Below are 94497 nucleotides of genomic sequence, written 5' to 3'. Positions count from 1 at the left end.
GACTGGCTTGCACATACCTCTTGACGGCCAGGCGATTAGACGACTCGGCTTCCGTCCGGGGCGGCAGTACGGAGACACGCTGCTGCAGGCGGCCGGGCCTGATGAGCGCACCGTCGAGCCGGTCATAATAATTTGTAGCGCCGAGCAGCAAGACCTTCTTGCCCGACTTCCTGACCCGATCGATCTCGGTAAGGAACAGGTTGATCAGCGGCGTCCACCAGTCGCGGCCACGGTTGTCCAGGGTCGCCCGGTTGGGAAGAGCATCCAACTCATCCATAAAGCCGATGGCCGGTTCATTGACCAAAACCTCGTCCATAAAACTTTTGAGATTTTTTGACACGCCCCCCAGCGCGCCATCACCACTGGCGAACCAGGCACCGATGGAACTGGGCACAAAAGTCCAGCCGGCGGTGCGAGCGCATCTGCAGGTCCTGCCTGAGCGCCGCACCACGGACTTCGAGGAGGTGATCGTCACCGTTTCCAGCACGGGCGGGTTCACCTTGCGCAAGGTGTTCTACACCGTGCCTTCCCGCCTCATAGGGCGCCGATTGAGGGTGCGTCTGTTCGATGACAGGCTGGAAGTGTTCATGGGCGGAACGCATTTGCTGACCCTGTCCAGAGGGCGCGCTCAGGCCAACGGCAAGCATGACCAGGTGGTGAACTACCATCACGTCATCCACTCCTTGCGCAAGAAGCCCATGGCGCTGCTGCACCTGGTTTATCGCGACAAGCTCTTCCCCCGACCGGAATATCGTCGTGCGTTCGAGGCGCTGTGTGCTGCGATGCCGGAACGTCCAGCCTGCAAGATCACAGTCGAACTCCTGGCGCTTGCCCATGAGCGCAACTGTGAAGGAGAGCTGGCCAGCGAGTTGGGTCAGGTGCTCCGTTCCGGTAGCCTGCCGGATCTGGCGACATTGCGGACGAAGTTCTCTCCAGATCCCGCCGACTTGCCCCAGGTCTGGGTGCAACCAGTCTGTCTGGACAGCTACCAGATCCTGGTCGAGACCCGGGACATGGCGGGAGAACGCGCATGAAAGCCAATACCCATCCCATCGATGAAGCCCGCCTGGGCATCATGCTCAACGAGCTAAGATTGCCCACCATCAAGACCCTCTGGCCCAGGTTCACGGTTCGAACCCAACCAGCATTCACATCGGCAGCGAGCACGGCGGAGGTTGTGCACCATCCGTCGTCGATCAAGGGATGGCCGCTGACTTCGCCGATGAGGTAGAGCAGACCAGCGGACTGCGCTTCAACCGTCCAGTGCGAGAGGTGCGGTGCATCGGCCAGCTCCGCTGTGCCATGCACAAACCCCTCCCTGATACGCTCGACCTCCCGCAAGGCGTCGGCTACGATTTTTGATGTCACGAACGTCATGATTGCCACCCCTTGCGATGATCGCGGCATCGCGTCGACCACCAGCCGCCGTCACTCCGCAACACACCGGGTGCGCCACAGATCTCGCAGAGATGGCCGGAAAGATGCTCAGCGGCCTCGATGATTTCATCGCCGAGGTCAGGCAGGTCGCCGTACCAATAAAATCGCAAAGTGCCGTACTTCTCCTTGATCTGGCTCGGTGACCAATCTCGGTTTAGGTCGATTTCGTTGAGCCAGGTGAAGACGGCGTCGAAGGTGTCGGTCCATCCCGGTCCGCATTCAAATCCCACCGTCGCCTTTCCATGTTTTTTATGCAACGCCTGCAGATCCCTCTGTTCCGGCGGCATGACCTCAGGGACGAAGGGGGCCGCCCGCTGCCAACGCAAGCGCTGCATGCGGATGATCAACTCCATAAGGGTTTCGCGATGGAATGGCGGCTCCGGAGAATAGCTGAAGCCGCCGATCGACTTGACCGGCCGGCCGGGCGCAATGTGGACGGAAAGCGTTTCAGGCGAAAATCCGGAAACGGACAGAGATGCCAGCGCCGGATCACCGGCCAGTGCCGCTTGGATCAGAGTGCGGGTCTCGTCAGCGATGGTCATGACTGGTCCTTCCTGAGAATGTCCTCCACCGCGGCAAGGCCGATTTCGACAAGCGCGGATTCGATCAGTTCGCGCCAAGGGCGGTGCAGGCCGAGGGCGAGCACGGCGCGGATATTGGTGAGGCTCGGCTCTGCCGCGGCGGTTTTAAGGGCATCGCGCTCAGGCCCGGGAGGCACTGAGGCGATGCATCGCCTCAGTGCAAAGTCCCAAGCCAGGATGGCGAGGTGGAGTTGTTAGTTCCGGGTCATCATGCGGACCTCCGCGGATAGCGGCTGTCGCCGATGGTTTCCTCTTCGCTCGGGGCAGCGGCGGCCACGTTGCCCAGCAACTCGTTCAGGCGATCACCGGTCACGACCCGCTCCTTGAGCAGGACCGCTACCAGCATGAAAATGTCCTCGCGGCGGCGGGAGACGATGGCGATGGCGCGTTCGAGGAGAAGGTTGAGTTCCATTTCGATGGCGGTCGCGAGCGGCACGCCATCCACAAAATTGCGGATGTCGGTGTTCTTCGCGGTCTTGAGAGAGCCATAGAGGCCAAAATCCAACATGGCCGACCGCAACAGCGTATTGACGGCGTCGATGTCGGAAGCCGCTCCAGCATGGGCCCCCTGCCCCAGAACCATATCGGCAGCGCGGCCGCCCAAAATCATCGTGCCGAGGCGCTCGATCTCGGGACGGGTGAAGAGCCCCTGCTCTTCCGCCCTGGTGTTCACCCAGCCGCCGACTGTCCCCATCCTCAAAATGGAGATTTCCAGGATCGGCAGGCCGAGATCGTGAGCGACGATGGCGTGCCCGGCCTCGTGCAGGGCAACGGCGTGGTCCTTTTCGGCCGAGCGGCCATCCGCCGGCGCAACCAGATCGACGAGATCACGCAGCGCCAGTTTCCGGTTTTCCGATTCCGCCCGGGCAAGAGCGGTCCTGCACCAGCTTTCGATCCGAGCGGGCGTCGCCGTCACCGCCAGCCGTGCCAGCATGGCAACGCCATCGTCGGAGATCCTGTCGCCGAGGAATCCGCCGAACAGCCGCCGCCGGTCGTCGAAGTCGGGCAGCAGAACCGAGACCTTGGTTTCGAGGCGCCCCGGACGGATCAGCGCGGCATCGAGACGCTCGATATGATTGGTCGCACCGATGAGCAGGATCGGCTTTCCCGCCTGCCGCAGCCGATCGATCTCGGTCAGGGTGAAGGTGATCACCGGTGTCCACCATTGAGAATCTGAAGGGACCATGGCGGCGCGATTGGGCAGGCCGTCGATTTCATCGAGGAGCCCGACTACCGGCCCCTTGGCGAGCGCAATCTCATCAAAGAAGCGCCGGGCCGCCCGGATGACATCACCGAGATGACCGCCGGATTCGGCGAACCACCGTCCGACCGAGGTGGAGACAAAGTTCCATCCAGCCGACTTGGCCAAGGCCGCCGCCACGGTCGTCTTGCCGGTCCCCGGAGGTCCTTCGAGACAAGCATAACGCAAGGCAGTCGATTCGATCTTGCCGCTGGAGATGTTCTCCATGATGCGCAGCGTGTCAAAGGCCCAGGCCGCGACCGGCCGCGTCATGGCCAGGTCTTCGAGCGCCAGGACACAATTGTTATCGAGGGTCTGGATCCGGTTGCGTGCGGCGCGCCGGAGATTGATGACGCATTCCCGGGAGGTCAGGCCCGGTCGGATGGCCGTCGTCAGATCGGCGATGCTCAGCTCCTCGATATCGGGCCGGTGCAAGCCGCGGACCGTCCTGCCGGTGACGGCGCGAATGGTCTTGCGGATAATGGCGAGATCGGGGGGCGGCAAGACGATGATGGCATCGGCGCTACCCATGGCTTCGTGAACGAGGATGCGCTCGGGATCCTGGGAGATCAGGATGACGCTGCGGCCATGTTCGAGCTTGCGCAGGTCGTCCCGACCCTGCTGCTCGAGACGGCCGCCGGTGCGGGTGAGTTCGGTATAGGCTTCGACCGCCACGGCCCGATCATGGCCGGTCAGATAGCTGTCCATGAGTCTAGCGGCCAGTTCATCGGCAGTCTTGATGACGATGAGACGCGAGGCCGCCTTCATGAGGCGACGCAGTTTGCGATTGAGGACGGCGTCGAGCATCAGGCGGGCCAAGGCGTCGCCCGGCCGCTCGGTGGCGCGGCGCGGGGTGACACCTTCTTGGGCTTGGTCGTCAGTGTCGTCGATATCGTCACTCGCCGACGGAACGTTGAGGCGGGAAAGAGACATGAGTGCTCTCCAGGCGGCGGCCGCGGCCGCGCCATGTTCGAAAGGAAAGGGGATGAGATGAGACCGCTCGGGTCGGACTAGCAGGCGAGTTCGGCCAGTTCGTCGTCGCCCGGCTCTATCGCGCGCCACGAGGAGAGGCCAAAACCCCGGCTGCCGGAGACGAAGTGACCGACGGCGCTGCCCGAGGAGAAGCTGATGTCGCGTTTGAGCACGTAGCAGGAACCGTCCCGCGCCTCTTCGAGAAGCCCGGCATGGAGCCAGGCCGCCCGCTGGAACGAGGCGCTGGCCGAGGCGGAGTTCACCGTCTCGATGCGGACGTCGGATCCGCGCAGGAGAAGCCAGGTTCCATCGTCCCGTTCCGCCGCCAGGGCCGTCAGGCCGCAGTAGTTGAGTTCCATGACCCGGCCTTCGGGCAGGTCGTCGATGCGGCGGGGTGCACCCAGGCGCTCCGGTTCTGCTCTGGGACTGGCGAGGCGCTCGCGGACCGAGCCATGGAGAAACATGAGCCCAGCCTGGCGCAGCGCCAGCACGACCTCGGAGGCAAAGAGCGCCAACTGGTCATAGCGGTCGGGATCGATGGGTGCGCCGTCAGGGACGCCATTGATCAGGGAAAAGTCTTCGTCGCTGGACACATAGGACCAGAGGATCCGCTCGAGCGCCCGGGCATCCTCGTCCGACAAACCATCCTGCATGTCGGTGATGGCGATAATGACGTTGGGCGTGCCATCGGGCATTTGCCGTCCCGCGGCAATACGAGCGCCGACATCGGTGCCAAAGCCGACATAGACACTGTGCGCCCGCAGAAAGATATAGACGCCGGCCTGCTGCAGGATGGGCACATGCTTGAAGGCGGCACGCCGCCGGCCCGGACCCATAACGATCCGAGGCTTAAGGGGAGACGAGGGCACCAACAGCAGATCTGGGGGCAAAGACGCTTCCGCCAAGGCGGAAACGTCGATGGGAGGGGCGTCTTTCGCACTTCCGGCCGCGGTGTCGGGCGAAGTCGCAGGGGGCGTCTCGTCGTCCTCGCTGTTGAAGCCGCCATTGGGATCGCCATCGGGCCGCGCTACGATCGAATGGGCGTCGATGATACCGGCGGTGACCACCACGAGCACGTCAGCCGCGATCAGCGCGAAAATGGCCCCGACCGGATCGGTGTGGCCGGGAAGCTCGGCGACGATGTCGCCGATGCTGGCGGAGCCGGTCGCATCGACGATGGACAGGATCTGCACCTGGATGCTGGGCGAGAGCGTCGGGTGATTGACGAGGCCTGGATGCACGAGATCGGCACCGTTGAGGCCGAGCACATCATTGGCGGGGGAAATGGGGTTGCGTGCGGCCGCAGGGCCGCTATGAGTGGCATTAGCCTTCATCGTACTGGTCCAATCAGTATGGTGCTGGTTAGGTCGGCAGGGTGTACCACCACCCTGTCGGCCGCTTCGAATTCGAGGCGGTTCCAACCAGTTCGACGCCGGGATTGGCATCGTTTGCCAAGGCTGCCGGATCCCTGCTGCAGAAGTCAAAGCAAAAGGCTCGTTTTGGTTAATTTTGGATTGCAGTGCCGACAAGCCATTGTAATTGTAGCGTCAATTTCTGGGGCTTGGACGCTGCCATCGACCGAGACAAGGCTGAAGCTGACCCATAAAGCGACTGATGTGCCATGCCACAAAGCTTCAGCCGCCCGCAGCCGCTTCCCCGCGCTTAGTGCCGGCGATAGGTCTGAAGGAGCTTGTGGAACTCGGGCGGCGCCCCACGAAAAACCTTGAGATCGAACGGATCGTCGCTCTCGTTCCTGAACATTTGGCTCCGCGTCGCCAGCTGATATTTTCCATGCGGCGTCAAAAAGACCAGCAGCTCGCCACCTGTGGCATAGTTCCAGAAGGTGTGCTCGGCCATTGTCGTGCACCAGCGCGTGCCCAGGCCCCAGAACCGGGCTGCGGCAAAGCCCTTGACGCGCACTACCATCCAACGCCCGTCGCGGAAGAGGATCTCAGTTTCGTCATAAGCCTGATTCTTGAGACTCTCGCTTTCGAGACGCCTTCGGTTTTGCGCGATCCGGGTCGGCACTACGGCCTCTAGGTCATCGACCGTGTGATATTGGCCGACGTCGCGTTGATCGACCGGCAGCCTGTCCTTGATCGCGTGGAACCGCGCCAGGGCCGCCCGGACCTCCTCGAGCTGATAAAGATCGAGACCGATGCGAAAGCCCTTGGCGTCCCAGAGCCGGCGCCGCCAGGTCGACAACCAGGCATGATAGAGGCCATCGGTCGGATCGAACTGGCAGATCAACGAAAAGGTGCGCTTTTCGCGCTCGACGGCTAGCCAGGGGTCGACATTCTCTTTGCCTGCACGCTGCCATGTCGCCTGCAAATGCGCGACGAGAACGAAATCGGTGCGGGTGAGATTCGTTGGCATTGGAACAGCTTGGCACCATGATCGGCTGGGCCCAAGAGCCTATGCCCGGGATCCACAGAGAGGTAGCGTTGGGGATGCTTTGCAAACCTGAGCGGGTTCCAAGCAGGCTTTGGCCATCCCTCCCCTAAGATGTCTCCATGAGGCCATGAGGCCATGAGGCCATGAGGCCATGAGGCCATGATTTTTTGGGGTCAGGATCCTGTCAAGAGCCAGATCGCCGGTTCAGGCGGCGCCGCGGCGGCCCCGGCGCAGATAGGCGACATAGTCGGGATGGCGCGCCGCGATGCCGGGCCGACCGAGGGACTGAAGACCGAGATCAACGAGACCGGCCATCATGGCATTCACCGTGCAGCCGCGCTCGCGGGCCATGTCGCGAACCTCGTCCAGAAGGTCGGGCGGCACGCGGAAGGTAAAGTCCGTGGCGACTGCAGAACGGTCCTTCCTGTTCTGGCCGATTGCGTCCTCGAGTCTGCCCAGCTCGTCGAGAAGCGACCGCACCGGCCCCAGATCGAGCATGTCCCCAAGAGCCTGACCCTTGCGTTCAGCCATTGCGCCCTCCCCCGACAATCTCAAGCATGTAGTCGAAGAGCGCCTGCACTTCGGTGGCGGCGACACTGCCCGGATAAGTCTCCAAGACGCCTTCCCCCGCGGCATAGCTGTCGGGATAGGCAACGAGGTAGCGCAAGGCCACCGGGGCAAAATGATTGGGGAATTCCTCGATGGCCTTGCGAGTCCGGCGCGCCTGCGGATCGGTCGTCCGAACGAGGACGATCCGCGATTGCCGCCCGGCTGCATCGATCATGCGCCTTACCGTCTTGGTCACCCGCAGTTCCACATTAAAAGGAGCCGATGGTACGAGGACAAAATCGACCAAGCGGAAAAGACCGAAGAGCGCCGCATTGTCGCGACCCGCGACATCGACCAATACAAGATCGTACTGTTCCTGCCTCGCCTTTGCGAATACGGTCGGCAGCTCGCGCAGTTCGTGGGCCACGATGGTCGGCCCCTCCCGCTCTCGCATCTCGCCCCAGTCCATCACCGTCTGCTGCGGGTCGCAGTCGATCAAGAGAACCTTCCTGCCCGACAGCAGCGCCGCCACGGCAAGATTGATGGCGAGGGTCGACTTCCCGGAGCCGCCCTTGGCATTGGCAATGGTCACGATATGCATGTTGCGTCCTTTTCCGCTTGCTGTTCTGGCCGGAATTTTGTACTAAGTACTAAATTCGACTTACAGCTTCATTCTCGTCCCTACCGCCTTCGCCTTAAGGTCCTTTGAATGGAAACGTTAAAATCCGCTCGATCACGTAACGTGCCCTGGGACCAGGTTGCCCGGGCAGTTCGCCGGATGGAGACGCAAGGTGTCGACAGTTCCGGTCTGCCCCCTATCCGGCGCGCCGAACAATTGTCGGGCTATTCCGCCAATCAGCTGCGACGCATGATTGCCGGAATCACGTTCCTCGACGAGCTGGCTGGGGCCGATTCCGCTTCTGCCGAATGGCTCGGCATTCCAAAATTCTCTCATGCGGAGATGCTGGCCAAACTCTGGCGCCGAGATCGGGAAGCGACCCTGCGCCTCCTCCGCTCGAGACCGGTCCTCCGCTACGAAAGCCTGTCGAGGCTATTCGAGACCATGGCGTCGGAGGCGGCCTCGCCGATGTCGGCGGGCAAGCGCGCGCAGAAGAGCTTTGAGGAAAAATGCCGCGCGGTGCTGCTGGCAGAATCCTCCCGGTTCACCCCGTTCGGTGCCGGTTCTTACCGGCTGCTGCAACCGCGTGTGCACCACCCCTATTGCCGGCCGGCTCTCTTGCTGCGGGCGGAAACCGGTGGTCGCCGCCTGCTGTGGGCCGGCCTCGACTTCGTGCACAAGCCCATTTGGGATGACGCCGTCCTGCGCCAGATCATGCTCATCGGCGTCGAGGCGCGGTTTCTGGATCTACACTTCGTCTTCTTTCCCGAGGGGGACGTAGCCGGTCGAGCTCATCGCGCTATCGGAGAACTTGGTTTCGGCAATGTCCGCGTCGCGGTGTTGTCAGGCAGCGCCATGGACTTCGCACCCAACCCGGCAAACGGTGGGTATGCAAAGAGTCTCCGGTTCCAATGGATCCCGCCGAGGCTGCATGCCACGGTCGCCGAATATGCCGTCGGGCAGTGAAGCAAGAGGTGGTGGCACCCCACAAAACCGTGGAGTAACGCGCAAATACCGTGGAGTAACAGACAGAACATCATGGCCAGAGCTGAAACCATCGACGATTACCGCGCCATGGGAAAGCGCTATGCCGTCCAGGGACAGGCGCGTTATCCCGATTGTGACCCCCTCGAAGCCCTATGCCGGCATGCCGAGGATCGCACCGGCGTTCTGAAGCCTAGCACCGTCCGTCTCTATAAGCGCCGCTACTGCGCCGCCGCCATCGTCATCGGCAGGACCGGGGACATGGACCGAGAGGTTATCATAGCAGTCTTGCACCGGTTGATGACGACGCTTAACGGCATGGCTGGAACGCCGCCGGAGCCGCGCACGTCGAGCAAGAAGGTAAAGGACGCCAAGGACTGGGAGGTCAAGGAGGTGTTCGGGCATCTCAAAATCATGGCCGTCCGCCATAAGCGAATCCGTTCGGCGGCCGTCGCTCTCTTTTGCCTGCTCGTGCCAAGGCTGGGACCTCGACCGGTCGAACTGACCCGGGCCTGGGTCGAAGGCAATACGCTCTTCATTCCCAGCGCGAAGCAGCCCGAGGGTGAGCAAAAACTGCGCGAGATTGACATCTCCGACTTCCACCCCACGCACCGGGAAGCGCTCTTGGCTCTCATCTACATTGCCGCTCGGGATGTGGAGGCCATCGGCTATGATGCGTGGCTCAGCCTGCTGGCGGAAATCCTGGCCCGGGCCTGCGAGACGGTCAGCAAGAACACGGGCCAGCGTATTGAGCGCCTCGCCCCATCCTCGTTCCGCCACACCGCCATCAGCACCTGGCATGCAGCCGGCTACACGGCCGAGGAAATCGCCGAACTCGTTGGCCATCGCAATCTCAGATCGCAAAACGCCTATAAGCGCCCCAGCAGTGCTTGGCCGATCACCGGCCCGCTGGCCACACCCGCAGTCCAGCGGAAAGCGGTCATCAATCTCGACGAGATGCCTATGCCCGCCGTGCCCCAGGTCAAGACCATAGCTGAGAAGCCAGACGCTCCAGATGGGCTGGGGGACGAGCCACCGCCGCCGGATCCAAAGCTGATTTGATGGCTCGAACCAGATCTTGGAATACGACAAAGGCGATTGCAACTGAGCTTGCGTGAGGGCCGATTTGGGGCCGGTAGCGGACTGTCTGCTTCCGGTGCCGCATGATGAAAAGCGGCCTCTTACAAGGCTTTCCTATCCAAGGGGAGGGCCGGAGCCGCCCGCTCATCGGTTCAAACGCTGAGCTCCCTGCAGGTGATTGATCTACGGCTCTACCTCGGCTTTGTAGTGGATAGAGACGGAAGCAGGTGTGTGACGCCATGGGATTGGCAACCTTCGGATCGAATGGATTTATTCGACGTCGGGTCTTTATGAGTTATCACCATGGCGGAGACCAAGGGTACTACGACGCGTTCTCGAGGACGTTCCACGACGAATACGAGTTGATCTCGGACACTTCGCTGGAAAGACGCATCGACAGCGACAACGTGGACTACGTCCTGCGCAGAATTCGTGAGAACTTTACCTCAGGAAGCTCGTGCACCATTGTGCTCGTGGGGTCGGCTACATGGGGACGGAAGTATGTGGATTGGGAGATTGAGGCCACGCTGGAAAAGGGGCACGGTCTAATCGGCGTCCGATTGCCGACACTATATCCTTTAGCTAACGGTCGGTATCTGGTCCCCGATCGACTGTTTGACAACGTTGATTCCGGCTATGCCATCTGGACCGATTGAGCCACGATAACCCAAGGGCGTTACAACCTGATCAGCCTGATCGAAACCGCGAACTCCCGAAGTCCCTTGTTGATCAACAATTCTCGCGCTCGTCGCTCCCGCAATGCTTGAAGGATACCCGAATGCCGATCCCAACTCGCCCATTTCTGGTCGTCTATGTGGCTTGGCACCCAGATTTCGAGCTTGGACCGGCAATCTCCAAGCACCTGTTTGATCACTATCGTCGCGAGCACTTCGGCAACATCGCTGGTGGCGCTGGCCTCAGCGTCGTCTATCGCCATGAGCCTGACCCTGCGACGGGCGTTCCGCTGCCAATCGATCTTGAGGAAGGAGAGACCTCCGCAGTCGTGGTGCTGTTTGACGAGAACTTCGCGAAGTCGCCAACTTACATGGCCTGGCTGCAAGACATCGAGCAGTCAACCGACGAGGCCGGCATGCGATCCATGGTCTTCCCTGTGGCCATAGACGCCTCGCTCACCAGGTCCGGCGTGATCGAGCAGGCGGTTAGGTGGGATCGATGGAGCGATGTCCTGGAACTCGCGAGGAAGCTGCAGAAGCTCACCACCGACCTGACATACCAGTTCAGTCGTATGCTGCGCTTGTATCTTGAGCGTTTGAGGCGCCCCTTGACCGAGGAGGAAGAACTCCAAGGGTATCTGCAGAAGGTCCAGATATTCTTGAGTCACTCTAAGCACGACGATGATGGCGAGCGGATAGCCAGGATCGTGCGCGAGGCTCTTCACGATGCGCAAGGGTTCAGCAGCTTCTTTGATGTCAAAGACATCCCTACAGGCACACGTTTCGATAGGGTATTGTTGGCGCAGGTACGCGTCAGTGCGGTTGTTGCTATTCACACCGACAGCTTCTCGTCGAGGGAATGGTGCCGTCGAGAGATCATTGAAGCCAAACGACATAGCGTCCCGCTGGTGGTGGCAAACTGCATCCAGGACGCGGATGAGCGCGGCTTCCCCTACATGGGGAACGTCCCCATAATCCGCATGTACCCGGTCCTCCTTGATCGCATCGACACTGTGGTTGGCAGGCTGTTGGACGAAGTGCTCAAGGACTTTCTCTGGCGGTGTCGAACAGAGATGGTCAATAGAGACGGGCCCAGCGACGCGGTGTTTCTGCCAAGACCGCCAGAGTTAATTTCCTTGGCGGGACTCGTCGGCGAGGCGCAGGCGGAGGCGACGTTGGTCTATCCCGATCCCCCGATCGGCTCGGAAGAACAGCGGCTGTTCGAGGTGGTGGCTCCCAAGGTCAAGCTGCGCAGCATCACCGAATGGATCGCCCAGTCTGGAGTAGAGACATGAATTATCGCGAGCCCCTCAGCCAGAAGGTTGTCGCCATATCGATCTCCGAAAGCGATGATTTGGCAGTTCGTGGTTTGGCCGACGAACATCTTCGCGACGCCATGACGGAAATATCCCGGCATCTTTTGGCGATGGGCGCGCGGTTGGTCTACGGAGGCGACCTACGGGACAATGGCTACACTAGGCTCCTCTTCGAGTTAGTCGCGCGGCATCGACGGGACGCGGATATTGGCGATTCCAGGCCGGCGTTCTCGAATTACCTGCCATGGCCGGTCCACTCCACGAAGCCTCGGGCCTACCTGAGTGCGCTACGCGAAGACCTTGAGGGGATAGGTGAGTTACGTTGCCTCGACAGAGACGGGCGCGACATGGCTGAGAATGATCTTGTGCAGCTTTCGCCGGACGATTTCACTGACCAGGATTGGGCCGACAGTCTTACGTCTATGCGGCGAACCCAAACCGAAGTGATCGACGCTCGTATCGTTCTCGGAGGTAGGGTGACAAACTTCAAAGGCGTCATGCCTGGTATCGCCGAAGAGACGGAATTCGCACTGGAGGCACAACAGCCACTGTTTTTGCTGGGTGGGTTTGGAGGTTGCGCTGGAGACATTGCAGCTGACATGGACCTTTTGCCCAGAACAGGTAAGTCGACAGCTTGGCCTGGCCGCGAAGGCTTTTCACGATGGAGGTCGATGGACCTAGCAAATGGTCTGCTTGAGGACGAGGTCGCGACCTTGGCGAGGACCGTTCACGTCGATGAGGCCGTCGCGCTCATCCTCCGCGGATTGCTGCGGTTACAGGAGGCTTCTGCTTGATAGAATACGCTACCCGAGAGGATATCCTCCGACTGTCCTCAAACATGCGCCTCACGGAGCAGGCTTCCGTTAGAAAAGCTGCCGAGGAGCGTGACCCAAATGGTGCGACTTTCCTCTCCCACTCGAGCAAGGACCAAGAGCTAGTTGTGGGTGCCGTTGCTCTGCTCGCAGAGCATGGTGCGTCAGTCTACATCGACAAGAAAGACCCAGCCTTGCCTCCTTACACAAGCACGGAGACGGCGATCGGTTTGAAGAAGAGGATTCGGAAGTCTCGGAATTTCGTTCTGCTGGCTTCCGAGAACAGCAAAGACAGCCGATGGGTGCCTTGGGAACTGGGGATCGCCGACCAAGCGAAGAACCTGTTTCGCGTGGCGATCCTTCCTACGGTAGAAAGCCAGCAGGACAAGGGGTGGACCAAATGGGAGTATTTGGGCCTCTATCGACGGATCGTCTGGGGCGACCTCAAAGGGTATGACGACTCCGTATGGATGGTTCTCGACCAACGTACGAAAAAGGCAGTGGAGTTGTCACGCTGGTTGAAGATCTAGACAGCTACTCCCGCATGGCGCGATGACGCACAGCCTCAAACGAACAATGGCAAGGTTTCAGCACCAGGGCCAGGCCTCTCGAGGCCATAGTGGGCAGACACGCTAGCGATAAACTCGGGCTGGCCACCGTAGCTCGGGTGCCGGACCTGTTTTGACCGCATACCAAGGTCGGACATCGCCACTTCGGCATCCCGACCGATGGCAAGCACTGATTGCGGAACTAGGATATCCAGCAATGTCACCAAGACGTGCCGACAGGCCTGTCGCTCTGAGCGTGTATGGGATCTGTTCGACATCGGGCGTGCATGCTCGTGCGGGTGCAATGGAAACACATTCCACAGGAAGACTGGCTTCCTAATCTCCATCAGCATTCGCCAAATCACGGTTGCGGTGCGTTCCGCCGTCGCCGGCCCCAACGTCGATCGCTCAAGCTCCTTCACACCTAGAAGCTTTGCATGAGCCTGAAGGTGCACTTCATCAGTCAGAGCCAGACCTGTGCGGCGCCCACCCCTGTAGCCAAGATCGCGCGCTACCCAAATGCTCTCAACCCCCGTGGTCAGAGCAGCCTCAATGGCCTTTTCTAGATTGAGTCGTCTAATGGCTGCGGCATCGGCGCGATCGAAATCCGGGCAGACGTCAGTGTAAGGATTGAAGACGTCGTCGAACTTGAGGTCGGCTACCAAGGCAACGAAATCTTTTGCCACTGCCGCGCGTGAGTTCATGACATCCTCTCAAAGACTATGCTCCGCTGTTCCAGATCGATGGTAACCACGCCATTTCGATGCTCACGAAGCTCCCGGAACACACGAAAACCTTCCAGAATCGCGTACTCCCACTGCCACAGCGGCCTTTGCGCGACCTCATACCCTGTGACGAGTTCGCGAACAGCCTTCAGCAACGCGTAATCCAAGGATTTTACGTGCTTGAATGCTCCATGTCGCAGGCCATGATTGAAGATCCAGGTGGAGATGCCTTCTTCGATGATGTTGGCTCTGGCCCCGTCCTCGTTCTCGTCGACCGCCGGATTACTCTTCCGCTTGATGCGCAGCAAGGCTCGCAGGGTTGGGGACCATCCAAGGATTCCAGCAAAGGCCAGATGGAACACATCATGGTAACGGTAGTCGTCCGCTTCGAGCCGGTTGTCCGTGAGCGGGCTGCCGAGATTGACGCCGTTGTATCGCATCACAACCTGCTGCCGCTGCCCATGCGTGCGCTCGATGAACTCCACCCTCATGATGCGCGGTATCTGCTCGTAGTCCGGGAAGTCGTCATCAAAGAGCTTGTCCCAAACTCTCTTCTCAGGCCACCGACCCACGGTCTTGATGACATTGTGTCGGGCTGCGGCGTCGAGACTCACATTCGCCTCTTCGGCAGCAATAAGCAGCGATCGAAATATCTCAACCAGGTCAGCTGATAGTTGGTCGCCGTTGTCACGAATCTGCCCGCTGCTCCAATGCGAAACCAGCATGCCGACGCGGCCAGCCAACGCCAAAAGGCTGGTCTCGACCTGTTGACCCTCGGCCGGCTCAGCGAAAGCTCTGCCTGCTTTTTGCAGGTCTTCGAACGTAGAGGGACCGGCTTTCCCTTGGTAAGTCCAATCAGCCAGTGAAAGCCGAGCGCGTTCAGCGATGTCTGAGAGGTTCATGCCCGCGCGTAGAGCGGCATTGGCGAAGTACCAGAGGGCGTCCCCAAATTCTTCGATGACCTCGTCGTGGTACGAGGAGAAAGACTCCTTGTCGCGCTGCTTCTTTTTCAAAGCACTGAGCAGGCTGCCGACCTCGCCAAACAGGCCCAGAAAAACAAAACCTAAACCAGCAATGTCGCTCTTTTCGTTCTTGTCGGTCCTGACCGTGAATTGTTGGAACTCATCCAGTGCAAGCGGCACGTCCTCTTCCAAAAAAAGGCTGCCTTGATGGCGCATCAGCGTTCGTGCGTCGACTGTCATCATTTGATTCCCCCAAGTCATATCCTGCGACGACGATCTGACCTTTTCAAGTTGCGTAGTTGTCGGGCCACAACTTGGGCCTTGGCTAAGCAACCTTGTTGGTTTGCTTGGAGTATCGCGCAGCGCTTTCCTCGAACTGATGTGGATCGGCCAGCACCAGGTTCCAGTTTCCTTTCCCCTGCGCCTCCATCCACTCTATTAGTGGGCCGCACTGTGACTCGATGAACGTTCGATGCCCGCGACCATTCTCATATTGGATTGCGTCCAGCACGGCCTGAGGAATTTCAATAGCTTCTCGGCCGAAGTAAACAAACCGATTGGAGATAAGCACCTTGTCCGCGCTGGTGTCGTTTTCCACATTGAACCATTCGGGAGTGCCATCTTCATTGCTATGATGGGAGTTCTCCTGGGTCCAAAGCTCGTCCTCGCTCTCGCGGTGATAGATATTGTCACCCAGCATCGCCATCCGGGACCCATTGCGCGCCGGCCTCTTGCCCCTGAAGTCAGGATGGGCCCAATACTCGTTGAAAGACAGGCTTGAGGTCACTTGCATGAAATAGATGCATTTGCCCGTGGCCTTGAGCGATGTGCCGCCCATGCCGACGACCCAGTCCCCTTGTTTTGCAACGCTCCGAATTTTCGGCTTGCACGTCGCCAACGTGCACGTTCCGTGAAACGGGTTGGGCGCGAAGCCAAAATCCCGGGCGACCACATACATGTACACCTTGGCCATGAGTTAACACTTCGATGTGGATGCAGCGTGCACGGCCGGGCGATCGTTTCCTGCCGGCGTCTGAAAGCTATTTGCGCCTTCAACCGCAGCAATGATGCTCTCGGCGTTCCAGTTCACGATTGCGCTGGCGTATTGCTCCAACGAAGCCGGCTTGTCGTTCTCGGTTCCACCGCGCTCATAGACGCCGACGATGCGCTTCCCCTGGCGTTTTGCTTGATCGATTTCCCAATCAACCCAAGGCCGTTGCGAGGTGTTTTTTCCGATCACGACCACGACGGTTGAGGCCCAACTCATCTTCATGCGAAGCAAGCGCTTGATAGTGTTGTCGCTCACCAGTCCTTTTTTCAATCGCTCCTGGTTCGCGGGCTTTGCTCGAATTGAGCTGTTCCGAATTTCATATCCGTTGCGCGCCAACATGTTGGTCATATTGGTCACAGCTTGATCATCGGCGTGATGATGACTGATAAAAACGTGACGACGCGACGCCATTGCTCCCCCTTTGGATTAACGCCTTTTTCTGTTCACCTTTTGGCCCTCTGAATGTATGTCGTTGCTGTGCGTTCTGTTGTAAAGGGCATTCAATAAAATTGTCGGCTTGGCTCTCGATGCCGGTTATGGGGGATTTCATGGGCGATACGGGCTCGACAAGCTCGACTGAGACGGTGACCGACTATTTGAGCATTGCCCTGGATAAAGACTTCGGTCTCAGTGTCCACGTCAATGTAGTCGTGGTGGCGCTACTGATCTTGGCGCTTGGTATTGCTCTGCTGGTACGTCACTACCTGTTTCATCGCCGGCTGCCAGAATTTGAGATCGAAGAGGCCGAGTTTGGTCTTGGCGATCAGAAAATCACCCTGAGGGCGAACGATCTCGATCGCACGGTTGCCTACCGGGTGTGGGTCGAACTCAGTACGCGTAAGATCGGGCTCAAGATCGATCCGGATGACGATGTCATCGATGAGATCTACAATAGCTGGTATGAATTCTTCGCCGTCACCCGCGAGCTGATCAAGGACGTGCCGGTGGTCAAGGTGCGTCAGGACTCGACCAAGAAGATCATTCAGCTGTCCATAGAGGTGCTGAACACTGGCTTGCGCCCTCATCTTACCAAATGGCAGGCGCGTTTTCGGCGTTGGTATGCAAACCAACTCGAGCGAGACAAGGATTCGTTGGAGCATCCTCAGGACATTCAGAAGCGTTTTCCTGACTATGACCAGCTAGTTGCAGAAATGCTGGAAGTGAATCAGAAGCTGATGGCTTATAGGGCAAAGATGTACGCCTTGGTGACGCAGTAGAAGGATGAACTCCGATCAACGAAGGGAATAATCTGGCCGGTGCTACATCGATGCCAAACGCTCAGCGGAAGCAGCATTGCTATTCCCAAGTGGGCCACTGGGGTACGTCTTGGCGACTTTGCTCAGCGGCACCCCGACCATGAACGAGTGCTGGGCGTCAAACGTCGCCAGGGAATAGAGCCCCAAAAAGTCTCGTCCCCTATAGCTGCTCTTCGCGCCCTTGGTTGATCTCTGCACATTGCTGCGGTTGTTGGCAGCAGACGAAGCACGAAAAGCCAACAACCTCAGCGATCAGGTGACGCCGATCGACAATGGCACGCATCCAGACAGAACAAGCGAAGACATGTCAGGGTGAGGTCTGGGGCAGGAGTGTGTTTGTCGGATGACGAAACGGGACGTGGTTGAGCAGATCTACGGCAACCCGCTTGCCGAAGCTCGATATAATCAGATCGAAGAAAATCTCAGGAAGTTTGCGACCGAGGACATGCGATTTAATTTCAATCCCAACGGAACGCAACTGTTCTCACTGATGGAATTGCGACAGTCCTACGCGCGACGATCGGTTGACCTTTTGGAGACCATCTATCTGCTTCTAGAGGCGGACAAGATCATCCCAGCAGCTATCGCCGGCCGAGCTTTGCTGGAGACGATCGCGATGGGCTCGCTCTTTCTGCACGAGATGAGGTGCTTTGTCGACGAAGCGAACCAGGCCCGGTTGGAGCTTCGGCTGTTGCGTTTTTTTGCTGGTTTCTCCAACCGCGATCCAAAGCCCATCCACGTCATGGACGCCATTCGTCACCTGGCCAAGATCGATGCCGAGTATGTGGCGCATCTTGACAAGCGGTATGGCATCTTCACCGCGATGGACAAAATGACGCGCAAGAGCGATGAGGGTACCGAAGCTAAAGGCTTCGCAGATGCGCTTTCCATGATGCGCGTCTACGATGAACTCTCCGAGATCGCCCACCCCAATGGGACCGGCGTTCAATACCTCTATCCGGATCCCCGGAATGAAGACCAGAAGGTCGAACGTGTCAGGACCCACTACAAACGACTGGCGGTCTCCGCAACCTGGCAATGTAAACATTTGCTTGAGGAACTCGAAAAAACACGCGATTTGCCTGATCGGTATCGAGACAGGATCGGCTTGCCAGCATCGGAAGCTTGAGGCACTGGCCCCACGGGCTCTCTCGCGGCTATGAAACGACAAATTCGACACCAGTTTCGAGTAGAGAACCCTTTTGTCACGCCGATGTTAGATTGTTAGTGAAATGCGCAGTCTTCTCGCCGTCGCCGTCGCCGTCGCCGTCGCCAGACCCAGAGCAGTAGACCGACCGCTTTCGGGAAATCAAAATGGAAGACCGAACGGCTGGAATGGGGCGCAAAATAGACACGGGACAGCGGACCCTTGCCCTCTTACGCTCCGCGCGTTGCGCCGTGATGAGCAATGTTGCCCGAGCGCAACCAAATCTGGCCATTCAGCTATTATCTTTTGAGCCAGTTTTTGTAGGAAACGACCGGCCCGATCGGCACCTTCACCTTGGCGATCTCGGCCACTTCCTCCTCCGTCAGATCCTGGCTCAGATAATTGCGGTGAACTTCGTTTGTTTTGGCTGCCGTCTCCTCGTCATGCCCGACCCATTTGAGTATCGTATAGGGATTGATCCTGGCATCGTGACAGGCCTGGATGAAAAAACCGCGGAACGAATGAAACGTCAACTTATCCTTTCGGTGCTTCGATACGCCCCATTTTAGCCGGTGGGCGTTGAAGAAGTCGGCTTCGAAGTGCACTTCTGGCCGATGGTCCCTGCCGCCCTTGATGTGTTGCGTCCATGCCGGGAACAAACGCTTGTGGCCTGCCTCCAACTGGTGCTGCCAGAAGTCGAGGAATCCCAATTCGATCAGTTGGGGATGGACCGGCACCCGCCGAATGGCATTGCCGGTCTTGTAGCCTTCCTCTCCGGCGGCACCATCGTCGATGCCATCGAGTTCAAGCACGAGCGTCGGCTTTCCGAACCAGGTCTGCAATTGCGCGAGGCGCAATAGGCCGATCTCGGTCACCCGCATGCCGACATGCATAGCAGTGAGCGGCGCCCAATAGATATGATCGTCCGCATAGACGTTAGCGCCGGGCGAGTAGCGATGGTGGCGGGATGCGCTGCCAAGATAAACAGGGCAGGACGTAATCGCCGTGATCTCTCCAGGCGAAAAGGGCGCCTTGGCCTTGCTCTTGGTGGCCCTTTTGCCCTCGGTGACGACCATTGGAGGCGCCTGCCAGGTGAACAGGCGCCGCTTGTTGCCGTGCTTGACCAAGCGGGTGATGGCCCCGAGGTAATTTGAATTCAGCGTGCCAATGGCGAGCCGGGGGTAATTGTCGCCCTTGGCCTGCATCTCACGCGTGAAGGCGACAAGATCGTCCGGACTGGCCCGACCCCGCAACAGGGGAATCTCTTGGACGAAATCGTAGAGCTGGTCCCAGAGGTCAAGGCCGATGTCCATCACCGCCAGAACTTTAACCTCGGGGCACAGGTCCTCGAACAGTTTCACCGCACGCTCGACATTGGCGCGATTGTCCGAGCCGGTGGTTTTACCGCCCTTCTTGAAGTAGTCGTCCATCAGGTAGCGCAGCGTATAAACAGCCGGTGCTGAAGCTTTCTCGACCGTACTCTCCACCACCCGCATAGGCTTGGGCGGTTCATGCGAAATCGGAGCGAGGGCCGCCCCTACCGGCAGGGTCTCGCCAGGCTTGGCTCCAAGGTCATCGAGCACCGCATCAAAGCCGGACAGATCGATCACGCGGCCCGTAACGCCGCGTCGAGCCTTTTCCTCCTGTGGTAGCCCGTCATATATGGCCTCACCTTCCACCGTGGCCCGGTTGAAATGGACGAGCTCCTCATAGATGGCATTGAGATTCTCGCCCAGCTGCAGCTCCTGCCGAGCGCGGCGGATGATCTTGGCGCCGACATTACCAAGCGCTCGCCGGCGTACCAGATCAGCTCCGGTCATGTCTTCAGGCCGAAGGAGCTGCTCGTCGATGAGCTGCCGAGTCAGTTGCATCAGGGCATCTTTCGGCTCCATGCCCAGCAATTCCTCGAACACAGCCAGCGTCTCCAGACCCCATTTAAGCGCCGTCACCCGATCCTTGGTCCGTAGCGACAGACGCACGACTTCGCCCTCGGTCTGCCTGTTCCAGGCGCGAGGGATTCGCTTGCGCACATAATAGACTGCACCGACCTTTTCCACATAGGCGCACTTGGCCGCCATGACCGTCTCCGACTTCAAGCCAATGGGCCGGAGAGCGGACGACACGTGCATCATGCATGTGTATGAGTCTCGAAGATTCTCCGGGAGCTTAAGCCATTGAAAGCGCTGTATTTCGGGAAACTGGCGGAGAGAGAGGGATTCGAACCCCCGATAGAGTTGCCCCTATGCCGCATTTCGAGTGCGGTGCATTCAACCGCTCTGCCATCTCTCCGCGAGATCGAAAAGGGATCGTTGAAATCCCGGCCGGTCGATACGGGGCGGCTTATGGCATAGCGGGACGCGGGCTGCAACACCCCTTGTGTGCGGATGTCACAGAAAGCGGTTCCGGCCCCTCGCAGTCACAAATCCGTGTCGAGCGATCTCCTTTCGCGAATCTGCGTTGTTGTGGCGTCAGGCACAATTCTTTTCACGGGAGAGACCTATGGTTACGCGACGCACACTCGTTGCCGGCATGGCCGGCTTGCCAATAGCCGGGCTTGCCGCCAATCTTTTAGGGCCCAGCTTCGTATTTGCTCAGGACGCATCCATGGCCGAAACTATTGCCACCAGCGAGGGCGACCTCGTCATTCATCCGGTCGAACATGCGAGCCTCGTGCTCGAATGGGGTGGCAAGGTGATCTATGTCGATCCCGTGGGCGGCGCAGCGCTCTATGAAGGCCTGCCGGCCCCGACCGCCATCCTCATCACCCACGGCCATGGCGACCATTTTGATGTGCCGACCCTGGAAGCCATTGCCGGTTCGGCGCCGCTGCTGACCAATGAAGATGTTTTTGGAAAATTACCCGAGGGACTGAAGGCCAATGCCACTTCTCTCGCCAATGGTGCGGATGGTGAGCTCGATGGCGTCAAACTGAAGGCCATCGCAGCGCACAACACCACCGCCGACCGTATGAACTATCACCCGGTGGGCGTTGGCAATGGCTATGTGCTTACCTTTGGCGACAAGCTCGTCTATGTCGCCGGCGATACCGAGCCGACCGAGGACATGCTGGCGCTGACCGACATCGCAGTCGCCTTCCTGCCCATGAACCTGCCCTATACGATGACGCCGGACCAGGCTGTGGAAGCGATCAATGTCTTCAAGCCGGGGATCGTCTATCCCTACCACTATGGCGACAGCGACCTGTCGGTGCTGGAAACCGGCGTTGGCGAGCATACCGAAGTGCGCCTCCGCAACTGGTACACTCACGGCCAGGGCTGAGTGCAGCAGGCGCCGCCGAAAACCGCGACGGCGCTTGACTCTTTGCCCCTTTTTCCCGATAAGCCCCCGATCCCACGCGCACTGGTCCCACCGGTGCGCTGGTTTTGTTTGAAAACGCTGCTCGAGGCTGCCGGTCAGATTCCTGACCTACATCCGTAAAAACCGCGAAACTGGCATGAAAGCCGCGGTGCCGCAGGGCGCGACAGAAAAGGGACCGGGCGTTTGAAGCGTTCGGTTGTGCATATGACTTTTGCAGTCATCAAGACGGGCGGCAAGCAGTACAAGGTTGCTGCCAACGACGTCATCAAGATCGAAAAGCTCGACGCCGAAGCCGGTGACATCGTCACCTTTGACGAAGTCCTGATGGTTGGTGACGTGATCGGCGCTCCGCTGGTTGAAGGCGCACTCGTTGCTGCCGAGCTGGTCGAGACCAAGAAGCAGAAGACCGTCATCATCTTCAAGAAGCGTCGCCGCCACAATTCGCGTCGTCGCAACGGTCACCGCCAGCTGCTGACCACCGTGCGCATCACTGAAATTCTGACCGGCGGCGCCAAGCCGACGATCAAGGCTGCCGCCAAGGCCGAAGCATCAGGCGCCGTGACCGAAAAGGCCCCGGCCAAGAAGGCTGCTCCCAAGGCTGAAGCCGCCGAAGCAACCGAAGCCAAGGCCGCACCGAAGAAGGCTGCGCCCAAGAAGGCTGCTGCTGAAGGCGAAGCCGCTGAAAAGCCGGCAAAGAAGGCCCCGGCCAAGAAGGCCGCTCCCAAGGCCGACCAGGAATAAGAGGAAGCTAGACCATGGCACATAAGAAAGCAGGCGGTTCATCCCGCAACGGTCGTGATACCGCTGGCCGTCGTCTCGGCGTGAAGAAGTTCGGTGGCGAAGCTGTCGTCGCCGGCAACATCATCATCCGTCAACGCGGCACCAAGTGGGCTGTCGGCACCGGTGTTGGCCTGGGCAAGGATCACACGATCTATGCTCTGGTCGATGGCACCGTTGCGTTCCGCACCCGCGCGAATAGCAAAGTACACGTGTCTGTCGTCCCGGCAGAGGCCGCCGAATAACCCGGCAGGCCTGACCAACCAGCCGGAGACCAGTTCCCCGGCGGCGTTTGGCGACAAACCAGAACTGCAAAGGGGAACCGGTCAACCGGTTCCCCTTTTCGCTTCTGGAGAAACATGATGACTGCCCTCAAGGACCGCCTGCCCTCGACGCTCACCACCGCGCGCTTGGTACTGGCCGCTCCGGCAATGGCCCATGTTTCCCAAATCGCCAAACTCGCCAACAATGAGCGGGTGCATCGCGTCATGTCGCGCCTGCCCTTCCCCTATTCCGAGAAGGATGCCCGCTTCTTCGTCGAGGAGATCGCGACCAAGCCCGAGGAAAAATGCTTTGCCATCGAGCTCGATGGCGCCTGCATCGGCGTCGTCGGGCTGCGCATGGACGAGGATGCCTTGCCCGAACTCGGCTATTGGCTGGGCGAACCCCATTGGGGCCAGGGCTTTGCCACAGAGGCCGGCCGAGCCGTGGTCGATGCCGCGCGAGCGGCCGGGGCGGCGGCCCTCCGATCTCGCGCACTGCTCTCCAATTCCGGCTCTCGCAATGTCTTGAAAAAGCTTGGTTTTACCGAGATCGGTGAATCGATGGACAAGGACGGCACGCTCAAAGGCCAGGCTGTCGTGCTCATGCGGTTGGAGTTTGGCGAGAGATGACCGAGCTTGTCACCGAAAGACTGATCCTGCGCGCCCCGCGGCCAGAAGATGCGCCTTGCTATGCTTTGGGCATCAGCGAATTTGCGGTTGCAAAGTGGCTGACCCCGGTCCCTTGGCCCTATACGCTGTCGATGGCGCAGGATTTTCTGCGCTCGGCTCCGGCCCCGACGCCCGAAAAAGCCTTCTTCATCATCGAGCATCCGCAAAAGGGGCTGATCGGCTGCGTGACCCTTGTCAGTGAACTCGGCTTCTGGATTGCCCGGCCGCATTGGCAGAGGGGCTATGGCATGGAAGCGGCTTCGGCGCTGATCGACTGGCATTTTGACGGCACGGGCGCGGAAGCCATTCGCTCGAGCGCTCACCACAACAATATCGCGTCCCTCAGACTCAAGGCCAAGCTTGGCTTTGTGGCGACGGGCCGGGAAATGCGTTTCTCCCAGGCGCTGCAGCACAATGTCGAGCATGTGACGACGGCGCTGAGCCGCACGGACTGGCGGGCGAGAAGGAATGATCTATGCGCCTGAGAGAGTTTTGCCGATGATGCTGCCGATCATCGAGACGGACCGACTGATCCTGCGCGCGCCGCGTGCGCAGGACGCCGAGCCAATCGCGAAATATCTCAATGACTTCGAGGTAGCGGGCAACCTGGCGCGGGTGCCGTTTCCTTATCTCCTCTCGGATGCCAAGGCCTGGCTGCGCACGCGGCATAGCGATGTCGAGGCGGACGACGCGAACTTTACCATCGAGATCAAGGGCGAGGGTTATGTCGGCCATATCGGCTTCCATCCCGGCCCGGATGGCCCGGTGATCGGCTACTGGCTCGGCAAACCCTTTTGGGGCCGCGGGATCATGACCGAGGCGGCCATTGCTTCCCTCGACTGGTTCTTCGACACCACCAATGCGCCGGTGGTCTATTCCGGCGTTTTTCACTTCAACCACGCTTCCCTCGCGATCCAGCAGAAGCTGGGCTTTACCCAAAGCGGACGAAGCTGGCTGCTCTGCCTTGCGCGCGACGCCGAGGTGGAGCATATCGACACAGAACTGACGCTTGGCGTCTGGAAGGCACGACGCACATGAAATTTCTCGATCAGGCCAAGATCTACATCAAGTCCGGCGATGGCGGCGCGGGCGCGGTCAGCTTTCACCGCGAAAAATTCATCGAGTTCGGCGGCCCCGATGGCGGCAATGGCGGACGCGGCGGCGACGTCGTGGCCGTATGTGCCGATGGCCTCAACACGCTGATCGACTTCCGCTATGCCCAGCACTTTCGCGCGCCCACGGGCGTCCATGGCATGGGCAAGAACCGCGCCGGCGCCAATGGCGAAGACATCGTGCTGCGGGTGCCCAAGGGCACGCAGATTTTCGAGGAAGACCAGGAAACCCTGATCGCCGATTTTACCGAGATCGGCCAGCGCGTCGTGCTGCTTCATGGCGGCAATGGCGGTTTCGGCAATGCCTATTTCAAGACCTCGTCCAACCAGGCGCCGCGCCACGCCAATCCCGGCCAGCCGGGCCTCGAAAAAGGCATCTGGCTGCGTCTGAAACTGATCGCGGATGCGGGTCTCGTGGGCCAGCCCAATGCCGGCAAGTCGACCTTTTTGGCGGCCGTTTCGGCAGCAAAACCCAAGATTGCGGACTATCCATTTACGACGCTGCATCCGAACCTCGGCGTGGTGCGGGCGGGCGAGCGCGAATTCGTGCTGGCCGATATTCCGGGGCTCATTGAAGGCGCCAGCGAGGGCATTGGCATCGGTGACCGTTTCCTCGGCCATATCGAGCGTTGCGGCGTGCTCATTCACCTGATCGACGGCACCAATGAAGACGTGGCGCATGTCTATAAGGCCGTGCGCTATGAACTCGGTGCCTATGCCGATGTTCTGGCGGAAAAGCCCGAAATCGTCGTGCTCAACAAGATCGACGCCCTGACGCCCGAAGAGCTCAAGGCCAAGATGAAGGCGCTGAAAAAGGTCAGCAAGGCCGAAGTGCGCGCCATTTCGGGTGCGACGGGCGAAGGCGTCGAGCAGGTGCTTTATGACGTGCTCGGCGTGATCGACGAGAGCCGTGCTGAAGAAGCCGCAGCTCTGGCGCCCAAGACCGAAGAGAAGTGGACCCCCTGATGTCAGCCAATGCGCTGGCGCCCTATCGGCGCATTACCATCAAGATCGGTTCGGCGCTGCTGGTCGACAAGGCTGGTAAACTGCGCAAGGCATGGCTCGACGATCTCGCCGAGGATATTGCGGCGCTGAAAGCCGAGGGGCGGGACATCGTCGTCGTTTCCTCGGGCGCCATCGCGCTGGGGCGCGGGCTGCTGGGGCTGTCCGCCGTGTCGCTGACGCTGGAACAATCGCAGGCCGCGGCGAGCGCGGGGCAGATCGCCCTGTCGCAGGCCTGGGCCGAGGCGCTGGCGCGGCATAATATCGTCACGGGGCAGATTCTGATCACCCCCAACATCACCGAAGAGCGACGCTATTATCTCAATGCGCGGACCACGGTGACGACGCTGCTCGGGCTCGGCGCTATTCCGATCTTCAACGAGAATGACAGCGTCGCGACGGCGGAAATCCGCTATGGCGACAATGATCGCCTTTCGGCGCGTGTTGCTACGATGATCGAGGCCGATTGCCTCGTGCTGCTCTCCGACATTGACGGGCTCTATACGGCGCCGCCGGCGAAAGACCCGAACGCGCAGCATATTCCGGTGGTCGAAAGCATTACCCCGGCCATCGAAGCCATGGCAGGGGGCGCCGCGAGCCATCTGTCGCGTGGCGGCATGACGACCAAGGTGGAGGCCGGCAAGATTGCGACACTGGCCGGGACCGCCATGGTGATTGCAAAGGGGACGGAAACCCATCCGCTGAAGACGCTGACCGAGGGCGGCCGCCACACGCTCTTCCACCCTGCCCGCTCGCGCGCCCAGGCGCGCAAACGCTGGATCATGGGAACCCTAACGGTTGCCGGTACGCTGCAGGTCGATGCCGGCGCGACGAGTGCGCTGAAGCAGGGCCGATCGCTGCTGCCGATTGGCGTGACCAAGGTGAGCGGCGAATTCGAACGCGGCGATACGGTTGCCGTGGTCGATCCCGATGGGCGCGAAATTGCCCGTGGGCTGGTGGGGCTCGACAGCGAAGATGCGCGGCTCGCCATGGGCAAGCGGAGCAGCACGGTGGTCGAACTCCTGGGGATCGGCAGCCGTTCGGAACTGATCCATCGCGATAATATGGTGCTGACGGCGGCGCTGGAGGAATTGCACTGATGAGCCTTGCTGAAGTCACCTCAAACGATATTCCGACCCTGATGCTCGAACTCGGCCGGAAGGCGCGGGTGGCGGCGAGCAAGCTCGCCACCGCCAGTGCCGAGCGCAAATATGCGGCGCTGATCGGCGCGGCGGAAGCCGTGCGCAATCACAAGCCGGATATTCTGGCCGCCAATGCTGTCGACGTGGAAAATGCCGAAGCCAAGGGCATGACCAAGGCGTTTCAGGATCGGCTGCTGCTGACCGAAGCGCGGCTCGACGGCATTATCGATGCGCTGCGGACCATTGCCGAACTTCCCGATCCGGTCGGCGCAATCATTGCCGAATGGGACAGGCCCAATGGCCTCCATATCGAGCGCGTGCGCACGCCGCTCGGGGTCATCGGCGTCATCTATGAAAGCCGGCCCAATGTGACGGCCGATGCCGGTGCGCTGTGTCTGAAATCTGGCAATGCCGTCATCCTGCGCGGCGGCAGCGACAGCGTGCATTCGTCGCGCGCGCTGGTCGATTGCCTGCGGCTGGGCTTAAAACTTGCTGGCCTGCCGGAAGACGGCGTGCAACTGGTGCCGACCACCGATCGCTCCGCTGTGGGCGAATTGCTAGGCGGGCTCGGTGGCACCATCGACGTTATCGTGCCGCGCGGCGGTAAGTCGCTGGTGGCGCGGGTGCAGTCTGAAGCCCGGGTACCGGTCTTTGCCCATCTCGAGGGCTTGGTACACGTCTATATCGACCGTTCGGCCGACCTCGACAAAGCCGTGTCGATTACGCTGAACGCCAAGATGCGACGTACGGGAATTTGCGGGGCGGCGGAAACGCTGCTCGTGCACAAGGATGTCGTCGCTACCCACCTCAAGCCCATCATCGATGCGCTGGTGGCCAAGGGTTGCGAGATCCGCGGCGATGCCACGGTGCAGTCGCTGATCGCGGAAGCAAAGCCGGCGACCGAAGAGGATTGGAAGACCGAATACGAGGATGCGATCATCTCCGTAAAGGTGGTCGACAGTGTCGAAGCTGCCATTGCGCACATCGAGCACTATTCGAGCCACCACACCGAGGCGATCATTGCCGAAGATTCGGTGGCGGTCGAAAAGTTCTTCAACGAGATCGATAGCGCCATTCTCGTCCACAATGCGTCCACGCAGTTTGCCGATGGCGGAGAATTCGGCTTTGGCGGCGAAATCGGTATTGCGACGGGCAAGATGCATGCGCGCGGGCCGGTGGGCGTCGAGCAATTGACCTCATTCAAATACCGCGTTCGCGGCAATGGGCAGCTCCGACCCTGACGTGACCTTGCATACGGCCCTCCGCATTCCCGGCATAACCGACCTGCCGCCGTCCGGCAGCGGCATGCGCATTGGCCTGTTCGGCGGCAGTTTCAATCCCATCCATGCCGGCCATGTGCTGGTGATGGAAGAAACCATGCGCAGGCTGGAGCTCGATGCGCTCTGGGTGCTGGTCACCCCGGGCAATCCGCTGAAAAACCACTCCGAACTCGCGCCCCTAGCCGACAGGGTACGGGCAGCGCGGGCGCTGATCGACAATCCGCGCATTCGAGTCACCGGCTTCGAAGCGCAGAAGGGTTTTCGCTACACATGGCAGACCGTGCGTTTTCTAAGGCATTCGTTGGCCGACAGGCGCTTCGTCTGGATCATGGGGGCGGATAGCCTTGCCGACTTCCATCGCTGGGAGCGCTGGCAGGATATTGCGAACACCCTGCCCATCGCCGTCTATGCGCGGCCGGGTTCATCCAATCGGGCGCTGGCGTCGCGGGCCGCCCTCGCGCTGGCCCATGGCCAGATCGATCAGGAGGATGCGCCGGTGCTGGCAAGCCTCTCGCCACCGGCCTGGGTCTATCTCCACGGGCGGCAATCGAGCCTCTCCTCAAGTGCAATTCGAGCGGCGAAACGTCATAAAACTTGAGATTTTACCCTTCATCTTGCGGAAAAGACGAAAAACGCGCATATTCAGGGAAATGATCGCTGTTTTCGGAACAGGAACTGACGGCTTGCCGTTTGCCAAGACGCCGCAATATTCCGATCAACAACCAAGGATGCTGACTAATCGCATGACTCATGCTCGCGCATGGGCGGAAGGCCGTTTCTGATGGCCGCGCTGCCCAATAACACTGTTTCCGCCCCTGCAGCCGCCGCTGTGCCTTCGGTCGAATCGGCCGTCGAACTGATCCTCAACGTGCTCGATGACGCCAAGGCCGAAGAGACTGTGTCGGTCGATATCACCGGCAAGTCCTCGCTCGCCGACCACATGATCGTGACCTCGGGCCGCTCGCAGCGCCATGTCGGCGCCGTTGCCGACCAGATCATCCGTGCTCTGCGCGAAAATGGTTTCGGCAAGCCACGCGTGGAAGGCCTGCCTCATTGCGACTGGGTGCTGGTCGATACGGGCGATGTGATCGTGCATATCTTCCGTCCGGAAGTGCGCGAATTCTACAATATCGAGAAGATGTGGCAGGCGGACTTTTCCGCTGACGCTCACTAGTCGCGTCGGCCCGAAAAGTGGCTGCCGGTTTTCGGGCTGGCCGACGCGCAAGGAAAGCTCATGCGCATAGCCATTGCGGCCGTGGGCCGGATGAAATCCGGTCCCGAGCGCGAACTTGTCTCGCGCTATCTTGATCGGGCTATCGCCAGCGGCAAGCCGCTGGCTCTTACCGGTTTCGACGTTACCGAACTCAATGAATCCCGCGCCGGCTCGGCGGCCTCTCGAAAAGTCGAAGAGGCCAAGGTGCTGCGTGCTGCCCTGCCTGAGGGCATTCTGGTGACGCTCGACGAGCGCGGGAAATCATTGGGCTCCGAAGCCTTTTCCAACCTGCTTGGACGTTGGCGTGACGAGGGCAGGCCCGCGGTCTCCTTTGTCATCGGCGGGGCCGACGGCATCGATCTGGATTTCGTGAAAAACGCCGACCTGTCGCTGAGCTTTTCGCCCATGGTCTGGCCGCACCAATTGGTGCGCATCATGCTGGCCGAACAGCTTTACCGCGCCACGACCATTCTCTCGGGCCACCCCTATCATCGCGGCGACTGAGCGCCACAATTCTGGCACCTCCGCCCCATAGGCAGCGCGAAGAGGTGAGAAAATTATGGTTAAGCAACGTTAACCTGCGGTTTTCCCACCCTTTGCTAATCTCGCCTCTGAGTGATTCGGTGTGCCATGCGGGCAAGCCGCTGGACCCAGGAGTTTTCATGCCGGTTTGGCCGGATAGCATCGTCAGAGCGACGCTTGGCGGCATTGTGCTTGCCGGGGGATTTGCGCTGCCTTTGCTGGCACAGACCGAAACGCCTCCAGCCACGGCGACGCCTCCCGCGGCCGCTACCCCAACAGCAGCACCGACGACGCCCGCTCCTGCCGAAACGGCGCCTATAACGGAAGCCGCGCCCGCCGCCGAGACCGCTCCGCCAGCCGATGGCGAAGAAACGGCGCGCAATAACGCAGCCGATCTTGAGGAAGTGGAAGCCTCGCTGCAACTGAGCCGCGAGCGCATCGACGCCTTGAAGGCCGAAATCGCCGAAATGGAGGGTGACCGCACCCGCCAGAATGCCGCACTCATTGCCGCCGGCCAGCGGGTAAAACTGGCCGAAATCGAAGTCGCCGATGTCGAGGAGCGCCTTTCCAATCTCATCGTCGAGGAACTGGAAGTGCGCGGCCGGCTCGATGGCGCCGATGCCGAGATTGCCAATGTGCTGGCGGCTTTGGAACGCATTTCGCTTAATCCCCCGCCGGCCTTGATCGTCGACCCCAGCGACGCCCTGGGTTCGGCTCGCGGCGCCATGCTGATTGCCGCCATCGTGCCGCAACTGCGCGAGCGGGCGGATACGGTGGGCGCTGACCTCAAATCGCTGATGGCGATCAAGGAACAGGCGCTGGCCGAAGAGGCGACTTTGAAAGCCAATTATGCCGTGCTCGAGGAAGAGCAACTGCGCATCGCGACGCTGATCGCGGCGCGAAAACAGGGCATCGAGCAGGTGGGTGCGCAATTGAGCACCGAGGAACAGGCGGCCGTCGACCTTGCCGAACGCGCCAGCACGCTGCGCGAACTCATCGACGCCCTCTCGGCCCGCGCCAACCAGACCCAGACCGGCACCGCGCCTGCTCAGCCGGATATGCCGCAGCTTTCGCCCGAAGCGATCGCTCTCGCCTTTGCCAATGCGGCGCGTACCGAACCGGCCGTGCCCTTCCCGCTAGCAAAAGGCTATCTCGCCCAGCCGGCCAATGGCGTCACCGTGGTGCAGTTTGGCGCCGGCGATGGCTTTGGCGGCATTTCGCAGGGCCAGTCCATCGTCACCCGTGCCGAGGCGCAGGTGGTGGCCCCGGCCGATGGCTGGGTGCTCTATAAGGGCCCCTACCTCAATTATGGCCAGATCGTCATTCTCAATACCGGACAGGGTTTCACCACCCTGCTGGCCGGGCTTGAAACCATTTCCGTCGATATCGGGCAGTTCGTCCTTTTGGGCGAACCGCTGGGACAGATGGGATCACGCACAATTGGGCGGACCGTGACCACCAATGCTGGCAACGCCCAGCCGACGCTTTATATAGAATTGCGACAGAACAACGAGCCCATCGACCCGGAAAGCTGGTGGGCCCCGAGCGAACAACAGACGGGATAGTAATCCATGCGCTTGACCACCCTTCGCGCCGCCGCCCTTGGTGTGGCGCTGCTCATCCCGACCGTGGGGATTCTGGCGCAGGACGCGCCGCCGACCCCCGAGACGCCGGTGGAAGAGCCCAATCCGAGTGGCGAGCAGCCCGAGCCCACAGCCGAAGAGCTCAAGAAGGAACCGCGCGATCCCCTGGAGATCTATGCCGATCTCAACCTTTTTGGCGAAATCTTTGATCGCATCCGCGCCGAATATGTCGATCCCCCAGACGAGCAGGAGCTGATCCGCGCCGCCATCCAGGGCATGCTGACCTCGCTCGACCCCCATTCTGGCTATCTGCCGCCGCAGGATGCCGATGAATTCCGCCAGGACACTTCGGGCGAATTCGGTGGCCTCGGCATCGAAGTCACCATGGAAGAGGGCACGATCAAGGTCATCTCGCCCATCGACGATACCCCGGCCGCCCGCGCCGGCATTCTGGCCAATGACTTCATCATCGAGCTCGACGGCGTTTCCATCCAGGGCCTGTCGCTCGACGAAGCCGTCGAAAAGATGCGTGGCCCGGTGGGCACGGATATCACCGTGACGGTCGCCCGCGAGGGTGTCGACAAGCCGCTCGAATTCAAATTGACCCGCGCCACCATTGCCATGCGCGCCGTGCGCTGGACCATGGAGGGCGATGTCGCCGTGCTGCGCCTCGCCCGCTTCTCGGCCCAGGCCTATATCGGTATCGAAAACGCCATCAGGGATATTTACGAAGAGCGCGACGGCGTGGCGCCTAAGGGCATCATCCTTGACCTGCGCAACAACCCCGGCGGTCTCGTCGACCAGGCCGTCTATGTCGCCGACGCCTTCCTCAAGCAGGGCGCGGTGGTCTTGACCCGTGGCCGCACCGAGCAGGAAAGCGCCCGCTACGATGCCGAGCCCGATCCGCTCGACGAACAGCTCGCCGATGTGCCGCTGGTCGTGCTGATCAATGGCGGCTCGGCTTCGGCCTCCGAAATCGTCGCCGGTGCTCTCCAGGACCACAAGCGCGCCACGCTTGTCGGTACGCGCTCCTTCGGCAAGGGTTCTGTGCAGTCGATCATCTCGCTCGGCCCCGATGGCGCCATGCGCCTGACCACGGCCCGCTACTACACCCCAGACAACCGCTCCATCCAGGCTCTCGGCATCACGCCCGATATCGAGATCCGCCAGGTGGTGCCGGCCGAATTCCAGGGTCGCGACGAGATCGTCGGTGAAGCCGGGCTCGCCGGTCACATCACCATCGAAGGCCAGGAAGAAAGCACCGTCGGCTCCTCGGTCTATGTGCCGCAGGAAGCAGCCGATGACGCCCAGCTTCAATATGCGATCAAGCTGATCAATGGCGAAGAGACCAACGCGGCCTATCCGCCAAAGGCGGAGTAACGGCTGAGCCGTGCTAGACTGGGGGCGCAACGGGTTGATTCGCCGCTGCGCCCCCATTTACTTCTCTCTTGGGTAGGGCCGGACTGCCGATGGCCAATGATTTGAGTACGCCCCTGACCGGTCGCCGTCAGCGCCTCAAGAATGCCTTGGGGCGCCCGCACCTGCCCATAGCGCGCATCCTTTTCGGCCTGATCGGCATCATCGTCATCGGCACCGTGGCGCGCCTCGTTCTCGTTGACGATCCGACGGGCGGACGGCCGAGCCAGGAAGCCGGCATCGTCAATTCGCAGGTGGGCAATAGCGTCGCCGATACGGCCGCTTCGGGCCCAGCCACGATCACTGCAGACCCGCAGCAATATCCGGCAGATGGCTCGATCACGGCCGTGCCGCCGCCCGGCGAAACCGCCAGCGCCGAAGCCCATCTCGCCCCCGACAGCGCCGGCATCGTGCCTGAACTCAGCGAGGAAACGGCCAATGGCCCCATTCCGCGCATTTCGAGCACCGGTGAGACGCCTTTTGCCACCTATCACTACCCCTTCGAGGCGGCCAGCGCCGGCACCGGTCCGCGCATTGCGCTCATCGTCACCGGGCTCGGTATCAACGAACAGGGTTCGCTCGACGCCATCGCCCAGCTCCCCGATCTCGTGACGCTCGCCTTTGCGCCCTATGGCAAGGCACTCGAAAAGACCGTTGCCGTCGCCCGCGGCGGCGGCCACGAGGTCATGCTCGAAGTGCCATTGGAACCCTTCGATTTTCCGCAGAACGATCCCGGCCCGCATACTCTGCTCACCGGGGAGCCGCCGCGTGAAAATCTCGAAAAGCTCTTTTGGCTGATGGCCCGCTTTGGCGGCTATTTTGGCATCATCAACAATATGGGCGCGCGCTTCACCGCCTCGGCCGGCGATTTCGGTCCGGTGATGGAAGAGCTGGGCGCGCGCGGCGTCGGCTATATCGACGATGGCTCGTCCAATCGCTCGGTTTCGGCCCAGCTCGCCAGCGCCAACAAGGTGCCCTATGCGCGGGCCAGCATGCTGATCGATGCCAATCCGGCGCGCTCATCTATTCTCTCAGCGCTGGACAGCCTTGAAGCCGAAGCCATGGAACATGGCAGCGCAATCGGTATTGTCAGCGCATTGCCCATTTCCATCCAGGCCGTCTCGGAATGGTCGGCCGGCCTTGATGGCAAGGGTATCGCGCTGGTTCCCGCCAGCGCGCTGATGCAATAGCGTCTCAGAGACTGGCTAGCTTTGGTCCGCTGGGCGCCAACAGAACTGACCGAAACCATGTCCTCTATTCCGAGCCGAGAATCCCTTCCCTATCGCGACTGCGTCGGCATTGCCGTCTTCAATGCAGAGGGCAATGTCTTTGTCGGCCGCCGCAAATCCGACGACCCGGAAAAGTCGGCGGACTATGACGCGCCTTGGCAGATGCCGCAGGGCGGGATCGATGCGGGCGAGGACCCGCTGCGCGCCGCGCTGCGCGAACTCTATGAAGAAACCAATATCTCGTCCGTGAGCCTCCTCGCGGAAGCCCCGGAATGGATCTATTACGACCTGCCCGACGAACAGCTCGGCAAGGCGCTGAAGGGAAAATATCGCGGCCAGCGCCAGCGCTGGTTTGCCTTTGCCTTTACCGGCACCGATGGGGATATCGATGTGGCCTCGCCCGGCGGCGGCAAGTTCCACGCCGAATTCGACGCCTGGCGCTGGGAGCGCCTGTCGCGCACGCCGTCCCTCATTGTGTCGTTCAAGCGCGAGGCTTATGAAAGGGTTGTCGAAGCTTTTATCGACATCCCGCAACGCTTTACCCACGCGTAAGACAACATGAAGACCATAGGCCTTATCGGCGGCATGAGCTGGGAATCGACGGCTCATTACTATCGCATTCTCAACCAGGAGACGGCGGCGCGGCTCGGTGGGCTGCATTCAGCGCCGGTGCTGGTGGATTCGCTCGATTTTGCGCCGATTGCCGAGCTGCAATCGGCGGGCAAATGGGACGAGGCCGGGGCACTGCTCAACCGCTCGGCGCTGCGGCTGCAAGCGGCTGGTGCGGAGGTCATCGGACTTGCGACCAACACCATGCATCTCGTTGCCGAACAGATGATGCAGGGTGTGAATGCCCCATTCGTCCACATTGCCGATCCGACCGCCGATGCGCTCCTCGCCGATGGATATACGACCGTGGGCCTGCTCGGCACGCGCTTCACCATGGAAATGGGCTTTTATCGCGAGCGGCTGGAACAGCGCGGCCTCACCGCACTCATTCCCGAGGTCGACCGCACCAATCTCAACGGCATCATCTATGACGAGCTCTGCCGCGGCATCGTCCGCGAAGAGTCGCGAAAAGTCTATGTCGACGCGATTGCCCGCCTCGCCGCGCGGGGCGCCGAGGCGGTTATTCTGGGCTGCACCGAAATCGGCATGCTGATCGACGATGCCGTCAGCCCCCTGCCCGTCTTCGATACGACGGACCTGCATGCCCGCGCGCTGGTGGGCGCGGCCCTCGCCTGAAGTCAGGCAGCGTTGCGGACGCGGGACGGTCCGGCCTCCTGCAGTTGAAAAATGTCGACGATGCGATCGAGCGCCTGGGTTTGGGCCTCGGTCTGCTCGATGGCAGCATGAGTCTCCTGCACCAGGGCCGCATTGTGCTGGGTGACTTCATCGAGCGTGTGAATGGACGAGGTAACCTCGCGAATGGCGGCGGCCTGCTCGCGGCTGGCGCGAGCGATGGCACCGACAAGCTCGGTATTCTGTTGCATCACGTCGAGCATCTGCATCAGCTTGTTGCCGGCCGCAGCCACCAGCTCCTCGCCGCTTTTCACTTCGCTGCCGCTCTTTTCGACCAATTGCTTGACCTCGGATGAGGCCTGGGCCGTCGATTGGGCGAGACGCCGGACTTCGACGGCAACTACGGCAAAGCCCTTGCCCGCCTCGCCCGCGCGCGCCGCTTCCACTGACGCATTGAGCGCCAGGAGATTGGTCTGGAAGGCAATGTCGTCGATCAGCCCGATGATATTGGCGATCTGGCCGGACGAATGGGTGATGCGGTGCATCGCTTCCGTCGCTTCGTTCATCACCGTGCCGCTCTGCTCCGCCACCGTGGCGACCGAAGCCGTCTTTTGGGCGGCTTCCTCAGCGCGGCCGGCATTTTCCACCACCGTGTCCGCGAGAGCTTCCATGGCTGCAGACGTCTGCTCGATGGTGGCAGCCTGGCGCGTCGTGCGGTCGGAGAGATCATTGGCCCCGCTCAGCAATTCGCCGCCGGCGACGCGCAGCGATTTGGCCGTCGCCTGCAATTGCTGCATGACATCGGCAAAGCGCTCCACCGTGCCATTGAGGGCGAGCCGCAGGTCTTCGAATTCGGCGGGAAAGGGCGTCGCGATGCCGCCGGTCAGATCGCCATCGGCGAGCTGTTTCAATCCGGCACCGAGCGCCGCGACCGACTGCTTTCGCGCGGTGACATCGGTTGCGAACTGCACGATTTTATAGGCTTGGCCGGCATCGTCGCAGATCGGGGTAAAGGTGCTTTGGATCCAGACTTCGCGTCCATCGCGCGAACGCCGCCGATATTCGCCGCTCTTGAACTCGCCGGCCGCGAGATCGCGCCAGAACTGTTTATAGCTTTCGCTCTGCGGGGTCGCATCGAACAGGAAGAGCGCGTTGGGCTTGCCGACGATCTCATCGAGACGATAGCCGAGGAGATTGAGGAAGTTGTCGTTGGCTGATGCCACCGTGCCATCGAGATTGAACTCGACGACGATCTGCGAGCGCGAAATAGCCTGCAATTGGCCGTTATGGTCGGCAGCTTCGATCAGATGTTGCCGGGCCTGCGCGTCGAGCGCCGCCTTCTGCGCGGCATTGCTGCGGAACACTTCCACCGTGCGCGCCATCAGCCCGAGCTCATTGCCGTTTTCGAGATAGGGAATGGCGTGCTCGAGATCGCCTTCGGCAATGGCCGCCATGGCTTCGGAAAGCCGGGGAATGGGCTTGGTGATGGCCCGGGAGACGAGGAAGGCGGAAAGGCCGAGCACCAGCACCGCCAGCGCCACGATGCCTGAAAGCACTAGCATGGAGCGATTGAGCACCGCTTCGATCGGCGCGCGGGCCACGGCCACCATCAGGGCGCCGATAACCGTACCGTCTTCCTTGGCAATGGGCTGGTAGCGGAGGAAATAGCCCGCGCCGGCAATGTCGCCATCGGTCGTCACCGGACCATTGGCAAGAAGCGCGGCATGGATGGGCGAGCCCGCGGCAATGGACTGGTCGAGGAGGCGTTCACCGGTCGCATTGGTGAGGCTGGTCGTGCCGACGACGAAATCAGGCGACTGTTCGGGATCGAGCACATAGATGGCGACATGCTGCCCGGCGACGCCGGCAATGGCGTCGATCATGTCATTGGTACGGAAGCGCGGCATGCTGCGACCGGTCAGCGCCTCGACATTGCCGGTCGCGTCCACGACCACTTCGAGATTGGGCAGATTGACCTGAAAGATTTGCGCGGCGATGCGGGTCGAGGAGCGGATGGCGTCCTGGGCATCGCTGCTGACGGTGCCGGAGAGGGTGACGAAGAGGGCTCCCAGAATGGTCAGGCCGACAAGGATAATGCCGATGATCGACATGGCCGCGATGACCACGGTGAGCCGCAGATGGCTGAGGATAGAATGCATGTTTGTCCCCGAAACACCGGCGTCCCAACGCCGCGTTCGGGAAAGACTGAGGCACAAACGTTAACTGAAGTTTGCCGCAGGATCAAAACCGCGCAGTACCAATAGCTTGCTCAAATTCTAGGCAGGGCTGACGGCACCCCAAACAAAAGGCCGCCCCCTTTCGGGAGCGGCCTTTTCAGAGAACTTTGGGCAGAGCCCGAGGCTTAATGAACGTGACCCTCATTAAGCTGTTGCGCTTCCATCGCGAGGTTCAAGAGGGCGCTGACGAACTGCTGGGCATAGGACTTGTCCTCGGGCGTTTCGGCCCGGGCCAATTCTTCCTCGGCAGCCTTGATCTGGGCCTGCAGGTCCGAATGGTCGAATTCGGTGAAGGGCACGGATTCTTCGGCAAGGATCGTCAGGCCGGTGGGCGAGACGTCGGCAAAGCCACCACGCACGAAGAAGATTTCAGCCGAATTGTCGCCGGTCACGGTGATGAAACCGGGACGCAGGGTCGTCATGAAGGGCGCGTGGTCGGCCATGACGGTGAAATAGCCCTCGGTGCCCGGCACGCTGACCGACTGCACTGTCTGCGAGACCAGCAGACGCTCGGGCGACACGATCTCGATCTTGAGGCCTTCAGCCATTTTTTTGGGTCCCCTAGAGCGTTTTCAGCAAAAGTGGTTCCACCTTTGCGGTTCGAAAGCGCGACCACTGAAATATTTAGAGCCATTTCACCGTTCGGAATAGCGGGGAAATTCTCTACCGGAGAAAACCCGAAGCATCGGGCTTAGACGCTGGGCTCGTCGCGGACGACGAGCCCAAGTGGCAAAAATCAGGCAGCCTGGGCTGCGAGCTTCTGGGCCTTCTTGACGGCATCTTCGATGGTGCCGACCATGTAGAAAGCAGCTTCCGGCAGGTGATCGTATTCACCCTTCACGAGGCCGGCAAAGCCCTTGATGGTGTCGGCGAGCTGCACGAACACACCAGGCGAACCGGTGAACACTTCGGCCACGTCGAAGGGCTGGGACATGAAGCGCTCGATCTTGCGGGCGCGGGCCACAGTCAGCTTGTCTTCTTCGGAAAGCTCGTCCATGCCGAGGATGGCGATGATATCCTGGAGCGCCTTGTACTTCTGCAGGATGGCCTGCACGTCACGGGCGACTTCGTAGTGCTCCTGACCAACAACGTTCGCGTCAAGAATACGCGAGTTGGAGGCCAGCGGGTCCACAGCCGGGTAGATACCCTTTTCCGAGATGGCACGGTTGAGAACGGTCACCGCGTCGAAGTGGGCGAAAGAGGTCGCCGGCGCCGGGTCGGTCAAGTCGTCGGCCGGCACGTACACGGCCTGCACCGAAGTGATCGAGCCCTTGTTCGTGGTGGTGATGCGTTCCTGCATCGCGCCCATGTCGGTCGCCAGCGTCGGCTGGTAACCCACGGCGGAAGGAATGCGGCCCAGAAGAGCCGACATTTCAGCACCGGCCTGGGTAAAGCGGAAGATGTTGTCCACGAAGAACAGCACGTCCTGGCCCTGGTCGCGGAAGTTTTCTGCAACGGTGAGACCGGTCAGAGCGACGCGAGCGCGGGCGCCGGGGGGCTCGTTCATCTGGCCGAAAACGAGGGCGCACTTGGAACCAACGGCAGAGCCACCGTTCTCATGCGGGTCCTTGTTCACGCCCGATTCGATCATTTCGTGATAGAGATCGTTGCCTTCGCGGGTGCGCTCACCGACGCCAGCGAACACCGAGTAACCACCGTGCGCCTTGGCGACGTTGTTGATCAGTTCCTGGATCAGAACGGTCTTGCCCACGCCAGCGCCGCCCATCAGGCCGATCTTGCCGCCACGAGCATAGGGAGCGATCAGGTCGACGACCTTGATGCCGGTGACCAGAACCTGCGATTCAGGGTTCTGTTCGGCAAAGGACGGCGCATCCTGGTGGATTTCGCGCTTGGTCTCGGAGACGATCGGACCGGCTTCGTCGATCGGCTCGCCGATGACGTTCATGATGCGGCCCAGGGTGACGTCGCCGACGGGCACGGAGATAGCCGAACCAGTGTCGGAGACTTCGGTGCCGCGGACCAGACCTTCGGTCGTGTCCATGGCGATGGTGCGCACAGCGTTCTCGCCGAGATGCTGGGCAACTTCCAGCACCAGGCGCTGACCGTTGTTGGTGGTTTCAAGTGCGTTCAGGATGGCGGGCAGGTGATCGTCGAACACCACGTCAACGACGGCGCCAATGACCTGCGAAACGCGACCGGCCTTTTTTTCTGCCATTTGTTCGTCCTCGCTGATGGGTTAGAGCGCTTCCGCGCCGGAAATGATTTCGATGAGTTCTTTGGTGATCTGGGCCTGACGCTGGCGGTTGTAGCTCAGCTGCAGCTTTCCGATCATTTCGCCGGCGTTACGGGTCGCATTGTCCATGGCGGACATCTGCGCACCGTAGAACGAGGCGCTGTTTTCCAGCATGGCGCGGAACACCTGCACGCTGATATTGCGCGGCAGCAGGTCTTCGACGATTGCCTCTTCGCTCGGCTCGTATTCGTAGATCACGGTAGAGGCAGCGGCTTCGCCCTGACCCTCGACACGTTCGATCTTTGCCGGGATGATCTGGATGGCCGTCGGCTCCTGGCTGATCACCGAATTGAACTTGGCATAGAACAGGGTTGCCACGTCGAATTCGCCGGCAGCAAAGAGGGCCTGGACCTTCTGGCTGATCTCGCTGGCCTGCGCAAAGCCGATATTCTTGACTTCGCGATAGCTGACGGTCTCGATGATCTTGTCAGCGAACTGGCGCTTGAGGATATCGTGACCCTTGCGGCCGACGGTCAGGAACTTGACCGTCTTGCCGGCAGCGATGAGCTTGTTGGCGTGATCGCGCGCCAGACGCGCGATCGAAGAGTTGAAACCACCGGCAAGGCCACGCTCGCCAGTCGCCACGATCAGAAGATGGACCTGATCCTTGCCATTGCCGCCCAGGAGGACGGGAGCATCCGACTGGCCATCATAGACGGCAGCCAAGCTCGCCAGCACCGCACCCATGCGCTCTGCATAGGGGCGGGCCGCTTCTGCAGATTCCTGGGCACGGCGGAGCTTAGCCGCCGCGACCATCTGCATGGCTTTGGTGATCTTCTGCGTCGACTTGACCGAGTCGATCCGGTTCTTAAGATCCTTTAGCGACGGCATTGCCTGTCGTCTCCTTCAGGGCTCAGGCCGCGTAGGTCTTCTTGATATCGTCAAGAGCCGACTTCAGCTTGGCGCGGGTGTCGTCGCTGAGCTGCTTTTCGGCAGCGATGGTCTTCAAGAGGTCGGCGTGCTTGGAACGCAGGTTCGAGAGAACGTGCTTTTCGAAGTCCTGGACCTTGTTGACCGGAACGGTGTCGAGATAGCCCTGACCACCGGCAAAGATCACCGCAACCTGTTCTTCCGTCTTGAGCGGAGCGAACTGGGGCTGCTTGAGCAGTTCGGTGAGACGCGCACCACGGTTCAGGAGGCGCTGGGTTGCAGCATCGAGATCCGAACCGAACTGGGCGAAGGCGGCCATTTCGCGGTACTGCGACAGTTCGCCCTTGAGCGAGCCGGCAACCTGCTTCATTGCCTTGACCTGAGCCGAGCCACCAACGCGCGAAACCGAGAGACCAACGTTCACGGCAGGACGGATGCCCTGGAAGAACAGGTTGGTTTCAAGGAAGATCTGGCCGTCGGTGATCGAGATCACGTTGGTCGGAATGTAGGCCGACACGTCGTTTGCCTGGGTTTCGATAACCGGCAGAGCGGTCAGCGAACCAAGACCGTGGTCTTCGTTCATCTTTGCAGCGCGTTCGAGCAGACGGCTGTGGAGGTAGAAAACGTCGCCCGGGTAAGCTTCGCGGCCCGGCGGACGACGCAGCAGCAGCGACATCTGACGGTAGGCAACGGCCTGCTTGGTCAAATCGTCATAGGCGATAACGGCATGCTTGCCATTGTCACGGAACCACTCGCCGATGGCGCAGCCGGTGAACGGCGCGATGTACTGGAGCGGAGCCGGATCCGAAGCGGTTGCCGCGATCACGATCGAGTACTGGAGAGCACCCGATTCTTCGAGCTGACGCACGAACTGTGCAACGGTCGAACGCTTCTGGCCAACAGCGACATAGATGCAGAACAGCTTATCGGTGTCCGAAGCGTCGGCATCATGGGCCGGCTTCTGGTTGAGGAACGTGTCGAGAATGATGGCGGTCTTGCCGGTCTGGCGATCGCCAATGACGAGCTCGCGCTGGCCACGGCCGATCGGGATCAGCGCGTCGATGGCCTTGAGGCCAGTCGACATCGGCTCGTGCACCGACTTGCGCGGCAGAATGCCGGGCGCCTTGACGTCGACGCGGCGGCGTTCGGTGTGCACGATCGGGCCCTTGCCGTCGATCGGGTTGCCGAGACCGTCAACGACGCGCCCGAGCAGGCCCGGACCAACCGGAGTGTCCACGATGGCGCCGGTACGCTTGACGACGTCGCCTTCCTTGATGGAACGGTCATTGCCGAAGATCACGACGCCGACATTGTCGGTTTCGAGGTTCAGCGCCATGCCCTTGATGCCGCCCGGGAACTCGACGAGCTCACCGGCCTGCACCTTGTCGAGACCATAAACACGGGCAATACCGTCACCGACGGAGAGCACCTGACCAACTTCGGAAACCTGGGCTTCCTGGCCGAAATTCTTGATCTGGTCCTTGAGGATCGCAGAAATTTCCGCGGCTTTGATGTCCATTTATCCGACCTCTTTCATGGCGATTTTCATCGCGGCGAGTTTTGTCTTGATTGAAGAATCGATCATCTGGCTGCCGACCTTCACCTGAAGGCCGCCGATCAGCGAGGGATCGACAAACTGGTTGAGCGTAACGGTCTTCCCGAGCTTTGCCTTGAGCGTATCGCTCAGGGCCGCAACCTGCTCAGAGGTGAGCGGCGCTGCCGAGGTGACTTCTGCAGTGGTCTCACCGCGTGCCGCAGCGGCCAGTTCGCGGAAACCGACAATGATATTGTCGAGCGCGAAGAGGCGACCATTCTTGGCCACGAGGCGCAGGAAATTGGCAACCAGCGGATTGACCTTGGCCTTATTCAGGATCGCGTCGAGCGCAGCCGCCTTCACATCGCCGGAAATCACCGGGGAGTGCAGGTAGCGCGAGAAATCGTCGCTTTCGCCGATCAGGCGGGAAATATCGGAAAGGCCGGTTTCGACCGAGGCCAGCTGATTCTCGCTCTGGGCGAGATCAAACAGCGCCGACGCATATGGCCGCGCGATCTGGGTAAGCACTGAATTCTGCGCTGCCAATGTCGCTTCACCCTCTTATGTTGCCGTTCCCTGAGTAAAAATCAGGCCGGCTTCTTCAACGCTTGGGACGTGTCCGGAAATTGGGCCCAAGTCGGACTTCCCCTAGCCGGACCCTTCAAGTCGGGCTCGCTCTAACACAAGCCAAGCGGGCCTTGCAAGGCTGGGCGGCATGATTCAATTGCGGCGAAAATGTCGCAGGCTTGTCATGGGGACAAACCGGCTTTTTCGAGCGAACGGCTACATGAAACTCATGGGGTCGATATCGACCTGAATTTTGAGGTCACCCTTGGGCTTTTCGGCGCTTGAAAGCCAGAAGCGGACATAGCCGGAGAGATCAAAATCCTTGCTCGATTGCGCGAGGAGCCGCACCCGGTGCCGGCCGCGGATCATGGCGACGGGCGCATCGGCGGGGCCAAAGAGCCTGACGCCTTCGGCCATGGGCGCCGCCGAGAGCAGCAGGCGAGCAAAATTGGTGGCATTGTCGTGGTCATTGGCCGAGATGATGAGGGCCGCAAGACGCCCGAAGGGCGGCATGCCGCCGGCTTCCCGTGCTAGAATTTCCTGCGCATAAAAAGCCTCGCGATCGCCCGAAACCATGGCCTTCATCACCGGATGATCGGGATGATAGGTCTGCAAGAATGCCTTGCCGTGGCGAGACGCGCGACCGGCGCGGCCAGCAACCTGGGTTAGGATCTGGAAGGTTTTCTCCGCGGCACGCGGATCGCCATGGGCAAGTCCGAGATCGGCATCGAGCACACCGACGACCGAGAGCTTTTCGAAATGATGGCCTTTTGAGACGAGCTGCGTGCCGATGATGAGATCATATTCGCCCCGCTCGACCTCGGCAAAGCGTTCGCGCAACTGGGCGTGACTGCCCATATCGGTAGAAAGAAGCACGCGGCGGGCATTGGGGAAGCGGACAGCCGCCTCCTCGGCGACGCGCTCGATACCCGGGCCGACCGGCACGAGACTATCCACCTGCCCGCATTCGCTGCAGTGCTTTGGCGTGCGCACCTCGTGGCCGCAATGGTGGCACATGAGTACGCCGCGGAACCGGTGCTCGACCATCCACGATGAGCAATCCGGGCATTTGTACTGGTGGCCGCAGGCATTGCAGAGGGTGAGTGGGGCATAGCCGCGACGATTGAGGAACAGCAGCGCCTGTTCGCCGCGATCGAGCGCGGCAAAGACTTCGCGGGCGAGCAATGGCGCGATCCAGGAGCCTTTTTCCGGTCCGTCAATGCGCATGTCGATGGCGGTAATGTCGGGCATGGCCGCTTCGGCAAAGCGGCTTTCGAGCCGCACATGCGCATAGCGCCCCTGATTGGCATTGTTTCGCGATTCGACAGACGGGGTCGCGGACGACAGCACCACTCGCGCCTGCGAAAACTGGGCGCGAACCACCGCCATGTCGCGAGCGTGATAGGTAAAACCTTCAGACTGTTTGTATGCGCCGTCATGCTCTTCATCGAGCACCAACAGGCCCAGTTCGCGAAAGGGCAGAAACAGCGCCGAACGGGCGCCGACCACGGCCCGCACGGTGCCATCGAGCACGCCGCGCCAGACTTTTGAGCGCTGCACCGGCGTCATGTCGGAATGCCATTCGGCCGGACGGGTGCCGAAACGGCGGGTGAAGCGATCAATAAAAGTGTTGGTCAGCGCAATTTCGGGCAGCAGGATCAGCGCCTGGCGTCCCTCACGCAGCGTATCGGCTACGGCTTCGAAAAAGACTTCGGTCTTGCCGCCGCCGGTGACGCCATCGAGTAGCGCGACGCCAAAACGGTGCGGATCGAGCGCCAAAATATCGTCGAGCGCCGCCTGCTGCTCAGGATTGAGTTTTGATGGCGCCCCATCCGCATCAGGCGGCATGACCACGGGCGGTGCCGGGATTTCGAGTTTTTCGAGGGCCCCTGCCCGCTCTAGCCCATCTATGACCGAAGTGGAGACACCGGACGCGCCAACAAGGGCCGGCTTAGGCCAGGCCATGTCGTCCATCAGCGCATCGAGGACGCGGAGGCGCGCCGGAGTGAGTTTTTCGGGTTCGATTCCGGTGCGGCGATAGGCAATAACCGGCTTTGGCGCATCGAGCGCTTCGGGCGAGCGCAGCACGCCGCGCAAAACCTGGCCGGGGGCGGTAATCGTATAGCGCGCCACCCATTCGACGAGTTTCAGCAATTCCTCGGAGAGCGGCGGCACGTCATAGACATAGGCCACGTCGCGCAGGCGATTGTGGGCGATATTGTCCTTGGGCGCGCCCCAGACGACGCCGAGGGTGAGCCGTGGCCCGAGCGGCACGGCGACGATGGAGCCGCGCTCGACCACCATATGTTCGGGTACGCGATAGCTATAGGGGCCCTCTACGGCGACCCCCACCATGACCGCTACAATGTCCATCCGCGTCTGCATCTCTGCCCGTTCGGTTCGCATCGACCCATGAGAATTGCAAGCGATTCGGCCCGTCTCTCCATGCTGACAGACCCTGTCACTGCGTTCACTTAATGTTCTTGGGAGGAAAAAAACAGGAGGACGTCATGATTGGAAGTGAAAATCGGCGTGACCCGGGCGATCTCGTCGCCATTGCCCGCAATGCCAGCCTCTATGACTGGCTGATCAATATTGCCCGGCCGCGCCGCCTGCCGGTGCCCTCGCGCCTGCGGGCCGACCTCGGCCTGCCGCCACAAGCCGACGAAGCCCGCTGGCCTTATTGACCAAGGCTAGAGATCGGTAACCCTGCCGATGTAGACTCCCCGGCATGACCGACAGCGCCTTTGCCACCGATGCCTTTGTTCAGTCCCAGATCGCGCTCTGGATGCGCGAACTGGGATCGGTGAAACGTCTGGCCGCCAACACCCTTGAAGCCTATGGGCGCGACCTCGGCCAGTTCATGAGTTTTTTGGCCGGCCACATGGGCGGCCCGATCTCGCTGCAATCGCTGAAAGAGCTGCGCGCCGCCGACATCCGCGCCTTCATGGCGCAGCGCCGAGAGGAAAGCCTCGGCTCGCGCTCGCTGGCGCGGGTGCTCTCGGCGCTCAAAAGCTTCTTTGCCTTTTTGGAGCGCGAGGGCGTGCTGGCGACAGAAGCTTTTAACGCCATCCGCACCCCGAAAATTCCGCGCTCGCTGCCCAAGGCGCTGACGGTGGTGGAGGCGAAAAACACCATCGCCGCTGTCGACGAAATGGAAGAGCAGCCATGGGTCGCCGCGCGCGACATGGCCGTCATTTCACTCTGCTATGGCGCGGGCCTGCGTATCTCTGAAGCCCTTGCCCTGACCAAAGACGATCTCGAAAGCGATGTACTGCGCGTGACCGGCAAGGGCGGCAAAATCCGCATGGTGCCGTTGATCACACCAGTGCGGCAGGCCATCGACGAATACCTAAAACTCAGCCCCTTCAAGCTCTGGCCTGAAGACCCGTTGTTTCGTGGTGTACGCGGCGGAGTTTTGTCAGCTCGACTGATCCAGAAGCGCATGGAGCAATTGCGCAGCGCACTCAGTCTGCCCCCCTCGGCGACGCCGCACGCGCTGCGACACTCCTTCGCCACGCACCTGCTCGGAAAAGGGGGCGACCTCCGTGCCATCCAGGAATTGCTGGGCCATGCGAGCCTTTCCACGACCCAGATCTATACCGCGGTCGACACCGAGCGGCTGATGGAAAGCTATGCCAAGGCGCATCCGCGCGGCTAAAGCGTTGCCGCTGGACGGATTCGCTGCAGTCCGCCTTTCCAACCGTACCCACCGGTACTATAGGAACAAAAATGTCTTCGCGCCCGCAGATTTCGCTTTCGCTGATTTCGCTTCTCGGCCCCATACGGGTCCGGGCCGAAGGCTGACATCCAGCATTTGGCAACCCGGCCCGCGCCTTGCGGTGTCCGGCAGGAGACTTCGGGGCGGGGCCAGAAAGAACAAACCCCATGAGCGCCCCAGAAACCGCCGCCCCATCGCCAGCGCAAACCCAGCCGAAAATCGACATGCTCGGCTATGGCCTCGCCTTTGCCGGCGCGGCGCTGTTTTCGACCAAGGGCATTTTCATCAAGCTGGCCTTTGCCCAGGGCGTCTCGGTGGAGGCAACGCTGGCCCTGCGCATGATGATGGCGCTGCCGATCTACCTCGTCATTCTGGCAATGCTTTTGCTGCGCAACCCAAAGCTGCGCGGGTTGATGACGCCGGGTCGATTGTTGGGCGCCATGGGCGTCGGCGCATTAGGCTATTATCTCTCGAGCTATCTCGATTTTGCCGGCCTCAATTTCGTCTCGGCGCAATATGAGCGGCTGGTGCTCTTCACCTATCCCTTCTTCGTGCTGCTGTTCGGCGTCTGGTTCTTTGGCGACCGGATGAACTGGAAACTCGTGCCGGCCATGCTGCTGAGCTATTCCGGCCTCATGGTCATCTTCGCCTGGAATCTCAGCGTCGAACCCGATGGGTTGGTGGCGGGCACGCTTTTCGTGCTGGGCTCGGCCCTGACCTTCGCCTTTTACCAGCATCTGGCCAAGCGGCAGATGCTGGTGCTGGGCACCATGCTCTTCACCTGCGTCGGCATGTCGACTGCCGCTGTCCTCGCCATCGGCCAAAGCCTGGTTGTCGATGGCCCCGACACCTATGCCGCCTTCACCCCCAATATCTGGGCCATCGGCCTGATGCTGGGCATCTTCGGCACGGTGCTGCCGTCGTTCCTGCTCAATGGCGGCATTGCGCGGATCGGGGCGCGGGCAACATCGTCCACAGCGTCTTTCGGGCCGATCGTGACCATCGCCCTGGCGGTTTTTGTTCTGGGCGAGGCCTTTACCTGGATCCATGCGCTGGGCACGGGCCTGGTGCTCCTCGGCTCCTGGCTTTTTGCCCGCACGGACAGAAATAGCCGATCCCGAACAAAATAATCGACAGCATTTGCGCTTTGGACTGCCGCAAAGCCGCTGTAATCTCCCCGCAGAACGAGGGTGCAAAACCGGAGGGACAACCGATGCGCGCGATTAGTCACGTCATGGCGGGAAGCTTGCTTGGCCTCGCCTTGATGGCCGGCATGACCATGCCAAGCCTGGCCCAGAAACACTCTACACCTGCCGCTTCGACGGTGGATTTCGGCGATGATTCCTCCGATTGGGCCAAGGACGGGGAGTGCGACGACCCGCGCTTCACTGGCGAGGGCGCAGCTTCGGAACTGGTCGATGCCGACCTGATGAAGGACGCGACCGACTGTAAGGCTGCCTTCGAGGCTGGCACCGTTACCCTCAAGGACGACGGCACCGCCACGGCGGCCGCCAGCACCGATATCGATTTTGGCGACGATTCCTCCGAGTGGGCCAAGGACGGCGAATGCGACGACCCCCGCTTTACTGGAACAGGCTCCGCCTCCGAATTGGTCGATGCCGATATCCGTAAAGACGCGACCGATTGCAGGGCCGCTTATGAGGCCGGTACTGTCACTCTTGTAGAAGGCGGAGAAATTCCGACCACGACAACCGCCGCCGCCGTGGACTTTGGCGATGATTCCTCCGAATGGGCCAAGGATGGCGAATGCGACGACCCGCGCTTTACCGGTGCAGGCTCGGCCACTGAACTTGTCGACGCCGACCTGATGAAGGACGCCACCGATTGTAAGGCCGCCTTCGAGGCCGGCACCGTCACCCTCAAGGATGGCGGCTCGACCGCAGTCGCAACCATTGAAGACATCGATTTCGGCGACGATTCCTCGGAATGGGCCAAGGACGGCGAATGTGATGATCCCCGCTTTGAAGGCACGGGCGCCGCTGACGAACTGGTCGATGCCGACCGCATGAAGGACGCCACCGACTGCCAGGCAGCCTTTGAAGCCGGCACTGTCACCCTCAAGGACGGCGGCTCCAACCCCGTAGCCGCGATCGACTACGGCAACGACTCCTCCGAATGGGCCAATGACGGCGAATGCGACGACCCGCGCTTCACCGGTAAGGGCGTTGCCAGCACGACGCTCGCCGAAGACATCAAGAAGGACGCCACCGACTGCCGCGAGGCCGTCGAGGCGGGCCGCGCCGTCTATAATGGCGAACAGCAGGCCGCTGCCTTCGACTTCGGCTCGGATTTTTCCCGCTGGGCCAATGATGGCGAATGCGACGACCTCCGCTTTGAAGGCGCCGGTGTCGACAAAAAACTGCTCTCGGAAGACCTGATGGGCGACGCCACCGACTGCCGCACCCTGCTCGACGAAGGCAAGATCGCCATTCGCCTCGTCTATACGCCTGAATATGCCGCCGGCGCGCCCTATGACAGCTCGGACATCGACTTTGGCGACAATTCCTCGTCCTATTCCAATGACGACGAATGCGACGACCCGCGCTTCGAAGGCCCGGGTACCGCAACGACCCTGCTCGACAGCGACCGCCTCGCCGACGCCGACGACTGCCGTGCGGCTTATGAGGCGGGTACGATCGTGCTGATTGAAGGCTGAGCTCAGCCATCGTCACCACCGGGCCATCCTCGGACTTGATCCGGGGACCCGGTGGTCCATTCTTGTGGCGAGATGGATTGCCGGGACAAGCCCGGTAATGACGACCAAAGAGAGATTTGAACGGCGGGGCAATGCTCCGCCGTTTTGCTTTTGGCGGCTACCGGCCCCCGCCTTCCCCCACGGTGGCTGGGATGTCAGCGTGGCTGAACCGCACCCCCAAACAAAAAGGCCCGCAGCGAAGCCGCGGGCCCCAAAATTACAAAAACCTAAAATTAAGCGGCCTTGCGCTCGACCATCATCTTCTTGATCTGGGCGATGGCCTTGGCGGGGTTGAGACCCTTGGGGCAAACTTTTGCGCAGTTCATGATGGTGTGGCAGCGATAGAGCTTGAAGGGGTCTTCAAGATTGTCGAGGCGCTCACTGGTGGTTTCGTCGCGGCTGTCGATCAGCCAGCGATAGGCCTGCAAGAGGGCTGCGGGGCCGAGATACTTTTCGCCATTCCACCAATAGGACGGGCACGAGGTCGAGCAGCAGGCGCACAAAATGCACTCATAGAGGCCGTCGAGCTTGGCGCGGTTTTCGACCGACTGCGTCCATTCCTTTTCCGGCGTGGGCGAGGTGGTCTTCAGCCACGGCTCAATGGCGCGGTGCTGGGCGTAGAAATTGGTCAGGTCCGGGACGAGATCCTTCACCACCGGCATATGCGGCAGCGGGTAGATCTTCACCGGGCCCGAGGAGTCATCCATGCCCTTGGTGCAGGCCAGGGTATTGAGCCCGTTGATGTTCATCGAGCACGAGCCGCAAATGCCTTCGCGGCAGGAGCGGCGCAGGGTCAGGGTCGGATCGACCTTGTTCTTGATGTAGAGCAGCGCGTCGAGAATCATCGGGCCGCAATCGTCGAGATTGACGAAATAGGTGTCGATGCGCGGGTTCTCGTTTTTGTCCGGATCGTAGCGGTAGATATGGAACTCGCGGAGGCGTGTGGCGCCCTCCGGCTTAGCCCAGGTCTTGCCCTTTTGCGGCTGGTCGGCCTTGCGCAAAGTCAGTTCGGCCATTTTCTCAACTCTTCCTTCGTAAGCGCCGCTCAACCCGGCGCAAATTCATGTGTCGCTCAGAACTCAGTAGTTCGGCTTGCAGACCTGGTTCGATTTGGCGACGTAGGTATTGTAGGCGTCGTATTCCCCGGCAGCGGGCGAGCCGCCCTTCATCGAGGCGATGACGACGCCCATGAACCTCTCGTCGATCAGCGTCATGGCCGCATCGGCCTTGCAGCCGCAGAGCGTCGCGTCCTGGGCAATGCCCATGCAGACCGAATAAAACTCTTCCTTCTGCGCCGCAGTGGGCGCCGCGGCGAAAGCGGGCAGCGCGCCGGCAAAAAGGATCGGCAAGGCCCGGATCAGCTTGTGCATGCTCACTCCATGGAGCGTGTGAAAATTCATCGCGCACCCTTCCGGATGACGAGCTTGAGGCCGGACCAGATCTCGTCCACCGCGCAGACTTTTACGTCGACAAGGCCAAGCGGCAGGACGATCTCGCGAATGGTGTCTTCGGTAATGTCAGTCGGCACCTTGCTGGCCTTTTTCGGCCAACTCACCCAGATCATCCCGTCGCGGGCAATGAGCCCCATCAGCGGCTGCGCCAACTTTTCGAGCACGGCGCGGCTGGCGGTGAAGAGGTGGATGAAATTGTAGCCCTGCTTGATATCGCCGAGCTGGTCGAGCGTGATGCGCGATGATTCGGCAAAAGTGCGGGACGCCGTGAGATCGACAAGGGAGACCGGCAGGTCGATGAAGAGGGCGCGGAACTCGTCCTTCAGACCCAACTTCTGCGCCAGTGGCGTACCAGAATATCCGGCCAGACCGCTCATGGCTAAACCCCGCCCCGGCTGAGTTTGACCGTTGTCGGGCCGAACATGGTGTTGACGGTGCCGAGATACGCCCCGGCATTGTCCGCGACGAGCTGGCCGCGCAACTGGCCCGAAGCATCGGTCAGGACGACGCCGTTGCCGGCGACCATCCAGCCGGCAAGGGCTGAAAATTCATTGGAACAGAAACCGGTCTGGTTGGCCTGCAATGCGCCCGACGTACCGGCCAGCGGCGTGACACTGAAGGACAGGGTGCAATTGCGGGCATAGCTGTCCGAGAGCGTCCAATTACCGATCATGGCATTGGTCATGGCCGGGGACGCAGGCGCATTGCCGACCGAGAAACTGCCCCCGGTGACGACGCGCTGGCCGGTTACCGGATCGACCTGGCTATTGGTGGTAGCGACGCCGTTGCTGCCGAATGCCGTCTGCTGGGTCTGGCCATACATGCCGGTCGCCGGAGGCGCATTGGAAGCCATCGAAAACGAACCAGTCGAACAACCGGCCAGCGCCAAAACTGCAGCAGAAGTGAGAAGCAGTCGGATCATGGCGCAACCTTCTTTGCCGGCGCCGCCACATCGGGCGACGCCTTGCGATCGAGCGGCCCATGCTCCTTGGGAAGCGGTTTTGCCGCCGCCTTGCCATAGCTTGAATAGAAAGCGGCCGCGAGCGCGTCGCGGTCGTCTTCATGGTCAGAAGCCTGGCACTGCTCGCACATGCTTTCTGTCCTCAGTAAACGCGCGCCTTGGGCGCGATCTTCTTGAGGTCGATGCCGCCCTGGTCATAGGGGGTCAGCGGGTCGACAATCACCGGACGATAGGAGAGCTCGACCTTGCCGGTGTCGATATCGACCAGCGCCAGCGTGTGCTTGCGCCATTCGACGTCATCGCGGCTCGGGAAATCCTCATGCGCGTGGGCGCCACGCGATTCGTGGCGGGCTTCTGCCGAAACCACCGTCGCCATGGCGCAGGCCATGAGGTTTTCGAGTTCGAGGGTTTCGACGAGGTCCGAATTCCAGATCAGCGAGCGATCGGTCACCTTCACATCGTGGAGGCGCGAATAGATCTCGCTCATCGCCTTGACGCCGCTCTTGAGCGAAGCGTCGGTGCGGAACACGGCGGCATCGGCCTGCATGGTGCGCTGCATCTCGTCGCGCAGCTTTGCCGTGGGCTGGGAGCCATTGGCATTGCGCAGGCGATCAAAGCGGGCAAGGATTTTTGCGTCCGAAGCGGCATTGATGCCGGGGATTGGCGCCGACTTGTCCATCACCTTGCCGGCACGGATGGCGGCGGCGCGGCCAAAGACCACGAGGTCCGTGAGGGAATTGGAACCGAGGCGATTGGCGCCATGCACCGAGGCGCAGGCAGCTTCGCCCACGGCCATCAGGCCCGGCACGATGCGGTTGGGGTCGTCCGGCGTGGGGTTGAGAACTTCGCCGTGATAGTTCGCGGGGATGCCGCCCATATTATAGTGCACGGTCGGCAGCACCGGGATCGGCTCGCGGGTGAGGTCAACACCGGCAAAGATCTTGGCCGATTCGGTGATGCCCGGCAGGCGCTCGTGCAGCACTTTTGGATCAAGATGATCGAGGTGCAGGTAGATATGGTCCTTGTTGGGACCGACGCCGCGGCCTTCGCGGATTTCGAGCGTCATGCAGCGCGAGACGACGTCGCGCGAGGCGAGATCCTTGGCGTTGGGCGCATAGCGCTCCATGAAACGCTCGCCCTCGGAATTGGTGAGGTAGCCGCCCTCGCCGCGCGCGCCCTCGGTGATGAGAACGCCGGCGCCATAGATGCCGGTGGGGTGGAACTGCACGAATTCCATATCCTGCAGCGGCAGGCCGGCGCGGGCGACCATGCCATTGCCGTCGCCGGTGCAGGTATGGGCCGAAGTCGCCGAGAAATAGGAACGGCCATAGCCGCCGGTTGCCAGCACCACCATCTTGGCGCGGAAACGATGCAGCGTGCCGTCGTCGAGCTTCCAGGCGATGACGCCCTGGCACTCGCCATTTTCGCCCATGATCAGGTCGAGCGCAAAATACTCGATGAAGAACTGCGCGTCGTTCTTGACCGATTGGCCATAGAGCGTGTGGAGAATGGCGTGGCCGGTGCGGTCGGCGGCGGCGCAGGTGCGCTGCACCGGGGGGCCATCGCCGAATTCCGTCATATGGCCGCCGAAGGGGCGCTGGTAGATTTTGCCGTCCTGCGTACGGCTGAACGGCACGCCGTAGTGCTCAAGCTCATAAATGGCAGCCGGGGCCTCGCGCGCCAGATATTCCATGGCGTCGTTGTCGCCCAGCCAGTCCGACCCTTTTACGGTGTCGTACATGTGCCACTGCCAGCTATCGGGACCCATGTTCTGCAGCGAAGCGGCAATGCCGCCCTGGGCTGCCACGGTATGCGAGCGCGTGGGAAAAACCTTGGTGATGCAGGCGGTATTAAAACCCTGCTCGGCCATGCCGAGGGTGGCGCGGAGGCCGGCGCCGCCAGCGCCAACCACCACCACGTCGAATTCATGGTCGATCAGTTCGTAATTGGCCATTTCGATCAACCCCAGAAGACGATTTTAAGCACAGCGCCGGCGCCGGCGAGGCCGACGATCAGGCAGAAGAGCGTGTTGAGCAGCATGGTCAGGCGATACATGGAGCCGGCGAAGTAATCTTCGAGCGTATCGCGCATGCCGTTGCGCATGTGCACGGCCGCAATGGCGATCAGCAGCGCGAGCGGCACACCGATCCAGAAATTGCCGATGACCGAAACCATGTCGGCGCGGTCTTGCCCGGCAAGACGCACGACGATGAACAGCAGGAGCCCAAGGAAGAGGACGTTGATCAGGCCGGTCACGCGCTGCGTAATAAAGTGGCGCGTCGAAGCCTTGGCATCGCCATAGTGGGTCTTGGGATTGGCGATCGAAGCGGGAGTGATGACGGTTTCACGCATGTTCAAGCCATCCACACAAAGACGGTCCAGATAAGAAGGGTGATGACCACCGAGGCAGCGAGCGTGGCCCAGGCCATCAATTCGCGCTGACCGGGCTCCATCATCGCGGCAAAATCCCAGACCCAGTGGCGCAGGCCACCGAGCATGTGATGCACGAGGCTCCAGGTGAAGCCGAAGAGCACGAGTTGGCCGAACCAGCTACCATAGACGAGGTTGACAAGATTGAGCGCTTCCTGATCGGCGGCAGCGGCAACCAGCCAGATCGCCAAGAGCGCCATGCCGGCATAATTGGCAATGCCGGTGGCGCGATGGATGATCGACATGGCCATCGTGATCGTCCAGCGATAAATCTGGAGGTGCGGAGACGTAGGGCGGGCTCTGACCGACATGGGACTTTCCGGGGGGCCTGAGGACGCTAGGGAAAGGCGTCCAGTTTGGAATAGTTCGAGATTACTACTCGCCAATTGTTACGAAATCAAAGACGTTTCCGGGATCGATCCGGCGTTTTTGGCGAATACCGCACTTTGTTCGTATATCGCACAACATGTTCGCGGGACGCGCGGCTGTGTTGACGTGAGCAGAGCTAAATTATGGATGGCGATGAGGCGTGTGGGGGTGATCGGCAGACGTAGAAGACTTATCCATCTTATCCCCGCCCCGAATTATGCCCCCATAATAGCCCCATCCAACCTCGCATGGACGGTCTGCAGACGACAGTAGCGAGGGGGCCCGGCAGGGGATCGTCTCCCATGCACGTTCGGGGCTGGCCGCTTGCGACGAGCGATCAAAAGTCGCCGATAGTTCCCGCCCGAAAAGAGGGCACTCCGGAGCGGTATCCGCTTCACATACTGAAATACTTCGAGGCGAATGCCGCTCCGGGGTCCGTCCACCAAAGACAATCCCGCAGCGCCAGCTCGCGGGAGCAAAACCTATGGCGCCATAGCGTCCTTCAAAAATCGCTGGTGAGACCCTTGATCTCCCAGTCGCCATAGCGGCCGGGCTCCAGGCCACCGCGGCCGCCCTTTTCCTTCGGCGCCATGGCAGTCGCCGCGTCGATCTCGTTGCGGCGCGCTTGGGCTTCGGCGAGGGCGCGCTGGGCGGCGGGGGTGAGAATTTTGGGTTCGGCTTCTGCCGGAATGTCTTCCGGCGTAGTGCTATCGGTCATGGTCGGGTTCGCATTACAATATGGTCATGCGCTTGCAGGGAACGCTTCGCCACACAACATAATTGTTCGAAGATACCAACCCAAGGGGTTTTGATGTTCAACGCCTTTCGCACCTTTGTTCTGATCGCGGCCATGACCGCCTTGTTCATGGTGGTGGGCTATTTCATCGGCGGCACCGGCGGCATGATGATTGCCCTGCTGTTTGCCGCCGGCACCAATCTTTTTGCCTACTGGAATTCGGACAAGCTTGTCTTGAGGATGCAGAACGCCGTGCCCGTGGCCCAGAGCCAGGCGCCCGAACTCTATGACATGGTCGAAACGCTCTCCCGGCGCGCCGGCATCCCGACGCCGGCCGTCTATGTCATCCAGTCCGACCAGCCCAATGCCTTTGCGACCGGCCGCGACCCGAACAATGCCGCCGTTGCCGTTTCGACCGGCCTGCTTCGACAGCTCGATACCCGCGAAGTCGCAGGCGTCGTGGCGCACGAACTCGCCCATATCCGCTCGCGCGACACGCTGACCATGACCATCACGGCGACGCTTGCCGGTGCCGTTTCGGCCCTCGCCCAGTTCGGCCTGTTCTTCGGCGGCGGCAATAACCGCGACAATCCGCTGGGCGGCATCGGCGCGCTGCTGATGGTTTTCCTTGCCCCCGTCGCCGCCATGATGGTGCAGATGGCCGTCAGCCGAACCCGCGAATATGAGGCCGACAAGGACGGCGCCGAAATCTCCGGCGATCCGCTCGCTCTCGCCTCGGCGCTCAACAAGATCGCTGTGCTTGCCGGCCGTCAGGTCAATGTCGCGGCCGAGCGCAACCCGGCCATGGCGCATATGTACATCATCAACCCGCTCTCGGGCGCCCGGATGGACAATCTCTTTTCCACCCACCCCGATACCGGCAATCGTATCGCCGCCTTGCAGAGGCTTGCGGGCGAGATGCGCGTGGACGATAAGGGCCGCAGACCCGCGCCTCGCCCGCAGCCCGCTTCCAGCGGCCGCGATACCGGCGGCGGCTGGCGGGTGCCGAGCGCAGGCCGTGGCGAAGACGATAGCGGCGTGCGCGGTCCATGGGGATAAGATGCGTCGCGCGGAAAAGGGACTAGCGGTTTTCCGTTCAGCGACGCAGAGAGAGTGCTGATTGAATAAGAAGAACGATCCGGCTGGCCTTGGCCTGCGTCTCATTGCCGCCCAGAGGCTCCGCGCCATTCTGGGCGGTGAACATTTTGCGCCCCTGTCGGCGGCCGAACTGCCCGATGGCCGCGATCGCTCGCTCGCCAACCGCCTAATCAACACCGCCCTCCGTCGCCAGGGCCAGATCAACCTGATGATCGCAGAACTGCTCGACAAGGGCATGCCGGCAAAATCGGGCACTTTTGAAGCCGTGCTGCGCCTGTCCCTAGCGCAACTGGTTTTCCTGCCCGACATCGGCGCCCACAGCGCCCTGTTCCTCGCCGTCGAAGCCACCAAGCGCGACGCCAAGGCGCGGCACCTTTCTGGTCTGATGAATGCCGTGCTGCGTCGCGCCCAGGCCAATTCGGCCCGCTATGGCCTCCTCGAGGACGACACTCTCCTCCCCGATATTTTCCGCCGGAAGTGGGAGACTGCCTATGGCGCCGACGCCGTTGCGCGCTTTGTCGATGGTCTCGTCGATGGCGCCCCGCTCGACATCACCCTCAAGGATGAAGATCCCGCGCTGGTCGAAGCCCTCGGCGGCGAGAAGCTGATCGCTGATTCCATTCGCGTCGAAACGCGCGACCGCCCGGTCGACGCCCTGCCCTTTTATGACGACGGCCGCTGGTGGGTGCAGGATGTCTCCTCCGCCCTGCCCGCCCGCCTTCTCACCGCCAAGGCCGGCGGCAATGTACTCGATCTCTGCGCCGCACCCGGCGGCAAGACGGCCCAGCTTTCCAAGGCCGGTTATGTCGTAACCGCGCTCGACAGCGACGGCAGCCGCCTTGAACGCCTCAAGGCCAATATGCAGCGCTTGGGCTACGAACCGACCGTGATTGAAGCTGACGCGACGAGTTACATCGCAGCCGAACCATTCGACGGTATTCTGCTTGATGCCCCCTGTTCGGCCACGGGCACCTTCCGCCGACACCCCGAAGTTCTCTGGCACCGCAATGCTGCCGATATCGAAGGCCGCGTAAAACTGCAGCAGGGCATTTTCGCCCGCGCCGTGAAGAACCTCGCGCCCGGTGGCAGCCTCGTTTATTGCGTCTGTTCGCTTGAGCCCGAAGAAGGCGAGGCTATCGTGGATTGGGCCCTTAAAGCGTTCCACAACCTCGAACTTCACCCGGTTGCTCCAACGGAACTGCCCGGCCTTGAAGGCGCTGTCACGTCGGGCGGCCTCGTTCGCACTCTACCCTCGATGGCGCCGAATGGCGTCGACGGTGGCATGGATGGTTTCTTTGTGGCGCGTTTTCGTCGGGCGAGCTAAGTCTGTGGGCGACGAAGTTTTCCAGCAAGAAATCTATCCCCGGCTGGGCAAATCACGGCAAATTCACTAGACGCTTCAACATCGAGCGGCCGGTGCCGCGTCTTGGAAGGTTCATTTTCAGTGGGTTTTGAGGGCAGCGATCGACCTGCCCGCGTAGGGTTTTCGCGCGGAGGCAGACGTTGAGCGGGCGGTTCGGTGCGACCTCGCGGCGCTTCGGATTGCGCCTTGCCGATGCCATCGTCACCTCGCGCTTCACCCGCTGGACCTGGCAGGGCCTTGCCGAGCAAGGCTACAAGGGCGAGCTGCCCGAATTCCGCCCCACCGACAGAGATGCGGTCCGCGAAATGATGTCGGGGCGCTATCTCCTCGCCTCAAAACTCATCGAAACTGGCGGCACCTCGCCATTTTCCGTCGATGTCGATTTCCCCGACTGGTGGAACAATCTGCAGAGTTTTTCCTGGCTCCGCCACTTCCGCGATGTCCGCGATCCCGGCGAAAAGCTCTTTGCGCGCACGCTGGTGCTCGATTGGATAGGACGCGAAGGAAAGTTCGACACGGAAAGCTGGTCGCTGCCGCTGACCGGCCAACGCGTTCTCAACTGGCTGCGCCACCTGCCGCTGCTGCTCGATGGCGCGACGCCTGATCAGGCAAAAACCATACAGCGCAGCCTCGGAACGCAGGTGCAAAGTCTTCGCGTGCGTGGAAAACTGGCGACTGACCCGGTAGATCGGCTCTTTGCCGCCATCGGCATTCTGGGCGCCGAGCTCTGCGAGCCCGAAGATTCAGCCGATGTCGAAGCGCGCCTCGTGCAGCTTGATGCGGCTCTCGCCGAACAGCTCGATGAAGAGGGCCTTCACAAGAGCCGCAATCCGCGCATCCAGCTCAATCTGCTCGTCGAACTTTCGAGCCTGCGCCAGGCCGCCAATCGCCATGGCAGCCCGACCTTTGCCTCGCTCTCCAATCGCATCGACCGGATGCATGAAGCGCTCGACGCTGTCACCCTTTCGAGCGGCGAACTCGCCTATTTCAACGGCTGCGGACAGGTTCCGCATGACGTGCTGGTGGCCGTGCAGGCCAATGCGCCGACCCCGGCCCGGCGGTCGCGCATTTTGGGCGGCTACGGCATCCTGCGCAGCGGCCGCGCCGTCGTCATCGCCGATTCAGGCTTGCGCCCTGAGCCAGGTTTTGATGCCGAAGCTCATGCTGGCGCGCTGGCATTCGAATTTTCGCATGGCAGCGAGCTGATCCTCGGCTCCTGCGGCCCTGCGCCGGCCGACATGCCGGAAACGCGTGATCTCTTCCGCCAGGCCATCGCCCATTCCTCGCCCACTATCGAGGACGAAGACGCCTTTGTGCCGCCAAAGGGTTTTCGCGCAAAACCGCCCGCCGTGCCGGATATGGAACTGGTGCCGGCCGAGCACATGCTGGCCGTTTCCTCCATCGGTTATGCGACCCGCTTTGGCGCCGAGATCGAGCGGCGGCTGACCCTCCTTGGTGACGGCACAACGCTTGTCGGCCAGGATCGGGTTGTCGCCGAAGGCACGCCCAACGGCCAATTGTCCATTCGCTTCCATTTAGCGCCCGGCATTTCCGTCCAGGCACCTGTCGGCGAAGGCATGCGTCGGTTGACACTGCCCAATGGCGAGGTCTGGAGCTTCCTTTGGGAAGGCGCGACCCTGCGCCAGGACGACAGCGTCCGCCAATCGGCCTATCTCGGCTTCAACCGCACCATCCAGCTCGTGCTCGAAGCCGAACTCGAGCCCGGTGTGGAAGTCGGCTGGATCCTGACGCGCGAACACGGTTGAGCTTGGACTCCGCGGCCCGTTCGTGCTAGCGGAGCCGCGAAATCTCCTCCAATGCGAGCAAAAACTCATGGGCAAGACGGTCACGGTCGGGCGGGCACTGCTTTCGGTATTCGACAAATCGGGAATGGCGGATTTTGCCCGCGGGCTTTCAGAGGCTGGGGTAGAGCTGGTCTCGACCGGCGGCACCCACAAGCTCATCGCCGAAACCGGCCTGCCGGTGCGCGAGATTTCGGACCTGACCGGCTTTCCCGAAATGATGGATGGCCGCGTGAAGACGCTGCACCCAAAAGTGCATGGTGGCCTCCTCTCGGTGCGCGACAATCCCGAGCACAAGGCCTCAATGGACGAACATGAGATCGGCCCCATCGACCTCGTCGCCGTCAATCTCTATCCGTTTGAAAAGACCGTCGCCTCAGGCGCCAGCTATGACGACATCATCGAGAACATCGACATTGGCGGCCCCGCCATGGTGCGCTCGGCGGCCAAGAACCATGCCTATGTGACCGTCGTCGTCGACCCGGCCGACTATCCGGCAATCCTGGAAGCCATCCGCAATGGCGGCATTCCCTACGAACTGCGCCAGAAGCTTGCGGCAAAGGCCTATGCCCGCACCGCGGCCTATGACAGCGCGATTTCAGCCTGGTTTGCCAAAGAGATCGACTTTGCCGACGTGAATTATCGCAGCTTTGCCGGCACCCTGCGCGAAGTCATGCGCTATGGCGAAAACCCGCACCAGTGGGCGGCCTTTTACGGCACGGGCGAGAACCGTCCGGGCGTCGCCACCGCATCGCAGGTGCAGGGCAAGACACTCTCCTACAACAATATCAACGACACCGACGCTGCTTTCGAACTGGTCTCCGAATTCGACCCCGCCGAGGTTGCTGCTGTCGCCATCATCAAGCACGCCAATCCCTGCGGCGTCGCCACAGGTGCCAACCTGACCGAGGCCTACAAGAAGGCCCTGCGCACCGATCCAGTTTCGGCCTTCGGCGGCATCGTCGCCACCAATCGCGAGATTGACGCCGAGACGGCCACCGAGATCGTTAAGGTTTTTACCGAGGTGATCGTTGCCCCCTCGGCCACGCCAGAGGCCCAGGAAATCATTGCCGCCAAGAAGAACCTGCGTCTTCTCCTCACGGGGGGTCTTGCTGATCCGAAGGCCGAGGGCCTGCAGGTCAAATCCGTGGCCGGTGGTCTGCTGGTCCAGAGCCGCGACAATCGCAATGTCGATGACTGCGAACTGAAGGTCGTCACCAAGCGCGCGCCGACGGAGGCCGAACTGGCTGACCTGAAACTCGCGGCGAAAGTGGCAAAACACGTCAAGTCCAATGCCATCATCTATGTGAAGGACGGCGCCACTGCCGGTATTGGCGCGGGCCAGATGAGCCGCGTCGACTCCGCCCGCGTTGCCCATCGCAAGTCGATCGATGCCGCTGAAGCCGCCGGTATCGAAGGCGCTCTCACCATTGGTTCGGTCGTCGCCTCCGACGCCTTCTTCCCCTTCGCCGATGGTCTTGAGGCTCTGGTCGCCGCTGGCGCCACGGCCGTGATCCAGCCGGGCGGCTCGATGCGCGACGACGAAGTCATCGCTGCCGCCGATGCTGCCGGCATCGCCATGGTGATGACCGGCATGCGCCACTTCCGCCACTAGGCGAACACACTGCCGTGAGGGCCAAAAACCCTCACGGTAAGACCTTCTTGACAGGGTTCTGGCACTCTCTGCCCGCTCGGCATTTCGGCCGGCATGAGGACCCTTTATGCGGCTGGCTGTTCCGTCAGATCTTTCTGCCCTGCTCTCCACCGGCTTTCTGCGCTCGGTGGGCTCGCTCGGCATCAAGGTCGCGACCGCCGGCCTCACCTACATCACCTATGTCGTCCTCTCGCGCACCCAGACCGAGAGCGAATATGGCCATTTTGCCTTTGGCCTGGCGCTGGCAACCGTGCTCGCCATTTTGGCCGGCATGGGCCAGTCGACCGCCGTGCTGCGTCTTTGGCCGCAATTGCGCGGCAAAGGCGAAAACAGCGACGCTGATGCCGTAGTCGCTGCCGGCTCGGCCATCACCATCGGCGCCAGCCTGATCCTTGCGGGTCTCCTCTGCGTCCTCGCCGTCGCCAGCATTCCCTTTTTGCCGCCGCGCGAAACCATCAATCATTTCATCGGCGCTGCTTTCCTGATCCTCCCCATGGCGCTGGCCGAGTACAATTCCTCGGTGCTGCGGGCCCAGGGATCGCTCTGGACGGCTCTTTTGCCACGCGACATCGTCTGGCGCCTGGCGCTGCCGGCTGCCGTCATAGCGCTTTTTGCCGTGGGCATTGTGCTCAGCGGTCCCGATGCCTTGACCTTGTCAGCCGCGCTGTTAATCGGCGCGCTGATCCTACAGATGAGCGTGGCGCTCAAGCGCAACTACACCATCCTCCCGCGCCTCGCCCCCGTGCGCCCCCATTGGCAGCGCTGGGGCAGCCTCAGCAATTGGCTGCTGCTTGGGGCGCTGATCGAAACCTTTACGCTCAATGCCGACGTCATCCTCGTCGGTCTGATGCTCGACCTTGAAAGCTCCGGCCTCTATTTCAACGCCTTCCGCACCGCAGGCCTGATGACGCTTTTCACCTTCGCTATCGAGCTGGTGATCGCACCTATGGTTGCCGAGCACTACCACTCTGGCGCGATGCGAAAAGCCCAAGCCATCACCGCCCTCTGCGCCTGGGCCGGTTTTGTCTTCTCGCTCGTGATCTTTGCCCTCTTCCTGTTCTTCGGCGAGTTCATCCTGTCGCTCTTCGGCCCCGCCTATGCCGAGGGCACGCTGGTACTGCTGCTCCTCGCCTTTGGCCTGCTGTTCGACGCCGTCACTGGTCCCTCGAAGATCGTCATGATGATGACCGGCCACGAGCGAGCCTATGTCGGCATCTTCGGCGCCATCATGGGTATCGGCTTTCTCGTGCAAATCGCCGTGATCCCGATCTGGGGCATCGTCGGTGTCGCCGCGGTCAATATGGGGGCTCGCATCCTGGCGCAGATCGCCATAGCCCTCTGGTGCCGTTACCGCATCGGCCTCGATACGAGCCTTTTGGGCGCTCTCGCCGTTGGCCGCCTGCGCGACGCCCCGGCAAACTGATTTCCGCAAGAGCGTACCCGCGAGTACGGTTCTTCTTGACCCAAAAGCCTCTCTGGGCTTAGAACCAATCCAAACTTCCATTCCTGCCCCTCGGAACAAGACGAATGACCAAGGCCCGCACGCTCTACGACAAGATCTGGGACGACCATCTGGTTCAGAACAATCCGGACGGCACGAGCCTTCTCTATATCGACCGTCACCTCGTGCACGAAGTGACGAGCCCGCAGGCCTTTGAAGGTCTGCGCATGAACGGTCGCAAAGTCCGCCATCCCGAGCGCACGCTGGCCGTGGTCGACCACAACGTTCCGACCACCGACCGTTCGCTGCCCAATCCCGACCCGGAAAGCGCGATCCAGATCGAGACGCTGGCCGAAAACACCCGCGATTTCGGCATCGAATATTACGACCCCTTCGACAAGCGTCAGGGCGTCGTGCATATCGTTGGCCCCGAACAGGGTTTTACCTTGCCGGGCATGACCATCGTTTGCGGCGACTCGCACACCTCGACCCACGGTGCCTTCGGCGCACTGGCCCACGGCATTGGCACCTCCGAAGTGGAACACGTTCTGGCCACCCAGACGCTGATCCAGCAGAAGGCCAAGAACATGCTGGTACGTGTTGATGGTCAGCTGCCGCCCGGCGTTACCGCCAAGGACATCATCCTCGCCATCATCGGCGAAATCGGCACGGCTGGCGGCAATGGCCACGTGATCGAGTTTGCCGGCGAAGCCATCCGTTCGCTCTCGATGGAAGGCCGCATGACGGTCTGCAACATGACCATCGAAGGCGGCGCCCGCGCTGGCCTGATCGCGCCTGACGAGACCACCTTTGCCTATGTAAAGGATCGTCCGCGCGCGCCCAAGGGCGAAGCTTTTGACATGGCCGTCGACTACTGGAAGACGCTCTATTCCGACGATGGCGCGCATTACGACAAGGTCGTCATCCTCGACGCCGCCAAGCTGCCGCCGATCGTTTCCTGGGGTTCGTCGCCGGAAGACGTCATCTCGGTACAGGGCGTTGTGCCGAACCCGGATGATATCCAGGACGAGACCAAGCGCGCTTCCAAGTGGCGTGCCCTCGACTATATGGGCCTCAAGCCTGGTACCCCGATCACCGATATCAAGATCGATCGCGTTTTTGTCGGCTCCTGCACCAATGGCCGTATCGAAGATCTGCGCGCTGCCGCTGCCGTTATCGGCGGTGGCAAGGTCGCGAGCCACGTCTCGGCCATGATCGTGCCGGGCTCGGGTCTCGTGAAGGCGCAGGCCGAAGAAGAAGGTCTCGACGTGATCTTCAAGAATGCCGGCTTTGAATGGCGCGAACCGGGCTGCTCCATGTGCCTCGCCATGAACCCCGACAAGCTCAAGCCCGAAGAACGCTGCGCTTCGACCTCGAACCGCAATTTTGAGGGTCGCCAGGGTTTCAAGGGTCGTACGCACCTCGTTTCCCCCGCCATGGCTGCCGCAGCCGCCATTGCCGGCCACTTCGTCGATATCCGCGAGTGGAAGTAAAAGGCACCGATTGGTCGGGGTTTCATGCCCCGACCCTCGATGACATCGAGGCCATGGCCAGCAAGGCCCTGGCCGAACTCCCCGAGCCGTTCAAGTCGCTCGCGGCCGACGTCACTTGCACGGTGGCCGAATTCGCCGAAGACGACGTGCTCGAACATTTCGAGATGGAAAGCCCCTTCGAGCTGATGGGCCTTTTCACCGGCATCGGCCTTACCGAAGACGGTGCCGTGCCGCAGACCGGGCAGATGCCCAACACGGTCTTCCTCTATCGCCGCGCCATCCTCGACTATTGGGCCGAGAACGACGACAACACGCTCGGCGAAGTCGTCACCCATGTTCTCATCCACGAACTCGGCCACCACTTTGGGTTTTCCGACGACGACATGGAAGAGATCGAAGCCCGTGCCGACGCGGAAGACTGACCGCGTTCCCTATGGATCGGGAAAGGCATAGATTACCTCCGGCGCATCCAGCGCTTTCGGGGGAAGTCCATGTCGTTTCTTGCCGTCAATTGGCTGGCTATCGTGCTGGCTACCGTCGCCAGCTTCGCCTTTGGTGCGGTCTGGTACATGAGCCTGTCCAAGCAGTGGATGGTCGCCCTCGGCAAGACCAGGGACCAGCTTGATCCCGGCTATACGCCGTTCATCTGGTCGGTGGCTGTCGAACTCGTCATGGCCTATTTCATCGCCGTCTTCACCCCGGCCCTGATGGGCACGGTGGATGTCGGCGCCGGCGCCATGACCGGCTTTCTCTGCTGGTTCGGCTTCGTGCTCACGGTGATGATCATGAACCACCGCTACGAGGGCATGAAATGGTCCCTCACCCTGATCGACAGCGCCCATGTGCTCGGCGTGCTGGTCATCCAGGGCGTTGTCATCGGACTTTTTGGACCGGTCGCCGCAGTTGCTGCCGTCTAGTTAACCGGCCTTCTCCCCATCGTCATTGCCGGGCCTGTCCCGGCAATCCACCCTTGCCGAGGCATGGACCACCGGGACAAGCCCGGTGGCGACGACAGAAATGAAGTTGGAGCGACCATAAAAAATCCCCGACATAGCGGGGATTTTCCGGTTAGCTCTCGACCACGATATTGGGCGGAGATGGCGGCTCGCTGGGCGGAGCATACTTGCTCAGCAGCGGCAACTGGCTCATCGAGAACAGCACCGTCAGCGGCATGACGCCCCAGACCTTGAAGGCGATCCAGATCTCGGTCGAAAAATTGCGCCAGAGCACTTCGTTGATCACGGCGAGCACGAAGAAGAAAATGCCCCAGTTGAGCGTGAGGCGCCACCAGCCCTCCGGGCGCAGCTTATAGACTTCACCGAAGACATATTTCAGCAGCGATTGGCCAAAAAGCAGGCCGCCGAGCAGCACCGAGCCGAACAGCACATTGGTGATGGTCGGCTTGATCTTGATGAACGTGTCGTCCTGCAGCCATAGCGTCAGGCCACCAAAGACCAGCACCACGACGCCTGTAACCAGCGGCATGACGGCGACCTTTTTCAGGATCAGCCAGGAGAGCAGCAGCGACACGACCATGGCGCCCATGAACCAGGCGGTCGCGACGAAAATGTCGGCGCGCGCATTGGCGATGAAGAACACCACCAACGGTCCTAGTTCGAGGGCAAGCTTTGTGATCTGCGGGCGCAGTTCGTCCCAATTGACGTCTGCTTCGGCTTTGTCGGTCATTGATCGTTCCATGGCGTACCCTGCCAATGTGATGGCATGCGCCACCTGATGCAAGCCGAATAGCCAGTAAGAGTGGTTAGATTTGGGCCGAAACCTCAGCCTTGCCCGGCAATTGCGCTGGCAAAATCCTTGGCTTCAAATGGTTCGAGATCGTCCACGCCCTCGCCGACGCCGATGAAGTGCACCGGCAGGCCAAACTTCTTGGCGATGGCGACCAGAATGCCGCCGCGGGCGGTGCCGTCGAGCTTGGTCATGACGAGGCCGGTCACCCCGGCGCGCTTGCCGAAAATCTCGACCTGTTTCAGGGCGTTCTGGCCCGTCGTCGCATCAAGCGTCAGCAGCGTTGCATGCGGCGCGGAAGGCTCGACCTTCTTGATGACGCGAATGACCTTTTCGAGTTCGTCCATCAGTTCGTCGCGGTTTTGGAGACGGCCGGCGGTGTCGATGATGAGGACATCGCGACCCTCGGCTTTGGCCTGGGTAACAGCATCGAAGGCAAGGCCAGAAGCGTCGGAGCCGGCGGGCTTTGAAATCACCGGCGCGCCAGTGCGCTTACCCCAGACCTGCAACTGCTCGATGGCGGCAGCGCGGAATGTATCGCCGGCGGCCAACATGACGGATTTTCCTTCGGCTGCGAACTTTTGCGCTAGTTTGCCGATGGTTGTGGTCTTGCCCGAGCCATTGACCCCGATCATCAGGATGATGAACGGCTTCTTGTCGGTATCCACCGTGAGCGGCAGTGCGACAGGGCCGAGCACCTTTTCGACCTCGGTCGCCAGCACGGCGCGTACTTCGCTGTCCGACACTTCGCGGTCAAAGCGATCGCGCCGCAGGGTCTCGGTGATGGACATGGCCGTCTCGAGACCGAGATCGGCCTGAATGAGCACGTCTTCCAGCTCATCCAGCGTCGCCGCATCGAGCTTGCGCTTGGTGAAGACCGACGTGATCGAGCTGGTGAGATTGTCCGACGAGCGTTTGAGGCCCGAGGTCAGGCGCGAGAACCAGCTCTGGCGTTGCGCCGGAGCGGCAACGACGGCGGGCGGCGTGACGAAGTGGTCTTCCACCGCTTCGATATAGTCAGGCGTCGTCTCCGGCGGGCCCGGAGGCGGCGGCGCATCAACGGGCTCAGGCTGCTGGACCGGCTCGGGAACAGGTTCGGGGGTGGGAGCAACCGGCTCCGGCACTACGGCCGGGGTCTCGGGCAGAGCCTCGGGCGGAACCGGCGGCACCGGGGCCGGCTGATTGCCAAAGAGGCGCTGGAAAAAGCCGGGTTTCTTGTCGGTCATAGTCTTGGTCTTTCCCTCGCCGCCCTCAGGCCGCAACCCGTAGTTTTTCGCCCCTCAGCCCGTCCGGGCCACGACCCGTGGTCACGACGGCAGCAAGCTCGCCTGGCTCCATACCGGCAACGCTCACCGGCACGAATTGTTCGGTGCGACCAAGGCCGCCCCGCTCCATCAGCACATTTTCAATGCGGCCAAGACGCGTATCGCACAATGCCGCAAACTGCTTTTCGCCCTCGGCGCGCAGACGTCCAGCGCGCTCACGGGCAATCGCCTTGCTCACCTGCGGCATGCGCGCTGCGGGCGTGCCGGGACGCGGCGAATAGGGGAAGGCGTGGATATAGGTAATCCCTGCCTCGCCGATAAAGCGCAGCGTGTTCTCGAACATCTCGTCGGTCTCGGTCGGGAAACCGGCAATGATGTCGGCGCCGAAAACCATGTTCGGCCTTATGGCGCGCAGCTTTGCGACGACGCCAAGCGCATCGTCGCGCAGATGCCGGCGCTTCATGCGCTTGAGGATGAGATCGTCGCCCGATTGCAGCGACAGATGCAGATGCGGCATCAGTCGGGGATCGGCGGCGGCCTCGTAAAGAGCGGCATCGGCCTCGATGGAGTCGATCGAGGAAATGCGTAGCCGCGGCAGGTCCGGCACATGTTTCAGGATGGCCTGGGTGAGAAGACCCAGCGTCGGGGCGCCCGGCAGGTCGGGACCATAGGAGGTGATATCGACGCCGGTAAGCACGATCTCCCGATAGCCATTGGCGACCAGTTTCTTGATCTGCTCGACGACCAGGCCCATGGGCACCGAGCGCGAGGGGCCACGGCCGAATGGGATGATGCAAAAGGTGCAGCGGTGATCGCAGCCGTTTTGCACCTGCACGAAGGCGCGCGTGTGGGCGTCCATGCCCTCGATGAGATGGCCGGCGGTTTCCCGCACGCTCATGATGTCGTTGACCTGCACCTTGTCGTTAAGGGGCACGCCAAAGGTCATCGGAAGATAGCTTGCAGCCTTAAGCTTGTCCGCATTGCCGATAACGAGGTCGACTTCTTCCATATCGCCAAAAGAGCGCGCCTCGGTCTGGGCGGCGCAACCGGTGACGATGATGCGGCTTTGCGGATTTTCGCGCCGCGCCTTGCGCACGGCCTTACGGGCCTGGGTGACGGCTTCCTGCGTTACTGCGCAGGTATTGATGATGATGGCGTCTTCCAGCCCGGCCTTTTCGGCCTCGGCCTTCATCACTTCGCCTTCATAGGCATTGAGACGACAGCCGAAAGTTAGGGTGCGAACCGCCATCAGGCCGCCTCGGCGCGCGTCCAGGCGCCCGTTGCGGGATCGAACTCGCCGCGCCATTCGAACTCGGCAGGGCCGGTCAGGGTGACATGATCATCGGCCTGCCATTCGACCACGAGATCGCCGCCCGGCACGATCACCGTGGCCTTGCGAGCCGTGCGGCGGGTACGGGCGCCATTGACGAGGGCAGCGCATGCCGCGGTGCCACAAGCCTCCGTGAGCCCCGCGCCACGCTCCCAGGTGCGCAGAATGATGCGGTCGGGCGCAGCGACATTGGCAATGGAGATATTGGCGCGCTCGGGGAAGAGCGGATGGTTTTCGAGGAGCGGCCCAAAGCGATCGAGTGCATAGGACCAGACATCGTCCTTGACCCAGAACGTTGCGTGCGGATTGCCCATCGAGGCAACCGAGGGCGAATGCAGCACGGGCGCATCGATGGGCCCGATCTGCAGTTCGACGGCGCGGGTATCGGCAAATTCTTCACTGAGCGGAATTTCGTACCAGGCAAACTTGGGCGTACCCATGTCGACGGTGATCAGCCCGTCTTCGGCCTCTTCTCCAAAGAGAATTCCGGCTACGGTTTCAAAGGTGAACCGCTGGCGGCCCTGCTCGACGGAAAGGCTCTGCACCACGCAGCGCATGCCATTGCCGCAGGCTTGGGCGCGCGAACCGTCTGAATTGATGATTTCGATATAGTTGGCCGTGCCCGGCGTACGAGAGTCATGGATGGCCATGATCTGGTCGAACTTGGTCTCGGCGCGTGCATTGATAGCGATGGCAGCTTCAGGCGTGACGCGATCCCGGCGGCCGCGCATGTCGGCCACGATGATCTGGTTGCCCAGCCCGTTCATCTTGAGAAAGGGTGCGTTGCTCAAAGCGGTGCCTATCTGCTTGTCTCTGCCCTATATGGCGGATCGAACTTCAAATTGCCAGTGCATGGCTGGCTCTAGGCGCCGCGCCCGGCAACGACAATATCCGCGCGTTCTTGCGGTTTCGTTTCGAGATAGCGCTCAACGCTGGGCATGAAAAACTCTCGCCATTCCCGCTCCCAGGTCCCACTCCGCGGGCCAGGGCGGCGGCGAGCGTCGTTTTCGCGTCGCTCTCGACCCAGATGCGGAGATCGTAGAGAGCAGAGATGCGTGGGGAAAGCGCCGAGACGCCTTCGACGATCACCAGTCCGCCTGCGGCCTCAACTGTCCTTGTTCCGCCCAGGGTGCCGCTCGCCCAGTCGTATAGCCGATAGCTGCAGGTGCCGCTTGTCGCCAATGCTTCGACAGCGTGGAAGAACTCTTCGTATCGCACATAGAGGAAAGGGAAGCCCGGCTCGGTGGGCTCCGGCCAGTCCTTCTTGGGCAGGATAAAGTCGTCGAAATAGATGACCTTGGCACCCAAGGCGTCGATGAGGCTTTCGGCCAGTGTTGATTTACCGGACACAGGCAGACCATCGATGCCGATGAGCCGGATGTCCGGTCGCTTCCGCAGAAAAGCAACTGTCTCATCTGCCGTCATCATGGCTGGAAGAGGTCTTGCTGGGCGCTCATTCCTTGACTCCCTCATAAAACTCCCCTAAACGCAGCCCGTTCATCAGGCTTTTGCTCCTGACCAGCCGACCGGGACCCCTTTACGGGTTTCACGATCCCGGAGGCCAACATCCGCCAGCGCGTTGCGCCCGCGGGTGGGTTTTGCGTTTGCTTGCATGAATACCATATGGCTCACTGGACGAGCAAAGCGAGGACCCCGCCAACGTTTTGGCGCCCCCGCGGAGGGCCAGCGAAGCCACCAGCGCGGTTTTAGCGCGTCGGTGGTTGAGTGGTGCGGCCCGTGAGCGAGAAGGACTAAAAGATGTTTGAGAGCTTAAGCGACCGGCTTGGCAAAATTTTCGATGGTCTTCGTGGACGCGGCGCGCTGAACGCTGCCGATGTCGATGCGGCCATGCGCGAAATCCGCCGGGCGCTGATCGAGGCCGACGTCTCGCTCGAAGTTGTCCGCGCCTTTGTAGAACAGGTCCGCGAGCGCGCTGTCGGTGCCGAAGTCACCCGTTCGGTGACCCCGGGCCAGCAGGTCGTCAAGATCGTCAATGACGAGCTGGTTGCCGTGCTCGGCTCCGATGCCGTCACCATCGATCTCAATGCGCCGGCGCCTGTCACCCTGCTCATGGTCGGTTTGCAGGGTTCTGGTAAGACGACGACCACGGCCAAGATCGCCAAGCGTCTCAAGGACAAGCAGAAGAAAAAAGTTCTTCTTGCTTCCCTCGATACGCGCCGCCCGGCTGCCATGGAGCAGCTCCGCGTGCTCGGCGAACAGGTCGGCGTCGATACGCTGCCGATCGTTGCCAGCGAAACGCCCGTTGAAATCGCCCGCCGCGCCGAGCGCGAAGGCCGTCTTGGCGGCTATGACGTTCTCATTCTCGATACCGCCGGCCGCACCCATATCGATGAAGAGCTGATGGTCGAGACGGTCTCCATCAAGGAGATCGCCAAGCCGCACGAAATCCTGCTCGTCGTCGACGCTTTGACCGGCCAGGACGCGATCAACGTCGCCCGCTCCTTCGATAGCCGCCTCGACGTCACCGGCATCGTTCTTACACGCGTCGATGGCGATGGCCGCGGCGGTGCGGCGCTCTCGATGCGTGCTGCCACCGGCAAGCCGATCAAGCTGATCGGTGTCGGCGAAAAGATGGATGCGCTAGAGGATTTCCATCCCGCGCGTATCGCCGACCGCATCCTGGGCATGGGCGACATCGTTTCGCTCGTCGAAAAGGCCGCCGAGCACGTCACGGCCGAAGACGCCCAGAAGATGGCGCAAAAGCTCAAGAAGGGGAGCTTCGATCTCGACGATCTGCGCGCCCAGCTTTTGCAGATGAAGAAGATGGGCGGCATGGGCGGCCTCATGGGTTTGCTTCCTGGCGCAGGCCAGATCAAGAAGGCCATGGCCGGCGCCAATGTCGACGAGAAGGTCTTCGACCGTCAGATCGCCATCATCAATTCCATGACCAAGAAAGAGCGGGCCAATCCCGACCTGCTCAATGCCTCGCGCCGCAAGCGTATCGCTGCCGGCGCCGGCGTCGAAGTCTCTGAAATCAACAAACTTTCCAAGCAGCACCGCCAGATGGCGGATATGATGAAGAAGGTTTCCAAGGGCGGCATGGGGTCGCTGGCCGGCATGTTCGGCGGCAAGATGGGCGGCATGCTCGGTGGCATGCCTGATCTTTCCAAGATGGACCCCAAGCAGCTCGAGCAGATGGCCCGTCAGGCCGGCATCAATCCCGACCAATTGAAGGGTCTGCCCTCGGCTGACCTGCCAATGACCGACAAGCTGCCTACCGACGTCAACAAGCTTCTGAGATCCGCTGGTGGCCCGGGCCTTCCCGGTCTCGGCGGCGCTCCCCGTTTCCCTGGCCTTCCGGGCCTGGGCAAAAAGAAATAACCCCGAACTTTCAACCGACACCCTTAGGAATAAAAGATGTCCCTCAAGATCCGCCTTGCCCGCGCTGGCACCAAGAAGCGCCCGTTCTACCACATCGTCATTGCTGACGCCCGTTCGCCGCGCGATGGCCGCTTCATCGAAAAGCTCGGCACCTTCAACCCGCTGCTCGACAAGACTGCTGAAAACCGCGTCGTGCTCAACACCGAACGCGCCCAGCACTGGGTTTCCGTTGGCGCCCAGCCGACTGACCGCGTTGCGCGTTTCCTCGACGCTGCAGGCCTCCTGAAGCGCGAAGCCCGCAACAACCCGAACAAGGGCGAACCCGGCACCAAGGCCAAGGAACGCGCCGAAGAAAAGGCCGCCAAGGCCGCTGCCGCCGCTGAAGGCGCTGCCGAGTAATTTTCGGGGATCTTTTGGTCCCGCGCATGCAAAAGCCCCGGTCTCGCGACCGGGGCTTTTTGTTTATCCTGTCAGCTTTTGGCAGCAGCCAGTCCTATCCGTCAGGCTCTTCCAGCTACAGGAATGCGTATGAGATTTGCATCTGTTCGTGTCGTTACCAATGATGTCGACGCCTTGAAGGCCTTCTATTCGAGGCTAACCGGGATTGCCCCGACCGACCTGGCTCCTGGCTTTTCCGAAATCAGGCTCGAAGGTTGCACGCTAGCCATTTCCAGCACGGACATCATCAACAGGGTCAATGCTGGCGCGATCGTGCCGAGCGCCAATCGCTCGTCCATGATCGAACTTGAAGTGAGCGATGTTGAAGCGGTCAGGGCTCAGATGGCTATCATCGAGCCCGACGCCATCGTGCAGCAGCCGGCGACCATGCCCTGGGGCAATGTCTCCATGCTGCTGCGCGATCCCGATGGGGCCGTGGTCAATATCTTTTCGCGGCCGAAGCGCTGATTCCTCAGACCTTGAGTTTTGCCAGGATCGCCGCACCCATTTCTTCGGTGCCGACGGTCTTGCGGTTGTCCTGGGCGATGTCACCTGTGCGCAGGCCATCGCTGAGGACGGCCGATATGGCGTCTTCGATACGGGTGGCGAGTTCGATCTGGCCGAACGAATAGCGCAGGGCCATGGCCAGCGAGGCGATCATGGCGATGGGGTTGGCAATGCCCTTGCCGGCAATGTCGGGGGCCGAGCCATGGACAGGCTCGTAAAAGGCCTTGCGCTTGCCGGTGGCGGCATCGGGCGCACCGAGCGAGGCCGAGGGCAGCATGCCAAGCGAACCGGTCAGCATAGCGGCAACGTCCGAAAGAATGTCGCCGAAAAGATTATCGGTGACCATGACGTCGAACTGTTTTGGCGTACGCACGAGCTGCATCGCGGCATTGTCGGCGAGGATGTGGTGGAGTTCCACATCGGCATAATCCTTGGCAACGCCCTTGACCACTTCGTCCCAGAGCACGCCCGACTTCATGACGTTCTTCTTGTCGGCCGAGTGCACCTTGTTCTTGCGGGTGCGCGCAAGGTCGAAGGCGACGCGGGCGATACGGTCGATTTCGTAGGTCTCGTAGACCTGGGTGTCCACGGCGCGCTTTTGGCCATTGCCGAGGTCGGTAATAGTCTTGGGCTCGCCGAAATAGACGCCGCCGGTCAGTTCGCGGACAATGAGGATATCGAGGCCTTCAACCAGCTCTTTCTTGAGCGAGGAGGCTTCGGCCAGCGCCGGATAGCAGATGGCCGGGCGCAGGTTGGCAAAAACGGCCAATTCCTTGCGGAGGCGCAGGAGCGCGGCTTCCGGGCGGTGCTCATAGGGCACATTGTCCCACTTGGGGCCACCCACGGCGCCGAAGATGACGGCGTCAGCGGCCTTGGCCTTGGCGACGTCTTCATCGGTGATGGCGACCTGGTGCTTGTCATAGGCCGCGCCGCCGGCAAGGCCGCGGTCGAGCGAGAAATCGGTCAGGCCTTCGGCATTGGTCCAGGCGATGATCTTTTCGATCTCGACCATGATTTCCGTGCCGATGCCGTCGCCGGGCAGAAGAAAGAGGGAATGGGTGGCCATTTCTGGAAAAACTCCTCGCCGTACTGGTGGGTACACCTTGGCCCGGCACATAGCTTTATTTTGGCTTTTTGCGCAAGGGGCGGCTCAGGGGTTAACGCATTGTGAACAGCGGGATCAGGAGGCATTCAAGGCCGGACGGGCAAAAGGCGGGCCATCGAAGCCGGCGAGGGGCCGGCGCAAACGAGGAGACCAAAAATGCTCAAACTGATCCGCCTGACCGCTTTCGCCGCCATCACCACCGTGGGTGTCGTCCAGGCCTTTGCCGGGGTGCAGTCGCTGCCCGAATGTTACGACCGGGTGATCGCCGCCTGCAACAAGGGCAACCATGCCCAGAGCTGCGCCAATACCGGCATGAACGAATGCGACAAGATTTTCCCGACGCCAATGGTGCTTACCCCGGGCCTGTCGCTGGGCGCCAAGCCCACAACTGTGGCGCCCATGCCGCTGCCGCGCCCGGCCCATTTGATGGTTTCCACCCGCTAAGGTTTTGCCCATGGGCAAAGGCACAAAAAAACAGCGCTCCCGACGAGAGCGCTGCTTTGCATTTCTGATCGCCAAAAGAATCAGCTCTTGGCGGCACCGATGCGGGCAGTCACTTCGATCTCGATCTTCATTCCCTCTTCGATCATCGCAACGATGAGCATGGAGGCCGCCGGGCGGATATCCTTGAACACCGGACCGACGGCAGCAACGACTTCGTCCACATAGGAACGGTCGCCGACATAGTAGACGACGCGAACCGTGTCCTCGATCGAGGAGCCGGCTTCCTTGAGTGCCTTGTCGATGGTGGCCAAGGCATTTTTCGCCTGGGCGCCGACGCCCTCGGGCATCTTCATGACCGAATAATCGTAGCCAGTGGTCCCAGACACATAGACCGTGTCCTCGTGGCGCACGGCGCGGGAATAGCCAAAGGTCGCTTCAAAGGGCGAACCGGTAGAGACGCGTTGAACCATGGTCATCAGCTCAGTTGTTTGTGGAGGAAATACCGGCTGGAGCCGGGCGGATAGTCGGTGAGTTCGCCGAAGACGGTGTAACCGAGCTTCTTGTAGAATTCGGGGGCCTGAAAACTGTAGGTATCGAGCCAGATGCCGCCACAGCCATGTTCGCGCGCAACGACTTCGGCGCGCTCCATGAGCTTCCGCCCCAATCCCTGACCGCGCAGGCGCTCCGGCACGAAGAGCAGTTCCACGAACATACGGCCAAAGGTGATGCGTGCGGTGAGCCCGCCATCGACTGCGCCTGTCTCGGGATCGGTCAGCGTCAGGCCGACATTGGCCATCGGGCCGGTAAAGTCCGGGGTCTGGCTGCGGTTGAACGCGATCAGCCCATTAACAATTGCAGCCCGGCTTTCGGGCTGCAATTCCGGTTCATAGGCGATCTCGACCATTTTGGTCCTAGAGCCAAGGGCGCTCGCTGGCCATCTTGCCCTCGAAGGACGAAATGGCAGGATCGGATTTCAGCGTGCCGGCGATATCGTCGAGACCTTCGAGCAGGATGTGCTTGCGGGCTGGGTCGATGTCGAAATGCAGCGTGCCGCCATCGGGACCCTTGATGGTCTGGGTTTCCAGATCAATGGTCAGCGTCGCGTTCGAGCCGCGATCGGCATCGTCCAGCAAAAGCTTCAGTTGCTCGGCCGAAACGACCAATGGCAAAATACCGTTCTTGAAGCAGTTATTGTAGAAAATGTCGGCAAAGCTGGTGGAGATAACGCAGCGGATGCCGAAATCGGCCAGCGCCCAGGGCGCATGCTCGCGCGAGGAGCCGCAGCCAAAGTTGTCGCCGGCGATGACGATCTTGGCCTGGCGATAGGCCGGCTTGTTGAGGACGAATTCGAGATTTTCCGAACCATCTTCATTATAGCGCATTTCCGAAAACAGCGCCGTGCCGAGGCCGGTCCGCTTGATGGTCTTCAGGTATTGCTTGGGGATGATCATGTCGGTGTCGATATTGATGATCGGCAGCGGCGCCGCGACACCCGTCAATGTGGTGAATTTTTCCATCGGAAAACCTCGCTTTGCCTGGGTCTTTGAGCCAAACCGGGTTCGGGGTCAAGTCGGCAGGCGGGGAAAGCGTTCGGCGCTTGACCTTGGGGGCGTGGTTTGTCTACTCCTGACGCCCTGAACGGTCTTACCTTCAACTTGCGCTCGGGGGGGCGGGTGATGCAGGGACCACTGCCTCCTGTGCCTGAACTTGGCCAGACAAAATCCTATCAGCCGACGGCGCGCCAGCTTTTGCGGGCGCTTGAAACCATGGCCGGCGTCGGCTTCTTCACGCTTTCGTTCGCCGACGGAAAGGTAAGGCCTTCCGACGGCCTGCTTGTGCTGGCGGGAACGCTCGACCAGGTGGGCCAGCCAATCGGCATCGAATTTATCGAAGCACGCACCCATCCCGACGACCGGGCCGGTCTCATCGAAAGCTTTCATATGCTGATGCGCGATACGCTGCCGACGCAGCGTCATCTGCGCATCCTGCGCGAGGATGGTACGGAGCGGCGCCTCGAAATGCGTTTTGAGCGCATGGCCGACGATGCCCGGCGCCCGGTGGGCTGGATCATCTGCGTGCTCGACCGTACCGAGGAAGAGAGCCTCAAGAAGAACCTCTTGCTCATGCGTCAACGCCTGCGGGCGGTGCTCGAACGGCTCGATGTGGACCTTGCCTGGTTCAGTTCGCCCAATGGTCGGGTGATCGAACGGGTCAAGCAGTCCGAAAATGCCCACCTGCCAGATACCGCGCTCTTCACCTTGGATAGCTGGTTTTCGTCCGTGCATCCGGATGACCGGGCGCAGGTGCTTGCCGGCCTCGATCACCCCGAACGCAGCGTCACCGAGGCGCGCGTCGAGCGGGCGCCGGGTCAATATGTGCCCATGCGCACCGTGCGCCAGCCCGTCCTCAACGAGGCCGGGGAAACCATCGAATGGCTGGGCCTGACGACGCTGGTCGAGCCGGGGCGCGGCGGGCTTGAGGCGAGCGCGGCGGCCAGCGAAGAACTGCTCAATGGCCCGCTACTGCGCGCGGCGCGCAACCTATTGGGCTGGACCATTCCCGTGCTTGCCGAACAGTCAGGAGTGTCGGCGAGCACCATCATGCGGATCGAGGAGGCGACGGCGCCGGTTATCGAGGTGGCGCGACGGCGCACCGCGGAACGGTTGACCCAGGCCCTCACACGCGGCGGGGTAACCTTTCACAGCACGCTGACGGGAAAACTCGCCATTTCGCTCTAGGGCTTTGCCCCAAGACCTTCCATGCGGCCCGCGGCGCGCGCAAAACCCTCGGCAATGGCAATGCGCATGGCTTCGCGCGCACCCTGCGGGCTTTTGTCGGCAATGGCCTGGGCAATGGCGCGATGCACCGCGACCGTCTGGACCAGGGCTTCGGGTTCGTTGACTGGCGAGGAAATGGTGAAGGCCGCCGTCAGGGCCATTTCCACCAGCGCGCTGATGGAGGCCATGAAGGGATTGCCCGAGGCATCGGCGACCGCCTTGTGGAATTCGAGGTCGTGCCGGGCAAAATCTTCCGGCGTGCGCGCCGCCGCCATGCGGTCAACTGCGGCCATCAGCAGCTTGGCCTGCTCATCGGTTCGGCGCTCCGCCGCCAGCGCCGCCGCTTCGATCTCGATACCGATGCGCACTTCGGCAAGGCTCTGCAGGAAGCTGACTTCCGGCCCCAGTTCAAAATGCCAGGCCAGCACGTCGGCATCGAAGAGGTTCCAGCGATTGCGCGGCAGGACGCGAGTGCCGATGCGCGCCCGCGCTTCAATGAGCCCCTTGGCCGCCAGCGTCTTCAGCGCCTCGCGCAGCACCGTGCGCGACACGCGGAACCGGTCGAGCAGCTCGGTATCGGGCGGCAGGATGGAACCCTGCGGATATTGTCCGGAGACGATGGCAAAGCCCATGTCCCAGAGCACGTCGGAATGCAGGTTGTGCGCCAGATTGCGGCCCGATAGGGCAGCGATGAGGTCGCCGGAATGGCGCGCTCTGCCGCCTGATCGATCCATGCCTTGGGCTCCTTGCCGAATGGTCGGGCGACCTAAGCACAGGCGGATAAGTATGACAATATTGGCCTATGCCTAAGGCTGGACAGACCGGCTTGCGCTCGCCATGGTGCGCCCAGCAAATTTCCAGAATACGCCGCAGGATTTTACCATGACCGACCAAGCCCAACTCGATGCCGTTCTTGCCCATGTGGATGCGGGCCTCGACCAAAGCCTCGATCGGCTCTTTCACCTGCTGCGCATCAAGTCCATCTCGACCGACCCCGCTTTTGCGGCCGAGTGCCAGAAGGCCGCCGATTGGCTGGCGACTGAGCTCAACGGCCTTGGCTTCAATGCCAGCGCCCGCCCGACCCCGGGCCACTCAGTGGTGGTCGCCCACGGCCCGGATCAGGCCGGCCCGCATGTGCTGTTTTACGCCCACTATGACGTGCAGCCGGTCGATCCGCTGAACCTGTGGAATTCCGATCCCTTCGATCCGCAGATCAGGGAAGACGCCTCGGGCCGCAAGATCATCGTCGCCCGCGGCGCTTCCGACGACAAGGGCCAGATGCTGACCTTCATCGAGGCCTGCCGCGCCTATAAGGCCGTCACCGGCAGCCTGCCGGTAAAAGTTTCGCTGATGCTCGAAGGCGAAGAAGAATCCGGCGGCAAGAACCTGCCGCCCTTCATGCGCGACAATGCCGAGGAGCTGAAGGCCGACATTGCGCTCGTCTGCGACACCGACATGTGGGACCGCCAGACCCCGTCCATCACCACCATGCTGCGTGGCCTCGTCGCCGACGAAATCGTGGTCACCGCGGCGGACAAGGATCTTCACTCCGGCATGTTCGGCAATGCGGCGCGCAATCCCAACCAGGTGGTCGCCGAAATCATCGCCAGCCTCCGTGCCCCGGATGGCTCGGTGACGCTTCCCGGCTTTTATGACGACGTCGCCGAAATCTCGCCCGAACTCAAGGCGCAATGGCAGGGTCTGGGCTTTGATGAAAAGGCCTTCCTCGGCAGTGTCGACCTCTCGGTTCCTGCCGGCGAACAGGGCCGGAGCGTGCTCGAAATGCTCTGGTCGCGCCCGACCTGCGAAATCAACGGCATGAGCGGCGGCTATACCGGCGACGGTTTTAAGACCGTCATCCCGGCCAAGGCGTCGGCGAAAATCTCGTTCCGCCTGGTTTCGGGCATGGACCCGAAAAAGATCCGCGCCGCTTTCCGTGCCCATGTCGAAAAGATGATCCCGGCCGATTGCTCGGTCGAATTCATCCCGCATGGCGGCTCACCCGCCATCACGGTTCCCGCCGATGGCGAATTCCTGCGCAAGGCGCTGTCCGGGCTTTCCGCCGAATGGGGCAAGCAGGCCGTGATCACCGGCTCGGGCGGCTCGATCCCGGTTGCCGGCGAATTCAAGTCGATCCTCGGCCTCGACACACTGCTCATCGGCTTTGCCCATGTGGACGACCAGATCCACAGCCCCAACGAGAAGTACGACCTCGACAGCTTCCACCGCGGCATCCGTTCCTGGGTGCACGTGCTGGCAGCGCTGTCGAAGTAGGCCGGCCATCAACCCACCGAACGTCATCCTCGGGCTTGACCCGAGGACACTTCACTTATTGCCAGCGTAGCAAAGTACAGAGCCCTCGGGTCAAGCCCGAGGGTGACGCGCCGTTGCTTCTAAGCAAAAACCAGCGCCAAGATCGCCAGCACCGCCGGCAGTGTCTGCACAAGCAGGATCTTCCGGCTGGCCGTGGCCGCACCGTAAATCCCGGCCACCGCGACGCAGGCGAGGAAGAAGAGCTTGATCTGCCAGGCCACGGCCGGATCGGGATGCACGAGCCCCCAGATCAGGCCGGCCGCAAGAAAGCCATTGTAAAGTCCCTGATTGCCGGCAAGGGCCTTCGTCTGCTCGGCAAATTCCGGCGTCAGCCCAAAAGCCTTCTGGCCCCGCGGACTGGTCCACCAGACCATTTCCAAGAGCACGATATAGATGTGGATCAGGGCGACCAGCGCCACGAGAATATTTGCAACGAGCGTCATGCCCGGTCTCCTTTAGTGGCGCTTAGCCGTTGAGTTTGCGCAGCAGCTTTTCCATGCGATCGCGCTTGGATTTCTGCATCATGCCGTCGAGCCGCTCGCGGATGATGGCCAGAAGACCCGGCTTTTCTTCCGGCGTGATGACGCTGGCCGTTTCCTCGGCATAGGTCGGAAACTGGTTCGGCGCCGCGTCCTTGAGCCGTTCGACGAGAATGGGCACAGCCTTTTCCGCATAACCCGAGCGAGCCAGCTTTACGAGCAGCGAGGTGCAGCGATCCTTGGCGATGACGGAGCCACGGTCGGCCGCCTCGATCACCTTGGGCAGTTCCGCCGCGATTTCGTCGGCGCGGATTTCCGCCACCGCATCGAGCGCCGTCATCGCGCCCCACACCTGACGGTTATTGCCGCTGCCGAGCGCATCGATGAAGGCGGGGCAATAGTAGCCAATGAGGTCGGGGCTGCGCGCCCCGATCTCGTAAAGCACCTTCATCGCATCATTGCGCTGGCGCGCCGTGCCCGAGCGCACGATCTCGACCAATTCGGCAATGCCCTGTTTGTTCTCAGACGCGGTCAGTTCCACCGCCAGGGCCACATTGGGCTCCTCATCGCGCCGGTCCAGCGCGCCTGCCAGCCGGTCGGCGATCGTCATGCTTCCACCGCCACATCGAGCGCCAGTTCGACCATGTCCTTGAGCGAGGTTTGCCTTGCATCGGCGCTGATTTCCTCATGGGTGATGAGGCAATCGGTCATGGTGCAGATGGTGAGCGCTTTCACCCCAAAACGCGCAGCCAGCGTATAGAGCGCCGCCGCTTCCATCTCGACGCCGATGACGCCGTGGTCCGGCAGCTTGTCGTAACCGGCAAAGCCGTCGGCATGGTAGAAAATGTCCGAGGACAGCATATTCCCCGCGTGGAATTTTAGCCCCTTGGCATCCGCCTTGTCGGCAGCGGAGCGCAAGAGACCGAAATCGGCGATGGGCGCGAAATTGAAGGCGCCGAACCGGCCCTTGACGATGGAACTGTCGGTGGAAGCCGCTTGGGCCAGAATGACGTCGCGGACCTTCACCTTGGCATTGAGCCCGCCACAGGTGCCGACACGGATCAGCGTCTTGGCGCCGTAATTGTTGATCAGCTCATGCACATAGATCGAGAGCGAGGGCTGACCCATGCCTGAAGCCTGCACCGAGATCGGCTTGCCCTTCCAGGTGCCGGTATAACCAAGGCAATTGCGCACCGAATTGACCAGCCTTGGATTCTCGAAAAACGTCTCGGCAATCCACTTGGCGCGGAGGGGATCACCGGGCAGCAGCACGGCCTCGGCATAGTCGCCCTCTTTGGCGTGATTGTGCGGGGTCATGCTGATCTCCTCTGCTCCCAAATTCCTCCGAGCATTGCCACCGGTCGCGTGCCTTGACAATCCTCGGCACGGAACGGCCTTCCCTGCCCGCGCATTCTCCCTCTCAAGGAAAACCAAGGAGGCTATCGATGTCCGATAGAATCGAAGCCAAGGTCACGCATCGTTTTCGCGCCAGCCCGGAGCGGGTCTTTGACGCCTTCGTCGATCCGGTTCTGGCCCGCCGCTGGCAGGCTGCCTGGCTCAAGCGCTCGGGCCAAAACGGGCGTCTGACCCAGTCGCAGATCGACCCGCGTGTCGGCGGCAGTTTTCTCCTCGCCGATGAGCGCGAAAGCGGCGAAGCCCGCCATTGGGGCACCTTCCTCGCCCTCGACCGCCCCACGAAAATCTCCTTTTCCTGGATCGTCGACGAGAGCGAAGAGGATGATCCGAGCATCGTCAGCATGATCATCGAACCCGAGCCCAATGGACCTGGCAGCGTGGTAACCCTCTACAACGACATGGACGCGCAGTGGGAAGACTGGCTGGCGCAGACCGAAAAAGGCTGGATCGCCATGCTCACCGGCATAGAAGATGTCATAGAGCGGCGCGATATTCCGCCCACGCTAAACGCTTGACGGCGCGGGGCCTGAGCCCCATTTAACAGCAGCACTTTTGCGCGGGAGCCAAGGACATGGTCGCGAAGATCTTTATCGACGGGGAAGCAGGAACCACGGGGCTGCAGATTCGCGAGCGCCTGGCCGACCGTCGCGATCTCGAGGTCATTTCCATTGCGCCGGAAAAGCGCAAGGACCAGGACGAACGCAAGCGCCTGCTCAACGCCGCTGATATCGCCATTCTCTGCCTGCCCGACGAGGCGGCGAAGGAAAGCGTGCGGCTGATCGACAATGGCACGACCCGCATCATCGACGCCTCGACCGCATTCCGCGTCGATCCCAATTGGGCCTATGGCTTTGCCGAAATGGACAAGGACCAGGCCGACAAGATCGCCAATGCGCGCTTCGTCGCCAATCCCGGCTGCTGGCCGCAAGGCCTGATCGCGGGCCTGCGTCCGCTGATTGCCGCTGGCATCATCCCGGCCGACCATCCGGTCATCTATCACGGCATTTCCGGCTATACCGGTGGCGGTCGCCAGATGATCGAGGAATACGTCGCCGAAGGCGTCGATGCCAGCCAGTTCATGCCCTATGGCCTGACCTTCCAGCACAAGCATGTGCCTGAGATGACCTTCTATACCGGCCTGAAGCGCGAACCGCTGTTCGAACCCGTCGTCGGCAATTTCGCCCAGGGCATGACGACGGCCCTGCCGCTGCAGCTCGGTACGCTCGCCAAGGTGCCGACCGGCGCCGAAATCCACGCCGCCATCGCCGACCATTTTGCTGGTATCAAGGACAGCTTTGTAAAAGTCGCCGCCTATGATCCGGCCGTGGCAAAAACCCCGGCGCTCGATCCGCAGATTCACAACGGCACCAATACCCTCACCCTGCATGTCTTTGCCAACGACGCTCGCGCCCAGGCAGCAGTCGTCGCCGTCTATGACAATCTCGGCAAGGGCGCTTCAGGCGCGGCAGTCCAGAACCTCAACCTGATGCTCGGCGTTGCGGCAGCCGAGAGCCTAGCGGCCTGACCATGGCGGATTACAACATCCGGCGCGAAGAAGGCCCGACTCGCGGCCGCTATGTCATCGATCTCGCGCCCGGCGCCGAGGCCGAGATGACCTATCGCCGCGAGGATGGCCGCATCATCGTCGACCATACTGGCGTGCCGAAGGAATATGAGGGCCGGGGCATTGCCCTGGAACTGGTCAAGGCCTCCATAGCCGATGCCCGCGCCGAAGGGTTCAAGATCACCCCGGTCTGCCCCTATGTGGTGGTACAGTTCCGCCGCCATCCGGAATGGACGGATTTGCTCGCCTAGTGAAAAGCCCGCATGAGGGCGACGGCAATGAGCAACACTCCCATGCCGACGAACAGCCAGCCGCCTATCGCGAGATAGGCGGCAACGCCCAAAATGCCGCCAAAGATGAAGGCGGCCATGGCCATGCTGTAAAGCCTGAGCCGCGCCGTGGACTCCGGATCCCGTGACTGCGCGCCAAGCAGCGTGGCCAGACCCAATCCGATATCCGTTGCCATGCCCGAAACATGCGTCGTACGCACCCGCGCATTGGAAATCCGCGTCGTCGCGGCGTTCTGAATGCCCATGGCAAAACTGAGGCCGAGGATCAGCCCATGGGTCGGGAGAACCTGCAGCAGATCAGCCCCACCCAGCACGAAGACCACCAGGCCTTCGAGCACGATGCCATAGGCATATTTGGCCCGGCTCTGGCGCGCCCCACCCCATTGGATGAGCAGGCCCGAAACCATGGCGCCGAGGACAAAGGCCGAGATGAACACCGCAAAAAGCCCGGCCAGCGACCAATCGCCGAGCGCCATGTGATCGGAAAAGGACGAGGCATTGCCCGTCATATTGGCCGAGAAGAACCCCGCGGCCTGAAAGCCGGCAGCATTGAGCGCCCCGGCAATGGCCGCAAAGAGCACGGCCAGTTGCCCGTCGATCCTGAATGAGCGCTTGTCGCCTTCGCTGATCAGCACCTTTGCCTCCACCGGGCAAATCACGCCCGCCGCACGCGGGCCAAAGGTCTGATAGCACTGATTTGGAAAGAATTGGTGGAGCTGAGCGGGATCGAACCGCTGACCTCGTCATTGCGAACGACGCGCTCTCCCAACTGAGCTACAGCCCCGCACCAATGGCTGAGATATGGACATAAAACGCTGACAGGGCAAGAGGGATCGTGGACCGCCCCTGCCCCGGTTGACCTCAAACAAGGCGTTGCGAAACGAGGCTATCGGCAGTCGCCAGAAGGGCCTCGGGGGCGGTGCGGAGCGGGCGGCCGAGAAGGGCGATGGCGTCGCTCGAATCGAGCTGCTTTATGTAGCCAAGCTCGCCCATATTGTCGCGCATGTCCCGATCGAAAAGAGCATAGAGGCGCACGGCCCAGTCGGGCATGCCAAAGCTCGGAATGCGCCGCTCCGGATAGCGCTCGCGGAGGATTTTTGCCGCTTCGAGGAAGAAGACGGTGCGCTCGCCCATGGGGAAGCGCTTGCCGCCAGCATCGGGCGCCGTCATGGCGGCGACATGGGCGGCGGCGATATCGCGCACATCGATAATGGTCATGGGAATACGCGGGGCCGCGGGAATGGAGCCATCGAGCAGGCGCTGCACGATGACGGCAGACGTACCGGGATCATCATCAAGAAGGGGGCCAAAAATGGCGCTCGGATTGATCACCGCCAGGGCATTGCGACGACCAGCAGCGTCCATGATTTCCCAGGCGCGCTTTTCCGCCAGGGTCTTGGATTCCTGGTAGAAATTGACGGCGCGGCCGTTGAGATCAGTCCAGTCCTTGGCTGTGAACGGCGTCGTCCGGCTCTTGTCGTGGCCATAGGCGATGGCGGCCATGGAGGAAGTGAGCACGATCCGTTCGACGCCGGCCTTGTTGGCAGCGTTGAGGGCACGCTCGGTGCCTTCGACGGCTGGGCCGATCAGTTCCATCTTGTCCTTGGGGATCTGGATGAGAAAGGGCGAGGCCGTGTGCTGCAGATAGCGTACGCCCTCCATGGCCTCGTTCCAGCCGCCATCGCGCATCAGGTCGAGCGCCACGAATTCGAGACGCGAGACATCGCCACCGTGGCGCCGAAGCGTCTCGCGCACCTTGTCGGCACGCTGGAGGTTGCGCACGCCGCCGCGGACGGTGTAGCCAGAATTGAGAAGCTGAAGGGCGACATGGCCGCCGAGAAAGCCGGAAATGCCGGTAAGCAAAACACGATCGGTCATGATTGTTCTCCTGACGAACTGAACGATATATAGTTTAATCGTTCAGTTCGTTCAAGATGTGGAGTTTGCAAGAGATGGACCTGGGCCTTGATCGCGCCGCCGAAAAGCGCCGCCGCATTCTGGATGCGGCGCGGCTGCTATTTGTGCGCGATGGCTTGCGGGGCACGACCATGGAGGCGATCGCCCGCGCCGCCGGCGTCGCCAAGCCCACGCTCTATGGCTATTTTTCCGACAAGGACGCGGTCTTTACCGCGATTCTCGACGACCTTTCCGACGCGCTGACCGCCGCCTTCGACGCGGGCATGGCCGGACCCGGCACGGTTGCCCAGCGCATCGGCGCGGCGCTGGCGGGAAAATATGGCACCATCGCCGCCGTGGTCGAAACCTCGCCCTTTGCCGAAGAACTCTATTCGACCCATAGCCGCGTCTCGCTCCGCTTCCGTACGCTCGATACGCAGATGAACGAGACCATGGTGCAGCAATTGCGCGCGGCTGGTGTGCGCGAGCCGGCCGAGCTCAACCGGCTGGTGCAGGCGGCGGCCTATGGCGTCGCCCGCAAGCTTATCGATGAGGCCTCCGTGCGCGCCGCTCTTCCGGTTCTGGCCGAGCGGCTGATCACGCCGGAACTGCCCAAAAGCTAAACCCGCTCCCAGGCACCCGATTTTTCGCTGGCAAAGATGGCGTCGAGTACCTTCATCGAGGCGATGGCATCGTCGACACCGTAGGGCGCTGGAATCTCCCCAAGGACAGCCTTGGCGAAGGCGCTAGCCTGTTCGGTATATTGATCGCAGGCCGGCAGGATTTCCCGACGCGCCAGCGAGCCGTCGATTGGCGAGCCGGTATCCACCAGGATTGCGGTCCGTTCATTGGGCGGAGCATTGAAGGGAATGACGATCTCGAGCTTGCCCTTGGTTCCAAAGACTTGCACGCGCTGGTGCGGCGCGAGCTGGGTCGAGCAGGTGAAGCTGAGGCGCTTGCCGCCACCAAAATCCATCAGCACGCTGGCGAGACGATCGGTGCCGAAATTGGGATCGCGCTCGACCAGCGAGACGACGCGCTGCGGCTCGCTTTCGAAGAGGAACCGGCCCGAGGTGATCGGATAGCAACCGATATCCAGAATGCCGCCACCGCCGATATCGGCCTGGTTGCGCACATTGTCCGGATTGGCGTTGAAATAGGAAAAGACGGCGTCGATGGCGCGCACTTCCCCCAATTCGCCCGAGCGGATGATCTCGCGCGCCCGCTGCCATTGCGGATGGAAGCGGATCATGAAGGCCTCCATGACGAGGCGCCCCGCCGGCACCTGGCGCAGCTCTTCAGCTTCCTTTGCCGTGATGGCGATGGGCTTTTCGCAGAGCACATGCTTTCCCGCCCGCGTGGCCGCGAGCGTCATGGGCACATGCAGGTGGTTGGGCAGGGGATTGTAGATGACATCGATATCGGGATCGGCAAAGAGCTCTTCATAAGAGCCATAGGCTTTGGCAATGCCCAGCTTGTCGGCCGCTTCGCGGGCTTTTCCGAGATCGCGCGAGGCAATCGCGACCACTTCGCAATTCTCCGCCTTCTGGATGGCCGGCGTTACCTTGGCCATGCCGATATTGGCGGTGGACAAAATCCCCCAGCGGACTTTCTTCGTCATTCTCGTCTCCCGTGTCGTCGCCGGATTGGCCTAGCGCCCTCGTGCCTCGCCCCGCAAGCACAAAGCGCGCTCACGACAGCGTCATCGTACCAGCATTAACCGCGTCGCAATCTGCCCACTTCTTGCCGAGATCGCTGTGTTAACGTCGGCTCAATCGGTCCGCGCGGCCGCAAGGGGGACCAGAGATGCAGCTCAAGCCCAACGCCTTCCGTCTCAACGAAACGGTGCGCGGGGTGGAGACCATGACCCGCTTCGCCCTCGCGGTCCTGGCGCTCGCCTCAGGCGTTTATACCTATCTCGGCGTCCGCGGCATTCTCGATGGCTCCGCCACTTTCGTCTTCTTTGCCGCCATCATCTATTCGGCCGCTGTCTCCGTCGCCATCTATGCCTTCTGGAGCTTTATGCTCCGCTTCGTGCCGCTCGTGACCTCTGGCGTGCAACGCATCGGCCTTTTCATCACCATGACCATCGGCTGCGCCATGATCATCGCCATGTCCTCCTGGCTCAATGCCGCCGCCCTCGCGGGGTCGGCTGCCACGGAGCAGCACATGGCCGTCACCCTCCAGGGCTATGCCGAAGACCTCGACCAGGCCCATGCCAATGCCTTGGCCGCGCAGAGCCTCCTGCCCGACGTGCAGCGCGCTGCCGAACGGTTTTCGGGCCTGGCTGCGGACGAGCGCGAATCCGGCGCCCTCACCGGCACCACCGGTTCGGGCAGCGTCGTGCAATTGCTCACCCAGATGGGCTCGCAGATGAACCAGTTGGCTGCAACCATTACCGGCAGCCGCGAGGAGGTCGCCGCGCTCTTCGAACAGGGTTCGGCGCGCCTCGCCACCATGCGCGAACTGGTTTCCACGCCCGGCCAGATCGAGCCGCGCGCCGACGCCTTCCAGACCGAGGCCGTGCAGCTCTCCGCCGTGATTGCCGCCCTGCAGCAGACCGGCGTCGCCGCCTCGGTCAAGCGCGCCTCGGCCGATCTTTCCGCCGGCTTCATCGCCCCGGTGGCCGATGGCCGCTCGGCCGACCTCGCCAATCGCCAGGACCAGGTGATGGAAACGGTGCGCGCCTCCGTCGCCGCCCAGTCCACCGCGCTCAGCGCCGCAGCCGACGAGATCCTCGCCACCCCGCAGGTCGAACAACGCCGCTACACCCCGCTTTCGTCAGCCGAAGCCGTCCTGCGCTACTGGCAGGATTTCATTCCCTCCTGGGCCGGCGCCATTTCCATCGACCTGCTGCCGGTCGTGCTGGTTCTCGTGCTGATGATCGTCAATGACGCCATGCGAAAAGATTCGTCCTCGCTCGAAGAGGCCGAGAACATCACCGCGGCGGAAATGCTGCGCGCCCTGGCGCTCTATCGCCGCATGGAGGCCGCCGGCATCGACGTCGCAACCGGACAGCCCAAGCCAGAGCCACAGGCACCGGCAGAAGACCTGCCCGCGGCCGCCGAACTACCGCCCGACGATGGCACCGTCACCCCCATCGAGACCGCCCAGCGCAAACGCACCGACGGGCCGCGACCGGCATGAAGACCGAGGCAAACGACCGTGCGCCTTCGGCCAGTCCCGGCATTGTCAGCCGGCTTGCAGCCATCGATGATGGCAATATTATCCGCGCGGCGTTCTTTGCCCTGCTGATCGGCACGGCCAGTGTGCTCTATGTTGATTTTCGCGAGCTGGCCCTGAGTGAGCCTGCTGCCCTGGCGCCCGCCTTGACGCCGATATTGCCCCCGGCGGACCCAGGCAGCGGGGTCGAAGGCCGGCCCATGCCGCACATCACCTCGTCGCCGGAAACCCTCGATGCGCCGCTCGCCATCACCCTCGAGAGCGGCGGCGACCTGAAACTGGCTGGCACCATCGATCCCGGTTCCGCAATCCGGTTCAGGACGGAGATTGAACAACGCGGCGAATACGTGAAGACTGTAGTTCTTGATTCGCCCGGAGGATCAGTGATGGACGCGCTGGAGATCGGCGCCCTCATCCAGGAAAAAGGCCTCGCGACAAAGGTCGCCGCCGGAAATCTCTGTGCCTCCTCCTGCCCCATCATTTTCGCCTCCGGCGCCGAGCGCCTGGCCAGTGCCGACTCCGCCATCGGCGTACACCAGATCTATGCCGCATCGCTTGGCGAGGCATCGCGCGATGCCATGGCCGTGGCGGGTGTTGCCATGGCCGATGCGCAATCGACCACGGCCGAAATCACGAGACATCTGACCAAAAGCGGCGTCGACCCGGCCCTTTGGCTGCATGCGCTCGATACGCCGCCCGACCGGCTCTATTATTTTTCAAGAGAGGAGATGCAGCGTCTGAAGCTTGTCACTCAACTCATCGAGAATTGAACGCCTGCCAGGAACCGGTGGAGGACCGGGGCCGTTAGGCGGGTAAGGGCCAAAAGTGCCCAAAATACCTCGTGGAGGAGGCTATACATGTCGGCAACACACACTCTGACGCGACACAGCGATATCCAGAGCTGGGTCACTGATCGCAAGGGCATTCCCGCCTTTGCGCGTATCCGCAACCGTTTCGGCGAAGAGAAATCCAAATTGCTGCTGCGGTTCGTCCGCAGCCAGGGCGGCACGCTCGACGACGGCATGAGCCCGTGCTCCTGGACCGCCTGGTTCGCCGAACTTGATCGCCAGCAACTGGCGCTGAAGGTCACTCAGGCCGGGGACTGCGAACTCGTACCGCGCGCCGCGCTCAACTAGGCGTCTCACAAAGCAATCATGCCCGAGCCTGCTGCTCGGGCCCATCTCGTAAAATTCCAATGGCCGTAACCGGCGCGACGCACACGCGATCGCGCCCGCGATTTTTTGCTTCGTAAAGGGCCGTATCGGCGCGCCGCAACAGGTCAGCCAGGCTTTCGCCTGTCTCCATGGCGGCAATACCGAAGGAAGACGTGATCTGCCGCTCCATGCCGCGCTCTGCCGCCGGCAGGTCGCGAAGCAGCCGCCTTGCCATCTCAGCCGCGCCCCGGGCGACACCGAGGTCGGCGCCGGGCAGCAAAATGGCGAATTCTTCCCCGCCCAGCCGGCCGATAACGGCCCGCAGATCAAAGCTCTGCCTCAGCACGCGACCGAAAGCGGCAATCGCAAAATCCCCCGCGGCATGGCCAAAACTGTCATTGATGGCTTTGAAATGGTCGAGATCGGCCACGATCATCACCGCCGGAGCACCCGCCCGCACCGCCAGCAACCGGGCCTTTTCAGCACGATCCTCAAAACCGCGCCGATTGAGCAGGCCCGACAGCGTGTCGGTCTCCGAGCGCGCCGTCATATCGGCCATCATGTCCCGCACGATGATGAGCAGAATGAGAAGGCCATTGGAGATCAACAGCACCGCCGCCGTACTCTGCGAAATCGCCGCATAACTGCTGCCGAGATATCCCTGCGGCGAGCCCCCCGAACCGATCAGCAAGGCAATGAAGGGTTTTGAGAGGAAATTGAGCGCGACCACCACCATGAGGCCAACCAGGGCCATATCGAGGGCGCGGTTGGATTTTCGCGTCAGGATAAGCGCGGCGCCGAGGAGTTGCAGCACCGCATAAGGCGCCTGATAGAGAATGGCGCGCACAAAAGAGTCACGCGGCATATCGAGAATGGCGACATTGATGGCCAGCGAGACCGCAACGACCAGCCCGAGAATGAGCCAGGGCGGCCTGATGCCGTAATGGCGCGCAATGCCGACATTGGAAAGGGCGAGCGCAAACAGAAAGGCCGCGAATATGGAAACGCTGACCGGCCTTGCATCGACCTGATAGGGCAGGATGAATTCGAAGACGCCGTTGAGAATGCCGGTCGCATAGGCCAGTGATAGCCACCGCGCGCCGATGGCATCGCGAAAGTAGGCGGCAACAATGCCAAAGGCGGTGGCAAACAACCCCGCGATAAAGAGGTTGATGGCCAGCACGAAGCCTGCGGCGCTCATGGAGAATTCCGGCACGGTGGGACTGAGCCGATCGTGCCGTCGTTTCGGTAAAGAAACGTTAAGTTTTCCACAAAACCCCGCTTTAGCGGGGCTCAACCCCCAGCGCCTCAGCGAGAAGCGCGAAGGACCGGCGGCGCAATTCATAGGAGTGAATGGTGGTGGTGATCATCACTTCGTCAGCCTGCGCTTCCCGCGCCTTTGCCGTGATTTCTTCGGCCATGCGTTCGGCACTGCCGACCATCCAGAGAGCACCCTGATGCGCAATCACCTGCTGTTGCTGCGGCGTCAGGGTTTTGGCGCGCTCAATGGCTTCTTCCGGGGGCGTCAGACGGCGCTGCTCACCCGTCACGAACAGGGCCCAGTTCACGGCCTGTGAGGTCGCGAGATACTTCGCCTCCTCATCGGTCGGCGCGGCGATGACCGAGAGACAGAGAATCGTGCGCGGCTCTGGAAAATCCGCCGATGGCTCGAACGCGGCACGATAGGACGCAAAAGCGGGCGCCGCCGGGGTGTGCGAAAAATGCGCCGCAAAGGCATAGCCAAAGCCGATCTGACCCGCGGCCTCGGCGCTGGCGCCAGAGGAACCAAGCAGCCATTTGGGCGGGAGACGAACGCCACCGGGCGAAACCGGAACCCGCGAGAACGGATGATCGGACGGGAAATTGTCCTCGTCAAAAGCCATCAGTTCGGCGAGATAATTGGAAAATTCCTCGCCACCACCGGAGCGCAGGGCCCGCATGGCATAACCATCCCCGCCTGGTGCACGGCCAAGCCCGAGATCGATGCGGCTCGGATGCAGCGCTTCGAGCGTACGATAGGCCTCGGCAATACGTAGCGGCGCATGGTTGAGCAGCATGACGCCGCCGGAGCCGACGCGGATGCCTTTGGTGGCAGCCGCGGCGCTGCCGATGAGAATTTCCGGCACGGAAGATGCGATGCTCGGCATGCCGTGATGCTCGGCATACCAGAGCCGCTCATAGCCCAATTCGTCTGCCGCCTGCGCCAGCTTCACCGTCTCTGCCATGGCCTCTGCAGTGGAACTGCCCTGGGCAATGGGGGCGAGATCCTGGAGGGAAAGCTTGAAACTGGCGGGCATGGGAAACTCCAACGGTTGTCCCGCTTATATCGGTACCTGCCGATGGATTTCCAGAGGCTTACGCAAAGCGCCCTTTTGTGCTAGCTTGAAGCGAATGAGGGTTATGCTGTGCGGCGTGCTATTCTTCTGACGATGCTATTGGGTGCCTGCGGCACCGGGACTGCGAACGCGCAGAATCTGCTCGATCCCCATCCGCTGGCAGGCGTCGTCGATGAACTGCGCTTTGGCCTCCATGCCTATAATGTGCACGGCGCCATGCTGCCGTTCCTCGTCAATGAATGGCAGATCACGGAAGTCCGAAGCCTCAGCTTCGACGTGCTTTTCGTCTCTCCCGACATCGATGCCTTCCGCTGGATCGGCTCGCCCCGGCCCGAGATCGGGACCACCATCAATCTCGGCGGCAAGGAAAATCTCCTCCATGCCGGCCTCACCTGGCAATTGCCGATCTTCGATACGCCAATTTACTTGGAAGGTACGTTTGGCGCCGCCATTCACGACGGCGCTCTGACCGGCGCCGCTTATCCCACGAAGAATTTTGGCTGCCGCATCAATTTCTACGAGCGCTTCGGTATCGGCGCCAATCTCTCGGACAATGTGACGGCCACCGTCACCTACGAGCACACCTCCAATAACAATTACTGCGAGGCCAATGACGGCCTCTCGAATTTCGGCGTCCGCCTGGGCTGGAAGTTCTAACACCTTCTTTTGCTTAGTATCCTCAGACGATGGGGACTACTTTCTCTATGAAGATCCATGAGACGAGCCGTATCGCACTAACGGTGCTTCTGCTGTTTTCGGCCCCTGCCCTCGCGCAGGATTTTGGCATTTCCGAAATTCGCGGCGGAATCTTTGCCCATAGCGTCGACGAGCCCGGGACCTTCCTCGACCTGCTCAATGCCGACCGCGTCCAGAACCTCAATATCGAGCTGCTGTTCGACACGCCGGGCCTGACCGACTGGGTCACGCTGGGCGAACTCCGCCCTCATATCGGCGCCACGCTCAATACGGGTGGCCTTGAAAGCATGGTCTATGCCGGCGCGAGCTGGACCGTGCCCCTCTTCGATTCGCCGGTTTTCATCGAAGTCGCCTTTGGCGGCGCCGTGCACACGGGCAATAATATCGGCCCGACGCCCATGCCCGCACGCAGTCTGGGCTGTTCCCTGCTGTTCCACGAAGCCGCCAGTCTCGGCGTTCAGCTCTCGCCTAATGCCTCGATTATGGCGACGATCGAGCACGCCTCAAATGCCAATCTCTGCCTCGACAATCGCGGCTTGACCAATATGGGCATCCGCCTCGGCTGGAAGTTCTAAGCATGCCTCCCGAAAGTGGGCACCGGTTTCGGGACAAAGGCATGCGTCTAGCAAACTAGGCCGCCTGTCCAGCAGACCAGCCCGAGGCCCAGGCCCACTGGAAGTTATAGCCGCCAAGCCAACCGGTCACATCAACTGCTTCGCCCACGAAGTAGAGGCCGGGCACCGTGCGCGCCATCATCGTCTTGGCGTCGAGCCCCGTCGTGTCGATGCCGCCCAGCGTCACTTCCGCCGTGCGATAGCCTTCAGAACCCACTGGCTTAAGCGTCCAGCGGCTGACCTGATCCGCCACGGGCTGCAGCTTCTTGTCCGAAAAATCGCCGATCATGCCAGGCTGGTTGATCAGTTCGCCCAGCAATTGCGCCAGGCGCTTGGGCAGGTGTCCCGCCAGCACGGTCTGAACGTGATTGCGTGGCTGCTCTTTGCGCGCCGTCTGCAACATGGCCAGCGCGTCCCGCTCGGGCAGGAGATCGACGGAAATACTGTCGCCTTCGCGCCAATAGGACGAGATCTGCAGGATCGCCGGGCCGGAGAGCCCGCGATGGGTAAAGAGCAGGGCTTCGCGGAACTTGGTCTTGCCATGGCTGATGACAGCGTCGGTCGAAACACCGGCCAATTCCTTCAGCTCTTCCAGCTTGCCTTCCTCGAACGTCAGCGGCACGAGGCCCGGACGCGTCTCGGTGACGGCGAGGCCAAATTGCTTGGCCAGCGCATAGGCAAAACCCGTCGCGCCCATCTTCGGGATCGATTTGCCGCCCGTCGCGACAACGAGGCTTTCGCAGGTGACATAGCCGTCACCCACCAAGACCTTGAACCCCTCGTCGATCTTTTCGACCGAACCGACCGAGCGCCCCGTCCAGATCGCCGCACCGGCCTGCCGGAGATCGTCGATCAGCATGGAAACGATCTGCGTCGCCGGCCCATCGCAAAAGAGCTGGCCCAGCGTCTTTTCATGGAAAGCAATGCCGCGCTTCTTCACCCGTTCGATGAACATATCAGGCGTAAAGCGCGACAGGGCCGAAAGGGCAAAACGCGGATTGCTGCTCAGGAACCGCTCGCGTCCCAGAACGTGCGTCGCATTAATATTGGTGAAGTTGCAGCGCCCACCGCCCGAAATACGGATTTTTTCGCCCGGGTTCTTGGCATGGTCGACCACCAGCACCCGGCGTCCGCGGCGCCCCGCCTCGATACCCGCCATGAGGCCCGCGGCGCCCGCGCCCAGGATGATGATGTCAAAATCGGTCATTTCGGGCCTTTCGCCGCTCTTTGCCTTCCCGTATCGCCCCCGGTGGCCCGACGCCACTCCAATTTCATTGACTCTTTCCTATTTGAGAGTATGAGAAGTCCTGCTTTTCCTATGAGAGCACTGATTTTCATGCGCAGCTTCGGCCACATCGCCGTTTTCATGACCACCCGGCCCAAGGCCGGATTCATGCTTGCCATGACCAAAACCACCAAAACCGTCTGACGCTTTTCCCCGGGTTCCCTCCCGCCGGGGAGAGGCTCAAAGCACTGACCGCGATGAAGACATCATCGCGCGGGGGCGGAAAAGGTAAAGGGACCGGAGTTCCAAAATGGGTTATCGCGTCGCTGTAGTCGGGGCCACGGGCAATGTGGGCCGCGAAGTTCTCAATATCTTGGCCGAGCGCAATTTTCCGGCTGACGAGGTCGTCGCTCTCGCCTCGTCCCGCTCAATCGGCAAGGAAATTTCTTACGGCGACAAGGTGTTGAAGGCCAAGGACCTGCAGCATTTCGATTTTTCCAATATCGACTTTGCCATCATGTCGGCCGGCGGCGCCATTTCCAAGGAATGGGCGCCCCGTATCGCC

Annotated in this window: 102 protein-coding genes, 2 tRNA genes and 2 pseudogenes (1 of these 106 only partly in view); 55 read left to right on the top strand and 51 right to left on the bottom strand. The window is 61.4% G+C overall.

Features of this window, described 5'->3' with window-relative positions:
- Positions 1-394 (bottom strand): AAA family ATPase (locus JP75_RS16675; protein ID WP_152565884.1); only part of this gene is annotated, 394 nt, incomplete at its 3' end.
- Between the two features lie 13 nt (positions 395-407).
- On the opposite strand from JP75_RS16675, the pseudogene JP75_RS16670 reads away from it, so the two are divergent.
- Together JP75_RS16670 and JP75_RS16665 are read left to right on the top strand one after the other, a co-directional pair.
- Positions 408-1034 (top strand): annotated as a pseudogene (locus JP75_RS16670) (Mu transposase domain-containing protein); the annotation flags it as partial.
- Positions 1031-1231 (top strand): hypothetical protein, encoded by a 201-nt coding sequence (locus JP75_RS16665; RefSeq protein ID WP_035085062.1) that lies wholly within the window; start codon positions 1031-1033, stop codon positions 1229-1231. The pseudogene JP75_RS16670 and the gene JP75_RS16665, both read left to right, overlap by 4 nt.
- Here JP75_RS16665 and JP75_RS27380 read toward each other — a convergent pair.
- From JP75_RS27380 to JP75_RS16630, 8 genes and pseudogenes are all read right to left on the bottom strand, one after another.
- A pseudogene (locus JP75_RS27380) lies at positions 1180-1377 on the bottom strand (hypothetical protein); the annotation flags it as partial. The gene JP75_RS16665 and the pseudogene JP75_RS27380 sit on opposite strands and share 52 nt — an antisense overlap.
- On the bottom strand, positions 1374-1979 hold the full coding sequence (locus JP75_RS16660; protein WP_035085061.1) for a hypothetical protein: 606 nt from the start codon (positions 1977-1979) through the stop codon (positions 1374-1376). The pseudogene JP75_RS27380 and the gene JP75_RS16660, both read right to left, overlap by 4 nt.
- On the bottom strand, positions 1976-2155 hold the full coding sequence (locus tag JP75_RS16655; protein WP_035085060.1) for a hypothetical protein: 180 nt from the start codon (positions 2153-2155) through the stop codon (positions 1976-1978). The genes JP75_RS16660 and JP75_RS16655 overlap by 4 nt, the downstream gene beginning before the upstream one ends.
- Positions 2156-2226: 71 nt before the next feature.
- Positions 2227-4191 (bottom strand): AAA family ATPase, encoded by a 1965-nt coding sequence (locus JP75_RS16650; protein WP_035085057.1) that lies wholly within the window; start codon positions 4189-4191, stop codon positions 2227-2229.
- Positions 4192-4268: 77 nt separating this feature from the next.
- Positions 4269-5564: a DUF4357 domain-containing protein gene (locus tag JP75_RS16645; protein ID WP_035085053.1), complete on the bottom strand. Its 1296-nt coding sequence runs from the start codon at positions 5562-5564 to the stop codon at positions 4269-4271.
- A 328-nt stretch (positions 5565-5892) separates the two neighbouring features.
- Positions 5893-6606, bottom strand: a complete 714-nt coding sequence (locus JP75_RS16640) for a hypothetical protein (protein WP_035085051.1) — start codon at positions 6604-6606, stop codon at positions 5893-5895.
- Between the two features lie 222 nt (positions 6607-6828).
- Positions 6829-7155, bottom strand: coding sequence for a hypothetical protein (locus tag JP75_RS16635; protein WP_035085049.1), 327 nt, complete (start codon positions 7153-7155; stop codon positions 6829-6831).
- Complete coding sequence (locus tag JP75_RS16630) at positions 7148-7774, bottom strand: nucleotide-binding protein (RefSeq protein WP_035085048.1); 627 nt, start codon at positions 7772-7774, stop codon at positions 7148-7150. The genes JP75_RS16635 and JP75_RS16630 overlap by 8 nt, the downstream gene beginning before the upstream one ends.
- A gap of 108 nt (positions 7775-7882) precedes the next feature.
- Between JP75_RS16630 and JP75_RS16625 the strand changes: the two genes are divergently transcribed.
- The 6 genes from JP75_RS16625 to JP75_RS16600 all read left to right on the top strand — a co-directional run bounded on the left by JP75_RS16625 (position 7883) and on the right by JP75_RS16600 (position 13188).
- Positions 7883-8758 (top strand): hypothetical protein, encoded by an 876-nt coding sequence (locus JP75_RS16625; RefSeq protein ID WP_152565883.1) that lies wholly within the window; start codon positions 7883-7885, stop codon positions 8756-8758.
- Positions 8759-8830: 72 nt separating this feature from the next.
- Entirely contained in the window at positions 8831-9838 is a 1008-nt protein-coding gene (locus JP75_RS16620; RefSeq protein WP_035085046.1) for a site-specific integrase, read from the top strand.
- Positions 9839-10095: 257 nt separating this feature from the next.
- Positions 10096-10512 carry a TIR domain-containing protein gene (locus JP75_RS16615; protein WP_152565882.1) on the top strand — a complete coding sequence of 139 codons (417 nt, stop codon included), beginning with the start codon at positions 10096-10098 and terminating at the stop codon, positions 10510-10512.
- Positions 10513-10634: 122 nt separating this feature from the next.
- Complete coding sequence (locus tag JP75_RS16610) at positions 10635-11825, top strand: toll/interleukin-1 receptor domain-containing protein (protein WP_035085044.1); 1191 nt, start codon at positions 10635-10637, stop codon at positions 11823-11825.
- The gene (locus JP75_RS16605) at positions 11822-12640 is read left to right on the top strand and encodes a hypothetical protein (protein ID WP_035085042.1); all 819 of its coding nucleotides are present in this window, start codon (positions 11822-11824) and stop codon (positions 12638-12640) included. The genes JP75_RS16610 and JP75_RS16605 overlap by 4 nt, the downstream gene beginning before the upstream one ends.
- 44 nt (positions 12641-12684) lie before the next feature.
- The gene (locus JP75_RS16600; protein WP_152565888.1) at positions 12685-13188 is read left to right on the top strand and encodes a toll/interleukin-1 receptor domain-containing protein; all 504 of its coding nucleotides are present in this window, start codon (positions 12685-12687) and stop codon (positions 13186-13188) included.
- Between the two features lie 35 nt (positions 13189-13223).
- Here the strand turns inward: JP75_RS16600 and JP75_RS16595 are convergent, their stop codons facing one another.
- The 4 genes from JP75_RS16595 to JP75_RS16580 form a co-directional block, all read right to left on the bottom strand.
- Positions 13224-13910: a uracil-DNA glycosylase gene (locus JP75_RS16595; RefSeq protein ID WP_035085039.1), complete on the bottom strand. Its 687-nt coding sequence runs from the start codon at positions 13908-13910 to the stop codon at positions 13224-13226.
- Entirely contained in the window at positions 13907-15136 is a 1230-nt protein-coding gene (locus JP75_RS16590; RefSeq protein WP_152565881.1) for a nucleoside triphosphate pyrophosphohydrolase family protein, read from the bottom strand. Before JP75_RS16590 ends, JP75_RS16595 begins: the two co-directional genes overlap by 4 nt.
- An 82-nt stretch (positions 15137-15218) precedes the next feature.
- Positions 15219-15866 (bottom strand): Nmad2 family putative nucleotide modification protein, encoded by a 648-nt coding sequence (locus JP75_RS16585; protein ID WP_035085036.1) that lies wholly within the window; start codon positions 15864-15866, stop codon positions 15219-15221.
- A 3-nt stretch (positions 15867-15869) separates the two neighbouring features.
- Positions 15870-16355: a TIR domain-containing protein gene (locus JP75_RS16580; RefSeq protein ID WP_035085033.1), complete on the bottom strand. Its 486-nt coding sequence runs from the start codon at positions 16353-16355 to the stop codon at positions 15870-15872.
- Positions 16356-16492: 137 nt separating this feature from the next.
- Here JP75_RS16580 and JP75_RS16575 point away from each other — a divergent pair, with 137 nt between their 5' ends.
- Both JP75_RS16575 and JP75_RS16570 read left to right on the top strand, forming a co-directional pair.
- Positions 16493-17161: a hypothetical protein gene (locus JP75_RS16575; protein WP_051960809.1), complete on the top strand. Its 669-nt coding sequence runs from the start codon at positions 16493-16495 to the stop codon at positions 17159-17161.
- 382 nt (positions 17162-17543) lie between these two features.
- Positions 17544-18329, top strand: a complete 786-nt coding sequence (locus tag JP75_RS16570) for a hypothetical protein (RefSeq protein WP_035085030.1) — start codon at positions 17544-17546, stop codon at positions 18327-18329.
- Positions 18330-18646: 317 nt separating this feature from the next.
- Here the strand turns inward: JP75_RS16570 and JP75_RS16565 are convergent, their stop codons facing one another.
- Positions 18647-20260 (bottom strand): site-specific integrase, encoded by a 1614-nt coding sequence (locus tag JP75_RS16565; protein WP_152565880.1) that lies wholly within the window; start codon positions 20258-20260, stop codon positions 18647-18649.
- Between the two features lie 286 nt (positions 20261-20546).
- Positions 20547-20636: transfer RNA gene (locus JP75_RS16560), tRNA-Ser, on the bottom strand.
- A gap of 315 nt (positions 20637-20951) precedes the next feature.
- On the opposite strand from JP75_RS16560, the gene JP75_RS16555 reads away from it, so the two are divergent.
- From JP75_RS16555 to JP75_RS16475, 17 genes are all read left to right on the top strand, one after another.
- Positions 20952-21626, top strand: a complete 675-nt coding sequence (locus tag JP75_RS16555; RefSeq protein WP_244446334.1) for an MBL fold metallo-hydrolase — start codon at positions 20952-20954, stop codon at positions 21624-21626.
- Positions 21627-21869: 243 nt separating this feature from the next.
- The gene (gene rplU, locus JP75_RS16550) at positions 21870-22406 is read left to right on the top strand and encodes a 50S ribosomal protein L21 (protein WP_051960808.1); all 537 of its coding nucleotides are present in this window, start codon (positions 21870-21872) and stop codon (positions 22404-22406) included.
- Positions 22407-22420: 14 nt separating this feature from the next.
- Positions 22421-22687 carry a 50S ribosomal protein L27 gene (gene rpmA, locus JP75_RS16545; RefSeq protein ID WP_035085024.1) on the top strand — a complete coding sequence of 89 codons (267 nt, stop codon included), beginning with the start codon at positions 22421-22423 and terminating at the stop codon, positions 22685-22687.
- A gap of 117 nt (positions 22688-22804) precedes the next feature.
- The gene (locus JP75_RS16540) at positions 22805-23335 is read left to right on the top strand and encodes a GNAT family N-acetyltransferase (RefSeq protein ID WP_051960807.1); all 531 of its coding nucleotides are present in this window, start codon (positions 22805-22807) and stop codon (positions 23333-23335) included.
- Positions 23332-23859 carry a GNAT family N-acetyltransferase gene (locus JP75_RS16535; protein ID WP_035085020.1) on the top strand — a complete coding sequence of 176 codons (528 nt, stop codon included), beginning with the start codon at positions 23332-23334 and terminating at the stop codon, positions 23857-23859. Before JP75_RS16540 ends, JP75_RS16535 begins: the two co-directional genes overlap by 4 nt.
- A complete protein-coding gene (locus JP75_RS16530; protein WP_084587729.1) occupies positions 23843-24412 on the top strand; it encodes a GNAT family N-acetyltransferase in 570 nt (189 codons plus the stop codon). The genes JP75_RS16535 and JP75_RS16530 overlap by 17 nt, the downstream gene beginning before the upstream one ends.
- A complete protein-coding gene (gene obgE, locus JP75_RS16525; RefSeq protein WP_035085018.1) occupies positions 24409-25452 on the top strand; it encodes a GTPase ObgE in 1044 nt (347 codons plus the stop codon). Before JP75_RS16530 ends, obgE begins: the two co-directional genes overlap by 4 nt.
- Entirely contained in the window at positions 25452-26588 is a 1137-nt protein-coding gene (gene proB / locus JP75_RS16520) for a glutamate 5-kinase (protein WP_035085015.1), read from the top strand. The genes obgE and proB overlap by 1 nt, the downstream gene beginning before the upstream one ends.
- On the top strand, positions 26588-27871 hold the full coding sequence (locus tag JP75_RS16515) for a glutamate-5-semialdehyde dehydrogenase (RefSeq protein WP_425277288.1): 1284 nt from the start codon (positions 26588-26590) through the stop codon (positions 27869-27871). The genes proB and JP75_RS16515 overlap by 1 nt, the downstream gene beginning before the upstream one ends.
- Positions 27852-28508 carry a nicotinate-nucleotide adenylyltransferase gene (locus tag JP75_RS16510; protein ID WP_051960805.1) on the top strand — a complete coding sequence of 219 codons (657 nt, stop codon included), beginning with the start codon at positions 27852-27854 and terminating at the stop codon, positions 28506-28508. The genes JP75_RS16515 and JP75_RS16510 overlap by 20 nt, the downstream gene beginning before the upstream one ends.
- A gap of 183 nt (positions 28509-28691) precedes the next feature.
- Positions 28692-29084 (top strand): ribosome silencing factor, encoded by a 393-nt coding sequence (rsfS, locus tag JP75_RS16505; protein WP_051960804.1) that lies wholly within the window; start codon positions 28692-28694, stop codon positions 29082-29084.
- Positions 29085-29144: 60 nt separating this feature from the next.
- Complete coding sequence (rlmH, locus tag JP75_RS16500; RefSeq protein ID WP_035085010.1) at positions 29145-29627, top strand: 23S rRNA (pseudouridine(1915)-N(3))-methyltransferase RlmH; 483 nt, start codon at positions 29145-29147, stop codon at positions 29625-29627.
- A gap of 158 nt (positions 29628-29785) precedes the next feature.
- Positions 29786-31210: a murein hydrolase activator EnvC family protein gene (locus JP75_RS16495; protein WP_051960803.1), complete on the top strand. Its 1425-nt coding sequence runs from the start codon at positions 29786-29788 to the stop codon at positions 31208-31210.
- A 6-nt stretch (positions 31211-31216) separates the two neighbouring features.
- Positions 31217-32608 carry a S41 family peptidase gene (locus JP75_RS16490; protein ID WP_051960802.1) on the top strand — a complete coding sequence of 464 codons (1392 nt, stop codon included), beginning with the start codon at positions 31217-31219 and terminating at the stop codon, positions 32606-32608.
- Positions 32609-32697: 89 nt separating this feature from the next.
- On the top strand, positions 32698-33834 hold the full coding sequence (locus tag JP75_RS16485; RefSeq protein ID WP_035085008.1) for a divergent polysaccharide deacetylase family protein: 1137 nt from the start codon (positions 32698-32700) through the stop codon (positions 33832-33834).
- 57 nt (positions 33835-33891) lie between these two features.
- Positions 33892-34425, top strand: a complete 534-nt coding sequence (locus JP75_RS16480; protein ID WP_035085211.1) for an RNA pyrophosphohydrolase — start codon at positions 33892-33894, stop codon at positions 34423-34425.
- Between the two features lie 6 nt (positions 34426-34431).
- Positions 34432-35118 carry an aspartate/glutamate racemase family protein gene (locus JP75_RS16475; RefSeq protein ID WP_035085005.1) on the top strand — a complete coding sequence of 229 codons (687 nt, stop codon included), beginning with the start codon at positions 34432-34434 and terminating at the stop codon, positions 35116-35118.
- Between the two features lie 2 nt (positions 35119-35120).
- On the opposite strand, the gene JP75_RS25435 is transcribed toward JP75_RS16475, so the two are convergent.
- From JP75_RS25435 to JP75_RS16440, 7 genes are all read right to left on the bottom strand, one after another.
- Positions 35121-37274 carry a methyl-accepting chemotaxis protein gene (locus JP75_RS25435; RefSeq protein WP_051960801.1) on the bottom strand — a complete coding sequence of 718 codons (2154 nt, stop codon included), beginning with the start codon at positions 37272-37274 and terminating at the stop codon, positions 35121-35123.
- A gap of 203 nt (positions 37275-37477) precedes the next feature.
- A complete protein-coding gene (locus tag JP75_RS16465) occupies positions 37478-37900 on the bottom strand; it encodes a F0F1 ATP synthase subunit epsilon (protein ID WP_035085002.1) in 423 nt (140 codons plus the stop codon).
- A 188-nt stretch (positions 37901-38088) separates the two neighbouring features.
- Positions 38089-39528 (bottom strand): F0F1 ATP synthase subunit beta, encoded by a 1440-nt coding sequence (gene atpD / locus JP75_RS16460; RefSeq protein ID WP_035084999.1) that lies wholly within the window; start codon positions 39526-39528, stop codon positions 38089-38091.
- Between the two features lie 21 nt (positions 39529-39549).
- Entirely contained in the window at positions 39550-40437 is an 888-nt protein-coding gene (locus tag JP75_RS16455) for a F0F1 ATP synthase subunit gamma (RefSeq protein ID WP_035084995.1), read from the bottom strand.
- Positions 40438-40459: 22 nt separating this feature from the next.
- Entirely contained in the window at positions 40460-41995 is a 1536-nt protein-coding gene (gene atpA / locus JP75_RS16450; protein WP_035084993.1) for a F0F1 ATP synthase subunit alpha, read from the bottom strand.
- Positions 41996-42556, bottom strand: coding sequence for a F0F1 ATP synthase subunit delta (locus tag JP75_RS16445; protein ID WP_035084990.1), 561 nt, complete (start codon positions 42554-42556; stop codon positions 41996-41998).
- Positions 42557-42793: 237 nt separating this feature from the next.
- Complete coding sequence (locus JP75_RS16440) at positions 42794-44962, bottom strand: primosomal protein N' (RefSeq protein WP_152565879.1); 2169 nt, start codon at positions 44960-44962, stop codon at positions 42794-42796.
- A 125-nt stretch (positions 44963-45087) separates the two neighbouring features.
- On the opposite strand from JP75_RS16440, the gene JP75_RS26610 reads away from it, so the two are divergent.
- The 4 genes from JP75_RS26610 to JP75_RS25430 all read left to right on the top strand — a co-directional run bounded on the left by JP75_RS26610 (position 45088) and on the right by JP75_RS25430 (position 48975).
- Positions 45088-45264 (top strand): hypothetical protein, encoded by a 177-nt coding sequence (locus tag JP75_RS26610; RefSeq protein WP_160194705.1) that lies wholly within the window; start codon positions 45088-45090, stop codon positions 45262-45264.
- Between the two features lie 44 nt (positions 45265-45308).
- The gene (locus JP75_RS16435; protein ID WP_051960800.1) at positions 45309-46238 is read left to right on the top strand and encodes a tyrosine recombinase XerC; all 930 of its coding nucleotides are present in this window, start codon (positions 45309-45311) and stop codon (positions 46236-46238) included.
- Positions 46239-46465: 227 nt separating this feature from the next.
- Positions 46466-47428 (top strand): DMT family transporter, encoded by a 963-nt coding sequence (locus JP75_RS16430; RefSeq protein WP_051960799.1) that lies wholly within the window; start codon positions 46466-46468, stop codon positions 47426-47428.
- 83 nt (positions 47429-47511) lie between these two features.
- The gene (locus JP75_RS25430) at positions 47512-48975 is read left to right on the top strand and encodes a hypothetical protein (RefSeq protein ID WP_152565878.1); all 1464 of its coding nucleotides are present in this window, start codon (positions 47512-47514) and stop codon (positions 48973-48975) included.
- Positions 48976-49247: 272 nt separating this feature from the next.
- On the opposite strand, the gene JP75_RS16420 is transcribed toward JP75_RS25430, so the two are convergent.
- From JP75_RS16420 to JP75_RS16385, 9 genes are all read right to left on the bottom strand, one after another.
- The gene (locus JP75_RS16420; RefSeq protein ID WP_035084986.1) at positions 49248-50030 is read right to left on the bottom strand and encodes a succinate dehydrogenase iron-sulfur subunit; all 783 of its coding nucleotides are present in this window, start codon (positions 50028-50030) and stop codon (positions 49248-49250) included.
- Between the two features lie 63 nt (positions 50031-50093).
- A complete protein-coding gene (locus JP75_RS16415; protein WP_152565877.1) occupies positions 50094-50384 on the bottom strand; it encodes a hypothetical protein in 291 nt (96 codons plus the stop codon).
- Between the two features lie 26 nt (positions 50385-50410).
- Positions 50411-50842, bottom strand: coding sequence for a hypothetical protein (locus tag JP75_RS16410; protein WP_035084980.1), 432 nt, complete (start codon positions 50840-50842; stop codon positions 50411-50413).
- Positions 50843-50844: 2 nt separating this feature from the next.
- Positions 50845-51387, bottom strand: coding sequence for an AprI/Inh family metalloprotease inhibitor (locus tag JP75_RS16405; protein WP_035084978.1), 543 nt, complete (start codon positions 51385-51387; stop codon positions 50845-50847).
- The gene (locus tag JP75_RS26605) at positions 51384-51557 is read right to left on the bottom strand and encodes a hypothetical protein (RefSeq protein ID WP_160194704.1); all 174 of its coding nucleotides are present in this window, start codon (positions 51555-51557) and stop codon (positions 51384-51386) included. Before JP75_RS26605 ends, JP75_RS16405 begins: the two co-directional genes overlap by 4 nt.
- Positions 51558-51568: 11 nt before the next feature.
- The gene (sdhA, locus tag JP75_RS16400; protein ID WP_051960817.1) at positions 51569-53380 is read right to left on the bottom strand and encodes a succinate dehydrogenase flavoprotein subunit; all 1812 of its coding nucleotides are present in this window, start codon (positions 53378-53380) and stop codon (positions 51569-51571) included.
- A gap of 5 nt (positions 53381-53385) precedes the next feature.
- Complete coding sequence (gene sdhD, locus JP75_RS16395) at positions 53386-53778, bottom strand: succinate dehydrogenase, hydrophobic membrane anchor protein (protein ID WP_035084974.1); 393 nt, start codon at positions 53776-53778, stop codon at positions 53386-53388.
- Positions 53779-53780: 2 nt separating this feature from the next.
- Positions 53781-54167 (bottom strand): succinate dehydrogenase, cytochrome b556 subunit, encoded by a 387-nt coding sequence (sdhC, locus tag JP75_RS16390; protein WP_035084972.1) that lies wholly within the window; start codon positions 54165-54167, stop codon positions 53781-53783.
- Between the two features lie 560 nt (positions 54168-54727).
- Entirely contained in the window at positions 54728-54943 is a 216-nt protein-coding gene (locus tag JP75_RS16385) for a DUF1674 domain-containing protein (protein ID WP_035084970.1), read from the bottom strand.
- 93 nt (positions 54944-55036) lie between these two features.
- Between JP75_RS16385 and htpX the strand changes: the two genes are divergently transcribed.
- The 8 genes from htpX (at position 55037) to JP75_RS16345 (ending at position 64729) form a co-directional block, all read left to right on the top strand.
- Positions 55037-56020 (top strand): zinc metalloprotease HtpX, encoded by a 984-nt coding sequence (htpX, locus tag JP75_RS16380; protein ID WP_035084968.1) that lies wholly within the window; start codon positions 55037-55039, stop codon positions 56018-56020.
- Positions 56021-56081: 61 nt separating this feature from the next.
- Positions 56082-57383 (top strand): RsmB/NOP family class I SAM-dependent RNA methyltransferase, encoded by a 1302-nt coding sequence (locus tag JP75_RS16375; RefSeq protein WP_051960797.1) that lies wholly within the window; start codon positions 56082-56084, stop codon positions 57381-57383.
- Positions 57384-57562: 179 nt separating this feature from the next.
- Complete coding sequence (locus JP75_RS16370; protein ID WP_035084966.1) at positions 57563-59188, top strand: heparinase II/III family protein; 1626 nt, start codon at positions 57563-57565, stop codon at positions 59186-59188.
- Positions 59189-59255: 67 nt separating this feature from the next.
- Positions 59256-60839 (top strand): bifunctional phosphoribosylaminoimidazolecarboxamide formyltransferase/IMP cyclohydrolase, encoded by a 1584-nt coding sequence (purH, locus tag JP75_RS16365; protein WP_035084964.1) that lies wholly within the window; start codon positions 59256-59258, stop codon positions 60837-60839.
- 106 nt (positions 60840-60945) lie between these two features.
- Positions 60946-62301 carry an oligosaccharide flippase family protein gene (locus tag JP75_RS16360; RefSeq protein WP_035084961.1) on the top strand — a complete coding sequence of 452 codons (1356 nt, stop codon included), beginning with the start codon at positions 60946-60948 and terminating at the stop codon, positions 62299-62301.
- A gap of 104 nt (positions 62302-62405) precedes the next feature.
- Positions 62406-63812, top strand: coding sequence for a 3-isopropylmalate dehydratase large subunit (gene leuC / locus JP75_RS16355; protein ID WP_035084959.1), 1407 nt, complete (start codon positions 62406-62408; stop codon positions 63810-63812).
- A complete protein-coding gene (locus tag JP75_RS16350) occupies positions 63803-64234 on the top strand; it encodes a metallopeptidase family protein (protein WP_035084956.1) in 432 nt (143 codons plus the stop codon). Before leuC ends, JP75_RS16350 begins: the two co-directional genes overlap by 10 nt.
- A 69-nt stretch (positions 64235-64303) precedes the next feature.
- The gene (locus JP75_RS16345; protein WP_035084953.1) at positions 64304-64729 is read left to right on the top strand and encodes a DUF1761 domain-containing protein; all 426 of its coding nucleotides are present in this window, start codon (positions 64304-64306) and stop codon (positions 64727-64729) included.
- Between the two features lie 151 nt (positions 64730-64880).
- On the opposite strand, the gene JP75_RS16340 is transcribed toward JP75_RS16345, so the two are convergent.
- The 5 genes from JP75_RS16340 to JP75_RS16320 form a co-directional block, all read right to left on the bottom strand.
- Entirely contained in the window at positions 64881-65510 is a 630-nt protein-coding gene (locus tag JP75_RS16340) for a septation protein A (protein ID WP_035084951.1), read from the bottom strand.
- Between the two features lie 83 nt (positions 65511-65593).
- Positions 65594-66784, bottom strand: coding sequence for a signal recognition particle-docking protein FtsY (gene ftsY / locus JP75_RS16335; RefSeq protein WP_035084949.1), 1191 nt, complete (start codon positions 66782-66784; stop codon positions 65594-65596).
- 25 nt (positions 66785-66809) lie between these two features.
- The gene (gene mtaB / locus JP75_RS16330) at positions 66810-68072 is read right to left on the bottom strand and encodes a tRNA (N(6)-L-threonylcarbamoyladenosine(37)-C(2))-methylthiotransferase MtaB (protein WP_035084946.1); all 1263 of its coding nucleotides are present in this window, start codon (positions 68070-68072) and stop codon (positions 66810-66812) included.
- On the bottom strand, positions 68072-68920 hold the full coding sequence (gene dapF / locus JP75_RS16325; RefSeq protein WP_035085206.1) for a diaminopimelate epimerase: 849 nt from the start codon (positions 68918-68920) through the stop codon (positions 68072-68074). The genes mtaB and dapF overlap by 1 nt, the downstream gene beginning before the upstream one ends.
- Positions 68921-68990: 70 nt before the next feature.
- Positions 68991-69581, bottom strand: coding sequence for a uridine kinase family protein (locus tag JP75_RS16320; RefSeq protein WP_035084943.1), 591 nt, complete (start codon positions 69579-69581; stop codon positions 68991-68993).
- Positions 69582-69911: 330 nt separating this feature from the next.
- Here JP75_RS16320 and ffh point away from each other — a divergent pair, with 330 nt between their 5' ends.
- The 3 genes from ffh (at position 69912) to JP75_RS16305 (ending at position 72401) form a co-directional block, all read left to right on the top strand.
- Positions 69912-71495 carry a signal recognition particle protein gene (gene ffh, locus JP75_RS16315; protein ID WP_035084940.1) on the top strand — a complete coding sequence of 528 codons (1584 nt, stop codon included), beginning with the start codon at positions 69912-69914 and terminating at the stop codon, positions 71493-71495.
- Between the two features lie 36 nt (positions 71496-71531).
- Complete coding sequence (gene rpsP, locus JP75_RS16310) at positions 71532-71894, top strand: 30S ribosomal protein S16 (protein ID WP_035084937.1); 363 nt, start codon at positions 71532-71534, stop codon at positions 71892-71894.
- A 129-nt stretch (positions 71895-72023) separates the two neighbouring features.
- On the top strand, positions 72024-72401 hold the full coding sequence (locus tag JP75_RS16305; protein ID WP_035084934.1) for a VOC family protein: 378 nt from the start codon (positions 72024-72026) through the stop codon (positions 72399-72401).
- A 4-nt stretch (positions 72402-72405) separates the two neighbouring features.
- Here the strand turns inward: JP75_RS16305 and leuB are convergent, their stop codons facing one another.
- Positions 72406-73506, bottom strand: coding sequence for a 3-isopropylmalate dehydrogenase (leuB, locus tag JP75_RS16300; RefSeq protein WP_035084932.1), 1101 nt, complete (start codon positions 73504-73506; stop codon positions 72406-72408).
- Positions 73507-73701: 195 nt separating this feature from the next.
- Between leuB and JP75_RS16295 the strand changes: the two genes are divergently transcribed.
- A complete protein-coding gene (locus JP75_RS16295) occupies positions 73702-73989 on the top strand; it encodes a hypothetical protein (RefSeq protein ID WP_035084930.1) in 288 nt (95 codons plus the stop codon).
- An 80-nt stretch (positions 73990-74069) separates the two neighbouring features.
- On the opposite strand, the gene JP75_RS16290 is transcribed toward JP75_RS16295, so the two are convergent.
- Genes JP75_RS16290 through leuD form a run of 3 tightly spaced genes read right to left on the bottom strand, consistent with a single transcriptional unit; the run spans position 74070 to position 75506 of the window.
- On the bottom strand, positions 74070-74465 hold the full coding sequence (locus tag JP75_RS16290) for a RidA family protein (RefSeq protein ID WP_341872288.1): 396 nt from the start codon (positions 74463-74465) through the stop codon (positions 74070-74072).
- Positions 74465-74893 carry a GNAT family N-acetyltransferase gene (locus JP75_RS16285; protein WP_051960796.1) on the bottom strand — a complete coding sequence of 143 codons (429 nt, stop codon included), beginning with the start codon at positions 74891-74893 and terminating at the stop codon, positions 74465-74467. Before JP75_RS16285 ends, JP75_RS16290 begins: the two co-directional genes overlap by 1 nt.
- 7 nt (positions 74894-74900) lie before the next feature.
- On the bottom strand, positions 74901-75506 hold the full coding sequence (gene leuD / locus JP75_RS16280) for a 3-isopropylmalate dehydratase small subunit (protein ID WP_035084927.1): 606 nt from the start codon (positions 75504-75506) through the stop codon (positions 74901-74903).
- 159 nt (positions 75507-75665) lie between these two features.
- Between leuD and JP75_RS16275 the strand changes: the two genes are divergently transcribed.
- Positions 75666-76727 carry a helix-turn-helix domain-containing protein gene (locus JP75_RS16275; protein ID WP_152565876.1) on the top strand — a complete coding sequence of 354 codons (1062 nt, stop codon included), beginning with the start codon at positions 75666-75668 and terminating at the stop codon, positions 76725-76727.
- Here the strand turns inward: JP75_RS16275 and JP75_RS16270 are convergent.
- On the bottom strand, positions 76724-77500 hold the full coding sequence (locus JP75_RS16270; RefSeq protein WP_084587728.1) for a FadR/GntR family transcriptional regulator: 777 nt from the start codon (positions 77498-77500) through the stop codon (positions 76724-76726). The genes JP75_RS16275 and JP75_RS16270 overlap by 4 nt on opposite strands.
- Positions 77501-77648: 148 nt before the next feature.
- On the opposite strand from JP75_RS16270, the gene JP75_RS16265 reads away from it, so the two are divergent.
- Entirely contained in the window at positions 77649-79040 is a 1392-nt protein-coding gene (locus JP75_RS16265; protein ID WP_035085198.1) for a M20/M25/M40 family metallo-hydrolase, read from the top strand.
- A gap of 119 nt (positions 79041-79159) precedes the next feature.
- Here JP75_RS16265 and JP75_RS16260 read toward each other — a convergent pair whose 3' ends face one another.
- Genes JP75_RS16260 through deoD form a run of 3 tightly spaced genes read right to left on the bottom strand, consistent with a single transcriptional unit; the run spans position 79160 to position 80875 of the window.
- Positions 79160-79522 carry a DUF1304 domain-containing protein gene (locus JP75_RS16260; RefSeq protein WP_035084923.1) on the bottom strand — a complete coding sequence of 121 codons (363 nt, stop codon included), beginning with the start codon at positions 79520-79522 and terminating at the stop codon, positions 79160-79162.
- A gap of 22 nt (positions 79523-79544) precedes the next feature.
- Entirely contained in the window at positions 79545-80168 is a 624-nt protein-coding gene (locus JP75_RS16255) for a hypothetical protein (protein ID WP_051960795.1), read from the bottom strand.
- On the bottom strand, positions 80165-80875 hold the full coding sequence (deoD, locus tag JP75_RS16250; RefSeq protein WP_035084921.1) for a purine-nucleoside phosphorylase: 711 nt from the start codon (positions 80873-80875) through the stop codon (positions 80165-80167). The genes JP75_RS16255 and deoD overlap by 4 nt, the downstream gene beginning before the upstream one ends.
- A gap of 128 nt (positions 80876-81003) precedes the next feature.
- On the opposite strand from deoD, the gene JP75_RS16245 reads away from it, so the two are divergent.
- From JP75_RS16245 to JP75_RS16235, 3 genes are read left to right on the top strand one after another with little or no spacing between them, the layout of a single operon-like run.
- Positions 81004-81489: an SRPBCC family protein gene (locus JP75_RS16245; RefSeq protein ID WP_051960794.1), complete on the top strand. Its 486-nt coding sequence runs from the start codon at positions 81004-81006 to the stop codon at positions 81487-81489.
- 56 nt (positions 81490-81545) lie between these two features.
- Positions 81546-82499: an N-acetyl-gamma-glutamyl-phosphate reductase gene (gene argC / locus JP75_RS16240; RefSeq protein ID WP_035084920.1), complete on the top strand. Its 954-nt coding sequence runs from the start codon at positions 81546-81548 to the stop codon at positions 82497-82499.
- 2 nt (positions 82500-82501) lie between these two features.
- Positions 82502-82789, top strand: coding sequence for a GNAT family N-acetyltransferase (locus tag JP75_RS16235; RefSeq protein WP_035084918.1), 288 nt, complete (start codon positions 82502-82504; stop codon positions 82787-82789).
- Here the strand turns inward: JP75_RS16235 and JP75_RS16230 are convergent.
- The 3 genes from JP75_RS16230 to JP75_RS16220 all read right to left on the bottom strand — a co-directional run bounded on the left by JP75_RS16230 (position 82786) and on the right by JP75_RS16220 (position 84706).
- Complete coding sequence (locus tag JP75_RS16230; RefSeq protein ID WP_035085191.1) at positions 82786-83463, bottom strand: YoaK family protein; 678 nt, start codon at positions 83461-83463, stop codon at positions 82786-82788. The two genes, JP75_RS16235 and JP75_RS16230, sit on opposite strands and share 4 nt — an antisense overlap.
- Positions 83464-83536: 73 nt before the next feature.
- Positions 83537-83612: transfer RNA gene (locus JP75_RS16225), tRNA-Ala, on the bottom strand.
- Positions 83613-83689: 77 nt separating this feature from the next.
- A complete protein-coding gene (locus JP75_RS16220) occupies positions 83690-84706 on the bottom strand; it encodes an NAD-dependent epimerase/dehydratase family protein (RefSeq protein ID WP_035084916.1) in 1017 nt (338 codons plus the stop codon).
- 74 nt (positions 84707-84780) lie between these two features.
- Here JP75_RS16220 and JP75_RS25425 point away from each other — a divergent pair, with 74 nt between their 5' ends.
- A complete protein-coding gene (locus tag JP75_RS25425) occupies positions 84781-85347 on the top strand; it encodes a TetR/AcrR family transcriptional regulator (RefSeq protein ID WP_051960793.1) in 567 nt (188 codons plus the stop codon).
- Here JP75_RS25425 and JP75_RS16210 read toward each other — a convergent pair.
- A complete protein-coding gene (locus tag JP75_RS16210; protein WP_035084914.1) occupies positions 85344-86345 on the bottom strand; it encodes a Gfo/Idh/MocA family protein in 1002 nt (333 codons plus the stop codon). The two genes, JP75_RS25425 and JP75_RS16210, sit on opposite strands and share 4 nt — an antisense overlap.
- 185 nt (positions 86346-86530) lie before the next feature.
- Here JP75_RS16210 and JP75_RS16205 point away from each other — a divergent pair, with 185 nt between their 5' ends.
- The 3 genes from JP75_RS16205 (at position 86531) to JP75_RS16195 (ending at position 89043) form a co-directional block, all read left to right on the top strand.
- Positions 86531-87871, top strand: a complete 1341-nt coding sequence (locus JP75_RS16205; protein ID WP_035084911.1) for a hypothetical protein — start codon at positions 86531-86533, stop codon at positions 87869-87871.
- Positions 87868-88677, top strand: a complete 810-nt coding sequence (locus JP75_RS16200) for a COG3904 family protein (protein WP_051960792.1) — start codon at positions 87868-87870, stop codon at positions 88675-88677. The genes JP75_RS16205 and JP75_RS16200 overlap by 4 nt, the downstream gene beginning before the upstream one ends.
- Before the next feature lie 87 nt (positions 88678-88764).
- Positions 88765-89043, top strand: a complete 279-nt coding sequence (locus JP75_RS16195) for a hypothetical protein (RefSeq protein WP_035084909.1) — start codon at positions 88765-88767, stop codon at positions 89041-89043.
- Between the two features lie 16 nt (positions 89044-89059).
- On the opposite strand, the gene JP75_RS16190 is transcribed toward JP75_RS16195, so the two are convergent.
- Entirely contained in the window at positions 89060-90262 is a 1203-nt protein-coding gene (locus tag JP75_RS16190) for a GGDEF domain-containing protein (RefSeq protein ID WP_051960791.1), read from the bottom strand.
- Positions 90263-90344: 82 nt separating this feature from the next.
- On the bottom strand, positions 90345-91358 hold the full coding sequence (locus tag JP75_RS16185) for an LLM class flavin-dependent oxidoreductase (RefSeq protein WP_035084907.1): 1014 nt from the start codon (positions 91356-91358) through the stop codon (positions 90345-90347).
- Between the two features lie 108 nt (positions 91359-91466).
- On the opposite strand from JP75_RS16185, the gene JP75_RS16180 reads away from it, so the two are divergent.
- A complete protein-coding gene (locus tag JP75_RS16180) occupies positions 91467-92054 on the top strand; it encodes an acyloxyacyl hydrolase (protein ID WP_152565874.1) in 588 nt (195 codons plus the stop codon).
- Positions 92055-92101: 47 nt separating this feature from the next.
- Entirely contained in the window at positions 92102-92668 is a 567-nt protein-coding gene (locus JP75_RS16175; protein WP_035084901.1) for an acyloxyacyl hydrolase, read from the top strand.
- Between the two features lie 55 nt (positions 92669-92723).
- On the opposite strand, the gene JP75_RS16170 is transcribed toward JP75_RS16175, so the two are convergent.
- Positions 92724-93914: a BaiN/RdsA family NAD(P)/FAD-dependent oxidoreductase gene (locus tag JP75_RS16170; protein WP_035084898.1), complete on the bottom strand. Its 1191-nt coding sequence runs from the start codon at positions 93912-93914 to the stop codon at positions 92724-92726.
- 328 nt (positions 93915-94242) lie between these two features.
- On the opposite strand from JP75_RS16170, the gene JP75_RS16165 reads away from it, so the two are divergent.
- Positions 94243-94497 carry the 5' end (the start) of an aspartate-semialdehyde dehydrogenase gene (locus tag JP75_RS16165; RefSeq protein WP_035084894.1) on the top strand. The gene runs 789 nt beyond the window's last position, so 255 of the gene's 1044 nt are visible here — the first part of the coding sequence; its start codon is at positions 94243-94245; its stop codon lies beyond the right edge, outside the window.

It is taken from the genome of Devosia riboflavina (genome assembly GCF_000743575.1).
Taxonomy (GTDB): Bacteria; Pseudomonadota; Alphaproteobacteria; order Rhizobiales; family Devosiaceae; genus Devosia; species Devosia riboflavina.
This window is presented reverse-complemented; position numbering and strand designations above follow the sequence as displayed.

What these genes read in the sequence shown, in the direction of transcription:
- JP75_RS16290 (WP_341872288.1), bottom strand. Translation starts at nt 74,465, where the DNA reads ATGACCATGGTTCAACGCGTCTCTACCGGTTCGCCCTTTGAAGCGACC.
- JP75_RS16510 (WP_051960805.1), top strand. Translation starts at nt 27,852, where the DNA reads ATGGGCAGCTCCGACCCTGACGTGACCTTGCATACGGCCCTCCGCATT.
- JP75_RS16640 (WP_035085051.1), bottom strand. Translation starts at nt 6,606, where the DNA reads ATGCCAACGAATCTCACCCGCACCGATTTCGTTCTCGTCGCGCATTTG.
- JP75_RS16555 (WP_244446334.1), top strand. Translation starts at nt 20,952, where the DNA reads ATGGCCGAAACTATTGCCACCAGCGAGGGCGACCTCGTCATTCATCCG.
- JP75_RS16190 (WP_051960791.1), bottom strand. Translation starts at nt 90,262, where the DNA reads ATGAGCGCCGCAGGCTTCGTGCTGGCCATCAACCTCTTTATCGCGGGG.
- dapF (WP_035085206.1), bottom strand. Translation starts at nt 68,920, where the DNA reads ATGAACGGGCTGGGCAACCAGATCATCGTGGCCGACATGCGCGGCCGC.
- sdhA (WP_051960817.1), bottom strand. Translation starts at nt 53,380, where the DNA reads ATGGCCAATTACGAACTGATCGACCATGAATTCGACGTGGTGGTGGTT.
- ftsY (WP_035084949.1), bottom strand. Translation starts at nt 66,784, where the DNA reads ATGACCGACAAGAAACCCGGCTTTTTCCAGCGCCTCTTTGGCAATCAG.
- JP75_RS16270 (WP_084587728.1), bottom strand. Translation starts at nt 77,500, where the DNA reads ATGGATCGATCAGGCGGCAGAGCGCGCCATTCCGGCGACCTCATCGCT.
- JP75_RS16435 (WP_051960800.1), top strand. Translation starts at nt 45,309, where the DNA reads ATGACCGACAGCGCCTTTGCCACCGATGCCTTTGTTCAGTCCCAGATC.
- mtaB (WP_035084946.1), bottom strand. Translation starts at nt 68,072, where the DNA reads ATGGCGGTTCGCACCCTAACTTTCGGCTGTCGTCTCAATGCCTATGAA.
- JP75_RS16245 (WP_051960794.1), top strand. Translation starts at nt 81,004, where the DNA reads ATGTCCGATAGAATCGAAGCCAAGGTCACGCATCGTTTTCGCGCCAGC.
- JP75_RS16535 (WP_035085020.1), top strand. Translation starts at nt 23,332, where the DNA reads ATGACCGAGCTTGTCACCGAAAGACTGATCCTGCGCGCCCCGCGGCCA.
- JP75_RS16210 (WP_035084914.1), bottom strand. Translation starts at nt 86,345, where the DNA reads ATGACGAAGAAAGTCCGCTGGGGGATTTTGTCCACCGCCAATATCGGC.
- JP75_RS16625 (WP_152565883.1), top strand. Translation starts at nt 7,883, where the DNA reads ATGGAAACGTTAAAATCCGCTCGATCACGTAACGTGCCCTGGGACCAG.
- JP75_RS16420 (WP_035084986.1), bottom strand. Translation starts at nt 50,030, where the DNA reads ATGGCCGAACTGACTTTGCGCAAGGCCGACCAGCCGCAAAAGGGCAAG.
- JP75_RS16495 (WP_051960803.1), top strand. Translation starts at nt 29,786, where the DNA reads ATGCCGGTTTGGCCGGATAGCATCGTCAGAGCGACGCTTGGCGGCATT.
- JP75_RS16610 (WP_035085044.1), top strand. Translation starts at nt 10,635, where the DNA reads ATGCCGATCCCAACTCGCCCATTTCTGGTCGTCTATGTGGCTTGGCAC.
- JP75_RS16475 (WP_035085005.1), top strand. Translation starts at nt 34,432, where the DNA reads ATGAAGACCATAGGCCTTATCGGCGGCATGAGCTGGGAATCGACGGCT.
- argC (WP_035084920.1), top strand. Translation starts at nt 81,546, where the DNA reads ATGGTCGCGAAGATCTTTATCGACGGGGAAGCAGGAACCACGGGGCTG.
- JP75_RS16645 (WP_035085053.1), bottom strand. Translation starts at nt 5,564, where the DNA reads ATGAAGGCTAATGCCACTCATAGCGGCCCTGCGGCCGCACGCAACCCC.
- JP75_RS16385 (WP_035084970.1), bottom strand. Translation starts at nt 54,943, where the DNA reads ATGACCGATAGCACTACGCCGGAAGACATTCCGGCAGAAGCCGAACCC.
- JP75_RS16455 (WP_035084995.1), bottom strand. Translation starts at nt 40,437, where the DNA reads ATGCCGTCGCTAAAGGATCTTAAGAACCGGATCGACTCGGTCAAGTCG.
- JP75_RS25425 (WP_051960793.1), top strand. Translation starts at nt 84,781, where the DNA reads ATGGACCTGGGCCTTGATCGCGCCGCCGAAAAGCGCCGCCGCATTCTG.
- JP75_RS16530 (WP_084587729.1), top strand. Translation starts at nt 23,843, where the DNA reads ATGATCTATGCGCCTGAGAGAGTTTTGCCGATGATGCTGCCGATCATC.
- proB (WP_035085015.1), top strand. Translation starts at nt 25,452, where the DNA reads ATGTCAGCCAATGCGCTGGCGCCCTATCGGCGCATTACCATCAAGATC.
- JP75_RS16415 (WP_152565877.1), bottom strand. Translation starts at nt 50,384, where the DNA reads ATGCACAAGCTGATCCGGGCCTTGCCGATCCTTTTTGCCGGCGCGCTG.
- JP75_RS16340 (WP_035084951.1), bottom strand. Translation starts at nt 65,510, where the DNA reads ATGGAACGATCAATGACCGACAAAGCCGAAGCAGACGTCAATTGGGAC.
- JP75_RS16345 (WP_035084953.1), top strand. Translation starts at nt 64,304, where the DNA reads ATGTCGTTTCTTGCCGTCAATTGGCTGGCTATCGTGCTGGCTACCGTC.
- JP75_RS16480 (WP_035085211.1), top strand. Translation starts at nt 33,892, where the DNA reads ATGTCCTCTATTCCGAGCCGAGAATCCCTTCCCTATCGCGACTGCGTC.
- JP75_RS25430 (WP_152565878.1), top strand. Translation starts at nt 47,512, where the DNA reads ATGCGCGCGATTAGTCACGTCATGGCGGGAAGCTTGCTTGGCCTCGCC.
- JP75_RS16170 (WP_035084898.1), bottom strand. Translation starts at nt 93,914, where the DNA reads ATGACCGATTTTGACATCATCATCCTGGGCGCGGGCGCCGCGGGCCTC.
- JP75_RS16185 (WP_035084907.1), bottom strand. Translation starts at nt 91,358, where the DNA reads ATGCCCGCCAGTTTCAAGCTTTCCCTCCAGGATCTCGCCCCCATTGCC.
- atpD (WP_035084999.1), bottom strand. Translation starts at nt 39,528, where the DNA reads ATGGCAGAAAAAAAGGCCGGTCGCGTTTCGCAGGTCATTGGCGCCGTC.
- JP75_RS16195 (WP_035084909.1), top strand. Translation starts at nt 88,765, where the DNA reads ATGTCGGCAACACACACTCTGACGCGACACAGCGATATCCAGAGCTGG.
- JP75_RS16605 (WP_035085042.1), top strand. Translation starts at nt 11,822, where the DNA reads ATGAATTATCGCGAGCCCCTCAGCCAGAAGGTTGTCGCCATATCGATC.
- JP75_RS16620 (WP_035085046.1), top strand. Translation starts at nt 8,831, where the DNA reads ATGGCCAGAGCTGAAACCATCGACGATTACCGCGCCATGGGAAAGCGC.
- sdhC (WP_035084972.1), bottom strand. Translation starts at nt 54,167, where the DNA reads ATGTCGGTCAGAGCCCGCCCTACGTCTCCGCACCTCCAGATTTATCGC.
- rlmH (WP_035085010.1), top strand. Translation starts at nt 29,145, where the DNA reads ATGCGCATAGCCATTGCGGCCGTGGGCCGGATGAAATCCGGTCCCGAG.
- obgE (WP_035085018.1), top strand. Translation starts at nt 24,409, where the DNA reads ATGAAATTTCTCGATCAGGCCAAGATCTACATCAAGTCCGGCGATGGC.
- JP75_RS16595 (WP_035085039.1), bottom strand. Translation starts at nt 13,910, where the DNA reads ATGAACTCACGCGCGGCAGTGGCAAAAGATTTCGTTGCCTTGGTAGCC.
- JP75_RS16575 (WP_051960809.1), top strand. Translation starts at nt 16,493, where the DNA reads ATGGGCGATACGGGCTCGACAAGCTCGACTGAGACGGTGACCGACTAT.
- rplU (WP_051960808.1), top strand. Translation starts at nt 21,870, where the DNA reads ATGACTTTTGCAGTCATCAAGACGGGCGGCAAGCAGTACAAGGTTGCT.
- JP75_RS16220 (WP_035084916.1), bottom strand. Translation starts at nt 84,706, where the DNA reads ATGACCGATCGTGTTTTGCTTACCGGCATTTCCGGCTTTCTCGGCGGC.
- JP75_RS16320 (WP_035084943.1), bottom strand. Translation starts at nt 69,581, where the DNA reads ATGATGACGGCAGATGAGACAGTTGCTTTTCTGCGGAAGCGACCGGAC.
- JP75_RS16410 (WP_035084980.1), bottom strand. Translation starts at nt 50,842, where the DNA reads ATGAGCGGTCTGGCCGGATATTCTGGTACGCCACTGGCGCAGAAGTTG.
- deoD (WP_035084921.1), bottom strand. Translation starts at nt 80,875, where the DNA reads ATGACCCCGCACAATCACGCCAAAGAGGGCGACTATGCCGAGGCCGTG.
- JP75_RS16260 (WP_035084923.1), bottom strand. Translation starts at nt 79,522, where the DNA reads ATGACGCTCGTTGCAAATATTCTCGTGGCGCTGGTCGCCCTGATCCAC.
- JP75_RS16430 (WP_051960799.1), top strand. Translation starts at nt 46,466, where the DNA reads ATGAGCGCCCCAGAAACCGCCGCCCCATCGCCAGCGCAAACCCAGCCG.
- JP75_RS16235 (WP_035084918.1), top strand. Translation starts at nt 82,502, where the DNA reads ATGGCGGATTACAACATCCGGCGCGAAGAAGGCCCGACTCGCGGCCGC.
- atpA (WP_035084993.1), bottom strand. Translation starts at nt 41,995, where the DNA reads ATGGACATCAAAGCCGCGGAAATTTCTGCGATCCTCAAGGACCAGATC.
- JP75_RS16275 (WP_152565876.1), top strand. Translation starts at nt 75,666, where the DNA reads ATGCAGGGACCACTGCCTCCTGTGCCTGAACTTGGCCAGACAAAATCC.
- JP75_RS16585 (WP_035085036.1), bottom strand. Translation starts at nt 15,866, where the DNA reads ATGGCCAAGGTGTACATGTATGTGGTCGCCCGGGATTTTGGCTTCGCG.
- JP75_RS16590 (WP_152565881.1), bottom strand. Translation starts at nt 15,136, where the DNA reads ATGATGACAGTCGACGCACGAACGCTGATGCGCCATCAAGGCAGCCTT.
- JP75_RS16265 (WP_035085198.1), top strand. Translation starts at nt 77,649, where the DNA reads ATGACCGACCAAGCCCAACTCGATGCCGTTCTTGCCCATGTGGATGCG.
- JP75_RS16405 (WP_035084978.1), bottom strand. Translation starts at nt 51,387, where the DNA reads ATGATCCGACTGCTTCTCACTTCTGCTGCAGTTTTGGCGCTGGCCGGT.
- JP75_RS26605 (WP_160194704.1), bottom strand. Translation starts at nt 51,557, where the DNA reads ATGTGCGAGCAGTGCCAGGCTTCTGACCATGAAGACGACCGCGACGCG.
- rpsP (WP_035084937.1), top strand. Translation starts at nt 71,532, where the DNA reads ATGTCCCTCAAGATCCGCCTTGCCCGCGCTGGCACCAAGAAGCGCCCG.
- JP75_RS16295 (WP_035084930.1), top strand. Translation starts at nt 73,702, where the DNA reads ATGCTCAAACTGATCCGCCTGACCGCTTTCGCCGCCATCACCACCGTG.
- JP75_RS16635 (WP_035085049.1), bottom strand. Translation starts at nt 7,155, where the DNA reads ATGGCTGAACGCAAGGGTCAGGCTCTTGGGGACATGCTCGATCTGGGG.
- sdhD (WP_035084974.1), bottom strand. Translation starts at nt 53,778, where the DNA reads ATGCGTGAAACCGTCATCACTCCCGCTTCGATCGCCAATCCCAAGACC.
- JP75_RS16660 (WP_035085061.1), bottom strand. Translation starts at nt 1,979, where the DNA reads ATGACCATCGCTGACGAGACCCGCACTCTGATCCAAGCGGCACTGGCC.
- leuD (WP_035084927.1), bottom strand. Translation starts at nt 75,506, where the DNA reads ATGGAAAAATTCACCACATTGACGGGTGTCGCGGCGCCGCTGCCGATC.
- htpX (WP_035084968.1), top strand. Translation starts at nt 55,037, where the DNA reads ATGTTCAACGCCTTTCGCACCTTTGTTCTGATCGCGGCCATGACCGCC.
- JP75_RS26610 (WP_160194705.1), top strand. Translation starts at nt 45,088, where the DNA reads ATGATTGGAAGTGAAAATCGGCGTGACCCGGGCGATCTCGTCGCCATT.
- JP75_RS16650 (WP_035085057.1), bottom strand. Translation starts at nt 4,191, where the DNA reads ATGTCTCTTTCCCGCCTCAACGTTCCGTCGGCGAGTGACGATATCGAC.
- leuB (WP_035084932.1), bottom strand. Translation starts at nt 73,506, where the DNA reads ATGGCCACCCATTCCCTCTTTCTTCTGCCCGGCGACGGCATCGGCACG.
- JP75_RS25435 (WP_051960801.1), bottom strand. Translation starts at nt 37,274, where the DNA reads ATGCATTCTATCCTCAGCCATCTGCGGCTCACCGTGGTCATCGCGGCC.
- JP75_RS16305 (WP_035084934.1), top strand. Translation starts at nt 72,024, where the DNA reads ATGAGATTTGCATCTGTTCGTGTCGTTACCAATGATGTCGACGCCTTG.
- leuC (WP_035084959.1), top strand. Translation starts at nt 62,406, where the DNA reads ATGACCAAGGCCCGCACGCTCTACGACAAGATCTGGGACGACCATCTG.
- JP75_RS16175 (WP_035084901.1), top strand. Translation starts at nt 92,102, where the DNA reads ATGAAGATCCATGAGACGAGCCGTATCGCACTAACGGTGCTTCTGCTG.
- JP75_RS16490 (WP_051960802.1), top strand. Translation starts at nt 31,217, where the DNA reads ATGCGCTTGACCACCCTTCGCGCCGCCGCCCTTGGTGTGGCGCTGCTC.
- JP75_RS16255 (WP_051960795.1), bottom strand. Translation starts at nt 80,168, where the DNA reads ATGACGATCGCCGACCGGCTGGCAGGCGCGCTGGACCGGCGCGATGAG.
- JP75_RS16440 (WP_152565879.1), bottom strand. Translation starts at nt 44,962, where the DNA reads ATGCAGACGCGGATGGACATTGTAGCGGTCATGGTGGGGGTCGCCGTA.
- JP75_RS16600 (WP_152565888.1), top strand. Translation starts at nt 12,685, where the DNA reads ATGCGCCTCACGGAGCAGGCTTCCGTTAGAAAAGCTGCCGAGGAGCGT.
- JP75_RS16630 (WP_035085048.1), bottom strand. Translation starts at nt 7,774, where the DNA reads ATGCATATCGTGACCATTGCCAATGCCAAGGGCGGCTCCGGGAAGTCG.
- JP75_RS16665 (WP_035085062.1), top strand. Translation starts at nt 1,031, where the DNA reads ATGAAAGCCAATACCCATCCCATCGATGAAGCCCGCCTGGGCATCATG.
- JP75_RS16200 (WP_051960792.1), top strand. Translation starts at nt 87,868, where the DNA reads ATGAAGACCGAGGCAAACGACCGTGCGCCTTCGGCCAGTCCCGGCATT.
- JP75_RS16205 (WP_035084911.1), top strand. Translation starts at nt 86,531, where the DNA reads ATGCAGCTCAAGCCCAACGCCTTCCGTCTCAACGAAACGGTGCGCGGG.
- JP75_RS16540 (WP_051960807.1), top strand. Translation starts at nt 22,805, where the DNA reads ATGACTGCCCTCAAGGACCGCCTGCCCTCGACGCTCACCACCGCGCGC.
- JP75_RS16615 (WP_152565882.1), top strand. Translation starts at nt 10,096, where the DNA reads ATGGGATTGGCAACCTTCGGATCGAATGGATTTATTCGACGTCGGGTC.
- JP75_RS16360 (WP_035084961.1), top strand. Translation starts at nt 60,946, where the DNA reads ATGCGGCTGGCTGTTCCGTCAGATCTTTCTGCCCTGCTCTCCACCGGC.
- JP75_RS16465 (WP_035085002.1), bottom strand. Translation starts at nt 37,900, where the DNA reads ATGGCTGAAGGCCTCAAGATCGAGATCGTGTCGCCCGAGCGTCTGCTG.
- ffh (WP_035084940.1), top strand. Translation starts at nt 69,912, where the DNA reads ATGTTTGAGAGCTTAAGCGACCGGCTTGGCAAAATTTTCGATGGTCTT.
- JP75_RS16580 (WP_035085033.1), bottom strand. Translation starts at nt 16,355, where the DNA reads ATGGCGTCGCGTCGTCACGTTTTTATCAGTCATCATCACGCCGATGAT.
- JP75_RS16570 (WP_035085030.1), top strand. Translation starts at nt 17,544, where the DNA reads ATGACGAAACGGGACGTGGTTGAGCAGATCTACGGCAACCCGCTTGCC.
- JP75_RS16515 (WP_425277288.1), top strand. Translation starts at nt 26,588, where the DNA reads ATGAGCCTTGCTGAAGTCACCTCAAACGATATTCCGACCCTGATGCTC.
- JP75_RS16285 (WP_051960796.1), bottom strand. Translation starts at nt 74,893, where the DNA reads ATGGTCGAGATCGCCTATGAACCGGAATTGCAGCCCGAAAGCCGGGCT.
- rpmA (WP_035085024.1), top strand. Translation starts at nt 22,421, where the DNA reads ATGGCACATAAGAAAGCAGGCGGTTCATCCCGCAACGGTCGTGATACC.
- rsfS (WP_051960804.1), top strand. Translation starts at nt 28,692, where the DNA reads ATGGCCGCGCTGCCCAATAACACTGTTTCCGCCCCTGCAGCCGCCGCT.
- JP75_RS16485 (WP_035085008.1), top strand. Translation starts at nt 32,698, where the DNA reads ATGGCCAATGATTTGAGTACGCCCCTGACCGGTCGCCGTCAGCGCCTC.
- purH (WP_035084964.1), top strand. Translation starts at nt 59,256, where the DNA reads ATGGGCAAGACGGTCACGGTCGGGCGGGCACTGCTTTCGGTATTCGAC.